Here is a 110,534-nt window from a genome sequence, read left to right on the forward strand (position 1 = left end):
AGGTTGGATTTGACGCGGTTGCCGCCCACGCCCAGGCCGATGCTGCCGGAGAAGCCGTTTTCTTCCGGTATGGGGTCCGCCATTGCGAGTTGAGCCGCCAGCAAAGCGGACAAGCCCACGCATATAGTGCGCATATTCATCATCCTCAAATAAAAAGAGCTACTTTTGGTTTTCGCCGACGCAGCAGTGCATGGCGTCGATTTATGCAAAATGGATTATTTGTCCATGTTAAGCCGACGGCTGGCCGATTTGTCGCTTGCAGCGAAAATTTAGCCTGAGATCGCTTTGTTTTAGCCGCGGCTTGTTGCGGAATTACCATCGCGAGGCGATCGCTCCCGCAGAGGGAGAGACTGTTGCCGTGCGGACTAGCTGGGCCGTCACGAGTCTTGAAACTAGCCGGCCGGTGGCGGGATGAAATGGGCAAGGCGGCCGTGGCCGCCTTTGTGCATATCTTAAGTTTAAGACGGTGTTTGACGCAAGATCTGCTGTAGCGACAGTTCGTAGGTGTTGAGCCGGTCAATGTATTCGAACACGTCCAGCGGTGCGATGCTTTGCGTCAGCACTTGTTCAACCAGGTGAAAGAAGCCGGCCCAACATGCGCTGGCCGCGCTTGGGTCGCTGAAGTTCACATCTTGGGCGATGCGCGCCAGCAGAAAACGGTCCGCGCAGCCGGGGTTGTCTTGCAGGAAGGCAAGGTAGTGGCCCGCGTATTCCCGTCCCAGTAGATAAGCCTGGCGACGATCGGCCAGTGGCGGCACTTGCCAGTAGCGGGCGCTGGCTTGGCCGGGCAGCGGGGCGACGAAGGGCAAGGCGTGGTAAGGCTGGGGCTGAGGGTCGGGGTGATAACGGCGGCGAAGGGGGAGATGGCATTTCATCACAATGCTCCTTTGCGAGGTTCTCGCTCGCTCTCCCGCTCTCATTCGGGATGGCGAGCGCGTGACAGGGTTGAGAGACCGGCGCAAAGGACCCGGCAGACCATAAAGGTCTCCCCGCCACGGCTCGCCGAAAATTGGGCGTAGCAATGGCGCCGGTTGCTGTGAACAACCGGGAATCTTTGCAGAACGGGCTCTCAATCCCGGTGCCTGTAATCTCAAGCACGGCCGCATTATTGCCGGCCGGAGCGCCGCAGGCAAGGCTTGGGTTTCTTTCGCATTGCGTTTTCTTGCAATGCAATATTTGATGGTAGTATCGATCGCTCAGCAAATATGCTCAGAGAAAGGCCGGCATGGCGGGTTGTCGCGGTTTTATCTGGTCGGTCTTGTTGCCTTTGGCCTTGTCCGCCTGTTCTATGCAACGCTCCGCGGACGGCACGCTCAGCCGTAGGCTGGATGTGCAGGAGGCTTTGTCTTTTGTGCATCAGGATGTGCCGCTGGCCGGCAATCACTTGGTGTTGCGCTCGTCGGCCTTGTCCGGGCGTTATGAGTTGAAGTTCTACGACCGGCAGCTGGTAGTGCCCTTGGATGAGCGCTGGAGCAAGGTGCGGGTGATGGACGCTAGCGAGCAGGGCGGAAGCCTGCTGGTGCTGCTGCGCGCGGACGACGCTGAGTGCGCACCGGCCTATCGTTTGCTGTGCGTGCGGGATTATCAGGTCAAGAGTTGGACCCTGGTGGCCAGTTGCAATCAGAGCGAGGCCATGACGGTTAACTCGGACGACGGGGTATGGCGCGCGCGCCAGCAGCGCAACCGTTTGAACGCGATGGTGTGGACCTGGCGGGACGGCCAGCTGGAGGCGAGACTGGAGCGGCCGGCGTCGGCTTACGATTCTCCGCGCACGGTGACGCGCGGCGGCAATAGGGAAGGCCGCGGCCCGCACCGCGACCATGACCGCGACGAGTTGCCGGACTGGGCGCGTTGGCTGCCGCCGGCCGGTTAGGCCCGGCTGGGCTAGAGAGATCTTCTACGGGTTTTAAAAAGCGGTTTACGAACCGCCGCGCGTCGGCAATATGGTTTTTAGAGCCTGTTCATAGTCTGCTGCGCGTCGGCGATACGGCGTTGAAAACCTCTTCGAAATGCTCATGTGCCACTTGACCATTCCGCTTTCTCAGCCGCAACGCTCGCTGGATCGTAAGCACGTTCTTACTGCGGCGTCACTCTCACTTTGATGCTGCGCTCCAGTTGCACATTGCTGCGGCTGACGCCGATGAGCACGGTTTCCTGGCCGCTTTGGTCGCGGCCGATGCCTCCCACGGTCAGCCATTCGCCCACTGCGCCTTCCACTGTGGTGGCCAATTTGGCGCTGTCCAGGTTCTGGCCGTTGAAGGCTTGCTGGCTGGCGGCCAGTTCCAGCGTCACGCGTTGGCCGTGCAGCCGCGGACGGGCGTAGAAGCCGGTGACGGCGTCCTGGTAGCGCACGCCCACTACCGGCCGGCCGTCGGCGCCGAACATCAGCCAGGGCAGCGGCCGGCTGCTGCCTATCTCGATGAAACCGGTTTTGCCGTCCAGCATGCGCAAGGCCTGGCTGGCTTGCAGCCGGGTGTTGGATTGGCCGGCGCCGCCGGCGATCACTACCTGGCTGCCGGGGCGCACCGTCATCGGCTTGCCGGTGCTGATGCTGTAGCCGCCGCCCTGAACCTGGCCGCCCAGTTGCACCGCGGATTTGCTTTCTCGGCTCACGCCATCCTGGGCCACTTCCACCAGCAGGGATGAGGATTTGACGTCCAGTTGGCGGATCAGCCGGCGCAGTTCGGCGCTGCGGCCGGGCGGGGCGTCCAGGATCAGCTGGTTGCCCAGCGCGCCCAATTTTTCGCCGTCGCGCAGCTGCGGCCGCAGGGCGGCGGCCACTTCGTCGCCGTCGCGCCAGTTGAGGGTGATGACGTCGGCGGCGTTGGCGGCGGCGGCGAGGCCAAGCAGCGCGGCCGCGATCAGGGTGGTCTTGCTTGATTTCATGTCACAAATCCTTGCCGGAGCGCCAGATGGCCCATACCAGCCACACACTGTTGAACATGGCCAGCATGAAGCCGACGAAGCCGAAGAAGGGCAGTCCGAATAGTTTGGGCCCGGCGTTGACGGTCATCACGATGGAGGAACCGATGATCAGGCAGCCGGTGACGATGCCCATGGTCAGCCGGTTGGCGCTGCGGTCCAGCTGACGGCCGAAGCTGTCCAGCCGCTGCAGGTCCAGGTTGACGCGGAATTTGCCGTGGCGCATGTCCTTGCCCATGCGCATCAGGTCGCGCGGCAGGCTTGAGAGCATGGCCAGCGCTTCGCCCAGCGAGTGGCGGCCGCGTTTGAGCAGGGCCGCCGGGTGGTAGCGGGCAATGGAAAGCTCGCGGACAAAGGGGGTGATGTGGGCGATGAGCTGGAAATCCGGGTCCAGCTGGCGGCCCAGGCCTTCCAGGGTGATCAGCGCCTTGAACAGCATGGCCATGTCCGGCGGCAGCAGGATGGAGTGGTCGCGGATCAGTGCCATGATGTCGGCGATCAGCTGGCTGATGTTGATGCCCTTGAGGGGCACGTGTTCGTACTGAAACAGGAATTCGCCCACATCGTGGGCGAATTGGCGTTCGTTGACCGGGGTGTTGCCGGTCCATTCGATCAGCACGTCGATGATGCCGGCTTCGTCGCGGTTGGCCACGGCGGCGAGCAGATCGACGATTTCGTCACGGCGGCCGTGGCTGATGCGGCCCACCATGCCGAAGTCGATGAAGGCGATGCGGTGCTCGGGCAGGAAGAAAACGTTGCCGGGGTGAGGGTCCGCGTGGAAGAAGCCGTGGATCAGAATCATCTTCAATACCGCGTCCGCGCCCCGCTGGGCCAGCAGCACCGGGTCTAGGCCGCTGTCGGCCAGTTGTTCCAGCCGGGCGGCCGGCACTCCGGCGATGTAGTCCTGCACATTGACGGCGGCGTTGGTGTAGTCCCAGTAGACCTTGGGTACCCGCACTTCCGGATCGTCGGCGAAGTCGCGGGCGAAGCGCTCCGAGTTGCGGGCTTCCACCGCCAGGTCCATCTCCCGTTTGAGCGAGCGGGCGAACTGGCCGACGATTTCCACCGGCTGAAAGCGGCGCACATCGGGGAACTCCAGTTCCAGCAGGCCGGCCAGGTGGTTGAGGATGCGCAGGTCCGCTTCCACTTTCTCCACAATGCCGGGGCGGCGCAGCTTGACCGCTACGTCGGTGCCGTCGTGCAGGGTGGCGCGGTGCACTTGGGCGATGGAGGCGGAGCCTATGGGGTTGAGATCGAAGTGGGCGAACACGGTTTCAGGCTCGTCGCCCAACGCGGCCTTGACCAGGCGGCGTACCGCTTCCGGACGCACCGGCGGCACCTTGTTTTGCAGCTTTTCAAATTCGGCGATCCAGTCCGGCGGGAATACGTCCACGCGGGTGGAGAGGATCTGGCCCAGTTTGATGAAGGTGGGGCCCAGTTCTTCGAAGGCGAGACGCACCCGCTCCGGGGTGGGCGGGCGGTTTTCCGGCTCCGGCAGGTTGAGGTTCAGCCATTGGCCGGCTTTTTCCACCGCGCGCGGTAATTTTAGCCTTTGGGCGAATTCGCCCAGGCCGTGACGGATCAGGATGCCGCTGATTTCCTTCAGTCGCGGCAGGTCGCGCATGGCGATCAGGGTTTCTCTCAGCATCGGTTTTGCCTTGTGGGCATTGGTTTTCGCTCAAAAACAAAGGCTTGCCGTCCGGGCGCGCCGGCGCCGTCCCGCCGCGCGGCGTGGTCGCCGGCCATGCCAATGCGATGGATTGTACGCCATTAGTGCGGGCTGTCTCGTCCAAGGTTCAAGCGGGCCGGCCCAAAGCGCTGGAAACGGCCTGCCTGCGGCTTTACACTGCCGCCCCCGTCCGATAGAGTTCGGCCTATGAAATTGCAACTCCGCTTAATGACTCTGGTGCTGGCGGGCTTTATGGTATTCGCTGAAGCGGCTCCGGAAAAGGCCCCTCCGGAGGGGCGCCCCGCGGCGGAAGCTAGCGCGCAGTCCGGCCAAGATGATCCCATATCCAAATTCTCCTCCCCCGCGGAAGACGCGGTGGGGGATCTGCTGTTGCAAGCCATGAGCCTTTTGGGCGTGGCCTATCGTTTTGGCGGCAATTCGCCGGAAAACGGCCTGGATTGCAGCGGTTTTATCCGTTATGTGTTTCAAAAATCCCTGAAAGTGAACCTGCCGCGCACTTCGGCTGAAATGGCCCGCGTGGGGAAATCCATCAATCGCAGCGAACTCGTGCCCGGCGATCTGGTCTTTTTCAACACCCGCGGCTTCAGTTATTCCCATGTGGGCATGTACATGGGCAACGGCAAATTCATTCACGCGCCGCGCACCGGCAAGAATATCGAAGTGGCCAATATCAACCAGAGTTACTGGAACGGCCGCTTCAACGGCGCGCGTCGGGTGAATCGCAGCACGGCGGCGCAGTCGGCGGACACGTCCGACGATCTGAACGTGGCGGTGTCGACGCGCAAGGCCTCGGCGGAAAGCGCCCCGGCGGTCAAGTGCCGCAAGGGCAAGAAGTGCAAGCCGGAGGCCGCCGCCAAAAAGGGCGGCAAGGCGGAAGCCAAGAAGTCGGGCAAGAGCGGCGGCAAGGCGGCGGCGAAGAAGGGTGGCAAGGCCGCCGGCGGCGCCAAGAAAAAAGCCAAGCGTTGATTGGCGGCTTAAGCTGATAAAGATGCAGGAACAACATTGCCCGCGTTGCGGGCAATGTGCTTTGGAGCGAGATGATGGCATTGAACGTGACTATTCCGGTGTGGAAAGACCCGCAAGGCAATGTGGTGGCTTGCGTGGAAAAACTGAAAGTGATGCAGGAGAACCTGGAAGAACTGGCACAGCTGGCGCAGGACGCGTTGGAAGACGCTGTGCTGATGGGCTGTGACGAAGGCCAGGTCAAGGATTTCCTGGTGCAGGTGATGCAAAGCCTGCACAACCCCTATCAAGGGCGCTGAGCGCCGTTTTCATCCACCCCCTCGGGTTGGCCGCCGCGCGCGGCGAGCCCGCGATTCGCTCCGGAAAGGGGCTTTTTTGATGCATTGGCCTTTTGAAGCCTTTATCGGCCTGCGTTACTTGCGGGCCAAACGCCGCAACGGTTTCATTTCCTTCATTTCCCTGATTTCCATCGTCGGCATTGCGCTGGGCGTGGCCGCGCTGATCATTGTGTTGTCGGTCATGAACGGCTTCCAGAAGGAAATACGCGGCCGCATCCTGAGCGTGGCCTCGCATCTGGAAGTGAGCACTTACGACGGCCGGCTGGATCATTGGCAGCAGGTGGCCCAAGTGGGCGGCGCGCAGCCGCATGTGTTGGCCGGCGCGCCCTTCGTCAACGGCCAGGGCCTGTTTACCGCTTACGGCAATGTGCGCGGCGGTCTGGTGCGCGGCATCGAACCGGCGCTGGAAGACAAGGTGGTGGATGTGGGCCGTCACATGGTGGCCGGCAAGCTGGAAAACTTGCGTCCCGGCGAGTTTGGCATGGCGCTGGGCGCGGAACTGGCGCGCCAGCTCAATGTGGGCCTGGGCGACAAGGTGATGCTCTTCGTGCCGCAGGGCATGATCACGCCGGCGGGCATGCTGCCGCGCTCCAAGCAGTTCACCGTGGTGGGCATTTTCAAGGTGGACATGTTTGAGTTCGACTCTACGCTGGCGATGGTGCACCTTCGCGACGCTCAGGTATTGTCGCGGATGGGGGACAGCGTCAGCGGCATGCGCTTCAAGCTGGACGATCCCATGCTGGCGCCGACGGTGAAGCAGGCGCTGCGCGCCAAGTTGCCGCAAAACCTGGTGACGGACTGGACCGACACCAACTCCAATTATTTCCGCGCGGTGCAGATCGAGAAAAGAATGATGACCATCATCCTGACGCTGATCGTGGCGGTGGCGGCGTTCAATCTGGTGTCCACGCTGGTGATGGTGGTAACGGACAAGCAGGCGGACATCGCCATTTTGCGCACGCTGGGGGCGTCCCCGGCCAGCATCATGAAAATCTTCATGATTCAGGGCTCGGTGGCCGGGGTGCTGGGCACCTTGTCCGGGGTGGCCTCGGGCGTGCTGATCGCCTTGAACCTGGACGTGATCGTGCCGCTGATCGAACGCATTATCGGCAGCAAGATTTTGTCCAGCGAGGTGTATATGATCGACTACCTGCCTTCGGACGTGCAGTGGAACGATGTGTCCACCATCACCCTGATTTCCCTGCTGCTGGCCTTGTTCGCCACGCTGTACCCCAGCTGGCGCGCGGCGCGTACCCAACCGGCGGAGGCTTTGCGCTATGAGTAATGTGTTGTCGTGCCAGGGTTTGGGCAAGTCCTATAACGAAGGCAAGCTGCAACTGACAGTGTTGTCCGATGTCAGCCTGATGGTGGAGAAGGGCGCCAGCCTGGCCATCGTCGGGGCGTCCGGCTCAGGCAAGAGCACGCTTCTGCATTTGCTGGGCGGGCTGGATACGCCCAGTTCCGGCCGTGTGGAGGTCTTGGGGCGCGATCTGGCGACTTTGTCGGAATCCGAGCGTGGCCAGCTGCGCAACGCGTCGTTGGGCTTCGTTTATCAGTTCCACCATTTGTTGCCGGAATTCAGCGCGCTGGAAAACGTGATGATGCCGTTGCTGATTCGCCGCATGCCGCGCAAGCAGGCGGAGCGGGAGGCGAGCGAGATGCTGGGCCGCGTGGGGCTGGGGCAGCGCTTGCAGCACAAGCCGGGCGAACTGTCCGGCGGCGAGCGTCAGCGGGCCGCGATTGCTCGCGCGCTGGTGACCCGGCCGGCCTGCCTGCTGGCGGACGAGCCCACCGGCAACCTGGACGTGCACACCGCCAAGCAGGTGTTCGATCTGATGCTGGAGCTGAATCGCACACTGGGCACCAGCCTGATCATCGTGACTCATGATTTGGGGCTGGCCGCGCGCACGCAGCGCATGCTGCGGTTGAACGAAGGCAAGCTGGCGGAGACGGAGCGCGCCGCGGGCGAGCCGGCTTAACATTCGAAATCTAGACTCCAAAAGGGAGATTATTTTGCTGTTCAAGCGTGAAGAAATCGACTTCGATGCCTTGCTGGACATCCTGCAAACCCCGTCCGGCATGATGGAGGCGGCGATAGGCGTGTTGTGCGTGTTCATCGCCTTCTATTTGGCCCGTTTCGCCTTCAAGCAGTTTTTCGATCACAACCCGGAGCGCTATGAGCGCTTTTTGCCCTATGTGGGCTTTCGTCTGGTGCTGCCGGTGGCGGCGCAGGCCTTGGTGATGCTGTCGCGTTCGGCCTGGGTGCACCTGCTGCACGAGCGCGCGATGGTGCTGCATCTGCTGAGCGCGATGCTGTTCTGGCTGACCCTGATCCGGCTGTGCTGCGCGGTGGTGCGCCAGGCGCTGCCCAAGGGCCGTTTTGAACGCCATACCGAGCATTTCCTCGCCACGGTGCTGTGGCTGGGCTTTGTCAGTTGGGCCATAGGCTTCGACATGGTGGTGATCGAATGGCTGGAGTCGATGTCGTTCTCGGTGGGCAAGAGCCGCTTGAACATGCTGACCATACTCAACGGCCTGCTGTGGGTGTCCATCATCGTGGTGGTGGCCTTGTGGGCCAGCCGCCTGATCGAATCGCGCTTGATGAACCTGAAGCATCTGGACCCCAGCCTGCGCATCGTGTTCGCCAAACTGACCCGCACCGGGCTGCTGATCGCCGCGGTGCTGATCGCGCTGCCGGTAGTGGGCATCGATCTGACCGTACTGTCGGTGTTCGGCGGCGCGGTGGGTATTGGTTTGGGCTTCGGCTTGCAGAAGATCGCCAGTAATTTTGTATCCGGCTTCATCATTCTGCTGGACCACTCCATCCGCATCGGCGACCGCTTGATGGTGGAGAACCGCGTGGGCTACGTGACCAAGATGACCTCGCGCTATGTGGTGCTCAAGGGGGCGGACGGCACGGAGGCCTTGATTCCCAACGACTCGCTGATGTCCAACACCGTGGTGAATCAGTCGTACTCCGACAAGAGCATGTGGACCAGCCTGCCGGTGTCGGTGGCTTACGGCACCGATCTGGACAAGGCGCTGGAGCTGCTCAAGCAGGCGGCCAATCACCCGCGGGTACAGCAGGACCCGGCGCCGCGCGGCTTCGTCACCCTGTTTGCCGACAGCAGCATCAATCTTGAGCTGGGCTTTTGGGTGGCGGACCCGGAAAACGGCTTCATGGGTTTGAAATCCGATTTGAATATGGCAATTTGGCGCTTGTTCCAGCAACATGGCATTCAAATGCCGTTCCCGCAGCGGGAAATCCGCATTCTCAACGATAAGTCGCAAGAATAAGGCAGGGGAGACGCCGCCATGGCAGGCAAACGCTTGGCAATCATAGACGACGACGCCGCGGTGCGGGAGTCGCTGGTATGGCTGCTGGACGGCCAGGGTTATCTGGCCAGCGGCTTCGACAGCGCGGAGGAGTTTCTGGCCTGCCCGGACGGCGGCGACTTCAACGGCATCATCCTGGACCTGAGGCTGTCCGGCATGAGCGGCATCATGTTGCTGGAAAAGCTGGCGGGCTGGCCTTACTGTCCGCCGGTGATCATGCTCACCGCCCACGGCGACGTGCCGCACGCGGTGGCGGCGCTCAAGTTGGGCGCGCTGGATTTCATGGAGAAGCCATTTGACGACGAGCGCTTGCTGGAGCGCGCAGAGGCCGCGGTGCTGCGCGATGAGCAGAATCGTTTGCTCCACGGCCGCCGCAGCAAGGTGTCCGCGGCCTTGTCCTTGTTGACGGACCGCGAGCGCGAGGTGATGCAGCTGATCCTCACCGGCAAGCTGAACAAACAGATTGCGGAAGAATTGACCATCAGCATGAAAACGGTGGAAGTCCACCGCGCTCGCGTGTTCGACAAAATGGGCGTCAAATCCGCGGTTGAGCTGGCCGGCCTGCTGGCCAGCCAGAGCCCGGCCAACGGGGGCAAGCGCTGATGGGCGACAAGCAACCGGTATCGGTGCTGGTGGTGATCCACACCGTAGACGGCCAGGCGCTGCTGATCGAGCGCGCCGACAAGCCCGGCTACTGGCAATCCGTGACCGGCAGCCGAGAGGGCGAGGAAGCCTTGCGCGACACCGCGCTGCGCGAACTGGCGGAGGAAACCGGCCTGGTCCTGACGCGGGACGATCCCCGGCTCAGCGACTGGGGCCTGGTCAACCGCTACGAAATCTATCCGCATTGGCGCCACCGTTATCCGGAAGGCGTCACCCACAACGACGAGCATGTGTTCGGGCTGTGCCTGGAGCGGCCGGTGGCGGTGACGCTGGCGCCGCGCGAGCATCTGGCCCAGCAATGGCTGCCGTGGGACGAGGCCGCCGACAAGGTGTTTTCTCCGTCCAACGCGGAGGCGTTGCGGATGCTGCCGCAAAAGCTGGCGCCGGTGGCGGCGCGGCCATGAAGCCCTTGATCTGGCTGGCCGAGGACGAGGCCGGCATCGCGGACACTTTGATCTACACGCTGGAAACCGACGGCTTCGCGGTTGAGTGGTTCGAGCGCGGTCTGCCCCTGCTGGAGCGGCTGGATCACGCCGCCCCGGCCTTGTGCATCCTGGACGTGGGTCTGCCGGACATCAACGGTTTCGAGTTGTGCCGCCGGCTGCGTGAGCGGGCCGATCTACCGCTGATGTTTCTGACCGCGCGCAGCGAGGAAATGGACCGCATCATCGGCCTGGAGATCGGCGCCGACGACTACGTGGCCAAGCCGTTTTCGCCGCGTGAAGTCAGCGCCCGCGCGCGCACCATCTTGCGGCGCTACGCCAAGGGGCAATCCCCGGCCGTCGCGTCGGCGCCCGCCGGCTTCGAACTGGACGAGGCGCGCGCCTGCATCCATTTTGCCGGCCGCAAGCTGAACCTGACCCGCTACGAATATCTGCTGCTGAAAACCCTGCTGGCGGAGCCGGGCCGGGTGTTTTCGCGCCAGCAATTGATGGAGCGGGTGTGGCGCGACGCCGAGGACAGTTTCGACCGCACCGTGGATACCCACGTTAAAACGCTGCGCGCCAAGCTGCGCGATATCGACCCCGACGCCCAGCCCATCCAGACCCACCGCGGCCTGGGTTATAGCCTGGGCGAGTGAGCATGCGCTTCGGCCTGCGGCTGTTCCTCGGTTATTTCCTGATCGTGGCGGTGGCCGGCTGGTTCGTGCTGGCCATCTTCACCCAGGAAGTGAAGCCGGGCGTGCGCCGAGCCACCGAGGGCACGCTGGTGGACAGCGCCAATGTGCTGGCCGGCATCGCCGCCGCGGACATGGCGGACGGCGACATCGCCAACGGACGGCTGGCCCGCGCCTTTCGCGATAAAGCGCGGCCGCCCATTGCCGCCAATATCTCAGGCATCGTCAAAAACGCCATGGAGTTCCGCGTCTACGTCACCGACGCGCGCGGCATGGTGATCTTCGACTCCAGCGGCCGCGATCTGGGGCGCGACTACTCGCGCTGGAACGATGTCTACCGCACGCTGCGCGGCGAATACGGCGCGCGCAGCACCCGCAGCGACCCCAAGGACGAAAACAGCAGCGTGATGCACGTGGCCGCCCCGGTGCGGCTGGACGGGCGCATCGTCGGCTCGCTGACCGTGTCCAAGCCCAATGTGACGATGGAGCCGGTGATCCGCCGCAGCGAGCGCAAGATCATGCTGGCCGGCGGCGCGCTGCTGGGCGCCGCCTTGCTGATAGGCGCGGTGATGGTGTGGTGGATCAACCGTTCTATCCGCCGGCTGGTGAGCTACGCCGAAGCGGTGGCGGCCGGCCAGCCGGCCAATGTGCCCAGGCTGGGCAGCCCGGAGCTGGACAGCCTGGGCCAGGCAGTGGAGGCGATGCGGCGCAAATTGGAAGGCAAGGCCTATGTGGAAGGCTATGTGCACACCCTGAGCCACGAGTTGAAAAGTCCGTTGGCCGCGATACGCGGCGCCGGCGAGCTGTTGCGGGAAGACCCGCCGCCGGAAACGCGTCGCCGTTTCGTCGACAACATCCTGGCGCAAAGCCTGCGCATGCAGCAGTTGATCGAAAGGCTGTTGTGGCAGGCGCGGGTGGAGTCCCGGCTGAGGCCGGACGCTCAGCCGCTGGATTGGCCGGCCTTGATCGAGGAAACCGCCGACGGCAAGGCGCTGGCCGCCGCCCGGCGCGCCGCGCGCATAGAGCGCAGGCTGGCCCCGGCCAGCCTGAACGGGGACCGCCTGCTGCTGACTCAGGCGCTGTCCAATCTGCTGGACAACGCGTTGGAGTTCAGCCCGCCGGGCGGTGTGATCGAACTGCACGGTGGGCTGGAAGAGGGGGGGTATCTGCTCCGCGTGCGCGATCACGGGCCAGGCGTGCCGGATTACGCGCTGGAGCGTGTGTTCGAGCGCTTCTACTCCTTGCCGCGTCCGGACAGCGGCAAAAGTACCGGCCTGGGCTTGAGCCTGGTGCGGGAGGTGGCGCAGTTGCATGGCGGCCGCGCCGAACTGCTTAATCACGCCGACGGCGGCGCAGAGGCGCGGCTGTGGCTGCCGTTAGGCTGAGGCGCGCGGACTTCACACGCTTTTCACACCAGCCCATTTCCGCTTCACTCTCCAGGCTTACGCTGTCTCCCGTGATGAAACCAGGAGGCAAGCGATGAAGAAAAACCCCTTATTGACCAAAATCCTGATCCTGCTGGCGCTGTCTTTGGCGCTGCTGGTGCCGGTGAGCGCGATCAGCAACCTGATCTCCGAGCGCAAGCATTACCAGGAAGAGGCGGTGGAAAAAGTGGTGGCCAGCACCAGCGGCGAGCAGACCGTGATCGGCCCGGTGCTGGTGATTCCCTATGTGGAAACCGTGGAGGAGAAACAGAACGGCAAGACGCAAAGCGTCAAGCACGAGCTGGAGCGCTACGTGCTGCCGCGCCAGTTGGCGGTGGATGGCAAGCTCAAGGTCAGTCCGCGCTCGTTGGGCATTTACCAGGCGCTGATTTTTGGCAGCGAAGCCGGCTTCAGCGGCCACTTCGAGATTCCGCCGCAGCCCGAGCTGCTCAAGCCGTCGATTCAGCTGAAAACGCCTTATCTGGCGGTGGGCATCAGCGATCCGCGCGGCATCGGCAAAGTGCCGCAACTGAGCGCTGGCGGCAAGGCGCATCCATTCGCGGCCGGCGCCGGGCTGCCGCGGATGAGCGAGGGCATACACGCGCCGCTGCCGCAGTTGCTGGATTTCACCAAGGCGCAGACCTTGCCGTTCGCTTTTCAACTCAACCTCCAAGGCACGCGCAGCATCAGTTATGTGCCGGTGGGCGAGAGCAGCACGCTGAGCCTGGCGTCCAACTGGCCGCATCCCAGCTTTATTGGCAATTTCCTGCCGGTGCAGCGCAATGTGGACGCCAAGGGCTTCAAGGCGCAATGGGAGAGCAGCTGGTTCGCCAATAATCTGAACGACCGTTTTCAGCAGGCCGCCTTCAGCGACGGGAAATCCGGTTTGAGCGCCTTGCCGTCCTTCAGTACCGGCTTGGTACAGCCGGTGGACCAATATCAGCAGAACGAGCGCTCGGTCAAATACGCGGTGCTGTTCATCGGCCTGACCTTCTTGTCCTTCTTCCTGCTGGAAACGCTGCGCAGCCTGCGCGTGCATCCCATCCAGTACGTGCTGGTGGGTATGGCGCTGGTGATGTTCTTCCTGGTCTTGCTGGCCTTGTCCGAGCACCTGGGCTTTGGGCCGGCCTATCTGCTGGCGGCGACGGCCTGCGTTGGGCAGATTGGCTTCTACGTCAGCCACATTCTGGGCGGCTGGAAGCGCGGCCTGGGTTTCGCCGGACTGCTCAGCCTGTTGTACGCGGTGCTGTACGGCCTGTTGCAGTCCGAAGACAACGCCTTGCTGCTGGGCAGCCTGCTGCTCTTCGCCGCGCTGACCGCTATCATGACGCTGACCCGGCGGTTGGATTGGTATCGCTTCTCCGCGCGGAACGAGGAGGCGCCGCCGGCACCGCCGCAGCCTTGACGACATCATGATTTCTCGGTTTCACAAAACCGCCATCATCAGGTAACGCGTTCTCGCTATTGTTTTCCCGCCCGGCATCGCAGCCGGGCTGGGCAAGGGCCCGGGTTCCGCTTTCCGGGCCCTTGGTTTTTCATCGCGGCGCGGCGCGCCGCCACAAGACGACTGCACTCCGATGACGCTTACGACTCTCTCGCCAAGGTCCGCCCGTTGGGCGCGCCGGCTGGCCGCCTTTCTGCTGGCGACCGCGCTTGCCGGCTGCCTGGGCGACAAGCAGGACAACGCCGGCCAACCGGGCAACGGCAATTCCAATCAAACCAAGCCGCCGGCCAAGCTCCGCTGCGCGCCCTGAACCCGTACGAGCCCGCCATGACCGACACCCCCGTTTCCACTTCCCGCCGCCAGTTCATCAAGCGCGGCAGCGCGTTGGCCGCCAGCTCCCTGACGCTGTCCTTGTTGCCGGCCTCCATCCAGCGCGCGCTGGCCATTCCTGCCAACAATCGCACCGGCACGCTTCAGGATGTCGAGCACATCGTAATCCTGACTCAGGAGAATCGCGCCTTCGACCACTACTTCGGCAGCCTGGCCGGGGTGCGGGGCTTTGGCGACCGCTTCCCGCTGCCGCTGGCCGACAGCGCCTTGCTCAAGCGCAAGACCGTCTGGTATCAGACCAACCAGGGAAACAGCGCCATCCCGCCGCGCGTGGTGGCGCCGTTCCACCTCAACACCGCGCAGACTTTCGCCTATATGCGGGTGGAGGGCACGCCGCATGTGTGGTCGGACGCGCAATACGCTTGGGGCAAGGGGGCGATGAACGCTTGGCCCACCTATAAGCAGAACCACTCCATGGGGTATTTCAAGGAGGCGGACCTGCCGTTCCAGTACGCGCTGGCCAACGCCTTCACCCTGTGCGACGCCTATCACTGCGCCTTCCAGGGCGGCACCAATCCCAATCGCGTGTTCCTGTGGTGCGGCGGCAACGACCCGCTGCAACAGGGCAAGGGTCCGGTGATCGCGAACGCCTACGACTCTGTCGATTACAACCCCAAGGGCGGCTATACCTTCACCACCTACGCCGAGCGGCTGGAAGCGGCCGGGGTGAGCTGGAAGATCTATCAGGACATGGCCGATAACTTCACCGACAACCCGGTGGCCGGCTTCCGCAGCTTCCGCGCCGCTTACTTCGGCGAGGCCGGCGCCAAGCCCGCGCTCAAGAGCAAGGGCTTGTCCACTTGGACGCTGGAGGATCTGCGTCAGGACGTGCTGGCCAACCGCCTGCCGCAAGTGTGTTACATCGTCGCCACCGCCGACGGCTCGGAACATCCGGGGCCGTCCAGTCCCGCGCAGGGCGCCGATTACACCGCCCGCGTGCTGGACGCGCTGACCGCCAATCCGGAGGTGTGGAGCAAGACGGTGTTCCTGGTCAACTTCGACGAGAACGACGGCTTCTTCGACCACGTGCCGCCGCCTGCCGCGCCCAGCTATCTAAGCTGGGATCCGGATTCGGCCAAGGCGGTGCTGGCCGGCGGCTCCACCGTGGCCACCGAAGGCGAATACCACCATCTGCGCAGCAGCGAAACCAGCAACGAGCGCGCGGACCTGATCCATGTGCCCTACGGGCCGGGGCCGCGGGTGCCGATGTATGTGATCTCGCCGTGGAGCCGCGGCGGCTGGGTTAATTCCCAGGTGTTCGACCATACCTCGGTGATCCGCTTCATCGAGCAGCGCTTCGGCGTCAAGGAACCCAATGTCAGCGCCTGGCGACGCGCGGTATGCGGCGATCTGCTGTCCTGTTTCGACTTCGTCAACCCCAACGCGGAACTGCCCAAACTGCCGGCCACCGCCGCGCTGGCGGCGCGGGCGCGAGCCTTGCCCGGCCGCACCAAGCCCAGCGCGCCGGCGCTGCCGGAGCTGCCGGTCCAGGCCAGCGGCCTGCGCCGCTCGCGCGCCTTGCCCTACGAATTGCACGCCAGCGCGCGCGTGGACGGCAACGCCGGCACGGTGGAATTGATCTTCGCCAATAGCGGCCAGGCAACGGCGGTGTTCCATGTCTACGACCGCCGTCATCTGGACGCGCCGCCGCGCCGCTACGCGGTGGAGGCCGGCAAGCAGCTGTCCGGGTTATGGAGGGTGAATTACGACGCTAATCTTTATGACCTGTGGGTGCTGGGGCCCAACGGCTTCCATCGCCATTTCACCGGCGACGCCGGCCAACTGGGCCGTGTAAGCAAGGCGCAGCCGGAAATCCAGGTCTGCTACGATCCGGCCGCGGGCGACGTTTACTTGAAGCTGCACAATAGCGGCCGCGAGAACTGCGAGTTCCGGGTGCGCGCCAACGCTTATGCCAAGACCGACGCGCAGCGCGTTGTCGTGGGGCCGCAAGGCGAAGCGGTGCTGAACTGGATCTTGAAGGATAGCTACGGCTGGTATGACGTTAGCGTCAGCGCGCCGATCTTCCCTGGCTTCAGCCGCCGTTTTGCCGGACGGGTGGAAACCGGACGCGACGGCTACAGCGACCCGGCGATGGGCGGGGCGGCAGTGGGCGATCAGTGGACGCCGCCGGCTTGAACGGATGGCGCGAATGAAAAAGGCGGGGCTGATCGGCTCCGCCTTTTTCATTGATGGAAGGACTAGAAGAAACCCAGCGGCTTGCGGTCGAAGCTCACCAGCAGGTTCTTGGTCTGCTGGTAATGGTCCAGCGCGCGTTTGTGGGTTTCTCGGCCGATGCCGGACTTCTTGTAACCGCCGAAGGCCGCGTGGGCCGGGTAGAGGTGATAGCAGTTGGTCCACACCCGGCCGGCCTTGATCGCGCGGCCAACGCGGTAGGCGCGGTTGATGTCATGGGTCCACACGCCGGCGCCCAGGCCGAACTCGGTGTCGTTGGCGATGGCGATGGCTTCGGCTTCGTCCTTGAAGGTCGTGATGCTGACCACCGGGCCGAAGATCTCTTCCTGGAATACCCGCATCTTGTTATTGCCCTTCAGCAGGGTGGGCTGGATGTAATAACCTTGCGCCAGCCCGCCTTCCAGCGGCTCCAACTTGCCGCCGCTCAGCACCTCGGCGCCTTCCTGGCGCGCGATGTCCAGGTAGGACAGGATTTTATCGAATTGCTGTTGCGAAGCCTGGGCGCCCACCATGGTATCGGTGTCCAGCGGGTCCCCGCGCTTGATCGCCGCTACCTTCTTCATCACCTCGGCCATGAAAGCCGGGTAGATGGATTCCTGCACCAGCGCGCGCGACGGGCAGGTGCAGACTTCGCCCTGGTTGAAGAAAGCCAGCACCAGGCCCTCGGCGGCTTTCTCGATGAAGGACGGCTCCGCCTGCATGATGTCTTCGAAGAAGATATTGGGCGATTTGCCGCCCAGCTCCACGGTGGACGGAATGATGTTCTCCGCCGCGCATTGCAGAATGTGGCGGCCCACCGGGGTGGAACCGGTGAAGGCGATTTTGGCGATGCGCTTGCTGGTGGCCAGCGCCTGGCCGGCCTCCTTGCCGAAGCCGTGCACCACGTTGATCACGCCCGGCGGCAGGAGGTCGCCTATCACCTCCATCAGCACGGCAATGCCCAACGGGGTTTGTTCCGCCGGCTTCAGCACCACGCAGTTGCCGGCGGCCAGCGCCGGCGCCAGTTTCCACGCGGCCATCAAAATGGGGAAGTTCCACGGGATGATCTGGCCCACCACGCCCAAGGGTTCGTGGATGTGGTAGGCCATGGTGTTGTGGTCTATCTCCGCCGCCGTGCCTTCCTGGGCGCGGATGCAGCCGGCGAAGTAGCGGAAGTGGTCGGCCGCCAGCGGGATATCCGCGTTCAGCGTTTCGCGCACCGGCTTGCCGTTGTCCCAAGTTTCTGTGACGGCCAGCACTTCCAGATTGGCCTCGATGCGGTCCGCAATTTGCAGCAATAGATAGGAACGCTGTTGCGCCGAGGTCTGGCCCCAGGCATCGGCGGCGGCGTGGGCTGCGTCCAGCGCCTTGTCGATGTCGGCGGCGTCGGAACGCGGAAACTCGGCGATGGGCTGACCGTTGACCGGCGAGGTGGTGGTGAAATGCTGACCGTTGACCGGAGGCGTGAACTCGCCGCCGATATAGTTGCCGTAGCGAGGCTTGAAGGCGATCAGCGCGCCGGGCGTGCCGGGGTGAGCGTAACGCATGGTGTTTCTCCTGTTATGAATAAGCCGGTTGCCGCGCGGCGGCGGCAGTGGCTCAGCAGAAAGCGTGCCAGTGGCGGAGGTCTGGCGTGCGTGTTGCGGTGCAAAACACGGTATGCCCAGCGTATGCGGCTATTCTGTCCATCACGCGTTGCGGCGCGGCATGGCGCGCCAAGCGCCAGGCGGGCCACCTGTCCCATTGGACGCGGCGCAAGTTGTTGCAAAACGCTACAGTGTCGCGCTCGATGCGACGCCGGTCCCGGCGCGCCGCATGTTAAGGTGACGCGCGGGTTCATCCGTCGCCGCAACCGTCTTCGTTCCGTCTCGCGGCATTTGCGAGACCTTGCGCCGGCTTTCATGTCCGGAGGGAGTTCACCATGGATCATCCCATCGCTTTGCCCGTGGAACGGGCTCGCCGCAGTTTCTTCCAGCAAGGACTGGCGCCGGCGGGGCTCAGGGGCGAAATCGCCCAGTCCTGGCAGCGTTGCCGGCAACAAGCTTTGCCGCCGCAGGCCGCGCGGCAAGAGGACGGCCTGGAGGGCGCGGCGCTGAACGCGCTGCGCGAGGCCAACGGGCTGCTGCTGCGGCTGGCTCAGCCCGAGCTGGACGGGCTGGGGGAGCAAGTCATCGACCGCCGCGGCATCGTGCTGCTCAGCGATGCCGACGGCGTGATTCTCAACGCCGCCGGCTGCCCCGGCTTTTTGCCCAAGGCGGAACAGGTGGCCTTGTTGCCCGGCATGGCCTGGGGCGAGCGGGAGCGAGGCACCAACGCCATCGGCACCGCTCTGGCCTTGGGCGCGGCGGTGCAGGTGAACGGCGGGGAACACTATCTGGCCAGCAATGGTGGGATTTCCTGCTCGGCCGCGCCCATTTTCGCGCCCAACGGCCGCCTGGCCGGCGCGCTGAACATCAGCAGCGACGCGCGCGCCCATGACGCGCACGCGCTGGGCCTGGTGAGGCTGGCCGCGCGCCAGATTGAACACCGCTGGCTGGCCCGATCGGCCTCCGAGCATTGGCTGGTGCGCTTCCATTTGAACCACGCTTTGCTGGGGTCGCCGCGCGAAGGCGTGCTGGTTTTCGCCGATGAGGTGCTGGTGGAAGCCAACAGCTGCGCGCTGGCCTGGCTGGGCCTGGTTTGGGCGGACCTGGGCCGGGTGCGCTTCGGCCAGCTGTTCGACGGCGAGCTGGAACCGGCCGACGGCTTGCGGACGCGGCTTAGCCGGCGCGGCCAGCATTTTCATCTGCGTATCACGCCTCCGGCGCGCAAGGCCTTGGCCGAATGTCAAACGCCCAAGACCGAGGCGGCGGCGCGGCCCTCTGCCGAGTTGCAGCGCGCCGTCAAAGTGCTGAACGCCGACATCCCGGTATTGCTGCTGGGCGAAACCGGTGTGGGCAAGGAGGTGTTCGCTCGCGCTTTGCACGCCGCCAGCCGGCGCGGCCGCGGCCCCTTCGTCGCCGTCAACTGCGCGGCGATCCCCGAGGCGCTGATCGAATCGGAGCTGTTTGGCTACGAGGAGGGCGCCTTCACCGGCGCGAGGCGCAAGGGCATGGCGGGCAAGCTGCGCGAAGCCAGCGGCGGCGTGTTGTTCCTGGATGAGGTGGGGGATATGCCGGCGGCGATGCAGGCGCGCTTGCTGCGCGCCTTGCAGCAGCGCGAAGTCACGCCCTTGGGGGGAGGTCAAACGCATGCGGTGGACTTCGCGCTGATTTGCGCCACCCATCGCGACCTGGCGGCGATGACGGCGTCCGGCGAGTTCCGCGCCGATCTGTTCTACCGCTTGCAGGACTACCCGGTACGGCTGCCGCCCTTGCGCGAGCGCGGCGACCTGCCGCGCCTGATCGACGAGATGTGGGACGAACTGGGCGCGGAACAACGCGGCGTGCGCTTGGGCGGGCCGCTGCGCGCGGCTTTGCAGGCCTGCAGCTGGCCGGGAAACGCGCGCCAGCTGCACAGCGCGCTGCGCACCATGCTGGCCCTGGCCGACGACGGCGCGGAACTGGGAATCGAGGACCTGCCGGCCGGCTGCCGCGCCGAAGCGGCCACCCTCTCTCCGACGCTGGCCGCCGGCCGCGACGATTTGATCGAGCAGACGCTGGCGCGCTGTCAGGGCAATGTCAGCCGCGCGGCGGCGGAGCTGGGGGTGGCGCGCAGCACGGTGTACCGGCGGCTGCGCGGCGGAGGGCGCTAGTCAGGTCGCCGCGTTGGGCAGCCGTTCCCGCCAAGCCTGAAACGCGTCCAGCACCGGTTGCGGGGTCTTGGCCCAGGCAAAGTGGGAGAAGGCGCGCAGGCCGTGATCGGCGGCCTGCAATTCCCGCTGCGTCACGCTGGCGCGCGCCAGCTTGTCGGCCAGAAAATCCGCGCAGCTGCGGGGAACGAAGCGGTCGCCTGACAAGGACAGCAGCAGCACCGGCAGCTCCAGCCGCCGCAGCGCGGCTTCGTAGTCGGCGTCGCTGTTTTCAAGCCGGTAACGGCCGTGCAAGGCTTCCTGCGTCCAGTCACGGATCAGCCGCCCCGGCTGTCGTCCGCCAAAGCCCAGCTTGTCGCCGGGGAAATAGCCCAGGCTGCGGTTGAGTTGTTGGATCAGCCGCAGGCCGAAGCCTCGTTTCCAGGCGGACAGTGCGCCGGGCATGGCGCGGAAGTAGTTGGAGCCGCCAGCCAGCAAGGCCACGCCGGCCACCTCCGCCGGATTCTCGCAGGCTTGCAGCAGGGCGAATTGTCCGCCCAGGCTGTGCCCCGCCAGGATCAGGGGCCGGCCAGAGGTCTGTTCGCTCAGTTGTTGACGCAGGTGGGCGACATCAGCCAACACCTCCCGGTAGCCGAAATCCTGGCACCGCACGTCCCGCACCGAGCTTTGGCGCATGCCACGGATTTCCGCCGCCGCCACGCAATAGCCTCGTGCCGCCCAGGCCGCGCCCAGCGCGCGATAGTAGGACACGTTGACGCCCAACGCCGGCAAGAACAGGATTACGCCTTGCGGAGCTTGTTCCGAAGCGCCGTGCCATTCAACAACAGTGTGTTCGCCGTCTGGTAGCTGGATTCGGCTCGAGTGCATGCCAATGCCTCCAAGGTTGTTCGCGGTGCAGAAGATAAGCTATCAGCCTGATGGGCAATGGCAAGTCGCCATGCTCTGTCCGGTTTGCCCCTCTCGCTGCGTGCTCAACCATAGCCACGTTGTTTCAACGCCAGGTAGAGCATGGCCGCGTTGATGGCGTCGTTGAGCGCGTCGTGGCGCGGCGGCGCTGGCATGTCCAGGTCTTGGCAGATGCTGGCCAGCCTAAGGTCGATGTGGGCGTCCGGGTTCTGTCTCAGCTTGTAGTCGTAATAGCGGCCGGAAATCTCAATGCGCCGCTGCGGCAGAGGCACGCCCAGCCAGGGGCGGACGTAGCGGTTGAGCACCGCCAGGTCGTATTCCAGGTAATAGCCCAGCAGCGGCCGGCCGCCGATGAAATCCAGCAGCCGTCGCACGGCGTCTTGGGCCGCCAAGCCCTGGCTGACATCGATAGGCCGCAGGCCGTGGATGCGCACATTGTCCGCCTGGGGCGCTTGTTCCGGGCGCACCAGCAGGTAGAGCGCCTCGCTGGCGAGGATGCGGTTGCCGCGCAACTTGACCGCGCCGATGGATAGCAGTTCGGCGTCCGCCGGATTCAGGCTGGTGGTTTCGCAGTCCAGGCTGACCAGTTCGTCCGGGTGCTCCCGATACATCTCTGCGTAAGCCGGATCGCGCAGCCGGCGTCGCTGCCATTGGCGCAGCAGGGTGGTGAGCATCAGAAGCTGCCCAGCCGGTAATGGTGGCGTAACTGCGCCTTGAACCGCTTGACCACGCCCAGCGTGTCCTTGAGCAGGTCCCGTTCCAGCGAGGACAGCTTTTCCGGCTCCAGTAGATTGTCGGCCGGTTTGCCGGCGGCAAGCCGCTCCAGCCCTTGATCCAGCCGCAGCTGCATCAGATAGGACAGCGCCTCGCCCACGTCCTCGGCCAAGCCCCGCTCCAGCCGGCCCTGCGCCACCAGTTCCTGCAGCCTTTGCTGCGAGTTGTTTTCGCTCACGCCATATTCCAGCGCCAGCGCGCGGATACCGTGCACCAGAGGAAAAATGCCGCCTTTTTTCAGGTCCAGCGCGGCGCGGCCGTCACGATCGCGAGTTTGCAGATGGGAGAACAGGCCCAGCGGGGTGTCGAACTGTTCGATGGCGCGGGCGAAACGGGAGAAGAAGCCGGCGTCGTCGCGCAGGGTGGCGCGTAGATAGTTTTGGGCGTCCTCTAGCAGCGCCGGGTCGCCGCAGACGGCTTCCGCGTCCACGAAGATGGCCAGCCGCATCAAGGCGTCTCCGTCCGGGCTGTGCACCCAGCGGTGGAGGCGATCGCGCAGCTCGGTGCCGCTGAAACGCCAATCGGGGTGGCTGAGCATGATGTTTCCGGGACAGGGCGGGTAGCCGAAACGGGCCAGCGCGGCGGAAAAGGCCTGACAGCTGGCTTCCAGTTGCGGCCACGGCGCGCCGTCGCGCAGCAGCAGCGCGTTGTCCTGGTCTGTTTTGAGGATCTGTTCGCCGCGTCCTTCCGAGCCCAGCACCAGCAAGCAGCTGTTGGCCACCAACTCCGGCGGCGCAATTAGCCGCCAGGCGCGGGCGAACAGCCGGGCGTTGAGGCTTTGCACCAGCCGGCCCAGCTGTAGCGCCTTGACGCCGTGGCCGGACAGGATGCGCACCAGCCGCGGAATCTGCTCCGCCACTTCCGCCAGTTCGTCCAGCGTGGCCGCGCGTTCCAGCCGCTGCGCGATCAGGTGGGAGTGGTTGGAAAAGTAGGAGAGCACGTCCACCTGGGCCAGCATGCTCACCGGCTCGCCGTGCTCGGTCACCACTAGGCGGCGCAGATTGCGGCGCGTCATCAGCAGCAGGGCGTTGAACAGGAAATCGTCGATGTCTATGGTCAGCAGTTCGTACTGGCAGTATTCCGCCGCCGGCGCGTCCGAGGACACGCCGTTCAGCACGATGTCGCGAAAGTCCGTGGTGGTTAGGATTCCCAGCCGCCCGTGGCCGCGCAGCAGCACGGACTTGGACTTGTGCGCTTTCATCGCCGCCGCCGCGTCGCGCAGGCTGGCGCCGCCATCCACGAACACCGGCTGGCGGCCGCCGACGTCGCGCACTGTGGCCGCCAGCAAGGTTTGCAGTTCGCGCTGGCCCGCCCGCTGGGCCAGCCGGCCCAGCTTTTCCGACACGCTGGCGTAAAAATAGGCGCCGAAGCGAGGGTTGCTCTCGGTCAGTGCCAGCACTTCCGCGCGCGGCAGGCTGTAGAGCAACGCCTCTTCCTGCACGATGAAGCGGCGGGAGGTCTGGCCGGCGGCGGTGGCGCGGGCGTCGAAGCCGTCCTGCGCCCGGTACAGCGCGACGATCTCGTCGCCGGCCATTTCCCTCACCACGCCCTTGATCACCACGTACAGAGCCGTCACCGGCGCGTCCGGCGCCAGCACGGTTTGCTCGTTGGCGTAGAACAGGATGTCGGCGCAAGCCTCAAGGCGTAGGCGCTCGTCCGGGTTCAGGGTGTCGAATGGGGCGTGGCTGAAGTCGAATCGCTGCATGGCGGCCTCGTAGAACAAGACATTGCCGCCAGCATAACACCGGCGGCAAAGGCTTGTCGGCGGGCGTTCAGCCGGGCAGGTGTTGCGACAGCGGGGAGCCGTCGCGGAACAGCAGCAGCTCGCCGGGGACGAGTTGCGTCCAGCTTTCGTTGTCGGTCAGCGGCTGGGTGGCGATCACCGCCACGCGGTCGTGCGGGGTGGTGACCGAGGCGAAATCCACGCTGACGTCGTCGTCAACCAAATGCGCGGTGTTGAACGGCGCCTGGCGGATGATGTAGTGCAGATGAGTTGAGCAGTGGGCGAACAACACCTCGCCGTTGCTCAGCATGAAGTTGAACACGCCGTGACTGGAGACTTCCCCCGCCAGCCGCGCCACTTCGGCGAACAATTCGTCCAGCTGCGGTTGCTGGCACCATTTGGCGCGCAGCCGCTCCATCAGGTGGCAGAACGCCCGTTCGGAGTCGGTGCCGCCTACCGGGTTGTAATGGCAGCCGGCATCGGGCTGGAAGTTTTCCAGGTTGCCGTTGTGGGCGAAGATCCAGTAGCGCCCCCACATCTCTCGCATGAAGGGATGGGTGTTGGCCAGGTTGACTTCGCCTTGGGTGGCTTTGCGGATATGGGCGATCACGTTTTCCGACTTGATCGGATAGTTGCGCACCATGTGAGCCACCGGCGATTCCACGGACGGTTTGTCGTCCAGGAAGATGCGGCAGCCCTTGTTCTCGAAAAAGGCGATGCCCCAGCCGTCGGCGTGGTGGTCGGTCTGGCCGCCGCGGCGGTGAAAGCCCTCGAAGGAGAACAGGATGTCGGTTGGAGTATTGCAATTCATGCCCAGCAACTGGCACATGGTTTTGGGTTCCACGGTTGAGAGGTTGTCATGGCCGGCCGCGCCGGCTGCGGTTTTGTTACAGAGCTTAGGCGATAAGCGGGGCCGCGGCAATCCCGCCGCGCCGGCCGTGGAGCCCGGGCGCGGCGGCGGAATGGGTGCTCAGGCCGTGGAACGGGCGAGGCCGCGCAATTTGGCCCAGCCGCCCTGGCTCAGGCTGACGCCCAGCAGGATCAGCCCGCCGCCCAGCCAGTGGTAATCGTGGATGGTTTCGCCCAGCAGCGCGCTGGCGATCAAGGCGGTGAACAAAGGCAGCAGATTCATGAAGATGGCGGTGCGCTCGCTGCCCAGGCTCTGGATGCCGCGCATCCACAGATAGGGGGCCAGCACCGAGGAGGCGATGCCGGCGAAGGCGACCAGGCCGGCGCCTTGCGGCGGCACCGCCAGGCTGTCCGCGCTCATCGCCACCGGTACCAGCATCAGCACGGCCAGCAATACCTGGATGTATAGATTGGTCCAGCTGCCGAACGGCGGCGCCCATCGGCGCAGCAGAATGCCGTACAGCGCGTAGGAGACGGAGCCGGCCAGCATCAGCGCGTCGCCGCGGTTCACGCCGCCGCTAATCAGGTCCATCGGCCGCCCCTGGCCCAGCAGATACAGCACGCCCAGCAAGGACACCGCCACGCCGAACAACGCGTGCGCGCCGGTGGGCTGACGGAAGACGGTCGCGTTCAGCGCCAGACCCAGCAGCGGGATCAAGGCGCAGATCACGCCCATATTGGTGGCGCTGGTGCTGTGCGCGGCGTAATAAGCCAGACATTGGTACATCACCATGCCGAGCGCGGCCAATATGGCGAAGCGGCCCAGCCAGGGTCTGATGGCGCGCCATTGGCGCAGCACCGGCCGCAGGCTCAGCGGGGTGAGAATCAAGGCTGCCAATAACCAGCGGTAGAAGGAAATGGCGGCGGGATCCAGCGCATGGGCCGCGGCTTTGGACACCACGGTGTTGGCGGACCAGATCATCACCGCCAGCATGGGAAACAATGAGTACATGGGATGGCTCCGGATGCGGCTCTCGTTCCGACGCGCGGTCGAGAGTACAGAAAAGCATTAACAGTAGGCAGTGTACCGCTGTCTGATTCAATGCATATAATGCAAAACAGACAAGACGATAGCGGGAAACCGACAAATTGGACTACTCAGAACTGGACCAAGGCTTGCCGGAACCGACGCCAATCCATCTGCGCTACGACCAGCTGACGCCGCAAACGGAGTTTTCGCCGCACAGCCATCCCTGGGGTCAGTTGAACTGCATTAGTCTGGGCGTGATAGAGTTGAGCTTGATCGAGCCTGGTCAGGCCGAGCGCGCGTTGGCTGCTCCAGCGGAGTTCCTGATCTGGGTGCCGGCCGGGGTTCGCCATTCCGCTTCGGTGCGTCAGGCCATGCGCTACACCTCAGTCTATGTCGGGACCGAACAGGCCGCCCGCTTGCCCGCCCATCCCTGCCTGATTCCGCAAACGCCCTTGCTGCGAGCGCTGCTGGATGACTTCTGCCAGCGCGGCGTCACTGTCGTTCGGGATCCGTGGGACCAGCGCCAAGCCGAACTGCTGCTGGCGCGGCTGTCCCAGGCCGGCCACCAGGACAGCTATCTGCCGGACAGCCGCCATCGTCAATTGGCGCCCATCCTGGCCGCCATCCGAGACAATCCGGCCGATGCCGCCACCTTGGCGCAGTGGGCGCAGCGGGTGCACGGCACCGAGCGCACGCTGGCGCGCCATTTTCAACGCGAACTGGGCATGAGCTTTGTCCAGTGGCGCAACCGGGTGCGCTTGCTCAGGGCCCTGGCCTGGCTGCGCGAAGGGCGTCCGGTTCAGGACATCGCCGCCGACCTGGGCTACGGCACCGCGTCGGCCTTCATTGCGATGTTCAACAAGCAACTAGGCTATTCCCCGGAGCGCTACCGACGCTTGCTGACCGATGGCGCGCATTGAGGGAGGCTTGTTGCCCTATTGGCATTGCGGCACACTGGAATGATTGTCAATCATAGAACCAGTCTTCTACGCCCCAAGCCATGAGCAAGAAAATCAAACAACTGGCCCGCCAACTGGGCGATGGCTGGAAGCTGCGCCGCCGTTTGCGGCAGGCCAGCGCGCTGAATTTCGCCTTTTCCGAGCGCATAGACTTCCTGAACGGGCAGCACTGGGATCAACTGGCGGCCCGGCACGGGTTGCTGATGTCCCGCGATTACTGGCGCGCGCTCGAGCAGTCCGGGCTCGCCAACTTCGACGTGCGCTACGCGCTGGCCTATCGCGACGGCGAGCCAGTGGCGGCGGTGGCGATGCAACTATTGGAGGTGAGCTTGGAAACCATGCACGCTCACCCCGGACCGCGGCCGGAAGGTTCGCTGCGCGCCGCGCTGGCGCAAAATCTCAAGCCCAAGCTGCGGCAACGGCTGCTGGTCTGCGGCAATATGCTCAGCTACGGCCTGGACGGCGCGGCTTTCGCCGAGGACCTGGACCCGCAGACCCGTTGGCAGGCGGTGGCGGAGATGCTCTACCGCATCCGCCGCGCGGAGAAGCTCAACGGCCAGATCGACTTCGTGCTGGTCAAGGACATGGACGAAACAGCGCGGGAAGACAGTCGGGCGCTGGGCAAGCTCAGCTACAGTACCTTGGAAACAGAGCCCAATATGGTGCTGCCGCTGGCCGAGGACTGGCGTGTTTACGACGACTACCTGGCCGGCATGACCTCCAAATACCGCAGCGGCATCCGCCAGCAGATTTTCAAGCCGATAGAAGCCGCCGGTTGCGAAATCGGCGTGATGACGCCGCAGCAGGTGGACGCGCAGGCGGAGCGGATGCAGCTGCTCTACCTGGCGGTGCAAGACAACGCCACATTGCGGCCGGTCACGGTGAGCGCGGAATACTGGCGGCGGATGGCCGCGCTGGGGCCGGAGCGGGCGGAGCTGCGCGGCCTGTGGCGCGACGGCGCGCTGCTGGGCTTTTTGCTGATCCTGAAAAACGGCGAAGAGATCACCGCCGCGCAGATCGGCTTTGATCGCGCCGCGGCCAAGGAGCTGCCGCTCTATTTGCGCCTGCTGCATTCGGCGATTGAGTCGGCGCTGGCCGCCGGCGGACGGCGGGTTATTTTTGGGCGCACCGCGTTGGAGCCCAAGGCGAGAATGGGCTGCCGGCCGGTGCCGACTTCGCTGTGGATACGCCATCGCCAGCCCATGCTCAATTCGCTGATCCGCAGCAGCTTCGGCATTGTCCAGCACGAGGACGCGCCGACGATCAACCCCTTCAAAAAATAAACGCGCAGCCCTTCGCGCCGCGCGGCGGGGAGGGCGATTGCGATCTTGGTCGCTGAAAGGACCCGATATGACTCAAACCGCGAGCGCCGAAGCGGCGCACACGCGAAAACTGAACCGCAACGACTGCAAGACGCTGGGCCTAGCCTCGCTGGGCGGGGCGCTTGAGTTTTACGATTTCATCATTTACGTGTTTTTCGCCCTGGTATTGGGCAAGCTGTTCTTTCCGCAGGACATTCCGGGCTGGCTGCGTCAATTGCAGGTGTTCGGCATCTTCGCCGCCGGCTATCTGGCGCGTCCGCTGGGCGGCATCGTCATGGCGCACTTCGGCGACCTGTTCGGCCGCAAACGCATGTTCACGCTCAGCATCGTGTTGATGGCGCTGCCTACGCTGGCGATGGGCCTGCTGCCCACCTATCAGAGCATAGGGGTGTGGGCGCCGATCTTGCTGCTCCTGTTGCGCGTGTTGCAGGGCGCGGCCATTGGCGGGGAGGTGCCGGGCGCCTGGGTTTTCGTCGCCGAGCACGCGCCGTCGCGCCGCACCGGCCTGGCTTGCGGCATCATCACCTCGGGGCTGACGATAGGTATACTGTTTGGCTCGCTGATCGCGATGGCGATGAATCTGGCTTTCACGCCGCAGCAGCTGGAGGACGGCGCCTGGCGGATTCCCTTCCTGATAGGCGGGGTGTTCGGCCTGGTGGCGATGTATCTGCGCCGCTGGCTGCACGAGACTCCGGTGTTCAGCGAAATGCAGGCGCGCAAGGCGCTGTCCGCCGAACTGCCCCTGAAGGCGGCGCTGCGGGGCCATCGCCTTGGCATGGCTCTGTCCATGGCGGCCACCGCGATGCTGTCGGTCACCATTGTGGTGGTGATCCTGATGACGCCCACTTTTCTGCAAAAGCAGTTCGGCGTGCCGCCGGTGGAGGCGCTGTTCGCCAACAGCCTGGCCATTGTCGCGCTGAGCGTGGGGTGCATTGTGGCCGGCCTGGCGGCGGACCGTTTTGGCGGCGGGCCGGTGTTTACCGTGGGCAGCCTGCTGTTGGGCGTTAGCAGCTGGTGTTTCTATCAGACCATGGGGCAGGACGCGAGCTGGCTGCGCCCGCTGTACACGCTGACCGGCTTTGCCGCCGGCATCGTCGGCGCGGTGCCTTATCTGATGGTGCGCGCCTTCCCCGCGCCCATCCGCTTTAGCGGCCTGTCTTTTTCCTACAATGTGGCCTACGCGGTGGTGGGCGGCTTCACGCCGGTGCTGCTGTCGGTGTGGATGGAGGCGAGTTCGCTGGCGCTGGCCGGCTATCTGATGATTTTCTGCCTGCTTGGCCTGGCGATGGGCCTGTTTTTGCTGGCCTGGGGCGATAAGCCGGGCTTGTCCCATCCGGTGCATTGAAGCGCGCATGGGAAAACGGCTGCGTCCTTATCGACGCCGCCGTTTTGTCGTGCGAGTTCGGGTTCTGGGGCTCAGAGTCTGTTCAAAGTCTCGCAAGCAAGGACGAGACAAGGCGAAAACGGCTGAGAAAGCGGAATGTACATAGGGTACATGAGCATTTCGAAGTCGCTTTCAACGCCGTATCGCCGAAGCGCAGCAGACCTTGAACAAGTTCTTAGCGCGGCAGCTCGCTCCACAGCTTCAACAGCCGTTTGGCGGATACCGGGTACGGCGTTTTCAACTCCTGGGCGAACAGGCTGACGCGTAGTTCTTCGATCTGCCAGCGGAAATCGAGCAGGGCCTGGGACGCGCCTTCCGCCTCGTTGTCCTCTGCCACCCGGGTTTCCCATTTCTGCCATAGATCGCGGATTTCCGCGCCGCGCTGGCCGTCGCGCTGCGGGTTGGCCGGCTGCTTGTCCATGCGCAGGCCCATCGCGCGCATATAGCGCGGCAAATGGGGCAGCTGGCTCCACGGCGTGGCGGCCAGGAAACCCTTGTAAACCAGCTTGGCCAATTGCTGCTGCAACTCGTAACCCAGCTTGTGTTTCTGCATCTTGACGCTGAGCGGGCCGTATTCCGCGGCCACTTGACCCAGGTACTGGGTCACCGCCTGAATGACAGCCGGCAAGCGCGTGCGGGCGCGGGTTTTCTGGTCGTTGAAGGCTTTCTCGTTGCGCGGCAGCGCGTCGTCGCCAATGAAAGCGCGGTCGCAGATGCAGGCGATGGCGTCGGCCAATAATTCGTCGATATTGGCCACTGCGCGCAGCTGCAGGCCCAGTTGGGTCATGCCGGGCAGGCCCTTGGACAGCTGCTTCATTTGTTCCTTCAACTGCAGCTGCAGCAGGCGGATCACGCCCTGGCGGTGATGGCGCTCGGCTACCAGCTGAGTGTCGAACAGGCGAATCGCCACCTTATCTTGTTCCAGCGTCAAGGCCGGATAGCCGGTCAACTGCTGGCGGCCGCGGGCAAACTGTATGCTTTCCGGCAGTTCGCCGAAGTCCCAGCTGCTGACCTCGTCGCGCTCGAATTCCGCGCTCGTATCGCGGAAAGTCAGTTGGGCGGCCTGGCCGAACTGCTTTTGCAGCGCCAGCAGATCGCGTCCCAGTCCAATTTCCTGCTTGCCGTCGTCGATGACGCGGAAGTTGAACAGCAGGTGAGCCGGCAGCTCCTGGGCGCGGAAATCGTCGATGTCCACCTTGACGCCGCCGGTCTCGCGCAGGATGAAGCGCGCCAGCTGCGGCGCGATAGGCTGTTGCGGGTCCGGGTTGCCGCTAAGGAAACGGGTGACGAAGTCCGGCACCGGCACGCAGCAACGGCGGATTTGCTTGGGCAGGCCCTTGATCAGCTGTTGCAGCTTTTCGCGCACCATGCCGGGCACCAGCCATTCGAAAGCCGCCGGTTGCAAGCGGTTGAGGATGGCCAGAGGCACGTCCAGGGTGACGCCGTCCAGCGGGTGATTGGGTTCGAAGCGGTAACGCAGCTTGAGGCGGCCGTCTTCCAGCTCCAGCCATTCCGGAAACTGGTTTTCGGTGACATGCTGCGCGGCGTGGCGCATCAGTTCTTCGCGCGTCAGATGCAAGAGCTTGGCGTCGGTCTTTTCCGCTTCCTTGCGCCAGGCCTCGAAGCTGGCGGCGTCCACCACTTCGGCCGGAATCCGTTCGCTGTAAAAGGCGAACAGCGCTTCCTCGTCCACCAGCACGTCCTGGCGGCGGGCCTTGTGTTCCAGCTGCTCCACTTCGCGGATCAATTGCTGATTGCGCTGGAAGAAGGGCGCGTTGCTGACGTAGTCCATATTCACCAGCGCGCCGCGGATGAACAGCTCGCGCGCTTCTACCGGCGCGATGCGGCCATAGCTCACTGGCCGGCGCGGCACCAGGGTCAGGCCATAGAGAGTGACGCGCTCGCTGGCCACTACTTCGCCGCGGCTCTTTTCCCAGTGCGGGTCGAAATAGTGGTATTTGACCAGGTGCGGCGCCAGCTTTTCCACCCACTCAGGCTCGATTTTGGCCACGCAGCGGGCGTAAAGGCGGGTGGTTTCCACCAGTTCCGCCGCCACCAGCCATTTAGGCTTGGCTTTTTTCAGGCCGGAACCGGGAAACACGTGGAAGTTAACGCCGCGAGTGCCTTGGTAGTCGTCGCTTTCCTGGTTTTTCATGCCCAGATTGCCGATCAAGCCGGTTACCAGCGCTTTGTGCAGGTTTTCATAGGCGACGGCGTCTAGCTGCTGGCGCTTTTTCTGCGTCATCTGCGCGTCCGGCTGTTCGGCGTCGGCGTGGGCCTGTTCGCGCTTGATCAGGCCCAGCTCGCTGGCGATGTCGGCCAGCTGCGCGTGCAGTTCGCGCCACTCGCGCAGGCGAAGGTGGGACAGGAAGTGCTCGTGGCAGGTGTTGATCAGCAGACGGTTGGATTTCTTGTGCTTGAGCGCGTCGGAGAAGAAATCCCAAAGGTGCAAGAAGGACAGGAAGTCTGACTTCTCGTCGTTGAAACGCGCCTGGGCGCGTTCGGCCGCCTCGCGCGCTTCGAACGGCCGCTCGCGCGGGTCCTGCACGCTCAAGGCGGCGGCAATGATCAGTACTTCGCGCACGCAGCCGAAGTCGCGGCCGGCCAGCAGCAGGCGGCCCACCTTAGGGTCCACCGGAATCCGCGCCAGCTCTTTGCCCACGCTGGTCAATTCCCCCTTGTCGTCCACCGCGCCCAGCTCGGTCAGCACTTGGTAGCCGTCGGCGATCAGACGGCTGCTGGGCGCTTCCAGGAAGGGGAAGGCGTCCACCTTGCCCAGCCGCAGCGCGGCCATGCGCAGAATGACCGCGGCCAGGTTGGAGCGGACGATTTCAGGATCGGTGAACGCCGGGCGTTGATTGAAGTCATCTTCGCTGTATAGGCGCACGCAGATGCCGGCCTCGACACGGCCGCAACGGCCAGCGCGCTGACGCGCCGCCGCCTGGGAAATTTTCTCCACTTGCAGCTGTTCCACCTTGGCGCGCGGGCTGTAGCGGTTGATGCGCGCCTGTCCGGTGTCGATCACGTATTTGATGCCGGGCACCGTTAGCGAGGTCTCGGCCACATTGGTGGCCAGCACGATGCGGCGTCCGCCGGACGGCTTGAATATCTTCTGCTGGTCCTCGTTGGACAGCCGCGCGAACAAGGGCAGGATCTCGTAGCCGCGAATGCCGGCCTTGCGCAGCTTTTCCGCGGTTTCGCGGATCTCGCGCTCGCCAGGCAGGAAGACCAGCATATCGCCCGGGCCCTGGCGCGACAGTTCGTCGACGGCGTCGACGATGGCGCCTTCCATTTCCACTTCGCGCTCGTCTTCGTCGCGCTGCGCCAGCGGGCGGTAACGCACTTCCACCGGATAGGTGCGGCCGGAGACTTCAATCACGGGCGCGCCGTCGAAATGGCGGGAGAAGCGGTCGGCGTCGATGGTGGCCGAGGTGACGATCACCTTCAGGTCCGGCCGGCGCGGCAGCAGCTGTTTCAGATAGCCCAGCAGGAAATCGATGTTGAGGCTGCGTTCGTGCGCCTCGTCGATGATGATGGTGTCGTAGGCTTCCAGGTAGCGGTCGGTCTGGGTTTCCGCCAGCATGATGCCGTCGGTCATCAGCTTGATTACGGACTTTTCCGAGAGCTTGTCGGTGAAGCGGACCTTGAAGCCGACGTGTTCGCCCAGCGTGGATTTCAGCTCTTGAGCGATGCGGCTGGCTACTGAACGCGCGGCCAGACGACGCGGCTGGGTGTGGCCGATCAGTCCGTGCACGCCGCGGCCCAGCTCCAGGCAGATTTTGGGCAGTTGGGTGGTTTTCCCGGAGCCGGTTTCGCCGCAGATGATCACCACCTGGTGGCGCTCGATCGCGGTTTTGATGTCGGCCAGTTTCTGGTTGACCGGCAAGGCGTCGTCGAAGTCGGGCTTGGGCAGGTGGGCGCGGCGCGCGGCCACCTTGGCGGCGGAGCGTTCGATCTGAGCCTGAATGTCGGCCAGTTGCTTGTCCGCAGGCTGGTTTTTCTTCAGTCGCTCGGCGGCGTCGCTCAGTTTGCGGCGCAAAACGTGGCGATCGCGGATCAGGCAGGAGGGCAGGTCGGCCTTGAGTTGGGCCAGCAGCTGGGCAGCAGTCATCGGGAAAAGAACACTGGATTACAGGAAAGCGGCGATTATAACAGCTGCGTGGCGCTGCGGCAGGCCGGGATTCCCGGCCTGCCCGCTATTTCCGCTGGCGATAGCGGCTTAGCTCGGCCTTGAGCCAGGCGGCGCTGGCCACCGGCTGCGCCGCGCCGCAACGCACTTGGTAGGCCTTGCCGCTGATGCTGCTCTGGGTGGCCGCGCGCTCGATGAAGCTTTCCGTGCTGCTGACCCAGTCTTTTTTCAGCAGATACTGGTATTTGTCGTTCAGATGGTCGCGGGCCTCCTTGGAGCCGTACCAACTGCCATTTCGATTGAACTCGCAGCCGGATTTGGCCAGATAGTCCAGCAGGTGATTGATCTCGGTTTGGGCTGCCGGCGCCGGCGCGGCGAAGGCGGTGCCGGCGCTCAGGACAAAAGCCAGCCAGACTGGCGGTTTCAGGGTCATGCCTTGCTCCATCGCAATCAGAATGCGCAGACTATGCGCGATGCGGCCGGGCTTGTCCAACCCTGGCGCCGCCTTTATCCTGTGCCTGTCTTCAGGGCGGGGTGAAACTCCCCACCGGCGGTAAGCCGCGGCGCATGCCGGCGGCGAGCCCGCGAGCGCCGCGCCATCGTTTCCACGATGCGCGGGTCAGCAGATTCGGTGCGAAGCCGAAGCCGACGGTGAAAGTCCGGATGAGAGAAGACGCGCGCCAAGCCGGGAACGGCTGGGCTCGCTTTTGCGCGTCGGCATAGCCGCGCGTCGCCCTGGAGCGCTTCCCTTAAGTCTTTACGGAGCCTCCAAATGCAGCAAAACATTTATGACCATCCGGTCTTTTTCGCCCAATACCAAGCTTTGCGCGACAACGATAGCGGCCTGAACGGCGCCTTGGAACAGCCCGCCTTGCGCGATGCGCTGCCGCCGCTGTCCGGCGCCGATGTGCTGGACCTGGGCTGCGGCTTTGGCGATTTCGCCCGTTGGGTGCGCGCCCAAGGCGCGGCCAGCGTCACCGCGGTGGATTTGTCCGAACGCATGCTGGAGCAGGCGAGAGCGCGCACTCGGGATTCCGACATTCAATACCTGTGCGCCGGCATCGAGGACTTTCAGCCGCCTGCGGGCGCTTATGATCTGGCGGTGTCGTCGCTGGCCTTGCATTACGTGGCGGATTACGCCGCAGTGGCGGCGCGCGTGTTCGCCGCTTTACGGCCCGGCGGTGTGTTCGCGCTGACGGTGGAGCATCCGGTTTGCACCGCAAGCCCGCAAGGTTGGGCGCTGGACGAGGCCGGGCGGCAGAAGCATTGGACGCTGGACGCGTATTTTCAGCAGGGCGCGCGCGAAACCCGCTGGTTTGTCGACGGCGTGATCAAGCATCACCGCACGGTGGAAAGTTATGTGGCCGGCTTGTCAGGCGCCGGTTTCCAATTGCTTCATCTGGGCGAGCCCGCGCCGGACGAGGGGGCGATGGCGCGTCAGGACGGTTTGCGCCCGCACGCGCGCCGCCCGGCCCTGTTGCTGCTCACTGCGCGGAAGCCTGTGCTCTAGCGCCGCTATTCCGAGCCGGTGCGCAGAACCAAGCGGCGCCGGCCCGGTCCAGCAAAGATCGAGCATGCGGTTCGTGTTTACGGGGAGGGGAGCGGTGAGAGTCAAGCTGGCAGTAGGGGTTCTGGTCCTGGCGCTGTCGATGGCGCCCTCCATCGGCAAATCGCCGCCTGCGCGGGCCATCATCGAACCCGCTCACATTGTAGAGGCCATCCAGTTGCAACAGGCGGCGGACGCCGCCAAGGACCAGCCGCCGCAAAACGGCGAGCCTTGGTTTGCTGTGCGGGAGGGGACGCTCCCCATCATCGTGACCGCGCCGCACGCCACCAGCCCGTTTCGCGAAGGCCAATACCGGTTCTCCGACGGCGGCGGCACCGCGGCCTTGGCGGCGATGCTGCACCAACTGGCAGGCGCCACCGCGATCTACACCACCCGCGCCTCGCCGGCCGATCCCAATTACGATGACGACAACGCCTTCAAACGCAAGCTGGCGGTGCTGATTGCCGACAAGCGCCCCATCCTGGTGCTGGACCTGCACGGCAGCCATCCATACCGGCCTTACGACGTGGACTTCGGCACCTTGAACGGGGCCTCGTTGCTAGGCAAGCCGGAGTTGCAGCAACGACTGGAGCTAAGCCTGCGGCAACAGGGCGTGCTGAATGTTTCGGATAATTACTTTGCCGCGTCCAAGCACCAGACCATCGCCAAGTTCGCTTCCCGGCGGGGCGTGCCGGCCATCCAACTGGAAATCAGCAGCACCTGGCTCACGCCTTCGGACAGCAACCTGGCTGCGCACCGCTTCGCCCAGCTCTTGCAGGCGCTGGTGCGCTATGCGCGCGAAATTGAGGAATGAGGCAGCGGCGCTTCAAGCCTAGTCGTCTTCATAGCCATAGCCTGACGAAGCACAGCAGACTTGAACAGCCTCTCAGGCGTCGTGCCAGCGAGATCGGTCCTTCGCCTCGTGTCCGGAATCTCCCTCAGGCTTGCTCGCATGCGCAGGCGAACGCACCACCAATAGAGACGCATCATCCAGCATGGCTTCATTTTGACGGTGCCGTTGCAACGCTTGCAGTACGGTATTGCCGACCCGGCCCGGCCAGCCGGCCTGAACCGCTTTGATTACGCCGTCCAGGCCAAACATTCGGCCATTGTCTGCCTGAGCCTCGGTAATTCCGTCCGAGCAAACGACCAGCGCATGCTCCGGGCGCAACACGCTGGTTTCCAGCGAGCGGTCGAACTGACGCGCCGCCAAAATCCCTAAAGGAGGGTGCTCAGAGCGGAACTGCTTGATCTTGCGACCCTGCGGATCAAACATCAGCGCGCAAGGAATGCCGCCGTTCCAGACTTGCAGACATTGGGCGGCCGCGTCGATCGAAATGATAATGCCGGCCACGAAACGGCCAAAAGGGAGCAGGCGGTGCAGCTTGTCGTTAATCGCCGCGGCGATGTCGCCCAGCGCGGCTTGTTCCTGAGCAAGGTCGTAAAAGCACTCCACTGCAGGAATAGCACTGATCGCGGCGGTTAGGCCGTGGCCGGTGCAATCGGCCAGCATCAAGTATTCTCGTCCGCCGGAACGCGCATAGCAGACCAGATCTCCGTTGAACTGCGAGGCGGGGCGTAAATGGCGCCAGACGTGCGAGGGCAGCTCCAATTGCTGCCGGTTCAGACGTTCAATCAGTTCCAGCGCGTAACTTTGTTCCCGTTCATTGTTGAGGAAGTAGCGTTCCAGGCGCACCGCATCCTGGTTGATCTGCCGCTGCATTTGGGCGATGCGCAAGAACACCTGGATCTTGGCCGTTAACAAGTCCGGACTGACTGGTTTGGTCAGGTAGTCGTCACCGCCTGCTTTGAGCCCCTCTATCAGATCTTTTTGCTGACTCAGGCCCGTCAGAAAAATGATGGGAACCCAGTGTTCGCCGAACAGTGTCCGCAACTCCATCGTGGCTTGCAGCCCGTTCATCACCGGCATGATGATGTCCATCAGGATCAGGTCGTAGTCGACCTCCTTGCATATGGAAACGGCTTCCCTACCATTGCAGGCAAGATCGCATTGATACCCTAAGTCTTCGACAAAGGTACGAACCATCAGGCTATTGGTGGCGCTATCGTCCACCAACAAAATTTTGGGCTGATGCATGCTGTTTCCATTGCGTATCAGGAAAGGGAAAGCAAGCGGAGAAACCGAGAGTAGCGCCAATTACATTGGCATTACTCTGTGGATATAGCATACGGGTGCGGGGATGGCGCGCTGTGGTAATAAAATCAGTCCGTCCTGTGGGGTAAGTGTTGCCCGTTGCGATCAATTTCCGCCTAAACGCGGGAAACACCGTGCTAGTATGCGGGTTTTGGCGGCGCAACGCGCGGCCCGTTTCATTCCAGAGAGCATTAGATCCCTTATCATGAAATTTGCAACGCACACCATTGCGCTGGCCTTGAGCCTGGCGCTGATCAGCCCGGCCAGCCTGGCCGAACCAGAAGACATGCCGCTGCCGGGCGATGTTCAGATGGCTCCAGCGAGCAAGCCCGCACGCAAGACCGCCCCCGCTAAAACCGTTCAGACCGCCGAACCCGTGCGTTCCAACCAACAAGCCAAGCCGGCGCGCCAGGCCAAAGGCAAGCCCAAAGCGAAATCCGCCAAGCAGAGCAAGCGCCAAGCCAAGGCTATCAGCGCCAAACAAGCGCGCCACGGCAAGGTGGCAGTCAAGCCAGCGGTAAAATCGACGGTCAAAAAATCAACCGTGAAAAAACCGCGTCATGCAGTCAAAGCCGCAAAGCGCTCGCCGCACAAGGCCTCGGTCAAAAAAACCAGCAAAAACAAACCGGTTAGCAAAGGCGCCAAAAAGCCGCATAAAAAAGTGCAGAAAAAGATGCACTGACAGCTTGCCAAAGCCAGTGAGGCGCGACATAATACGCCTCTCTTCGCCGGTGTAGCTCAGTTGGTAGAGCACCTGACTTGTAATCAGGGGGTCGCGAGTTCGATTCCTGCCGCCGGCACCAATTCAGATCAAGGCGCTACAATGTGTAGCGCCTTTTTCGTTATCTGCTCCAGCTCCTCAGTCAGGTTGACCTGTGACGTTTTTGTACCGTTGTGGACAGCTGAAACTATCAGCGAGTCAATGGCATCGGTATGGCCTCGCAAATTCTCAGGGGCCAAATGCGCATATCGCTGCACCATTTCCATCGAGTGCCAGCCGCCCAATTCCTTCAAAATGTGAAGTGGTACACCTGCCTGAACAAGCCAGCTTGCCCATGTGTGCCGTAAATCATGGAATCTGAAGTTGTAAATCATCGCGCGCTTCAGAGCATTGGTCCAACCTGTGGTTGCTTTGCTCTGCAACCTCTCTCCGCGGTAAGTAAACACAAATCGGGGATGCTTACCAACTTGCGCTACCAGCGCCTCCATCGCTGTTTCATTTAATGGCATCCCAATTGCCGACTCTGCTTTTGCCTGGTCGGGGTGTATCCAAGCAATGCGCTTCACAAGGTTGACTTGCGACCACTCCAGGTCGATGATGTTCGAATGCCTGAAGCCTGTTGCGAGCGCAAAGCGAACAATTGGTTGAAGGTGCGGGGCCAACTCGGATAGCAGCCGGTTGGCCTCTTCTTTTTTCAACCAGCGAATCCGAATCTTGGGCTCCTTGAATCTCTTGAACACCAATTGCCGGTCGATCCACTCCCACTCATTCGCAGCCATATTCCACAGCGTAGCGATAAAGGCCAAGTATCGGTTCATTGTGGCTGCGCTTACCGGTTCGCCTTTCGTTGGGCCAACCTCGTAAGCTAACAGCGAGACCGCTTCCAGAACTTCATCTCGACGAATATCACGCAGTGCCCGAGCAATAAAGAATGGCGTGAAGTAGGCGATCTTCGTCTTATCATCATTGATGCTTTTTTTATGCGCCTTCTCCCGCAAAAACCGGACGCAGGCTTGCTCCCATGTATACGCCGGCTTCTCCCCCAGCTTCACGACACGCCAACGCTCTGCCATCAACTTATCGTAGAGCTCCTGCGCTTTGGCGCGATCACGCGTCCCAAGAGACTGCCTAACTCTATTTCCGCTTGGCGTTGCGAAATCGCACCACCAAGTCTTTCCGCGCTGATAGATCGACATACACCTGCTCCTTTCTCGTTTTCGTCGACCTGCGCCTCTTGCCGGTTTCCATTTTGGCTTTCCCGCAGATAGCTAACAAGATCCGACTTCAAAAATACCCATGCCCGGCCAACCTTCCTGCCATGCAACTTCTTTGCCCGCGCCAGTTGATAAATGGTGTCATCACAGCAGTGCAGGAACTCTGCGGCTTGGCTTACTCCCATCGTTGATTCGTCGTTCATGGGCATCCTTATAAAAGCGAAAGGCCGCCAACTGGCGGCCATCTGTTATTACTTTGCATCAACACCACAGCTTCACCGGTAGCTCAAAATTCACTCACTGGTGGAAGCACCGGCCCGACAAACTGCCAGCCCTTCATGCCGTACTCGATACCCTTCAAATTGCCGACCTCAATCAGAGCCCACTTCATCGGCAGGCCGCAGCGTGCCCAGTAGCGGTGGCCGGGTTTCAACTGGTCAACGCCCAGGATGTTTTGCTGCCGCAGCTGCGCGATGTAGTGAGCAACGGCCGCGGCATCCTGCCCCTCAGGCCAGCGGACGCCTCCGAGTGCCATCTGCAGCAGGGTCTGGATATCGCGATCAAGCTGCGCCGCTCGCGCGTTAGCGGCCAGCAACTCGTCGCGGATCTCGTTGACCAGTTGCAAATGGAAGGGCGTGGTAGGGAGCGACTCGGCAATGGTGGAGCGGATCGTCGGGAGGAGGGCAAGGCGGGTGCCCTGGAAGCCGGCACCGGACATCGAGAGCCCGTGCTCGCCGGCCAGCTGGATAACACGTTGATCGGGGATCATCGTCACCTCAAAATTAAGGCCGCTCGGTGGCGGCCTGTATGGTCATTGCGGCGTCGATAGCCGCGTTGAACTCGGCTTCAGTTGGCTCCGTCACCCCGCGCTCAGCGTGGACTTGCCGGACCAGGTTCTTGATTGCCATCTCAATAGGCCCGCGGTTGCCTTTCGGGTCCACGTTGATCAGCGCATGGCGCAGGGCGGCGTACCGCGGCGCGTCCTGCTCCAGTTCGGTGATGCGTGTGGCCTGAGCGTCGATGCTGGCAATGATGGCTTGCGACATAACGAAACCGTTTGCCGCTGCGCCACGTATTGCGTCCAGCTCGTCAGGAGTCAGCATGTTCGCTCTCCTGGCACGGGTAGCTATCGCTCCACCAGGTACGGCCGCTCGCCAGCCGCAGCTGGAACTGAACGGTGTCGTCGTCGGTGCCCTCGGTGTAAATGTCGGCCAGCGGCCGGCCCTTGCGGACAACTTCGATAACGCCCTGGCGCCGGCCGATGAGCGCCGCACCTCGCTCAACTGCAGACTTCATTGGCTTCCTTTCAGGCGGAACTTCCAACTGCATGCGCATTGGTTTTTGGATAAAAACACCCGAGGTGTCCATCATCATCGGATATCCCAGTTCTCGCATTTGTTCGATGTTCTCATCTGGTTTTATTTAGGAATGGCTGGGCCTTGATTTTGCCTGTCAAAAAGTAGTGCTTTTAAAGCGAAACTTTTAATTGCCACTAATCTTAATGTGGCGTTTTGCCTTAACTTTTTGTAGGGGATGTCCATGTCTAAGATTAATGGTACATATAAGAACAATAACATCAATGCCCAATTGGTGATTACAGATGCTAATGATAGCAATGGCACTTTTAGTGGCCGCTATACCCAAGACGGTCAGGAATATGAAATCATGAGCGGCGCAGGGCACTATCACTTTACTGCTGGAGGTAAAACGGGAACTGCAATCTCGTTTGTTGTTAATAATGATGTTCTGGGCTTTCAGTCATGGTCCTTGTATTCTCCTGATATGTCGTTTTCCTCTCTTCGTGGGAATGGAGCAAAGGCATTTCGTGATGGAACGTATTACGGTTTTGGTGGCGAGTTTGTGAGGGTGTAAATACCCGTACCTATCACCTTCCCATTCTGATGGAACAAATGGGAAGGTGATTTAGGTTGCTAGCTTCTTTGTGGCTGGTGCGATGCATTCAACCAATGGATTCTAAAACTGGGGTATTCATTTGAATATTTCTTTGATGAATAGAATTTAGCTTGATCTCGTCAATAAGGAGGCGGGTGCATTAGCGCAATCGGGGAGGGCATCAAGTTGCTTTTCCGGATCAGCCATATTTAGGCTCCTTGCCGGCCAGCACAGCGTCAATCCGGTCCCATAGCTGCTTGTCGTACTCGCTGCACGACTCGCGGCCCGCGCCGAGCCAGGTTTGCCAGATGCTCAGCAGCTCGTAGGCGTCGGACATCACGGGCGGAGCGGCGTAGAGTGGTTCGGCCCACTCGTCGCAATCCGCCAGTTGCACCTCGCTTTCGAGGTCATGCAGGCTGTGTGTCAGGTTGTGCCGCCACGCCACCGGCTCGCCGGCCGCCGCCTTCTCCGCATTGGCCGCAGCCTCCAGCGCCTGGATGTGCTCATCGGTCAGTTCGCCGGCGCGGTTGGCCGCTATAACTGCGCGCGCCGCGTCGATCAGGTTCTGTTGCATCATGCGCACTCCCAATAAGTAAGGGCCCCTATGGGGCAAGTGAGTTAAAATATGTCTTTTGAGTTGGTGGCATTCGCATATGGAACTATGTTTCGCTTCTTACATGACAAGTTCAGAGATGGCAGCTTGGGCCCAAGCTGCTGGAGTAATTCTTGTGATTGGGTTTTCATTCTGGCATGCAAATTACGAGAGAAAGGAAATTAAAGTAGAAGAAATTAAATCAACGCTTTCGATTTTAAGTTCCACAAAAGAATACATCGATGAAATAGGGGTGGTTGTAAAAACTAAAAACGAAGACAGTACGCCAAATATTGAGCTCTATGCAATTTATCAAATTGACATCCTGAGGTCATACGGTTCGGCGGTGAAAGAGATTCCTCTCATGAGCTTACGCTCAAATGTTGCAGTAAAAAATGTAATTCTCCTATCCAAGCATTTGGAACTTCTTGGTGTTAATTTGGAATTGTATTTGGATCAAAATAAAGATCTGATGCCATTTTCCAAGAATAGGGCTTCAGTATCAAAACAAGACGGAGCAGATCGGGATAGAGTTACCCGCTTTGAAGTTTCATGTGGCAGGGTAATTCAGCAGATTGATCTCGCATCAACGGCGATTAAAATGGTCTCAGATGAACTAACAACGCACTGATTTGTGCTATTCCGTTTTGATTAACTTTGCATTTACAAGTAGGCTTCGTTGACTGGGGCTAGGGCGGAGCCGGCGTCTGGTGCATCGTGCAGGTGTTGCGGGTTCATACGTATCTCCAAAAGTGAATGCCTCTCCTATCATTGGTCTTCAACCACAGGAGATTGATATGGCCGATGAAGAGAGGAAGGCGAGCAAGGCAAGGTGCAATCAAGACCTTAACTACATAAGGTCTGAACTTGAAAAGATGAGCGAGAAAGCTGACTTCGCGGACGTGGTAGATCGGATCGGCAACGTTAGCCAGTCCATCATGATGGAGGTTGGCGGAGAGGCGATCCCTGTGCCGGAAATAGAGCCAGGTAGATTTCCTTACCCGAGCTTCGGGAAATTTACGAAGGAATACACAGAGCGCTACCTGAAGGAAGTCCAGACTCACTTAGACCTGCTTTAGCCCAACTCTCTCAGCCAGTTGATCGGAGCGCCTGGCGGGTGACGGCGCTCATGCTGTTGCCTGTACAGAGAGTGCCACCGCCACCGGGCGAACCCAGATCGGCGTAGCTGACAGTAAGAAGGTTTCTCCGCTCCAGGCCAGCAACAAGGTTGTCCCCATCACCTCCGCGATTGCGCGCGCAGCCGCCGGCGGAACAGCATTGCCGATTCTTTCGCGCCAAGCGGTATCACTTAGGCCGTCCAGCTCCAGGTATTCCTCGGGTTCGATCAAGCTCTGCAGCGCGGCCAGCTCAAGTGTGGTGAATGGGCGGTGCCAAGTGCCATCCAGCGCGCGGATCACGCATTGCAGTTTCTCGTTTGGCTCGGGCATACGTGGATCGGCGACGCTCCAGCGGCCGTTGTAGTGGCCAGCGGCTGCGGATACTGCCCCGCTCGACTGTTCCCATCCCAGCACGCCGTAATGTCCGCCGGTCAGGTAGTGATCGCCTTTCTGGCGGCTGTTCAACGCGGTACGCGGGTCAGCGATCGACAGCCAGCCGCCTTGTACGCCCTTGCCGCCAGCGATTACCGTAGGCGAGTGGTTTCCCCAGCCCACCACGGAAAGGTTGTTGCTGTGACGGTTCCAGTTCGGGCGAGGGTCTGCAACGGCTTGGCCGCCGGAGCTCGGGCCGTGGCCACCGGTTACGACGCCGGAAGCCTGGTCGAAGCTGACGACGCGGAACACGTTGTTATGGCGTATGTCGGCAAAACGCGGGTCTGCCACAGAGAACGAGCCCTGTCCGGGTGAACGCTGGCTGGTGACGACGCCGGCAGTCTCCTGCCAAGGGATGACGCCGAACTGGCTGTATTCTTGGCCCTGATAGCGTGGATCAGCCACTGAGAAGGCATCATTGGTCGGTCCGCTGCTGCCAGCGATCACGCCCATGGCGTCATCCCACCGGTTCACGCCCATATAACCAGCGTGGTAATCCGGCACCAGCAGATAGTCACGCAAGTAGCCATCCTCCACTACCAACTTGTTTAGGCTGCGCCAGTCGCCGCCTGCCTCAACAAATGCCAACCGCACCCAGGTTTTCCATTGCAGAGAAGGCACACGGTGCATAGGTCCGCCGGCTAGGTCACCAGGCAGCGGCATGCGGCCGAGCACTGTGCCGACGGCTTCCAGGCGCTTCTTGGGAGGCTCGTAGAGGAAGGGCGGCACCTTCTCGATGTGGCGGGCCACCAGTAGGAAGCGCTTACGGCTCTGCGCCATGCCGCCAATCTCCCCACAGTCGTGCGTCGTCTCGGCCACGGCGTAGCCGTAGGCGCGCAGCAGATCGCCGATCTGGTCCAGTAGGTGGCGCCCGCGGCTGGCAATGCGCGGCACGTTCTCGAAAACGAACAGTTCGACAGGGTCGTCGGCGTAGGCTTCCAGCGCCAGCCAGATGCTGCGGAGAGTCAGGCGGTTGAGGGCTTGGTATTTCGCTGTCCCGCTCTTGGCCTCGCTCATTAGCCCGGAAAGACCCTTGCACGGCGCCGAGATGAAGAAAATGTGCGGGCGCTCTCCACCCATAGAACGCACGATGTCGGCCGGCATGGCCTCTCGCCACTCTGGGGGTGGCTGGTGGCCATGGAAATCGATGTACTGTTGGCGGTCGAACAGATCCAACACGGTGCCGTGGGCTCCAGTCAGCTTGTTAAAGTCGCGGATGGCAGCCGGATCAACATCGATGCCGCCAAGGCAGCGGAACGTAGCTTCGATATTGCCGACGCGCGGCTGTGCGGCGTTGAAGCCTTTGGCGCCAGCGCCTAAGCCGCAGCAGATGTGGCCATGGCGAACTTCGATTTTGCGGATCATAAGAGGGCCTTCAAAAACGAAGCCGCCTCGGAGGGCGGCTGATGGATTTACTGACAGAACATATGGCTGAAATTTATGATCAAGGAATTCAATAAAAAACCCGCCAGTAGGCGGGTTTGATTCCTTCGCTATGAACTTAGCGACGTTGAGCGGCTATGAGTTCTTCTTCATTTAATTGCTCACGATGAAGGTAAACCCCCTCGATTGGAGGGACTGCAACCAGGCGAATCGTTTCATCCGATTTGGCGTGTGTGCCACCAATCAGACCTATCAAGTGGCCTTTGTCGTTTTGTCCTCATGCGGCAATTCTAAGTACGGATGATTTGCCATGATCGTCTTTGTAGACAAAATACCAATCGGTTGCAGGAGTAACGGTTTGATACATTGGAGGCCCCTTTTTAGGTTGAAGAAATAGGTATTTTTGGCCAAATAATGCAAATTCAATAGTTCATGCGGCTTTCTGATTCAGCGATGCGGCAATGCACTCAGCCAGTGCCGCGCGCTCCTCTGGATTGAGTTCAAGCGCCAGGCTAAGACCGCGATTCAGATTACGTGCCTGAGCCAACTGGTTTTGAAGGTCTTGGAGGAAGGCGAGTTCGTTGGCCAGCGCCGGCAACATTGACTCAAGCCATTCGAACAGTGGAATGCCTGAGGATGGTGTGAACCCCAGGGCAGAGGCAGAGTATTCCAGTTGCGCCAGCCGGTCGATCTGCTCCTGACAAAGCTGCAACGCTTCTGAGGCGATACCGGCTTGCTCGTCACGATCCTTCTCGGCGAAGGCCAGCTGTTGATTCAGTTCGTCGACCTGGCGTGCTAGCAGCTGCTCCCGATCAAGGGGAGCAGCTTTGGACTTGTCGGCAGTCTCATCCGTGGTTGCGGGCTCCACTTCCGCATAGTGATGGTCGGTAGGGCGATAGCGAGTTACCTTGCCGACGGTAAACAGGCTGACGCTGCCGGCCTCGACCAACTCTTTCAATTGACGACGCGCTTCCGCGCGTTCAATCCCCATGGCGTCAGCCAGTGCCTGTATTGAGAGCGGCGCAGGGTGCGCTTTCAACACATTTATGACCGATAGCGGGTTCATGTGGGTTGCTCCGTTGACTTGACTGCCGCCATGCGAGCTTGCACGGTCTTGCGCAGGCTCTTGTACTGTTCGGGATGCTTCTCCTTGAGCATGGCAATCATCTCTATGTCGCAGCGCGTCACTACTGAAAGGTCGATTTGCTCGATGTAAACCAGGCGGACCAGCTCACGTACTGGCTTGGGCATGTTGCGACCGCTTTCGTAGCGGCTGCCGCCTGACTGGGTAACGCCCACGCGGCCCCAGAATTCTTGCTGGTTCAGTCCGAGCCTAAGGCGGATTGCGCGAGGCTGGGAGATGACGGCGAATGAGGACATGACGGCTCCTTATTTCTGCTGATTGGGGGAGGGCTGATTGATGGGGGTACCGGGGTTCATTCGACGCCAGGCGTGAAGGTCGGCTTCATCCATTACAGGCAGCTCCAATGACAAGGCCCGCTCTTGGCGGGCCTGTTTCAGTAAGGCGGCGCGGATCCACATTCGGCGCCGATGGGCTTGGACTGCCATCACGTTGCGCCTCGCAGTAGATCGATCACATTGAGGCGACTGGAGGAGGGCAATTTGGCGATGGCAAGCGCATGGTGCAATTCATCACGCTCCCTGTCGCTTGCTTCAAGTTGTCTATCGCGCAGCTCGACATCCTGCCGCAGCGTGGAGTTTTTGCTTAGCAGGGCATCGAGTTCCGCGGCAATGCGCTCGTTAACTTTCCGCTCAGCTTCAAAATCAAGCGCTACTGCCGCAGCTTGGGCCTGAGCATGAGCCAAGGCTTTCTGAGACTCCACAAGCGCTGAGAAGTGGCTGGCGGCATTAAGGCCGGCGGCAAGAACACTGCGCTCCAAGGCTTGCTTCTCGGCTCTTAAGGTACGGATTACGGCGCGCATCCGCTCAATATGGCCGTTGTCGCTGCCGTGGTCCTGCGGTGTCATGTTGAGAATGATGAAGGTCATAGGGCTCACTTTCCCAGCGCTTCCGCGGTGAATTGAAGTATGAGGATCAATGAAACGACGGAGATGACGCCTGCCGTGGCGCCCAGTCCAAAGAAAAACCCGTCCAGGATTCTTGCCAGAGCGGGGTGTTGGGAAGGAGGGACGTTACTGCCCATGTGGCTCCTTTGTCTTGTCGGCGGCAATGCGCAGCAGCTGATGGCGCTGCAGTATGTTCAGCAACATGTTCTGTCCGTAGCGCTGGTAACGCTTGGCCATGTCCTCGATGAACGGCTCCTCCCAGTACTTGCCCGCTGCGTTAGCCTTGGCCGCGCGCAGCAGCTGGCGGAACTGGTCCGTGGTGTAGTGCTGGTGTACTGGGGTGCTTAGGGGTGGGCGGATCATGTTCATGCGGCCTTTCTGTCTTTACGGCTAGGCATGACTTCGCCGTTTTGAAGCCATATCGCCTGAACGATCTCATCGCTGGGTGGGGCGGCTTTTAGCGTGCCGAAGACCAGGGCGGTGTCGATCCGATCATCAAGGACTTCCAGCATGTCCAGTACCTGGTCGCGGCCGGTCAGCGACAACACGTCAAATCGGTCCAGCAGCACCAGTCGCAGACCGCTCAGGATCGCTAGCGCGAGTGCAATCACACAGTCGGCGCGCCATTGCTCGGATTCGGACAACAAACCATACGCGCGGCCGTCGGTGGTGATCTCCATGGCGTGGCCGATTTGGACACGCGGCCAGCCGGCCATGAGAGATAACTGGAACAAGAGGTCATTCACCGGTTGCAAGGCGTCCGCCAGGATCTCGCCGGGTATGCCGTCTGGCGCCATTGCCTTGGCTATTTGGGCCCAGGCTTGGACGTCGGCGTGGTGCAGGGCGGCGGCGGCGGTTTTTGATTCGGCGTCGGCCGCGGCGCGTTGCTGGCTCTTTAGCGCCTCAAGTTGTTGCGCCATGCTTTGCCGTTCCGACCTCAGTAAATTGGCGCGTTCTTCCAGTGCGCGCAATTCGGCATCGTCCGCGGACTCTCCCGCGATGACTTGCAGGCTCTCCAACTGAGCGGCCGCGGTTTTGGCGTCTTCAATTGCGCGTTGAGTGTTCTCCGTGGTTCTCTGCATCAGCGCCAACGACTCAAGTGCTTGAGGCAAAGCGGCCAGATCATCATCGGTGCCCCGGGCCAAGGGGCCGGCCTCTGTCAGCACGTCATTGAGGTTGACCAGCATGACGCCGCAACAAGGGCAAGGCAGGGCCGCCTGGCTCAGCTGAGATGCTTCCAGCAATGCGACCCTGGCGGCCCAGTCATCGCGTTCGGCCTCATCTCGCGCCAAGGTAGATTGCAAGCGTTCAAGCCTGCCGGCGCGCTCTTCCAGCCCGGCGGCTTGATCCGCAGCTAACTGCAGCGCTTGCCGGCGTCCTTGAGTTTCACCTAGCTTAAGCTGGACGTTGGCAAGCTCCATTTCGATGGCGTCGAGCTCTTGCTCACTTTGCAGCAAGAGGCTTTCATCCACCGGTTCGCCGGCTTCCGCTCTCCAGTCCTCTGACTTTTTGTCCCCATAGTTTTCGCCGGCAATGGCTTTCCAAGCGCCTCGCGCCTCCGTGGCGCGGCGCAAGGCGTCAGCCTCGGCGGAGGGGAAGCCCACGCCAATCAGCGGCAATATGGCTTCGATGTAGCGCGGGCTTGCGCCTCGCTCGTCCAGCAGCTGTGCGACGCGTTCTTCGTCAATGCCACTGCCTGTCAGGGCGAACAGGGCCGCTCGCCGTTCATCCGCCGTTGCCATGGCGAACGCCGCCGGGTTCAGCACATACGGCAGCGCGGCGCGCATGGCGTCGATATCGTCGGGCGCCGCCCCGCCGCTGAAAATCACTTTGCCACTGGGCAATTTCAAGGCGGCGGCTTGGCCATCGCTGAATTCAACTTGGACTTCACCGCTCTTCTGTCCTTCCCTCAGCAACTGGGTAAAGTCCTTTTTCTTATTCACGCGCGAGGCTTGGCCGCTCAGCGCCATGGCTATGGCCTCGCGCAAGCTGCTCTTGCCGGCGCCGTTGTCGCCGGCGATCAGCGCGATGCGGGATGAAAAAGTTAGGGCTGCATGACGCAGCCCCTGGAAGTTTTTGACGATGATGGAGGAGATTTTCATAATTTATTCCAGGTTTCGCCGTCGGCGTGGACTGGCCTCCACCGGATCCTTGCTGGTGTTGGCGTTGGCAATGGCGGCGGCAACGATGTCGTGGTCCTTTTGTGCAAAGCTGCGGGCCAGGTCCGCGGCTTCGTCGTAGTCGCCGCGTTTGACCGCGGCCAAAGCGTCTTCCAATCCAAACATGGAGCTCATGCTGGCATTGGGCAGCGGCTGGCCGGCAAAGATTTCGCCGTCGGATGCATCGGGGGCATCGGGCGCGGCCAAGGCGGATGGCCGGTTTTCGGTTTGGGGTTGTTCGTCATCGAAATCGGCACGAACAAAATCGCCGTCCAGGATGATGCCCTTGCCGTTTTCGTAGGCATGTTCGGCATTTAGCGCGTTGGTCAACTCAATGGATTTGGGCATGTACTTGACCACCTGCAGCAAAGGCACTTTGCGAGCGTACATTTCAGGGTTTTCGTAGCTGTAGTGGGCCTTGCCAACCTTGTTGTACTTGTCTCGATGCTTCCAAACACGTTGGATCGGCCATACCTCGATGACTGGCCAGTCGCTGCCATTCACGCGACCAACCGAGTAGACATGGGACATGGTGTCCGGCTCGTCTTCGCCGCATGGGCGATGCTTGATGTATGGCGAATCTCCCAGTGCGAAGTCGAATTCGTCGCCGGCAAAGACGGCGCCGGTCCAAACCGTGGCGCGCCCGCTGCGGGATACCAGGTCGATCAGGCCTTGCCAGCCGGGAATAAACTGAGCCTTGCCCTTATAAGGCACCAGATAGCCTTGACCGGAGACGCCGATTTCCAGCCCCATCTGCGAAGCAATCACCACGCTGGCGAAGATTGAGCGCGGGTCGGCAGTCTGCAACTGCCGGTTTTGGCTGAAGGCGGTCAGCGCCAGCCGCATCATTCGATCAGGGTTCAGGTGCTTAGGCAGCGCCAGCGCCAATTGACCTTTGTTCTTCTCGAAAAAGGCCATGAGGCTTGCTTGCGGTGATTTTTGCGACGCGGCACCTTTTTGTTTCAGGTCTTGAAGTGACGTCATTGGGCATCCTTGAATTTGCATATTGGCCAGCGTGCACAATATTTCTCGCTGCACAGCTGGCTGCTGGGGTTGGGAGGGAATAGGCCGCTCTTGAACATCTCGGCGGCGTAGTCCATCAGGCCGGGCTGCTCGGCCGTGCCGATCAATTGCTCGCGTGCGCCGACGATCTGGCCGGTGGCCACTTCCGGAGCGCCGGAAGTCTTGAGTCCGATGATGTCGGCCGGCAGCGTCACCGCCTGGCCGGTGGTGCGCTCGTACAGCAGTTCATAAGTGCCGATCTGCGGAGCGTGCCCTTTGGTTTTCGCGCGGCCTTGCGTGACCGCACTCACGCCGCTTTTTATGTCGCAGATGCCAACGCCGCCGGCGCCATCGGCGCGCGCGCGACTGCGGTCCAGGGTGCCGCGGATTTCAATCGCGATTTGACCTCCGCAATCGATCCTCCAGGGTGTCACTTCGAGTTCGACGGCAATAAAGTGGTAGTGGGGGGCTATTTCCAGGCAGTAGCGTGTCAGTAATTGGCGGCCGACGAGTTCGGCCTCGCGCCGACTTAAATCGTCAGCGCTCCAAGCGACTTCCTGTTTAGGCGAGGTCAGTTCATCGACCAGTACCGGAACTATGTCGAGGACACGCACCTTCTCGCCCCTCATGACCGCTGAATCGTAGGCGGCAGTCGCCGCGTGTATTGCTGTGCCGAGGAGGGCGCGCGGGCTGCTGGGAAGCCACATGCCCAGGATGTTGGAGCCCTCCCAGCGGTGAGCACAGTCGAACAGACTGGCCCAACTGGAGGCACGCACTTGGAAGGCGTCATTCACTCGGGGCCTCCGTGCTGTTGAATGGATCTTCTCCGGCAAGCTCTCGCTCCAGGCGGCGTTGCCATGAGTCATCGCGTCGCCGGCGCAACTCAGGAGAGACGGGCTCGGGCTGAAAGCGCGGCAACAACTCGCCGGCCCGTGCCTGTTTTGCAATTTCGAGGTAATCGCGCAGGATGGTGTGGTGGCTGATCATGAGTTCGGCCTCAAAAAATTAACAGGTGAAGTTTTTGGCTGAGCTACTTACATGCTGGGCTTTTGTATCGCCTCCAAATGAGCGCGGTACACCGCGTCAATCAGCCCCATGTCCGTCAATTTCCAGCGGTTGAACTCAAGGCGAGCACTGGCATGCATCGTCAGCGTTGGCTCCAGCGGCGCGGCTATCCAGCCATTGGGGACATATATCCAATGGCCATGACGGGAACTGGCGACGATGGCCGCTTTTATACGGCGAGCGGCGCTGGCTTCTTCGTCTTTGCACATCGGCAGATCCAAAGCGCGCACCGCAACTTCAGCTAGTTGGAGTAGTGCATTGTTCATGACGGCAACACCATATTGATTAGGATGAAGGCCGCAAAAATCACGGCCATTCTGAGCAGATAGAGAGCAACGGTACGGATCATTTCCTGATTCGCTTCCAGCCAAAAATGAGGAAGCCTGGCCGGGCCTGAGCTGCGCGCTCCAGGGCGAGATGAAGCGTTTTGGCCAGCACCCCGAGGGCCAGGCGGCGACGTGTCCGCGGCTGTTGCATGTCGATGTGGAAGGCCTTCATTCTTAGGCTTTCGCGGGTAGGGCCGCGTACATCGCCTGGAAAACGGCACGTACATCTTCGCCGTTCAATTCCAGCCACTCGGTGAAATCATCAAGCGGGCTAAGCGCCATCTTGGCCGCGCGCATCATGGCTTCAGTAGGCTCGGGCACCATAGGTTTTACCAACACGGCTCGAGCTTTGTAGTTGGCCGCGTTGATGTTCTCTTGTGAGGCCGCCTTAATGATTGCCGCGTTTTCATCTGAAGCCCGAACGGCTTCAACTCGTAGCCAGGGTTGTCCGCGTTTACCGCGCGGCTCGAAATCTACATTCCATTCGTGCATGTTGACTCCAGAAAATAGAGCCCGGCGGAGTGCCGGGCCAAGACGGGGTAATGTTGGCGGCTAGCGCTGGGGGGCGGGCGCCCCATGAACCTTGCCAGGGGTGCGCTTGCTACTCACCAACACAAAAGCGGGCCGGGCTTGATACCGGCTGTGGACTAAGAGCGCTGCGCCACACGGAGCCGTGCTTGACGGGACGCCATGGTTTCCACCTCATGGCCGGCATTCAGTCGTCTGAGCGTTTCCTTCAACGCCGCCGCTTTTGTGTTGATGCCGGTCTTTCCCGGCTGCCAGTGCAACATTGGCTTTGAGTCGAACTTTCTTGCACATTCCCGACTGAAATTTGGGTGGATGCTTAACAGATGAAGCGTTCGAATTCATGGTTTTGAGCGCTTAGCGGTGCTTTGAACTGGCCGTAGAAGCGATAGCCGCGGTCAGAGAGCTTGAACACCTTGAACAGTTTGGTTTTCCGCCTATTGAGAAAGACGATTCTGATTTCTTCGAAGCGATAGATCGGAAGCATGGGGAACTCCTTGATGGGAGAGGGGGAAGGGGAGCGACGGCTTCCCCGTCAGCATCGCGTGATACCTACGCGAACGTGGCCTAGTAAACGTCCGGCACCCGACAGCATATTGAAGCGGGCTGGCGGCTTGCCAGCTGGTGCAGATGAGGCATTGTTAGCCTGTTGGTGATCCTGTTCCGTCGCCCCGGGTCTCACCCGCCTATGCCTGCACTCAGCCTTGGCGCTCGATCGAACGGACCTCATCGTAGCGAGTAACCAACTCGCGACCGCTTCAATGTGCCGCCTCGTTAGAAGCGGTTGCCGGTTACAGCGTCCGGCGCCGGTTAGGCAATGATCGTCCGGCTGATTGTGATTCGATGTCGTCGTAGAACTTGGCTGATTGAATGCGTTCTGCCGTTCGCCACTTGGCTAGTGTTCTGGTGCGCCGCAGCGCCATCCGTGGCCCAGTACTCGCCTGCCACCTCCACCATTCGCTTCCGTTGCTGGGTCGCCTGGCCGTAGTCGCCAGTGCTGCAAGCGCTTCTGTTACTCGCCACCGGAAGCTGGGCGTTTTCTAGCTTCATTCGCAGCCACCAAGGCCTTGTCCGCTAGTCACAGATGATTGCTTCACCTGCATTTGCTCTTCTTTCTTGTCTGAGACAGACAACCGGGGAGGCGTGAGGCTGCGCCCGGGGCTCTTGGCCGTATCGCTGCTGGTTGTTAGAGATCAGTGCGCGGGGTGTTGCGCTGTTTGGATTGATTACACCATATGGTGATGATGTGTGCAACACTAAACAGTGATAATTTTTTGGGTTTGTGTCATTTTTACACCGATTGGTGATTGGCAAGGCAACTAGAGAAGCCCCTTTTTAGAATTGTGGTGTTATTCAAATTACCCTAACTAGAATCGTCCTTTTTGAAAGGAATGGTTTGGTATGGGAAATATTGGGGTGAACACTTCGGTGCTTGAACTTATGAATGAACTGTCAGCTATCAATTTAGGTCAGCTGGCATTGCTTCAAAGAGAGCTATTGAAAATATCAGACGAAAATGGAGTGAAAGATTTTCTGCAGTTGTTGCAAGGATTTTTACCTGGCAATCCTCCTTTGCTATTGGCAAGGATTGACGCGGTAACAGATTCAAAAGATTCGGTATTGCCAATAAATTTAGGCTGGAAATCTGAATGGATTGAGCTTTATTGGGAGAGGAATTACTACAGAGTAGACCCTATACTCAAAGGGAAGGTGAATGTGCCCATATTATGGTCGCGTGACATATTGGGGGTTGTAAAGCCAACGGCAGAGTTAAAGTGTTTTCAAAAGGCATGTCATGAAAATGGCATGCTGCATGGTGTTTCATACATTACGGAAGTTAAAGGAGGACACAAAATATTGATATCGCTATTTGGAAAGGAGGTTGAAGAGAAGTTGCAGATTAGAATGTTGCTAGAGCATTTGCTGCCCGTAATGGCTGAGGCAGCGGCAAGGGCGCTGGCGCCGAGTGGCTGGATGGCTAAGTTAACGGCTCGTGAACGAGAAATGTTCAATTTGATCGTTGCAAAAGGATATACCTACAGGGAGGCTGCATTTGAATTGGGTGTAAGTTATGGAACAGTTAAAAGCTATATGCAGAACCTTGTAAAGCGTAATGGATTCAATAGCTTATTGCACTTGGCATGGTGTTGGGGGAGTTGAGTTTTAATTAAAAGTTTTACAATGCCGTTGTTATTTTTTGTAAATATGGAAAATTGGCTTGATGGCTAATTTTTTCTTAAGAATAAAGTCGGTATAGTCTGCTTTGCCAATTTCAGTTGGGTGGCAGGGAAGTCGTGGTTATGACTACGTGGAATTGTTTTCATCCGAATTATGTAAAGGGCGCCCATCTGAATATTTGTTTAACATACAAGAAAAATACTAGGATGCTAGAGGTGCTTGCTATGTCAGAACATATATCTAAGCTAGACAGAAAGTTATCTGTTGAGATCTGTCATAAAGACTTTGTGGTAAATTCAGACTCGACCTTTGTGTACATTTCGGATGAGGGAGGCGTTCTGAAAGTGGTTTATAAAGGGGATGTGCAAAAGCTCTTGAGTATGGTGGTTGAGCGCATTCCACCAATTAACATTTTTAAATAAAAAAAGCGGCAATATGCCGCTTTGACTTTGTGTGTTATATGCTATTTTTTTAAGCTGCTATTTTCAGCGAGTAATCTAATCAGCTTTAGAACGTGTTCTTGACCACTTGCTTGCACTTGTCGCGCAATTTCTTCTAAATCAAGGCTCTGTTCTGCTTCGTTTTGTGGCAAATCAGCCATTTTATCTAGCTGAGGAGAGCGCTGCGCTTCTGTATCTGTTTTAGATGCACCATCACTACGTTCCATTGAGTCTAGCCAGAACGGAGGTAAGTCGAGACGATGTTCCAAGTCTCTAGCAACTTTCTCACCAAATGACTTTACCCCACGAACCATGTCCGAAATCTGAGACTGCCTTCTGCCAGTTTTTGCTGCAAAGTCAGTCTGGTTGTTGTCAAACCGCTCTTCGATAAGCCTGGTGAGGTTTTGGCGGCGGATGTCTGAAATTTTCATGAAGCTATTCAAGCAGAATTTCACCAATTGGTGAAATCCCCTTTAGGTGTTGATTGACATCACCGTATGGTGATAGTATCGGCGTATGGACCTGAAAACTTACCTCTTCAGCATGCCCCAGGACGACAGAGAGCAGTTTGCCGCCAAGTGCGGAACGACTTTTGGGCACTTGAAAAACATCGCCTACGGTGGCCGAAGATGCAATCTGCAGCTTGCCATCGAGGTGGAGCGGCACTCAATGCGGATGGTGCGCTGCGAAAGCCTGCGACCTGACGCCAGCGCGTCGGTCGGCTATCTGAGAGGCACTGAGCCAAGCTTTGCGAAAACTAGCATGGCACCAGGGGAATGACTATGTTGATGTCCCATCACTTTCAATCGCCTACTGACATCTTGATCTACTGGGCCAAAGCTCAGTTGGCTGGCCGCGGACAGCCCTTGTCCAGGTTTGCTGAGGCGTTGGCGGATAATTACTTGTCCATGACACCGCCTCAGCGCCGTTCTTGTCCGCTGGATGAAATCCCTATCGACGGTTGCATGGACGACTTCTATGCCATCAAGGCTAAGAACGCCTTGGTTGTCGAGCGTTGGATGAAACGCGCGATCAAGTTGCCCTTGGAGATCCTTGATGCCTGGCTGGCCACGCTGGAGGGAAAGTACCGCGATGCTTGCTTGGCAAATTTATTGCAGGTCCACGGCATGTTGGCAGTCCCGAATGATATTGCTGCTGATGCGGCCTCCCTGGGCGCCACGATGCATTCCACCGCGGATATGTTTGTCCACCTCGCCGCGATCATCGCAGACGGAAGGGTGGACGAACATGATCGGGAGCGGATTAAACACGCGCGCCAGGCCATGCGGCAGTTAGCCGGGCAGTTGGCGGGGTGGGAGTTGGAGTTTGCGAAAGTTGATGATGCCCAGCAGGCGAGGGGGTAGGCATGCAGTTAGGCAATCGCCCTCATGAATTGCTGCCATCGAGTCAATGGGGTCAACGCATCCATTCGGCCACACTCCTGCAATGCATCGTTGAATGCAACATAACGCAAAGACTCCAGTACTTCCCCGGGCAGCGCTTGAAGGGACCGAAGGTCGCGGTCCAACTCCTCCAATGTCAATTGGTCCATTCGGCCTCTGAGGCGGGCATATTGACCGGCAGCATCTGTAAACGCCCACGACTTTTCACCGGGGGAAAGAACGAAGTCCAAGGCAGAAACTGCAGCCAATGCTATCCCACAAGCTGCAGTCAAATTGGGGCTACCACTTACGGCACCAGCAAAGGCGCCACTTCCTCCAAACAGACTCAGGAAGTTGAAGAGCATGCGCAACCGACGGTTGAGCCGTTCATGCCGTATGGCAAGTCGCTGCCCTACCACAACATCGATACAGGCTTCGTAATGAGTTCTCGTGTCGGTGCGAATGCTCATAAATCACCTCTTATTATTTGCTTGGCGGCGGTGGTGGTGGGGCAGGTGATCTCATCGGTGGAGTCCAACCGCCTTTCCGTACTTGATCTGTTGTACTCATGTGCTCTCCTCGAAAGGTTAATTAAAAGGTGGGTTCCTTATTCTACCGGGGAAGGCGGGTATTCCGATAGCATTGCGGAGGGAGTGTGAAGCGACCATCCTTCCAGTTCTACCCGGCCGATTGGCTCGGAAATTCCAACCTCCGCCGCTGCACGCATGCAGAGAAGGGGGTGTGGATGGACGTCATGTGCCTGATGCACGACTCCGAGGAGTACGGCACCCTGCGATGGTCCCTGAAAGAGATCGCCCAGGCTGTAGGCTGCAAGGCTGCGGAACTGAAGGCACTAGTGAATAAGGGCGTGCTAAAGGGCAGCGATACCGAGCTCACCGAAGCCCTCACCTATATCCCTGTTTCCGGACGTCGCAAGGGTCCGACAGTGACGTTGATCGACATCACCAAAGGCCCTCTTTGGTACTCGTCGCGCATGGTCATTGATGAGTACAAACGGTGCGCAAGATCCGGCATCGAAGGCTCACCTAACCGTTCACCTAACCCCCCCTTTGGTGAAGACAATGGTGATGACATTGGTGCAGCACCAAACCCTTCACCCTCTCGTGCGGGCCCGCGCGCGGGCGGACGTCCATCTACATCTACATCTACATCTACTACTCAAGAACCTAAAGGTTCTTTCGTGAGTGACGCGCGTGCGCCCGAAAGCAGTCACTCCGGCATCCCGGTTCCTGACGACTTCCTTGCGGCGCGGGTAGACGTGGCGAAAGCACAGTCGCAAGGCCTGGATCTGGCGACCGAAGTCGCACGCTTCGTTGCTCACTACCAGGCCCGCCGTGAGACCCGCGCTGATCTGCAAGCCTGGGAGGCTCAATTCCGCAAGTGGATGCTGGACCAGCAGCAGTTCAACGCAGACCGGCAGCGTGTCACTGACGCCAAAGTGCTGGCTGTCCAGAACTCCACCACCAGCGCCAACGCTAAGCAGGCCGCCTTAGGCGCCGTGCTTAACCCTCCGCCACGGGGCCAATTCTCTGGCGAGCGGGAGATCAAGGGGGAGGTAATCCCAGATGAATTCTGACTTGACCCAGAGCGCAGCCGGCAGCATCCCCATGCGCTGGGTGGATGAAATTTTCCGGCGCTTGACGGGGAGATTTGGGGCGCCATTCACCGAGCGATTCCGCAGCGGGCAAATCGAGTTGGTCAATGGCGTCAACCAGGATGCCGGAGTCGAGGCCGCCAAGCAGGTTTGGGCAGAGGAAATTGATTTTGCACATGTCACGCCAGACCAAATCAAACGGGGGCTGCAGGCGCGCTACCAGTATCCACCTAGCTGCGACGAGTTCATCCGCGAATGCCTTGGAGGCAATGGGGCCGACCGAGATCCCGAAGCGATGTTCTACCGGGCCCAGGCCGAGATGGCCAAGCGTCGTGCCCGCCGGCCGCAGAACTGGCCTAGCTCGGCGCTGTTTTGGGCGGCGGCATCCCTCGGCAACGACCTGTTGCACAGCGACTACCGCAGCATGCGCGGGCGCTGGATGGCGGCGCTGGATTCGAACCGACACCACCTCGGCGACATTCCCGATGTCAGCGACGAGGAGGCGTTGCCGGCGCCGAAACTGAGCCAGCAGGATGTGCAGGTCCGAATTGCTGATGTGCAGCTTGCGGCCAAGCGTATGAAATTCCCCTGCGAGGACCGGGCGCGTTTGGAGTGGGCGTTCAAGATCGCCGACGAGACCGCTCGTGGTGTCTACCGCGGCGGGATGAGCTGCAAGCGCTTGGCCGCTGAGGCGATTCGTCAGTCGCGTCAGGCTGTGCCTGAGTCCTTGCAACCGTTTCTGGCGAGAACGAAGCCCATGGAGGATGAGATGTGACCGAATGGGCAAAAACCGACGACGATACGGAGAATTTCATGATCGAACCCGCCGCAGCATTGGCACAGTGGGGCAAGTGGGCGGTTGATCATGGCAGCCTGCGCAGCACCTGTTTTTCGATTGAGGGGCGGTATGCGCGGGACCCAGCACGCTATCGTCACGAGGAAGACGCAGAGACCGCCAGGCGCCATGCGGAAGTGCGGTATAGCCCATTGGTCGCGGAATTAGTGGAGCGCCTGGTAAACCGAATGCCGGCAAATGAGAAGCTGGCATTGCGCGCGCGGCACGTCCAGTACCGGCACCTTGCCGATGAGGATATTGCTCGCCGAGTGGCAATGAGCGCCCATGCGTTCGATGGCTTACTGCTACAGGCCACTGTGCGTTTTGGCCGGGCATGGCGCGAGCAGAGCAGGAAGGCGGCGTAGCATGAGACGGCCGCGCGGGCAGGGGCTGGCTTCGAAGATCTGTGACGTGCTGGCGGACGCGCCACGGCCAATGTTTCTGGGGGAGATCGAGGCGGCGTTGGAGTTTCAGTATTCGGCGGCGGAGATCATGTCGGTGTTGGTGAAACTGAAACGTGCCAAGAAAGTCGCTTCGGAAAGGTGGGAGAGGGTCGGCCCAGGCCGAAGAATGGCGAATGCCTACTGCCTTGAGCGAATGCCGATGGAGAGCGGTTGACCCTTGGTGGTGTGGGGAGGGTCCGTTGGAGGTAGTGCAGGGAGTTGGACGAATATTTCTTCAATTTCAAATATTGGAAGCTGATGCGAATTTTGTTTTCCGGGAGTGGCTAGGGTATTTAAAGTGCGCTAGGCAATTTTTAGTCGCTTGTTGTTATTGGTTGGCCTTATATATATGCAATAGATGCTCTTTTTCCTGGTTGCTCCAGTATTTGCTTTTTCGCAGTCCTTTTCGTATTGTATTACGTTTTGAAATGCCGTCATGGGTTGCCCAAAATTGCTGTATCCAATAGCTTGCCCACTGCAGTCTATCGTTTGGAGGCTCTTTGATGGCAATGCAACCCATATCATTAATTCCCTTGATAATGGCTGTTGCATTTTCTTCCTGTAGTGCCCATGCTAAGTATTGATTATTGATCAGGTACATCTCCGACTGTAAGCCCGGTAGGCAGCCACAGTATTTCCAAATATTAACTGATATATTGTAAAGATATTCTGTTGTTAAGGCGCACTCTTGTGGTAATTGCTGCCTAAGCTTGAACAGGTCAAAATATAGCTTCGTCAATCCTTCTAATTCTCCAATATAGGTGTAATGTAACATGCTCTCCAAAAAGAAGCCTTCCGCTTCCTTAGCATCGGATGTCAATAAGAGGGCTCGAGCAAGGTTGCCGTATACAACTCCTTTGTCCCTTGAGAAACCAGGTTCTTGCTGAAAATTTATAGTGGCTATTTTTAGGCAGTTTTTTGCCATTATGTGGTTGCCTTTCTCGAGAAAAATACGGCCGAGATTGCCTAATGCTTGTGCCTCACAATTCCTGTTTTTTTGTGTCTCAAAATTCGAAAATGCTTTGGTTGTCCAGTATTCTTGTTCTGCTAGGTATTTTGTGTTTTTTTCTTGCCCCATGTTGAAGTAACAATCTGCAATCAGCATTTGTGCATAACCTTGCAGCAAGGACGGCTCTGTATCACAAAGTTTTTCAAGCTCTACCCGAGCTTCATCGTAATTTTTTTGCGAGTGGAAATTATATCCGTGTATATAGCACTTTATTGGCTCGCTAAGTGCATTTAACAGTTGTTCGTAGGTTGCAACTATTTTTTTCTTTGAAAGCGCATCGTAAGCTTCATAGACACTATTTCGAAGTAGCAATAGCGGCAGCTGATGCTGTTCGTTCATGGTGGAAATCACTGGTGTGCCGCATGACTCCAAATTAAAGAAATTATGTATTCTTTTAGCAATCCAAAGATAATTCCTTGGAGTGTCCGAGTAAATTTGAAGCATGTCCTCAGAAATTTTGGCGAGTATGGTGGCCGCTTTTACATAGTTATGGCTGGAGAAAAAGTGGAATTCGGCCTCAAGGAAGTAGTGCAAACTTTGCAAATCGTTTTGCTGGGGTGCATCCTCGGCAATTTTCTCAAAACGCTTGGCAATATCTAAGTGAATTGTCGCTGAGTCCCCATTTGACATGTCTGGCCAATTGGTGCTTGAGACATGAAATCGATCGCCTTGCTGTATTAAATATCCTTTGGATTCAAGGCTATTTATCAATAATTGTACTCGATCATTTTTTTTATTCGCTAAGGCGGAAATGGTTAGACATGTTTCACCAAATCGCAGCATGGCAATTCGTTCCAGTAATTGACGCTCATCTTCATTCAAGTTGTCACTTACGCTGGTATTTATTTCGAGCGCTTTGCTTTTTATTACTTGCATTCCAATGTGGTGAGCTTGAATTGTAATGCCTCTATTAAGGAGGACGGTTACTTCTTTGTCATGGCGTTGACATGTGCCAAGAGGAAAGTAAGCAATGCCATTAGATGACTTTGCTTTTGCATAAATTTCCGTCAGCACTTTTCTCAGGAATTTTTCTGAAGGGGTGGAACGTTCCATAAAAACGACATTGCCCTTTTGTGCTATATTTTGAATGGCGTAAATTCTGGAAATTTCATCACAAAAATAAGGATCAGCTTCACTAATGTTTGCGAAAACCAGAATGGCAGATTTGCAAAAAATTTCTTGTACAAGAGGTAAGTAGTACTTGCCTGCTGTGGTGATTCCACATCCAGCAGCAAAACGCAAAATAGCGATGTTAAGATCTTTAAATGCTGGTTGGTTTCTAGAAAAACGATAATCGAAGTAGAAAATCGGCCGGTGTTTATGGCGTGACGATTTGATAATGGAACTGAAAGCAACTGGCCATTGACCAACTAACCAAATTGCTTCTGTGGTCGCAAGAGCTCTTTTAAGGTTGTTGGATTCGGATCGTGACGTCAGGGTTGTACTTCCCTTCGGTTTTTCCCTATTGAGTGCTGGAATGTGGTGGGGGGCATTGACAAACATCGGAGGCAGTCCAATCGACAGCGGCATATTTTGGTCTAACCTAAGCCCAAAGTGCGGTTGACATGCGTCGACAGAAAGATTTTCACAAAGAGTGTCAAAAAACTCACTTGCTTTACAATTGATGTAGTGACATGTTTTGCCGGAATCGCTAGCTTCTGCAAACAATTTGGCTATAGGATCATTTTGGCATTCGTAGTTTACCCACCACAGCCCGCCGTTCAGGCAGTCTGATGTTTGTATGGCCATTTTAAAAGTCTCCATTATGGTATTATCCCAACCTCCATAGCCTATGACAATTAGGCCCTTATTTGTCCACTGACTCAGCAGTTTCTTTTGCATGTCAATGTGCATTTTTTCTGTTAACTCTTTCGGGACATTGGCAATAGACGGAAGCATGAAGTCGCCGTGAAGCTTTAGAAGTGTTGGATGTTTTCCCCTTAACTCTTCCCCGCCAAACTCCACATCATTCAGAAAAAGCGACGGTTGCTTGGTGCAGCATGACATCATGGCAATTTCAATCAAACGATCAAAATTGGTTGTGTAGATGGTGTCAATTTTGCCTTTATCAGCTAACTCGGCAATCTGGTAATGGTGTTTTGACGGTGTCTTTCCCGCGCAAAGTTCCTCGAAAAAACTGCGTCGATCACTTGGGTTGTTAAAAGCGCTTTCCATTACATCATGGAAAGTACTCCCTATTTGGCTGCCATATTTGTCTTTGAGTAGATTGATTATTTCATTGCTGACTGGAACTGTTGGATATGAACAACCAGCCCCAAGAAACAACGCATACCGACCATTTTGCTTGATCAAATCAGCAAGTTTAAAAATGGATTCCATGTTGAAGGCGTTGCCAATTTTTTACAGGGGTTGTCATATAAGCCAAGCTCTTGGAAAGAAAATGCCGGCTGTGAATCACCATCCTTGGTTCATAGCACAGTACGCAACAATTTTTCTATGCTGAAATATCACTTTGAGCAGCACCCTAAACGGATTTTAGGTTAGCCCAGCCTGCAACATCAGGAAGCTTGGCCTCTACCGCGCCAGAATTACCTGGGCTTCACGTTGAGCGACCTGGCCATTTTTGTTCTCGACTGGCTGCAAAGTAGAGCTGCGCCGCCGCCACGTGCAAGCCGGATTGAACCAGCGGTCACTACTTAGTGACGGCGGCTATAACGATGGGGAACACGATCTATCTGAAATGGCCACGTAAGTGCTGCACTCCGCCAGCAGCGGGGCTTGACAACAAGTTGCAGCAATATTTGTCGTCGTTGGGCTGGGAGCCGCCTGGCCGGTGATTATGTTTGGTGGTAGAGCCGGAAATTTGAGGATGGATAGTTACGCTGTTACGCGTCAATGGGAAGGCTTTGCATATGAGTTTTATGAGTTATGTGGCTATCCCATGTTGAGTGAAGATACTTATGGATTATTGAGCCTCTTTCTGCTTTATAATCAAAACTCGCCTAGTGGCGCATTACCAACGCTTCATCCGACGTTGGCTGCTCGCAAGAGTAGCGAAATCGGATGACCTAATTGCAATAAAAAGCCCCCGAAAGGGGGCTTTTTGCTATCAATAGCAGGAGGAGGGCAGCTTCTCAGTCGGATGGGCCGCCGACAACACGCCCGTGGTCGGCGCTTTTTTTTGATCCGCCGTAAGTGCATGGCCGCTTTGAGTTGGTAAAATATGCCAATCAAATCATCAAGGGGGTGGCTGTGGAGTACATCGACTACGTCAACCAAGCATCCAAGCTGATCTCGCCCCTCACCGCGATCTTCCTGGGCGCGCTGCCGATTGCGGCCATTTTGTACGTGGTGCTGCGCACCCAGTCCTACCATGTCCCCTTGACGCTGCTATGGCGTATCGTGGGCGGTAAGAAGGAAATCAACGACAAACTGCTGGCGGACTTTCTGGATGAAAGAAACGCCATCATGAAGTTCCGCACCCTGACCGGGCTTAAGATACGCACCAAGCAAGAGATGCTGGCGCTGATCCAATGGGCGGCCAAGCATGATGAGGATATAGACGACGTCAAACGCTGCGGGCATTACTTCAAGCTTAGCGAACCCGGCAATATCACCTCGCCCAACAGACTCGGCACCATCGCCCAGCTGCTGGCGGTTTTCGCGCTGGGCATCGTCACTGCCGGCATGGTTGCCAGCACTGGCATAGACGATGGGCTTTACACCACCACGAAAAGCAAGACCTGGTTCTTTGCCAGCAGCCAAAAAACCATTACCAGCTTATGGGGCAAGAACAAAATCAGTGAAAGCGACTGCGCCAAGCCAATACTCTCTGCCACGGGTTTCGCCCCTGGCGATGCCCAGATTTTTTGCAAATTCTTCAAGCAGGCCAACTACCCCAAAGTCATCAGCGGCGCCGTATCAGAGCAACGCATGCTCTTGTTATTCCTAAGTGCCTACATCGGCTGCTTTCTGCTCCTAGCTGTGTGGCGCTTACACCGCCGCATCAGCGCAAAGGAGATGATTGATCGTCAAAAATCACGCCAAGCGAAGCAGGAAGAAAGAGATCAGCTCACAATTGAACCTCTCCCTGCTGCAGCGGAGATGACGGCCCCGTCCCCGGCAAGCTATAAGCAAGCAGACCCTATTGCCAGCGAATGAACGGCCTGACAGCAAATACAAAAACGCCGCTCCCCCAAGGTGAACGGCGTTTTTCCTAAAACCGGCTCGGCTCAAGCCAAACGCCGCGCCAACTCCTCGCCTATCCGCCGCATCGGCTCCGGGTCGCTCATGCCGAAGTGGTCGCAGTCCAGCTCCACGCACTCCAGCTTGCCGCCGAGGAAGGGCTGCCAATCTTCCGGCTTGGGCGCGTCTTCCGGGTGGACGCCGGCGCGGAACAGCAGCAAGTCGCCGTCGTAACGCGGGGTTTGGCTGTCGCGGAACAATTGCATGCCGTGCAGCGAGGCCTCGCCCAGCCGCTCCAGCGCGGCGCGGCCCAGCGGCGCCAGCGGGCTGCCGGGGCGCAGCAGGCGCTGGTAGATCGCCTCATTGTCCAGCGGCTGGCCGTTTTCGTCGGCGTCCACTTCGCCGTTGACGCTGAGCACCGTCACCAGCGCGTCGTGCAGCGTCGGCTGCGGCCGGCCCTGCCAGCTGGCGGTCGGATAGCTGTCCATCATCGCCGCCAGTTCCACGGTTTCGCCGGCGGCGCGCAGCTGCGCCGCCATCGCCTGCGCCAGCCCGCCGCCCAGCGACCAGCCCAGCAGCCGGTACGGCCCTTGCGGCTGGACCTCGCGCACGCGGGCCACGTAGTCCGCCACCATCGCGTCGAAGCTGGCCGGCTTGTCGCCGGTGATGCCGGTGGCCTGCAGGCCGTAGATGGCCACGCCGGGCAGGTGCTTGGCCAGGCCCAGATAGCACCAGGACAGGCCTTCCGCCGGGTGCAGGCAGAACAGCGCCGGCAGCGCGCCGGGCTGGATGGTCAGCAGCGGCGCGAACTCCTGGCCTTCGCTGGCCGACGGCGGCCGGTGCGCGGCGGGAGCGCTCAGCGCCTGCGCCAGCGCCGCCACCGTGCTGTGGCTGAACAGCGCGGACACCGCCACTTCGCGGTTCAGACGCTGCGCCAGCCGGTTGGCCACCTGGATGGCCTGCAGCGATTTGCCGCCCAGTTCAAAGAAGTTGGCGTGGCGGCTGGGCGGGGTCACGCCTAGCACCTGCTGCCACACCTCCATCACCTGGCGTTCCAGCGGGCTGGCGTCCTCCGCGGCGGCCGGCGCTTGCGCTTCGATGCCGGCGGCCAGCTGCTTGCGGTCTATCTTGCCGTTGACGTTGCGCGGCAGGCTGTCCAGCCAGCGCCAGTGATCCGGGATCGCCGCCGCCGGCAGCACCTCGGCCAGGCGCGAGCGCAGCGTCGCCGGCTCGGTCTCGCCGCCGCTGAGGAAGGCGGCCAGGGTATAGCCGCCGCCGGCCAGCGGCAGGCCCACCACCGCCGCTTCGCGCACCTCCGGGCAAGCCAGCAGCGCGTTTTCGATTTCGGCCGGGTCGATGCGCAGGCCGCTGATCTTCATTTCATGGTCCAGCCGACCCAGGAAGCGCAGCTGACCGTCGCTCAGACGCGCGCGGTCGCCGGTGCGGTAGGCGCGCGGCGCGCCGGGCAAGGCGTCCAGCGTGACGAAGCGGCGTGCGGTCAGTTCTTCACGGCCCAGGTAGCCGATGGCCAGCGCCTCGCCCAGCAGGCACAGCTCGCCGTCCTCGCCCTGCGCCACCGGCTGCAGGCGCTCGTCCACAATGGCGGCGCGCACGCCGGGGCGCGGCAGGCCGATGGGCACGCTGTCGCCGCCGTCCCACACCGCGCCGGGGCCGGACAGGATGGCGCTGGTGGCGATGATGGAGGCCTCGGTGGGCCCATAGCTGTTGAGCAGCACGCTATTGGGCAACAGGGCCTGCCAGCGGCCGGCGCGTTCCGGCAGCGCGGCTTCGCCGCCGATGATGGTCAGCCGCACGCTGGCCAGCTGCGCGGCCAGTTCCGGCTGCAAGGCGAAGGCTAACTCGTGCCAGAAGGCGGTGGGCAGGTCCAGCACGCTGATGCGCTGGCGCGCCACCGCGGCGGCGAAGGCCGGCATCGATTCCAGCATCGCGTCGGTGCGCAGCACCAGGGTGCCGCCGTGGCACAGCGCCAGGAAGATTTCCTCGATGCTGGCGTCAAAATGCAACGGCGCGAATTGCAGGATGCGTTCGTCCGCGCCGATGCGGTAAAGCTGGCCGGCGCTGCTGACAAACTGGGCCAGCGCGCCGTGGCTGACCAGCACGCCGTTGGGCTTGCCGGTAGAGCCGGAGGTGTACAGCACATAGGCGGCCTGGCCGGCTTCCGGCGCCGGGTCCGCGGCGGCCAGCGCGTCCTGTTGCGGCGGCAGGTCCAGGCATAGCGCCGGCACCTCGCCCACTAGCGGACGCCAGGCGCTCAAAGTGACGGCCAGCCGCGGCCGCGCGTCGTCCAGCACCATGGCCAGCCGCGTCGGTGGGCCGTGCGGGTCCAGCGGCACATAGCAACCGCCGGCCCATAGCGTGGCCAGGATGGCGACGATGGCATCCGGGCTGCGCGGCAGCACAATGGCCACCCGCTCCTCCGCCTGCAGGCCGGCGGCTTGGAGACGGCCGGCCAGTTGCAGCACGCGCTGCAACAGCTCGCGGTAGGACAGGCGCTCGCCGTCCTGCTCCAGCGCCGTCGCGTCCGGCCGCGCGGCGGCGGCGGCGCGGATCAGGCTCAGCACCTCCCGCGGCGCGCGCTCCAGCGCCGGGCCGTCCAGCACGCTCAGCGGCGGCAGCTCCGGCAACAGCTCGCTCAGCGCGGCTTCCGGCGCGCGGCTGGCCCAGGCGTCCAGCCAGGCCAGCAAATCATCGCGCAAACCGTCCAGCTCCGCCTGCGGGTAAGCGTTGGGGTTGGCCTCCAGGCACAGCCGCCACTCGGTGTTCAACAGACTGAAATTGATCGACACATCCTCCACCGGGCCGGAGCCCAGCGGCAACACCCGGCTGTCCAGGCCGGCGAACGGCGCGCGGCGGTCGAAAGGCATCAGGTTCACCACCGCGCCAAACAAGCGCTGCTGGCCGCCGACGCGCGCCAAATCGCCGCGCAGCTGCTCGTAGCGGTAGCGTTGATGCGGCCGGATCGCGCGCAGGCTGTCCGCCAGCTGGCGGCTCAGTTCCGCCGCGCCCAGCTGTTCGTCCAGCCGCAGGCTCAGCGGCGCGATATTCATCGCCATGCACGGCACCGCCAGCGCCGGCGTGCCCAGACGGTTCATCACCGGCAGGCCCAGGGTCAGCGCGCGGCGGCCGCTGCGCTTGGCCAGCCAGGCGCCCACCGCCGCCAGCAGCCAAGCGCCCCAATCCACGCCGTGCTGTTTGGCCGAAGCCTGCCAGGCGGCGATCTGCGCCGGGCTCAGCCATTGCTCGGCCTTGTTCACCCCATCCGCCAGCAAGGCGGCGGGCGCCAGCGTGCTGGCCGCCGGCTGCCGGCCCTGGCGTTGCAGCCAGAAGTCGCGGTCCTGCGCGCAGGCCTCGCTGGCCTGGTAGTCGTGATCGGCGGCGACGATCTTGTCCAGCGACCAATCCGCCAACGGCGGCAAGGCCTGCTGTTTGACGCGGGCGCTGTAGCGCGCCGCCAGCGCCTGGCTCAGCAGGCCGTAGGCGAAACCGTCCAGCGCGATATGGTGGGTTTGCAGATACCACCAGTGCCGCTCCGGCCCCAGCTTCAGCACCGCGCCCAGATAGAGCGCGTCCCGCGCCGGATCGCATGGCCGCGTCAGCGTCTGGGCCACCCAGGCCCGCGCCGCCGTTTCCGGATCCGCCTCCGCGCTGAAGTCCAGGCAGGGAATTTCCGCCTGCGCGGCCACCGGCTGCTGCCACAGCTGGTTGCCGTCAAACTCGAAGCGCATGTTCAGCGCCGCGCAATTGGCCAACACCTCGGCGGCGCTGTCGCGCAAGGCGTCCAGATCCAGCGCGCCGCGCAGCTCGGTGGCTTCGGCGGTGTGGTAACTCGGGTTGTCCGGGGAGAGTTGCTGCCCCATCCAGATGCCGTGCTGCGCGGCGCTGACGGGGAGGCGAGAAGCGGTCAAAGTCATAAGAAGGCGTGCCGTTGCGGTTCCATGCCAGCGCGTATGATGCGTGGGCAGATCAAGTAAGAGCCGCAATCTTACACCACAAATAGTAATGATTATCAATACTGGTTAGTATTTTCGTCATTTTTCTTCACGCCTGACGGCCCAGCGACTGCCGCGAGGAAGAGACCATGTAGCCGCTATGGCGGTAAAGCCGGCCAGGTTTTCAAATTGTTGTAGTTCGGCATATATGAAATTGGGCAGGCCATATTTCAATAAACACAAGGCTTTAGTATATTGACGACGTGGTGCCGAAGTTGCGCGCTACAAAATCAATAACAAGAAGAGCAGGCAAGGTTGTGGCAATCGAACTTCGATGCAAAAACTGTTCGCGCAAGCTTGCAGAAGGCATCTACACGTATTTGTCGATAAAATGCCCACGCTGCAAGAAAATCAACACCTGGAGGGCCTAGAGCCCCTATCCAGAGCGTCCATGAGCGCCGGTCATCAAGGTGCTCATGGATGTCTCAGCAACACCAACTGTCGGAAGCTTGTTTGCCGGAATCGGCGGATTTGATCTCGGATTCGAACGCGCAGGATTCAGAACGGCCTGGCAAGTCGAAATCGACCCCATCTGCAGGGCAGTGCTTGCCGAAAGATTCCCCCACGCTAAACAGTATGAAGATGTCCGCTCTGTCGGCGCCGGCCTTGAGCGGGTTGACGTCATCGTCGGAGGCTTCCCATGCCAGGACCTCTCGACGATGGGCAAGCGACGCGGGCTGGAAGGCGAGCGTTCAGGATTGTTCTACGAAGTCATCCGCATCGTTTCCGCGCTTCAGCCTCGCTGGCTGGTCCTTGAAAACGTCACGGGGCTGTTGTCATGCGGACATGGCCGAGACTTCCAGGCGGTTATTTCAGCGCTTGCCGAATGCGGGTATGTGGGATTTTGGAGGGTGCTTAATGCTCAATATTTCGGAATCCCCACGAGTCGCCGCAGGGTATTCATTGTCGCCGGTTTTCACGAGCATCCCCCCATGGAGCTGTTGGCTGACGCCGCGCCAATGGGAGCTATTTCTGGCGCGGAGGGCGCGCCATGTGGGGAGGCCCCTTTTCCTACCTTACTTGCCGGCTCTTCCGCCAGCCAGATCGATATCCAGGGTTCCAGTCTCATCGCTCAGTCCAACGGATGGCGTGAGATGGCTGAGCGGGCCAGAGCGTCTGACGATCATGGGCTTTGCCTCGGATTGGATGCGACCAACTTTACAGAGGCTCATGCTGCCGGCAACGCCGTTGCCCCGCAAGTCGCGGCGTGGATCGCGGGGCACTTGATTAAGACTATGGAGTAGGGCTGAAGCTTGGGTGGCACAGCAAGAAGTTGAGCTACAAGCCAAAGATTTAGCAAGCACTATGCATAGGCCCGCGGAAGCGGGCCTTTATTTTGATGGGGTGTCCATGGCTGTTTGTGGTGCAAAAACCCGGACAGGCGGGGCATGTCAGCGCAGACCCTTGAGGGGTAAAAAGCGGTGTGCTTTGCACGGCGGCAAAAGCACCGGTCCTAGGGACAGCACGGGTAATCGCAATGCCGCGAAGCCCGGCAGCCTGTACAGCAAATTTTTATCGGAAGAAGAAACGCAACTGGCGCAGAGCCTTGAGCTGGGCCAGGTTGACGAGGAGCTGAGGCTGACGCGGATCCGGTTGCTGCGCGCTTTGGCGCGCGAGCAAGATCTCGGCGATACGCTGGAGCTCTACGAGACCATCGAGCGCACCGGCGGCGGCGAAAACGCGCCGGGCGACGAGAGAAAGTGTCGGGTTCAGGATTACGCTCTGCTGATAGATCGGCTCACTTCGCGAATTGAGTCCCTGGAGTCGCGCCGGCAATCCTTGCTGCTGGGCGAGGTGGATCTGGCGCTGAAGCGTTTTGAACTGGAGCGGCGGCGCAAGGAGCACGAAAAACTGGGTGGCAGCATGACGCACAATATTGTGCCGGTGCCGACCGCGGACAGCGTTGAGGGCTGGGAGGCTGTCGCCGAGCGACATCAGAACAAGGTGTTAGGGCGATGAGGGCGCACGCGGAATACAAGGCGGTCTGGCGGCCCTTGCCGGGCTCGCAGTCCTTGGCCTTGTCCTGCCCATGCAATGAGATTCTGTTCGAAGGCACGCGTGGCCCGGGCAAGACGGCCGCGCAACTGATGAAGTTCCGCCAGCGGGTGGGGCTGGGTTACGGCAGCTTCTGGCGAGGGGTGATCTTTGATGTCGAGTACAAGAATCTGGCCGACATCATCATCCAGTCGAACCGGATGTATAAGCTCTTCAACGATGGCGCCCGCTTTCTGCGCTCGCCTTCCGAGTTGCGCTGGGTTTGGCCGACGGGCGAGGAACTGTTGTTCAGGTTTGGCAACGATGCGGATGATTATTGGGCCTTCCATGGCCAGGAATTGCCCTTCATCGGATTTAACGAGCTGACCAAGCAAAAGAGCATGGATTTCTACGATGCGATGATGTCTTGCCGGCGCAGCTCTTTCAAACCGGAGAACTACCCGCTGGCCGATGGGTCTTTGCTGCCGTCCATCCCCTTGGAAACGATCAGCACGACCAATCCTTTCGGCGTGGGCCATGCCTGGGTGAAGCGGCGCTTCATCGAACCAATGCCGCGCGGCCGGGTGTTGAGGACCAGCCAGGTCGTTTACAACCCTCAGACCCGTGTGGAAGAGGAAATCACGCTGACGCGGGTGGCCATTCACGGCAGCTTCAAGGAGAACCCCTATCTGGATCCGGTGTACATCGCCACGCTGATGAACATCAAGGATCCGAACAAGCGCAAGGCGTGGGTTGAGGGTTCCTGGGACGTCACCAGCGGCGGGCGCTTCGATCACCTGTGGCGTGAGGAGGTGCATGTGGTGCGGCCATTCGACATTCCGTCCGGCTGGAAGGTGGACCGCAGCCACGACTGGGGCGAGAGCAAGCCGTTTTCGAATCTTTGGTGGGCGGAGTCGAATGGCGAGGAGTTTGAGTGGGCTGGACGAACCTTACGCTATCCGAAAGGCAGCTTGTTCCTGGTTGGCGAGTGGTATGGCTGCGATCCGGACCAGCTCAATGTCGGTTTGAACATGAGTTCCACGGATGTGGCCAAGGGGGTGAAATGGGTGGACCAACATCTCGCCGGCGTAAAGGGCGAACGGCCTGCGAGCATCGAAAAAGGGCAGTTGAACGTGCGGCCCGGCATCTGCGCGCGGGTGGCCCCCGGGCCCGCGGACTCCATGATCAAGAACAGCGGCGACCACGAGCTGAGTATCGCCGACAAGATGGCGCGGCAGGGAGTGCGCTGGACGGATTCGGACAAGCGGCCTGGCTCCCGAGTCAATGGCGCCGCCGTTTTCTGCGACATGCTGGAGGCGGCCTTGTATGCCGACGACAAAGAGTCCGGCTTGCCGGAAGAGCCGGCGTTCTATGTGTTTGATTACTGCCGCGGCTGGATCAGCCGGATCCCGATCTTGCCTCGCGACAAGGACAACCCGGACGATGTGGACTCGGATGCGGAGGACCACGATTGGGATGGAACCCGATATCGGGTGCTAAGCAAGAGAGTGACGGTCAAGCGCCAGCCACTCAAATACTGACCCGCCACGGCGGGTTTTTTCATAGCAGGAGCAAGCGCAAGCCATGTCTGACCCGAGCACCAAAAGCCAGGCCGTCAAATCCATGGCCGAGCATGATGTGATGATTAACGCCTTGATCGGCGGCACTAGCGGCATGCGCGGCGCCGGCAAGACGTTGTTGCCGGCGTTTCCTCTGGAAGAGGACGACGACTATCAGCGCCGCCTGCTGGCATCGACTCTGCTGCCGGCTTACACCGAAACGGTGGATCAAATGGTCGGGCGCGTATTCGCCAAACCGTTGCGGGTGGAAAGCGATCTGCCGCCGGCGCTGCTGGCCGACGTCGATCGTGAAAAACGGAACCTGCACACTTTCGCCCATGACGCCTTCCATCAGGCCTTCCATCGTGGCGTGGCCTATGTCCTAGTTGACCAGCAGCGGGTCGCGGACGGCGCAACACTGGCGGAAGCTCGGAGCGGGGGCGTCAGGCCCTATTGCGTGCTGATTCCGCGCACCGCCGTGCTGGGCTGGCGCGAACAGGATAAACAACTGACTCAGTTCCGCTTCTTGGAAAAGGTGAGCGTCAACGATGGGGAGTTCGGCGTGCGCGAGGAAAAGCAGATCAAGGTACTGGAGCCGGGCAAGTGTTCCATCTACCGCAATCAGGGCGGCAAATCAGGATGGATCTTGGCTGAGTCCTTCTCCATGGGCGTAGACACGATTCCGGTGGTGCCGATCTACAGCGAGCGCACTGGGTTCATGTGCGGCGCGCCGGCCTTGTTGGAACTGGCGCACCTGAATGTGAAGCACTGGCGCGAGCAGAGCGATCAGGATAGGTCGGTGCAGTTCGCACGAGTGAGGATGGCTTACATTGCCGGGGTGGAGGATGAGTCGCTGAGCATCAAGGCCAGCGCCGACGGCCTGATTCCTTTGCCCAGGGGCGACAGTATCGGCGTGGTGCAGGGTAGCGCGGAGTCGGTGACCGTCGGCCAGAATGCCTTGACCGCGCTGGAGGAGCAGATGAATACCGCCGGCGCCAAGTTGACCACCAAGTCGGTGTTGTCGATGTCGGATCGCCAGGCCGGCGAAGAGCAGGCCAAGATGATTTCCCGCTTGGCGGCCATGGGCGAGGCGCTGGAAGACGCCTTGGATCAGGTGCTGCAGTTGATTGCGGATTGGGCCGAGGTGAAGGAAGGCGGCAGCGTGCAACTCGGCGTTGAGCTGAAGGACTTGATGTCGGCCAGCAAGGTGGCGGTGAAGGACGTGATGGATATGCAGACGCAAGGCTTGCTCAGCAAGCAGTCCGCCTTCGAAATCTGCCAAACCCTGATTCCCGCGCTGGACGAGAAAACGTGGGAGGGTGAGCAGGCCCGCATCGAAACCGATGCGCCGACGCTATGATCACGCTGTTCGATACCGCGACAGAGCATCAGCTGGAGCTATTGCGCTATGACGCCGATGTGCGCGAACAGGTGGCCAAGCTGCTGCGGCAAGCCGGCATCGAGGTCGAGACCCTGATCAACGGCGTTCGCTTCGATCGCTTGACTGATTTCCAGTCGAGGCGAGCGCGCCAATTGCTGGCCCAGATCAAGGCGACGCTTGGACGTGGTTATGGCGAGATCGCCGAGTTGATGGATGAGCAACTCGCCGCGTTGGTGACGGTTCAGGCGCAGTGGGGCGTCGAGGCGTTGGCGCCGGCGCTGGGCATCTCTTTCGCCGGCCTGCCTGGTCCCGATGTGCTGGAAGCCCTGGCGCGCGGAAAGCTGATACAGGGCACGCTGATCGAGGACTGGTGGTTGCGTCACGAGGGCAGCATGCAGTTCCGCGGCGCCGGCATCATCCGCAGCGGAATCGTGAATGGCGCGACCAACGATCAGATTGCTCGTTCAATCCGGGACCTGTTCGATATTGCCCAGCGCGATGCAATGGCCCTGGTGCGCACCGCGGTCCAGTCGGTGGCGAACGAGGCCATGACCGGGCTGTATCAGGCCAATAGCGATATCGTGCAAGGCTATGTGGCGCTGGCCACGCTGGACAGCCGGACCACAATTGAATGCGCCGCGCGCAACCTGTTGCGATGGGACTTGGATGGCCGGCCGGACGGGCATTCGCTGCCGTTCCGCAAGCCGCCTTTGCATTGGAATTGCCGAACGGTGTTGCTGCCTTGGCTCAAGAGCGATGGAGCGCGCCTGGGCGGCGGACGTTCCAGCGACGAAGGCTATGTGGATGCAGATCTATCGTTCGACGCTTTCTTGAAGCGGAAAGACCGAAGCTATCTGGACCAGATGCTGGGCAGAGGGCGGGCCCAGCTCTACCTGGACAAGAAGCTGACTTTGATCGATCTGTTGGACCAGCGCGGCAACCGCCTGCCCCTGGACGAATTGAAGCGCAAGGCGGCAAGGATCAGGCGATGAATCTCAATAAGATGACGGAAGCCGAGTGGCAAGAATCGGAAGAACGGCTTGGCAGCCAATGGCGCGACGGCGAGCTGGCGCACCTGCAACTTGAGCTTGAGCATCCCTTGCTGTTCCATGATGTGCATGCCTTTGCCGAAAGATTGCACGTCAGCAAGTTGGAGTATTCGCGGCTGGCTTACTACTGCCTGGACCGCGGAGTGCCGGCGACGGAAATTGTGCCCTTGTTCTGGGGGGCTGCGGAGCAGGCCGGCGCCCAGTATCGTTTTGCCATCATGGAGATGGCGGATCGCTGGGGAGAGGGCGCCATCGTAAGCCACCTACTGCAGTCAAAGCCGTACGAGTCGTAAAGAAGAGCCCGCGCAAGCGGGCTTTGATGTATTCAGCCCTGGTGCTTGCCGGGGCTATTTTTTTGGGCGTAGCCCATCAACCCCGAAGGGAACACGGCGTGAAATTTCGAAATCAAGCAATCAAATATTACCTGCACGCGCCGGCCGGCGGCGAGGGCGGCGGCGCTGGGGCCGGCGGAACGGACGGCGGTGGCGGCGCAGGAACTGGCGGCGGAGAGGAGGGCAAGCCGGCTGCCGAATTGGCCGCATTGGAAAAAGAGCTGGCCGGCTTGCGCGCGGAGAACGCCGATCTGCAGGGTTCGCTCAAAACCCAGGCCGAGCAACTGGCGCGCTTCGACGGCATCGATCCGGATGCGGTGCGCAACATCCTGCAGAAGTTCGCCAACGACAAGGAAGCCGCGCTGATCGCCAAAGGCGATCTGGACACGGTGCTGGAGATGCGCACCGCGCGCATGCAGGAGTCGCACGACAAGGAACTGGAGGAGTTGAAGAAGGAGATCACGCGGCGAGACGATCAATTGGCGCGCGCAGAGCGCAAGGAGTTCCGCGGCGAAGTGGCTACCACCGCCAAGCGCTACGGTGCGATCGACGAAGCGTCGGAAGACATCATGCGGCGGGCAATGGATGTGTTCAAGTTGGATGAGCGCGGCGACCTCGTCGCAAAGGACGGCTCGCTGGACAGCAAGGGCAAGCCGCTGACCGTGGACTCCTGGTTCGCTGAGCTGAAAGACAAGGCGCCGTGGTTTTTCCCTGCGAAGGGTGGGTCGGGCACTGCCGGCGGTGCTCACGGCGCGGGCATGAAACGCTCGGAAATGAGCGCGGCCCAGATGCGGGAGTACATCTCCAAGCACGGCCAGCAGGCCTACCTCAAGTTGCCGCTGTGACCCAGGCGGTTCGTACCCCTTAAGCGCCCAAATCGGGCGCTTTTTATTTTGGAGACTCAGGAATGACTACGACCAACAAAGACATGGTGATTTACGACGATCTGGCGCAAACCGCCTATCTGGAGCGGATGCAGGATGTGCTGGAGGTGTTCAACGGCGCGTCCAACGGCGCTTTCGATCTGTCGAATGAAAACATCGTCGGCGACTTCCGCAAACAGGCCTTCTACAAGATCGGCGGCAGCATCGAGCATCGCGACGTCAATTCCGAAGGGCGTGTCGGTCCGAAGAAAATCGGCGCCAGCGAGATGGTCGGTGTGAAGGTGCCCTTCAAGTACGGGCCGTACTCTACCGCGGAAGAGGCGTTCAAGCGTCGTGGCCGCGATCCGGAGGAGTTCTCCGTGTTGCTGGGCCAGGATTACGCCGACGCGGTGCTGACCGGCTACATCCAGTATTCCACCGCGGCCTTGCAGGCCGCTATCGGCGGCAACAAGGAGATGGTGGCCAAGGCCAACATCGCCGTGGACGGCAAGAAAACCCTGACCAAGGGTTTGCGCAAATTCGGCGACCGCTTCAACCGCATTGCGCTGTGGGTGATGGACTCCAGCATCTACTTCGACATCGTGGACCAGGCGATCGCGGACAAAATCTACGAAGAGGCCGGCCTGGTGATCTACGGCGGCGCGCCGGGCACCTTGGGCAAGCCGGTGCTGGTGACCGACCAGTCGCCGCAGGATGTGTTGTTCGGCTTGCAGCGAGGCGCCATCAGCATCAACGAGTCCCAGCTCCCTGGCTTCCGCTCTTATCCAATCAACGATGGCGAGAACCTAGAAATCGGTTTCCGGGCGGAGGGCGTGTTCAATATGGACGTGATGGGTTACAGCTGGAAGGAAACCGCCGGCGCCAACCCGAACCTCGCCACGGTGGGGTCAAGCGCCAGCTGGCAGAAGCACGCTACCAGCAATAAGTCCACGGCTGGCGTTGTGATCAATTTGAATAAAGTGCCGTAATGGCGCAGGCGGCGAAAGCCGCCCGTAAGGCTTCAGGAGTTCAAGATGAAACTGATCTACACAAGCAGGACTGAGGGGTTTGAATCTGACGGTTTGTATCGAAACCCTAGTTATTTTCAGGGACCGGAAAAGGGCGTTTCCAGCGTGTTGGTGGAGGGGGAATGGCCTGAGATTGTTGATGCCTACGAGGCTTTGGACATCCCGGTTGAGGAGTTGTGGGAGGAGGCGCCTCAGCCGTACACCGACCAGGATGACCGGGGCGACGGTCTGATGCGGCCCGGCTCTCAGGCAGCGCCGATCCAGGCACCGCCCACCGCGAAGCCGCAGCGGGGAAGGCGTCCATCCACGGCCGGCGCGGGAACGGCTGAGGAATGAGGGCATGGCCTTAATCGTTGAGGATGGCTCCGGTCTGGCCAACGCCGAGAGCCTGGTTTCGCTGGATGAGGCGGACGACTATCACCTGGAGCATGGCAACGGCGCGTGGGGCGGCATGAGCATCGCGATGAAGGAGCGGCACCTGCGCTATGCGGCGCTCTACCTCTCCAGCATGTGGCAGTTCGCCGGCAAGCCGATCAAGGTACAGCAGGGGCTTGCCTTCCCGCGGACGCCCGCGGGACTGCCGGCGCGGGTCAAGACGGCTCAAATGGAACTGGCCCTGGTGGATGACCTTGCCGAATCCTTGGCCAGGGTCGAGCGCGGCATGGTGACTCGCAAACAAACGGAGTCGCTGGTGACCGACTATGCGCAGCCCATCATCAATCGAACGGCGGCCGCGCGCTTCCCGCTGGTCAACGCAATGCTGAAGCCTTACTTGGCCGCGGCCGGCCACATTAAGCTGATTCGGGGGTGAGATGGCCGACTATACGCAAGAGCGCGACGACGCGACCAGGCAGATTCGGGAGGATGGCGGCCCGGTCGTGCTGCGAGTCAGCCTTGGCCAGAACTATGTGCCAGGCAAGGGCATGGTCAGCCGCTGGCAGGACTTCGACTCCTTCGCGGTGTTTTCCGATTTTGGGTTTGTGGCTTCCGGGCAAACATTTGCTCCGGGCTCCACGATTCAGGTCGGGGACAAGAAGGCCTTGTTCGCGGTATGCGACGCGACGCCGGCGCCAGGGCATCTGCTGGTGGTGAAACCCAAGCCCGGTGATGAGGAGGATGTCTGGAGAGTGGTCAACATCAAATCCATACAGCCGGAACCGGGCGGCGTGTTCGTCATGCACACGCTGCAGCTCAGGAGGTAGCCATGTCCTTTGCCGTTGAGCTTGAACGTTTCGCCGATGGCGCCAAGAAGTCTCTAGACGCCAAATGCCGTGAAATCACCCTGCACCTGTTCCGCGGAGTGATCCTGAAATCCCCGGTCGATACCGGCCGGCTGCGCGGATCCTGGGGCGTTGGCGTGACGCCGACGCCTGGCCCGCAAGACAGCATGGACAAAACCGGCAGCCAGTCGCTGGGGCGGGTGGTGGCCGCGCTGAAGCCCGGCGTGTTTATCGGCGGCGGCATGATGACCTTGATGACGAACTTGCCCTACGCCCACCGCATCGAGTTTGACGGTTGGTCGCATACCAAGGCGCCGGCCGGCATGGCGCGGCTGGCCTTGGCCGAGACCGTCGCGAAATATGGGAGGTGACGATGGCGATTCGCCGCGCGCTGGAATCGCGCTTGCTGGCCTGGGCCGATGCGAGGGAGCTTCCGGTCGCCTGGGAAGCCGTGGCGTTTACGCCGCCGGCGGGCGCCTATCTGAAGGTGTTTTTGATGCCTGCCGAGCCGGTGAACATGGATCTCGACAGCGGCATCCGTGAGTACGGCCTGTTCCAGGTGTCGATTTGCACACCCAGCGGAGTCGGGCCGCAGCAGGCGGAAAGCCTGGCCGATGAATTGCGCGATGTGTTCGCCGTCGATGAAGTCATCGGCCCGGTCAGGATCAGTAAGACGCCGTATCGGTCGCCAGGCCTGCCTTCAGACACCCATTTCATTGTGCCGGTCACGATTCGCTATTCGACGATCTGACGCCGGCCTTGATAGACACAGACCCGCCAATTGGCGGGTTTGCTTTTTTGAGGACCAAGAGATGACTTCCAATGCCATTTCCGCCCAGAAATCCAAGTTTTACATCGAGTCCACGGGCACCGCTCCTGAGTTTGTCCAAATCAAGGAGGTCCAGTCCTATAGCGGCTTTGACGGCAAAGCCTCCGAAATCGACGTGACCACGCTGGATAGCGATGCGAAGGAGAAAAGGAAAGGTCTCGCCGACAATGGCGGCTTCCAGATCGAGGTGAACCGGGTTTACACCGATCCAGGCCAGACCCTGCTGGATGAGTCGCAATCGGATGAGGAGCCGAGGCGTTTCAAGCTGGAATTGCCTAACGGCTGGGTTGGGCTGTTCTCCGCCCTGGTGATGTCCTTCGACCTGAAGGGCGGCGTTGACGCGGTGATCAAAAGCACGGCCTCGCTGAGCATCACCGGCAAAGTGGAATGGCAAAAGCCGGGAGGGAAGAAAGGGGGATAAGCGATGGACATCAATGACGATTTACTGGTGGTGGGCGAGAGGACCCACGAATTTACGCTCAAGCACTATGTGACCGGCCAGGACACCAAGGTCAAGATTCAGGTGTTTTCCATCGAGTCGGAACAGGCCCAGCAGTTGCAACGCAAGCTGCACGACGACGACGTGGCCAGGCTGTCCGCGGCTAATGCCGCTGGCAGGGAGCGGGCGGATCCGCTGTCGTATCTGGAGCGCGAGCAACTGATTGTCAGCGTGGCCGTCGCGCGCACCGCCGGCTGGTCCGGCTTGACGGAAGACGGCTCTCCTTTCGCGTTCACTCCACAGAACGCTCAGCGGCTGTACAGCAAGGCCGCCTGGATCCGCGATGCGGTGATTAGCGAGAGCGCCAATCTGGGAAAATTCCTGCCGCCGCCTGCGGTGCCGTCAGAGCCTACGCAGAACAGGAATTCCGACTCGACAAGCGGCTGAAGGAAGGGAGTTCGCTGCGCAAGCAAGGCCACGTCAACAAGCTAAAGCTGCCCCATGAGGCGGTCTACTTGTGGGCGTGGTTCTGCGAGCTATCGGTAGGGCGGCAATACTCGGACAGCGGCCCGCAGGCTCTGGCATGTATGGAAATGGAGGCGTGGGCGCGTATCACGCAGCGCCGGCCGCGGGCATGGGAGTACGCCTTGCTGCGGCGGCTGGATGTTGAGTTCCTGTCCATCCAGGGGATGGACGAGGGCGAGTTCATGCTAGACGTGCTTGAAGACGATGAGGCGCGGTCGCGGGCGTTGATGGCGATGCTGGGTACTAGGTAGTTCAACGAGGTAGGTGTTTCTTCATATTGATTCTAACTAGGAATATTCAAAAATTCAAAAGCACCTCTGGCATAGCTAAATGCGGATTTCTGCATTTAAGCCAGTCATGCTAATTATCTATTTCTAGCAATCATGTGAAGGATATTGTAATGGCCGATATTGTTATGAGTAACGCCGTGGAGAGTGCCTTGAATGAAGGTGCATTAAGTTTTCAAGGTCAAAACGTGGCGGATTATAAGGCGGTTTCCGACAAGTTGCTTGCTGAATTGACTTTGACTAAACAGCCTGCGGCCCGTGCAGTGGGTTCTTGTTCGTGTTCAAATCCTGTTACTCAACAAAGAAGGACTGATGCATATAAGGCAGCTGCCCAGGTAAGAGATGCGGTAATCCAAAATGCTGGCCCGTTTAATTTCGTTGCAATCGCGGGCGCATGGGCCGCGTATGGAGCTGCTTGTGCAGTGATTGACCAAAGTGTTTGCGATTGAATAGAGAGGGTGGTTATTCTCCGTTTTACTGTTTATCGCTGCGTAAAATCACCCTGCTTTGGCGGGGTGATTCTCTTTTGTAGGTACTAGATGTCAACAAGCAATGCAAAGATTGTGCTATGATTTGTACAATCATTGTCGACTTAAGGGAGGCATACCTTGAAAGCGCTTACCTACAGCCACACCCGCCAGCACCTGGCCGAAGTCATGCGCCAGGTGAACGAGGACCGGGCGCCGGTGATCGTCACCACCCAGCGCGGTGAACCGGTGGTGATCATGTCGCTGGCCGATTACAACGCGCTGGAAGAAACCGCCTATCTGACACGCTCGCCAGAAAACGCCAAGCGTCTGACTGATGCAGCGGCAAGATTTCATAGCGGAGAGGCCAAGGAAAGGACTCTTCTCGAAGACGAGGGCGAGTGATGCAGATCAAGTTTGATGACCACGCATGGGAGGACTACCTCTACTGGCAGCAGAACAGCAAGCCCACCCTCAAGCGCATCAACGCCCTGATCAAGGACATCCAGCGCAACCCGTTTGAAGGGATAGGCAAGCCGGAGCCATTGAAGCACCAGTTCGCCGGCTTCTGGTCGCGCCGCATCGATGATGAGCATCGACTCGTCTACGCGGTCCAGAACGATGTGCTGACCATCTTGCAGTGTCGCTATCACTATTAAGAGTCGCTAACAAGAAATTGGCATCGCAGGTTGGCGTAAGTCTTGTAAGGTGCGCTGAAATTACATAATTTCGTATATCTTCGCGATTTGCTGATTGATGTAGTTAGTGAGTTTGTCTGTCGACATTATGGCAACCACGAGGGATACAAGAGAAATAATCGTTGCGCCAATCGCCACAAGTTCCATACGCGTTTGGGTTCGAATATTCTCTCTTGTGCTCAAGATTGTGGATACTTGTTCGAGGTGTTCGCGAGTTTCTTTCTCAAGACTTTGTGCCCGTGTGGCAAGGAATCGGGTTCGAGAACTGAGGGCTTCGGAGATTTCAACAGATTTTTCTTTTTCGTTCCAAGGTATGCTCTGAAATGCTGCACAGTAGTGGTTGTACGAAAAATCATTTTTAGATCTAGCAGTAAGTTCGGATGTTAGTGCTGGGATGCCAACCGATCTATCAAAAAACATCTGAATCTGTTCTAGACGCATTATGGTGCTTTTACGCGATTTCGTATCTACTGAGATCGAGGCAGGAGTGAGGCGAAGAAGGCGAACGGTCTCCAGAAGTGCAGCAATTGCAGCAAAGTTCACCATGATACCTTCAATGTGGTCGCTGACAAATGAAGCATGTGCTGCAATGCCGAAATACCCGTGAATTTTCAGATGATCTGCGGTGAGAAGACTAGTCTGAAGGTTAACTATGGCGTGATAGCGGAGGTCCCCGTCAGACTCGGGCCAGCACAGGGACAGTCCAGCACAATCCTTCAATGTCCAGACCTCTCTAGAAGCAAAGGGAGTGAGTAGTTCGGCCCACTTTTGTTCAGGATGCCTGACGAGCAGAGGTTCAAGATTAGTTGAAATGAGCTCGGAGGTAGGCAAATGGTTGCCATTGGGGGAGCTGGAGAAAAATCCGGGAAGGTGTGCTGCGAACCAATCGACAATCAAAGCTCTCGATCTGGTGCGAGCTAAGTCAACTGCCTGACGCTTGATGTGTTCTACGTTGTAGGAACGATACCCATCCTTAAGTGGTATATTTAATGTTCTTCGATCAAGGCTGAGCTCATCATGATACATATGGCCTGCAGGCTCTTTTAGAACAAAACAGATGATGATAGCAGTAATGGACGGTGAAAGCTGGTATATATAACCATGAGCATAATCTACCGATTCAGGAAGTGGAGCCACATGTTCCTTAAAATGAAATCGATTTTCCCCTGAACGTACAATCAGTCCGAGGTTAAAGCTACCTTCGGAACCATATGTACGCTGCTCGTTTATCCACCTAAAAACTCGGTCATCATTCCACCCTAGACGCTCAAGTGCTAAGTAGAGAGCGTCTACTTCAGCTGGACCAAAGATTTCAACCCCCCATAGGGCAATTTGCCGAAGTTGCTCGCCTGTAGGAACTTGCGTCTCAAGGTTGGTTTCTGTGTCTCGGTTAAAGAGGTGCGCTAGGCTCTTTCGGTATGGGGTGGGAACGAACTTAGGGAATCGGTAATGTAAGTGGCGCCAAATACGCCGGAAACTACGATTGATGGTGCTTCTGAGTTTGCGCCCATGCGAGGACAACCCCTTCTTGGGCTGGGACGGTGTTGTTGACTTGTCCATTGGAGTGGACTCTGCATTGGTCGGGGAAGTTTTGGGCATGAAGTGTTCTATGTTTGAATCGCTAACAAAACGCCTAATCCTATCATGCTCGCGCTCTCAGACGGCGCGCTGTGCTGGATGGATGCAGCAAAAGCGCTTGGAGTTCCGCTCGGAAAGTTCACCAGATACTTGGTCCGGATTGGCTGGGCTTACCGGCGCCAGAGCAATAACCGGCCGGTGGGGTATACGGTCAGAGAGCAGCAAGGGTTGGTTGTCCATCGCCCGGTGACCATCTACCACAAGAGCGGGGACGTTGAATCCTCCTCCCAACTGCTGATCACCCCTAAGGGACTGGCCAGGTTGGCGGAACTGATCGCAGCAGGAGATGTGGCATGACTTCTCCATCTCATGCAGGAAAAACCAAATAGTTCTAGCCTAATTAGTTGCAATTAATAGATTAAAACCCCGCGAGAGCGGGGTTTTTTGTGTCCAGCCAGTACAAATGGTCTGTTGCACAAATAAAACATAGTCTTGCGTAAGAGAACACGTTGGCTGTGATAGATGGGGCGGAAGTGATAGAGCTTCGGGCGTTACTACTTAACGTGGAAGAGTGTCATGAGCAATGTTGAGAAAACTTCAGTGGTGGCGGTGGTTGTCTCTATTTTTTTGCTGATTCTGATGATTGCATGGATGACCGCTACCTCATCGACAAGAGTTGCTAAAACAATATTGAAGAGCACCCTGTTTGATATTGATTCAGCAAAGTTTGAGAACGTATATTGGAATGATGGGCGTGACCATATATGTGGCTCTGTTAATGCCAAAAACAAAATGGGCGCTTATGTGGGGGTTCAAAGATTTGTTCTTCCATATTGGTCAGTAGCTGAGCGTGATTTTGATTTGTATGCCAGATTGACCAAGTTTGAGAATGATGATCAGGTTGAGTTTATTTCTGAGTGGAATAAATGGTGTGATAAATAGGTTCCTAAGTTTATCACGGCAAGTTAAGTGTTGAATATATTGGCTCCACATATGCGGGGTTTTTGTTTGGAGAAACAGGATGGACGTTGCCACCCTAATCATTAGATCAGATGCTAGTGATATCGAAAACAGCACTCGAGCCTTAAGCGATCTGTCTAGGATAGGCTCTGCTACAGAAAATAGCCTTGCCAGGATGGCGAGCAATATCGATGCTTCTCTTTCGAGGACAACGAGTATCGTCAAGTCGTTTGTTGTGGCGTACTCCGGGATGAAGTTGCTTGAACTCTCCAAGGAAGTGACCTTGGTGGCGGCTCATTACAATACCTTGGGTGTTGTAATGAATACCGTGGGCAAGAATGCTGGGTATTCAACCGTCCAATTGCAGCAGACGGAGTCTGCGTTGCGCCAGACAGGCATTTCCGCCTTGGAGTCCAGGCAGAACATCGCTCGAATGATTCAAGCCAACGTTGATTTGTCGCAGTCCACTCAGCTCGCGAGAATCGCCCAGGATGCGGCGGTGATCGGCAACCTGAATTCGTCCGAGTCGTATACCCGTCTTGTCTACGGCATTCAATCTGCTCAAACAGAAATTCTCAGAACCATCGGAATCAACGTGAACTTTGAGGCGGGCTACAGGAAGCTTGCCGCACAGTTGGGTAAAACGGCTGACGCTTTGTCTGAAACGGAGAAGATCCAGGCACGGGTCAATGAAGTGATGGAGAAGGGCAAGATGATCTCCGGCGCCTATGAGGCGTCGATGGGCGAGGCCGGTAAGCAACTGAACTCCATGAAGCGCTACGTGGATGACTTGAAAACCTCCATGGGTCAGGAGTTCATGGATCCATTTACCCGAGGGGTGACGAAGGCTACCGATGCTCTAAAGTTTTTGTCGGAAAACAGCGAGACCGTAGGGAAGACCCTGACGTGGGCGCTGGGAGGCGCGACGCTGCTTGCCATCAGCAAGACTTCCGGGGCTCTGGGTCAACTGGTCGTAGACACAAGCAAACAAGGGGTTGCTGCGCGCATTACTGCTACGGCAGCTTTGGAGGGAGCCAGGGCCGAGGCGGCGAATGCGGCGGCGGCTCTACGCAGCGCGCAGGCGAGTGCAGCTCTGGGGGGATCGCAAACTGCGTTGTCCGCGGCAAAAGCACGTAACACCGTGGCCACAAATGCCTTGACGGCGGCAACAAACAACTATGCCCGAGCGGCGACAATGGCGGGAATAGCGGCTCGGGGCGCCAGTGCTGCTCTGGCTGCTGTTGGCGGTCCTTTCGGCTTGTTTATCGCAGCGGCGGCGGTTGTTGCATACAACTGGGACAAAATCGCCGAAGCGGCGGGTGATGCAGCTGCGATTAGCGAGAACTCTGCTCGTCGAATATCCGCTGCGATGAGTGCCGCTGCAAAAGCGCCACTTGCGGCACTGCAAACAGAAATCGCCTTGGCGAAAAAGGGGATGGCAGAGGCGGATGAGGAGCTGAAAAAGGGCACGAAGCGAGTCTTTGATGGAACAGCTTACTACGAGATCCCATTGAGTCGTGATGAGCTAAATGCAATTAAAGCCAGAAACAATGCTTACCGAGAAAATTTATTGGAAGCCGAAAAGGCATATGGCATTGCCATGCCCAGGTCGATGGCTGAGGGTTTGAAGGGGGCGACATTTGACATCCGAATAGAAGATCAAAAGAGGTTTATTCGGGACAATCTCCGGCTACTGAGTGACTCGGCTGCGATGTCCAAAATGAAGGCTGGTACAAGGGAAGATCTTCTTTCCGGCGTTGAGGCTGCAAAAGCCAAAATCAAGGAGCTTGAGGATGAGCAGAAAAGAGCCGCAACCGGTGAGACATCGCTTACTAGGATTGCACAACTAAAAGGCAGTTACACCCCAGCCGCTGAGAAGATACGAGCGGATATTCGTGAGATTGAGAAGGCCGCGGCTGAAGGAGTGATCTCCCAAGAGGAAGCTGCCAAGTTGCTGGCCCAGGCCAACGAAAAGCTCAATAGTTCACTTCGCGGGGGCAAGGGTGGGCAAGGGCAAGGCGGGGGCAGTGAGCGACTGGCCAACATCCGCGCCGACATCACCAGCTTGCGCGAGTATCACGACAGCCTCACACAGCTTGGCGATGCGGCACAAAAGCTGACCGAAGGAGAAAAGCAACTCAACCGACTTCGCGCGCAACGGCAGGAGCTAGTGGAACCGTCCGCCGGAAACACCAAGAGCCAGGGAAACCGCGCCGCGGCGATTGTGATGCTTGACCGGGAGATTGCGCTGATCAAGGAGAAGGTCCATCTCGAAAAGTCCACTAGGGGGCTGGAAGTGTTGTATACGGACCTGGCGGACAGCACGGCGGGCGTCCGCGCGGCTGAGACCTATATCCAGCGGCTGGACACCTTGGGCCTTCGTGTTCAACGGCTGACCGACGCGGAGAAGAAGCTGCTTGAAGTCAAAGCCGAACGCGATGCCTTGATCAAGCAACCTGCGCCGGCCGATCCGGATGAGCTTAGGAGTCGAAACGAACGGCTCTGGCAGTTCGATCAACGGATTGAGGCGCGGCAGGGGCTGGTTGATATTGAGAACATGGCCACAGCGCGCAAGGCACTAGCGGAGGCCCGGGAGGAACTGGAGCGCTACAACGCCACGATGCTGATGTCGCAGGAGGGCAAGGAGCGGTACATCTACTTCCTGGAGAAAGAAAAGGAGGGTATTGCGACCCTGCCGGGAGAGTACGCGAGGTTGATTGCCGCCTACGACGAAAGCAGAGCCAAGGCGCGAGAGTTTACGACCGGCTGGAATCAGGCCTTGGCACAATATGCCGAGAACGTGGGAAACAAGGCCGCGCAGGGACAGAGGGCGTTTGAAACGGCCACGAATAGCATGACGGACATGCTGACCAAGTTTTTCATGACCGGCAAACTGGGTTGGCAGGATTTTGCCAATTCGGTGATCGAGCAGATCATCCATATCCAGATGCAGCAGGCAACCTTGAGCATGATTGGAGGCGGGCTCAGTCTGGACTGGCTGCCGAGCGGCCTGTTTGGCCCGTCGGTGATCGGCAGCGCCAAGGGCAATCTCTTCTATAGCGGCCAGGTGGTCCAGGCCTTCGCCAGCGGCGGCGCATTCAGCAACTCGGTAGTGTCGAGCCCGACGATGGCGCCCATGGCGCTGTTTGGCGAGGCGGGGCCGGAAGCCATCATGCCGCTGGCGCGAGATGGCGCCGGCCGGCTAGGGGTCAAAGCCCAGGGCGCGGGCGCCGAGGTCAATCTGGCCTTGAACGTCATCAACCAGTCCAGCCAACCGGTGAGCGCCTCGACTAGTCAGCCGCGGTTCGATGGCAGGCAGATGGTGGTGGATATCGTGCTGACGGATCTACGGCGTGGGGGGCCGGTGTCGCAGGGGATCAAGGCGATCGTCGGGAAGTAGGGGAAGACGGTTTAGCAATCTGGTGAGCCCGCCGAAATGGTGGGCTTTTTCATGGCTAGGAGGCTTGGGCTGCATGACGTATGGGCAACGCTTAAGCTGCAAAAGCTGTATTTTTCACTGGATCTGACATCAGTCAGTGGTCAGACGGTGTTTGGGAACCCTATAATCGGACCATGGCTACCTATGCACTTCGCCTAAAAGGCTTTACTCCTGAAACGCTCCCTTTGGAAAGGTTGAGCAAGTACCTGACAGCCCTGGCTGATCTAGTGGGGAAAGACGCGCCTATACACTTCGACAAAGTGTCGAAGGGAAGCGCAATGCTTAAGTTGGTCATATCCGATGACCAAGCTCACGCGCTTGAGTCTAGAGTACGGCTTGCTGCATTTGCCGAAGCTGGAAGTGAGCTTAAGAAGGCTTATGACCAGATCAATATGTTGGCGCGAGGCGACCAAACGACTGCTGAGTTTAAGCCGGTAAAAGGGGCTGTCATTCTCCAGTTTCCTGGGATCAACAAACCTGAGCCCCGTACTTACTCCGTAAAAGAGGATGGAGAAATCAACGGGAGGGTGATTCGACTGGGAGGCAAGGATAGTACCGTGCCAGTAGGTTTGCAAATGCCGGATGGAGTGGTGGTTTCTTGCACGGCCAGTCTTGATCAGGCAAAAGGTTTGAAAGTGTATTTGTTGGAGCCCATCGATATAGTTTTGAAGGGCAGCGGCAAGTGGGTCAGAGACGTTGATGGTGCTTGGGTGCTTGAAGAATTCAAAATAAGTGAATTTTTCCCATTGGTGGACCAAGGCTTTGATGAGCAATTGGCAAAAATCAGAAGTAAAGGTTCAGGATGGGGCGAGGTTGAAGATATAGATAAAGAGTTGCACTCCCTTCGCTATGGAGAATAAATGCCAACAGTCATTGATGCAAATGTGTTAGTTGCTCTCTTTTCTTCAAGTCGTGACGATTCGAAAACAAAAAGAGTCAATCATCTACTTGAGGAGATGCGCAGGCGGAGGGGGCGGCTTTATATTCCCACTCCTGCGCTATCTGAGTTCGCAGCAAAAGCAAGCGATGACGAAATGGATTTTATCCAAAATCAGGCAGCCTTCTATTCTGTGCCTTTCGATAAAAAGGCTGCGATAGAGTGCGGAGATTTGATTCGTGAGTGGGCCAAAGGCGAAGATAAAGAAGGTCGACATGAAGCAAAGTTCGACATACAAATCATCGCAATTCTTAAGGCGATTAATGCGGATACACTGATTACAAGTGACAAGCAATTAAAAAAAAGAGCGAGCGGACTAGGGTTTAAAGTGATGGATATTATGGATATACATATTCCTGAAGATGTGCAGGCAGATTTGTTTAGAGAATGAGTTGAAAAGAAAATTGCTGAAAGCCCACTGCTATAGTGGGCTTTTTTTTGCTTAAATGAGGAAGTGACATGTCGCTGCCAAAATTGCCTGCTCGCGTGCGTCTACTGTTGGCGGGGTATGGAGAAACCCTGGACTACGGTGTGCTGCGCTCGGACATGGAAGGGCCCATCGCCAAGCAACGACCGCGGTGGAGCTCTCCTGTGATCCAACTAGATGTGACGCTGTTGATCGAGGGGCTCCAGGCCAAACTGGATTTTGATGTCTGGTTCGACGATGCACTGGCCGGTGGATCGGGCTGGTTCCTCTATACGGATCCCATCAGTCGAGCACAAAGAAAAACGCGGTTCATCGGAGGGAAAGTCCGCCTAAACCCTGACTCAAAAGGACTATGGCGCGCGACGACACAGATTGAAGCTATAAATATTAGTCTGTGAACTGTGAATGTGCAGAAAATTTAAGCTGACATTAAGTACAGCCACGATGACGAACAAATCAAAGATATGTTTTGCTAAGAATATTCTAACAAGAACAACATAGGGCCTTGGCCATGAAGCTCCATCCTTTTTGGGTCATCAGCAGTGTGGCGGTGTTCATCGTTGGCTGTGAGAGCCTTTCTTTTAACCCTACTGTTCAGTGGCCATGGGCTAAGACTCAACCCTGTACGCCGACCAAACTTGTAAAGAACGCTTCTGGCGAAATCGGTGAAGCCTACCGCTGTAATTTGAATGACGCTATGCAAGCATTTCTTACTGCCAGCAAGTTTTGCCGTGATGTCCAAAACTACTATGAGAGCGGAGGAAAGCACAGCAGTGAGTATAAGTTTTGGGTTGGCACGGTTGGAACACTAGCCGGTGCAGTTGTTTCTCCGATCGCGCAAGGCACCGCCAAAAGTGCATGGTCGGGCCTCGCAGGTGCAACGAATGGCATTCAGACCTCGATGGAGCAGTCATTTTCCTCCGCCTTGAACGCCAATCGAATGATTGCGGTCAACAAGAGCTACGCCTCTGGTGCGAGTGAAATTGTGGATAGCTCAGGAACGGTGCTCCATAACGCAAGCGATAGCTCATATGAGCAATCCGTGTTTCGGTCAATCAAGATGGCCGCCGACTGCGCGATGAGCCCAGGGCTAGCGGACGCCAAAGTGCTGAATAACATCGCCTCCGGCACAACTGGCAAATAGTTCTTACCTAAATTTGTAGTTCTACAAACCCGCCATCGAGCGGGTTTTTTGCTTTTTGAAAGGGGGAGTCCATGGCGCGAGCCGTTTCACAAGCCGCGCGCGAGAACATCAATGCCACCAGCGCCGATGAGCCGCTGCTGATGCTCCTGGAAATCAGCCATCAGGATTTGGCTGAGCCGGCCCGAGTGGTCAACGACTCGATTCCGATCACCGTGGAAGGGCATGTCTTCGTGGCGTGCTCTTTTTCTTTCCAGTTGCCAGAAGAATCAGAGGGCCAGGTGCCGCAGGCGCAACTGGCGATCGACAACGTGGGCCGGGAGCTAACGCAGTGGATAGACGCATCGCAGGGCGGCGCCGGCTCGCAATGCAGGGTCATTCAGGTGCTGCGCAGTCAGCCCAAGATTCTGGAGTACGACATCACTTTGGACCTTTCCAACGTGGCGATGACGCCATTGCAGATCACGGCAACGCTTGGCTATGTGGATTTCCTGAACCAGCCGGCGGTGGCTTTGCACTACCGGCCGGAGACTGCACCGGGAGTGTTCTGATGCATTGGTCCGATCCTTACGTGGGCATGGAGTACGCGGCCGATGGCTTGAATTGCGCTGCCCTGGCTGAGCGGGTTGCCGGCGAAGTGCTGGGCCTGGCTGTCATCCTGCCAGATAAGCACCAGCGAACGCCGTTTGGCCGCAATGCACAAATTGCGGCCTGCAAGGAGAAGTTCGCGCAGCAGGTGACGGCGCCGGTGGATGGCCACCCGGTACTGCTGCTGGCGCGCGGCCGGCTGCAACACATCGGCGTGATGTGCTGGATTACCGGGGAGTGGTGGGTGTTGCACGCGGATGAAGGTTTTGGCGAGGTGGTGCTTCAGCGGCTGCGCTCGCTGTCAGGGTACGAGGTGGAAGGGTTTTACCAATGGAAATGACGATTCCGAACGCCGTCAGGCTGGCGTATTTGCCGCATCCGCTGTTGCTGGATGGCCGGCAACTGGTGCAAGCGGCGTATCGCCGTAATGAAACCCTGGGTGGCTATTGCCGGCGAGCTGGCATCGAGGTGGATGTCAAAGGGCACGCGGTATTCGTGAATGGCCAGGCACTGGCGCCGGAGTTCTGGCGCAAGTATCGGTTGAAGCAAAACGATATCGTGCTGATTCGGGCGGTGGTGCGTGGAGGCGGCGGCAAGGTTTTTCGCTCTGTCGCATTGCTAGCCTTGGCCTTCACCGCGCCATATCTGGCGGGCTTCGCCATGACGGGCACCTGGACCGCGATGAGCGGCGCCTTGGCCATAGGCATCATGATTGGCGGCTCCTTGCTGATCAACACGTTGTTGCCGCCGCCTAAGCCCCAGCTGGGAGCGTTTGGCCGCGGCGCTGAGCAGTCGCCGACATATTCCTTGACCGGCGCCCGCAATCGCCTGCGGCCGTTCGAGCCCATGCCCTTGGTCATGGGCAAGCATCGGATTGTGCCGGATCTGGCTGGCAAGCCCTATACGGTGTTTGAAGGGACGGAGCAGTTTCTGTATCAGTCCTTCCATTTCGGCCTGCAGCCCGAGTTGAGGCTTGAGGAGTTCAAGCTGGGCGAAACCCTGTTGAGCAGCTACCAGGATGTGACGGTATTCGAGGCTGGACCGGATGGCGTACTGCCGGCTGAATTTGGCAATGTCGATACCGAGCAGGGGCGTGAAATCAAGGCGGCGGATGGATGGGTAGAGAGGACGACAAGCCCTGACACGATCGCGATTGGAGTCGATGTCCAAGGCCTGGCCTATTTTGCCAAGGATGATGGAGGGATTGAAAGTAGATCCATCGAGTTTCAGGTCGAGTACCGTGTTTTTCCGGACGGGGCTTGGCGTAACTTCGGTAAGCGGACATTCACCTTGCACGGCCGAGGCGTCAATATCGCACGGCTGTCAATTTCCGAAGCGGTTCCCCGCGGTCAATACGCCGTCCGCGTCAGGAAACTAAGTGCGGATATGGATTCGAGCCGGGTCAAGAACCAGTTTGCGGTGGCTCAGATTCGCAGCCATCAATACGATGGCGCCGACTATGCCGGGCAGCGGCGGGTGGGGATCCGCATCAAGGCCAGCAACCAGCTCAATGGCACGATTGAAGAGTTGTCTGCAGTGGCCAGCTCTGAGATTCCAGTGTGGGAGAACGGACGTTGGGCGTCACGCACGACTTTGAACCCTGCCTGGTGGCTGTTGTGGTGGTTGCGAGGGCGGAGAGCGGCCAATAGGCGCCGGCTGTTTGGCGGTGGTTTGCCGGACAAACGCATCGACATCGAAAGCATCAAGAGCTTTGCAGCGTGGTGCGAGGCCAAGCGCTTAAGCTTTAGCAACGTGTTGGATAGAGCGCAGCCGATCAAGGAAGTGGCCGAGATGATTGCGCGCTGCGGCCGCGGACAGATGACCTGGCAAACGGGGCGCTACGGGGTGGTTTGGGATGCCGACGAACTTCCTGTGGTTGCGGTGTTCGGCCCAGCCAACATCAAAGCCAAAAGTTTCCGGATCAATTACCTGTCCGGCAAATTGGCTGACGAAATCATCGTCAATTTCGTGAACCAGTCCAAGGACTGGAAGCCCGATAGTGTCAGGGTGGTGGTTCAAGGCGTGGAGGATCCGGCGAATCCCGCCACGCTGGACTTCATCGGTTGCACCGACGCGGACATGGCGGGGCGCGAAGCTAGGCTGCTGGCCGCATCGCAGGCCTTGCACCGACGACGCATCAGCTGGGAAACCGATATAGAGGGCATGGTCGCCGGCAAGGGCGACGTGGTGTTGCTCTCGCACGATATGGCCAGTTGGTCATTTTCAGGCCGGCTGCTTGGCGGAAGCCGCCAGGAATTGCGATTGGACAAAAAGGTGCCCTTGGGCGCCACGGCTTATGTCGGCATCCGCTTTCCCGATGGCCGCTACTCGACATACCGGGTCAAGGGAGGCGGCGGTGAATCTGCGTTGCTGCGCCTGCGTGATCTGATCCCGGCCAATGACGAGGAGGGGCCGCTGCCGGTGCCGGACGAGTCGCCCGATGCGGTCGCACTGGATTGGCTGTGGTTCTATGATCCGGCGACCCAGCCTGGCCGCAAGGTCAAGATCATAGACGCCAAGCCACTCGACAACGGCGATATCCAGTTCACCGCCTGCGACTATTTGCCGGAGTACTACGCAGCGGAAAAGGGCGACTTCGTCTATGTGCCGCCGCGCCCCAATCGCCCGCCTCTGATCGGCTATCTGTCCCTGACCGAATCGAGCCGCATCAATGCCAGGCAGCAGCGAGTGCCTACGATGCAAGCCACCTGGCCGCCGGTGCGCGGGGCGACGCAGTACCGCTTCCGCTGGCGCCGAGAGGAAGGCGTCTGGAACGAGGCGCTGACGGGTGATACCCAGTATGTGGCGGATGTCGACCCGGGCTATCACGAGGCCTCCATTGCCCCCTTGTTTGCCGATGGCGGCATCTCCAGGCCCGCATTCGCCCATTTGGCGGTGAAAGCCATGGGCGAGCCGCCGGCGCCGCCGCAGTCCTTCTATGCGGTGGGCGACCTGATGCTGATCGAACTGGCCTGGCAGTATCCGCCGGTAGTGGATATCGCGGGCGTCGAGTTGTTCGGTCAAATTGGCGATGGGCCTAAGGTGCGTTTGACTTCCTTGCCGTTTCCTTCTGACCGCTGGACGCATATCGGCCTGTCTGTCGGTGTGACGGTGGATTATGAGCTGGTGTTGCTGGATGGCTGGGGCAACCGCTCTGCGCCGGTCAAGGCCAGAGCCAGCACCGAGAAGGACCCGGCCAAGTTGCTGGAGCTGCTGAAGGGCAGTATCGGCGGCGGCCAGTTGACGGAGGAGTTGCAAAAGCCGCTTGGCAAGTTGCCGCAGATTGCCAATGCCGCCAATTCGGCATTGCAGGCCATCGCCGAGCAAATGCTGACGCTGGATGATCGCGATGCCACGCATGGCCGTAACTATGCGATTGCGCGGCGCGAGATCAAAACGCTGAACACTGATCTGTCCAGCGAGGCGTCGGAGCGTCTGCGCTTGGCCGCCGCGCTCGATGACAGCCGCGCGGACTTTCTGGAGGAGAAGAAGGCAACGGCCACAGAGCGCGAGGCGCTGGCTGCGGACATCAAGTTGTTGCGCGCCAGTCATGACGATGGTGTGGCCGCGTTGAAGCGCGAGGAACAGACCAGGGCGAATGCCGATGAAGCGCTGGCCAGGGCGGATGAGTTGCTGGGCGCCCGACTTGGGGATAACGAAGCGGCTCTGCAACGCGAGGTTGAGGCCAGGGTGAATGGCGAGAGCGCCACGGCCAAAAGCCTGGAGGCATTAGGCGCCAAGGTGGGTGCGAACGAGTCGGCGATCCAAACGGAAAGGGAGGTCAGAGCCAACGAGGTCGGCGCGGTGGCGCGCTCGGTCGAATCGCTGCAAGTCACGGTCAACGGCAACACTGCGGCGATTCAGGAAACCAGCCAAGTCGTTGATGGCATGCTTGCGGAAAAAATCCTCAAGGTCACCGCCGGCGACAAGATCGCCGGCATGGGACTGCGGGCGGATAAAGATGGGTCAAGAGTCGATTTTCTGGCCGACAAGTTCGCGGTGTCGCTGCCGGATGGTAGCGCCAGCCGGCAAATTTTCACTGCCGGCAGCGTCAACGGTCAGCCGGTGGTGGGTATCGATGGCGATCTTATCTTGCGCGGCACCATGTCCGGGGACCGTTTGATTGCGAACTCGGTGGAGGCCGACAAAATCGACAGCCGCCGGCTAACGATCAAGGACCCCACCGGCAACGTCGTGGTGGATTTCAACGGCATGGGCGCGCACAAGATCAATGGCCAGCTTAACGCCGGGCAGATCGACACTCGCGGTCTCACGGTGCGGGATGCAGCCGGCAACATCATTCTGGATGCAGGGGGGATGCATGGCACCTACATCAAGGATCTGACGATAGGTACGTTAAAAATAGCTGAAGGCAGCTTAAGTTGGATGCATCGTTGGAACAGGGTGCAGTGGTCTTCATTTTATACGCCATACTCGGCAGCGCTTATCATCATGTTTAAATTTAGTTGGTTTGGAGGTAAGGAAAATCCAATCCAACTTTTGGTGGATGGTGCTGAGGTTATAACTGGAGTTCACGGCGACGTTTTTTCATTAATTTACCCTGTTTCCGCAGGAACACACTCAATAAGCACGTCGCCATCTGGTAGCATTATTTGGCTTGAGTATCTTAATGTCATTGGAGTGATGAGGTGATGAATTTCAATATTCCATATGCAGAAACGGATGAGCAAGGCAGAATCATTTCATGGGGTGACTTATCGCCTCACACATTTTTGCACCAAATCAACCCAAACTACGTTTTTGCTCCAGGGTTAATTTCACCAGATCTGCAATATATAGACAACGGGGTTATTAAGGAACGGCCGTCAATGGATATTCGCCGGGATGGCTGGCAGTTTTTTGGTCTGCCGCAGCCCTGTGAAGTTTGGATCAACAACCAGCACTATGAAGTTGAAGACGGAGCGCTTGAGATTAATCTGCCGCAGCCGGGTTTGTATCAGGTTCGGCTTAGCGCTTGGCCTTACCGTGATGTTGAACTGAAACTGGAGGTAACCGGGTGAAGACGATTACCCACGTGGATCCCTATGCCGAACGCCGCCGTGGGGCTTACCCAGAAGTCGGCGAGCAATTGGACGCGATCTGGAAAGCGCTGGCGGAGTTGCCGAGTTTGCCGCCGGACGCGCTGGAGATGTTGGAGCGCATCCGACAAATCAAAACCACCTACCCGAAGCCCCGCGACAGCGGGGCTTCTGCATTGGAGGCCGTCCATGACTGAGGCACCCGAGATCTGGACCCGGATTGCCGGCGACCTGGCGCGCATGCAGCAAGTGTGGCTGATGACGGTCGGCGGCATGCGCGACGTGCTGCTCAGCGACGAGGCGATGGCGACGCTGATCGACGAACTGGGCGAGGCCAGGGCGGTGATCACCTGGACCGGCATTCAGAACACGATGAAAGACGGCTTGGCCGCGATTGAAAAAGCCGCGGCGATATTGGGCGATTCCGCGTTGCTGGAAGCCAGCGCCAAAGCAGCGGCCGCCAGTGCCGAGCAAGCCACGCAGGTGTCCGCGGCGGCAGTGGCGAAGCTGGCCGAGGCCGAGGCCTTGATTGCACGCGCCAACGCCGCGATTGAGGAGGTGCGGCGCGAAGCCGCTGCCGCGCTTCTTATCGCCGGCCAGGCCCAGGGTGATGCCAGCGCCGCGCTTGAGCAGTTGAGTGCGCTGGTCGAGCAATGCACGGACCTGGACGCCGCCGGCAAAGCGCTGAGCGCCGCGCTGGCGGTGGAGCGCGGACGTATCGACGCCCTGGAGAGCGTGGTCGCCGACTTGCTGCGCCGCGAGCTGCGCGCCAGTTTTGTCGGGGAGCTGGAGGACGCGGTGTCGCCGGTGCCATGGGAGCCGCGCAAGGGTGGGCGCCTGCTGGGCTTGCGCGCCTGGATGGGGGCGGCGTCGAGCGCAATGGTGGCGGTGACCTTGCTGGACCGCGGCGAGCCGGTGGCGGCGCTGAATCTGCCGGCTGGCCAGCGCTATGCCGAGTTGCCGCTGGATGCCGCCATCGGCGCCGGTAGCAGCTTCAAGGTGGCCGTGTCCGCGCGTGACGGCAGCGATTTGATGTTGATCCTGGAGTATGTGTAATGCCTGAATTCAAACGCATCCGCAATGGTGCGGAACTATGCCTGCTGGAGCATCGCGGCATGCTCTACATTGACGGCGAAGCCTATCGCGTCAGCGATTTGGCGCTGGTGCCGGGGGCGCCGACGCCGCAACGCGCTTGCGCGATGGGCGCCCCGGTCTCGGTGTATGCGGCGAGCCTGGTCACCAAGCGGGTCTATCATCACGGTTTCATGCAAGCCGGCGTGGATTTTTACACCTCGGACTGGGACGCCATCAACGCCGGGCACTCTTCATTTGCCGCGCGCTACCTGGACGCCGGCAGCGATCTGCTGTTGGAAGGCTATTACGGAGCGGCGGCCAATGCGCAGCAGTTGTTTCGCTACGATCCGGTGACGCTGGCGATCAAGGGCAGCGTTGGCCAGACCTACGTCAATGGCGGCGGCGTGCTGTTCATGGGCGCGCTGAAAGAAGGGCGCTATCTGTTCCGCTACCTGAACAATAGCGAAACCATGTCCGGCATGTATTTCGACCTCGTCAACGCCGGCAGCCGTAATCTCGCCGGTCTGTTTCCGGGCACCAGCAACTCCAACCCGGTGACGACGGTCGGCGTGCTCGGCAGCAGCGACAACAATTTCTTCTATCACCAGATCAGCCGCAGCAACTACCAGGACACGATCTCCATCTACCGCGTTGACCTCGCGACCTCGGCGGCGGGTCTGCTGGTTACCCTGAAAATGCCGGGCGCCGGCGGCGGCGCGGCTGGCCAGGGTTGTGCGCTGACTTGGCCGTCATTGGCCTGGCGCAGCGGCGCCGACGAGCTGGCCAGCTACTGCCTGGTCAAGTCGGCGGACAGCACTTCCATCGCCAGCATCACGCTGACCGAGATCGAAACCGCAACGCCCAAAGCCGTAGCCGGCGCGCCGGCCATCGACTGGTCCGCCAGCGGCGGGGAGCCTGCCTGGTATCGCGGCGCGATGCGCGCCGGCATGGCGACTCGCTGCATGCGGGTCACGCACAACGATGGCAAGACCTACCTGCTGTGCGCGGTGTATGAGCGCAAGGCGGCGACAGTGGGCGAGCCCGGCGCCTATGTGGTGTATTCCTTCGAGATTCTGGCCAAGGACGCACTGCGTTACATCGGCAAACAAAGCCTAAGCGCCAAGCCACGCGGCATCCTGAGCGCCGACGACACCGGGCAGCGCTTCGCCGTCGTCTACGATCATGGCGTTGAATTGTGGGCGTTGCTGGCCGGCGGGCAATTGCTGCAGGGGCCGCTGCACGCTATAGACCGCGCTTCGCCTGGCGGCGACCTGGCGTTTGATGGCGCTGGCAGGCTTTGGTATCTGGAGTGCGCCGGGAATCCGCTGATGCCGGCCCAGGGGCAGCCGGTGCTGTCCTATATCCCACCCTTGGGCGACGCCCATCAGGTAGTGATCCGCTTCGCACAAGCAAGCTACGCCTTTAACGGCGCGCCGATCAAGACAACGCTCAGCATCGAGGTGTTCGACGCCAGCGGCCGCCGCGTGGCAGTGCCGGTGGCGTTGAAAGCGAGCGGGCCGGCCTTACAGTTCAAGGATGGCAGCCAGCAGGCCAGTGTAGAGAGCAGCGCGGATGAGGCGGTCACGGTGGCGTGCAAGATCGTGGCGCCTGGGCAACTGACCGTGATGGGGTCCGCATGATGGCGGCCATCGTCAGAGTCACGGTCCAGGTCTCGCCTCCAAGCATTGCCGCGGCGGTGAGGGTGAATGCTGCGGCGTCGGTGAGTGTTGGCGGGGCTGTTTGCGCGCCGCTGGTCCATGCCATCGGACCGGGACGGCCGGCGGTGAAGGGTTTTTGCCTTGGGTTCGCGCTCGACGACCGCGCAGGGCGGCAAGCTGGGGAGTCCAGCGGCAGCGCATTGGTGGAGGTTGTGCAGCAAGGTTGGGGCGGGCAGGGGCGAACACTGCATTTTTATTGGGGGTGAGCGGGGCCGGGAAACCGGCCTTTCGTTTTATTGAGGAGGGCATATGTCTGAACCTGTATCCAGCGCGGCGGGAGTGAAGTCGACGGCGGTCGTGCTCGGGTTCGCCGGCCTGCTGCCGCATTTGGAAAGCGGCGTGTTCTACGCCAGCTTCGCCGGCGCGGTGATCTTTGTGTTGGGCGAGCGTGATGTTGGCCTGGGAACCCGGCTGGCCTATCTATTGCCGGCGACGGGGCTAGGCATAGCCGCGGCCAGCGCCAGCAGCGAGTTCATGACCTGGATCCTGCAGCGCTTTGCCGGACTGTCGTTGGCGGTGCCGGCAACGGTGGGCGCCTACGTCGCCGGGGCCGTCGGGGTCAAATTGGTGCAGTTCGCCATTTTGTTGTCCGGTAATCCGCTGATGAATTGGAAGAAGTTTAAAGGGGAGGAGAAACGCGATGGCGGTGCTAGCTGAAGCCCTGACGCTGATCAATGGCGTGATGTGTGGCGCGATTTGCGCGCGCTTGCTGAGTTACCGCCGCCAGGGCGCGAAATACAAACGCTGGGCCTCGCTGTTGGCCTACTTGATGATCGTGGCGACCGGCGGCATCGCAATTCGCATTGCTCTGGGCGAATACCGCACCGTCGATTTTTCTGAGTGTCTGCTCAACGTCGTGTTGTGCATTGCGGTATTTACCGCGCGCGGCAATGTGTGCGACATCCTACGCGCACCGCCTAGAGCCGGCGAACCGCATCATCCACAGTGAACGGTTTCACGCCGTCAACCCCATCACCCTCGCGCTACAACGCGGGGGTTGGTTTTTTATGGAGGTGAATATGAAAGTTCTCGTTTCCGCTGGACACAGCAATGCCGATCCCGGCGCGGTGGCGAACGGCCAAACCGAAGCCACGATTGTGACCGACTTCCGCAATATGGTTGCGCACTACCTGAAGGCCGCCGGGCACCAGGTCGTGACCGACGGCGTCGGCCAGGACAATCAAGCGCTGTCGACAGCGGTGAAGCTCGCTGGCAGCGGGGTGGATCTCGCCGTGGAGTTTCACTGCAATGCGGCAACGACTGCCGCTGCCAGGGGCGTGGAATCCATATCCTTGCCGGCTTTGCGTGAGCAAAGCCAACGCATCAGCGCCGCGGTGGCCGGCGTGCTCGGCAGTCCGCTGCGTGGCAACCGGGGCTGGATAGACCAAAGCCTGAGCGCCAGGGGCAAACTGGCTTTTGTCAACGCCGGCGGCATCATTGTGGAGCTGTTTTTCATCACCAACCCGCAAGAGCTGGCCGCGTATCAGTCGCAAAAGTGGCTGGTGGCAAAGGCGGTGGCGGCGGCGATGCAGGAGGGGAGGTGATGCGGACGCAGGCCTTGAAATGGCTTGGGCTACTGATCGCTTTGGCTGCCGCCTGGTGGTTGGGATGGGAGAGCCGAGGCGACAAACTGGAGTGGCAGCAGACCCAGAACGAACTAAGCGCGGCCAGGCGCGCGCTGGACGACTTCATCACCGAGAGCCAGCGGCTGCAGGGCTTGGGCGCGCTGGTGGAAGAACGGATTGTGAAGCTGAAGGGCAATACCGAAACCCGAATCGTGGAGTATCGAACTCATGAAAAACTTGTGCCTCTTCCCGCTGATTGCCGGATTGATCCTGAGCGGCTGCGCCAGCTCCAGGCCGGTGTCAACGATGCCAACGCGGCCATCGCTGCCGCCGAATCTGCAATCCAAGCCCAAAGTAATGCAGGGGCCAGTCAGCAGTAGTTGGGATGATCTGTCAGTAATTTACTTGAAGACGGTGAAGCAGTTAGCGCAATGTGAAATTGAACGGATTGCGGAAAGAAAGGCGAGGCGGTAGATGTGGAGCGCGCCCCTCGAAGAGGTGGCGCGCAAGTGCTAAAAGGTTAGCTACCCCAATCCTGCTCACTATGTATGGCAGCGCCAGTTTCGGGGTCTTTAAGGAATAGGGTGCCAAGCGTGGTTTTATTTGTGTCTATACGATGCCCACCTGAAGTTTTCCCAACGTCAGGCTTGGACAGAATTTGTTTGATCGCTTCCTCTGAATATCCATCTTCAACAAGATTGTCAATTTTTAAACATTTCTGTTCCTTGAGTTTTTCATAAATTTCATTATGCATTGTATTTTCCTTGAATAGTGTTTTAATAACGGTAAATAGAATATAAGTTGGGCTTCATTGTTCCCCACTGATTTGTAAAAAATATTAACATATGTCATTGGTATTGTATTGCAAAAACTGTTTTAAAGGCCAGTTGTGAGTATGACATTTGTTACCTACGGTTTCACGCTCATTAAAGTACAGCTTGGGTGAGGCCTGATGGAACGTGTAATCCGACTTGGGGACCCTACCGATCACGGCGGTTTTGTTACTAGCGCCGCTTCTACAACGAATTTATTTGGAAAAATGTCGCGCTACTTGGTGATTCAGTCAGTTGTCCGCAGAACGGCCATGTGAACTGCACCATCGTCGAAGGGGATCCACACTGGCTGGTGGGCGGCAAGCCCGTTGTCCTGAAAGGACAAATGGTCAGTTGCGGTGCAACCTTGATTTCAACGATGCCGAAGTGGGACGCTCGCATGAAGGGGGCGATGCTACATTGCAGGTGGCCGCGGCCAGTTGGTATTTGTGACGATTGCTGTGGCAAAGCATCCTAAAGGACTTGGCACTGATAACCTAGGGAGACTTGCTGATTAACAATCTGCAAGCTCCTCTTGAGCAGTGTACTTAAGTCAGCTCATCGGCTTAAGTGGACCTTGAGCCTCTGAACAGACTGGGGCGAGAATGTTTCTGTCATCTGCCGTTAAGCCGCTGATGGCTGTCAACTGCACCGGTACGGTTCAATTGTTGGGATCAAGTCCGGAGTAAACCAAGCGAGTTGTGCTTGGCTGGGTTCGACGTCCTTGCCCGACACCTAGCGCTTCCCCAAGTCCAACTTGATTATGTTGATCCGGTCGAATAGGGATGGCTGGCCATCCGCGCACCACTGGTAGAGACTTTGGTTTGGAGGGAACCTGTCAAGCCGATGCTTTGCTACGAGCACGAGGCGCTCAGCAAGTTGCTGCATATCGATACCAAGAAGTTCGAGCGCTTAGTGTGCCCCAGCACCGGGTGGTGCGATTCTGTCAAAAGCGCGGGTTTGAGGGCGCACGTGGTCACTGACTATCATTCGTGCGCCGGCTACATCCAAATGCACTTTTACGAGCGCAAGACCCAGGCCGTGGGGCTCCTCAAAGCCAGTGTCGCGCATTATGCGGTGCTGGTAACTGATCACCGACAACGGCAGCGCGTACCGCTCCAAGCTCCTCACCAAGCGCTGTGCCAAGCACTGGCTCATCAAGCCATACCTCCTGCAGACCAATGGCAAGGCCGAACGGTTCATCCAGATTTGGTTGCGCTAGTGGGCCTATGGTCGGGACTGAGTCAACAGAGCTGCGTATACCGCGTGGCTTTGCGCCTTCCTGGCATATGCTTTCCTGGTGTGCATTACAACGCCCGTCGGCCACCCTCAGCGCTCAGTTGCTGCCCACCAGTCTCCCGCCTACTCGGGAGCAACGTGTTGAAACTTAACAACTAGCCGGCGACGCTTCCAAGTAGGAACTCGCCTTCGTCTGGTTGAGGTTTCTCCCGCTTAGGCTTGCTAGTGGCCGCAGGGAGCCCAGCAAACTCACCATCAGACGGGATTTGAACGGTAGGGGGCCCGCTGGATGAGATCTGGACGGACGAGGTCTGGGAGTGTGAGGTCTCAACGGTCGGAAAAGGCGGTAAAGTCTGGACGCGCTTGATCTGGAGCTGCGGCAAGTCTTGGGGCAACTCGGCTTCGAACCCCAACGTGAGATCCGAGGCCAGCCTCGACTTAACAAGCTGCGGGATGATTTGCCGCCGGCGTGGCGCCCGTGGCATGCCGGCCCACCGAAGTACGTCGGGTTCTCCGGGAAAACGTCCGTAGAAGCTGGTGATCGCGCCTGCCCATCCTTTGCTTGCGCCGAGCGCCTGGACCTTGTGGAAGTCCAGAGGATCAGTCTCGAGAAGCGCGCCGCCCAGCAGCGATGCCGCTTCTTGAAGCAGGTTGACGCCCTCGGTGAAGATTGGCCAGCCGTGAGCCATACTCTCGCGCAGAAGCTTGAGCGGATTAAATTCCTCCGTGTGCGTGCTCCGGCCATCGCGCAATAGCCGGGCGCAGTGCACGATAGCGGTATCTGGTAGCCAGCGGAAGTTGCGCGACAGGTTCTCAAACCACTCCAGTGGAACCTTATACGCCGCATTAACACGCAACAGGAAGTAGGCAGCAGCCACTGCGCCGATGGGATCGTTGAATTTGGCGCGGAGTAGTTCCTGCGCGACATGTACAGGATCGGCGACTGCATTCATTGAGCGAATTGCGTCACGTGACAGGAACTCGAGCAGCGTCTCCGCCCTGGAGCGGAAGCCGGTCACGACAACTTTAAGTTCGTCTGCTCGCGGGTCGCTCGAGTCCTTGGGTGTGATCAGCACGCGCGCACGCCCGTTCCCTGGCAGGGCGACAAAGCGCCAAGTTACCTTGGAGCCTCCGATCTGCATCAGCCAGTTCGAAGCGTCCAACTGCAGGTCCATCTGCCAGGCCGAACGGCTGCGGTGTACCTCTAGAGGTTCCACGGAAACCCGGTGCCACTCGCCGTTCTGGTACTTCCAGAGACGTAGCCATACCTTCGAGAACTCGTCCATGCCAAGGTCCAGGTCCGCTTGTGTGCTGGCGAGGCGACTGCCCGGGTTGAGCTTGGGAATGGCCCAGGCAGACCATTCATTGGCCGAAGCATACTCCAGCTGAAAGTGCACGCAATAGGTGTCCGTCGGAGAGGGAATACTCATGTCAACGCGTTGCGTCACATGGCGCCCAGATGGCCAGGTCAGACGCACGAAGGCAAATTGAATTTCCTGGGGTATGCTCAACTGGGTCGGTTCGCGGGTACTCGTTGAGCCGATGGCCAGCACGGCACCGTCCGTATCCAGAACCTTCACCGGGAGAGCCACACCCTGATCCTGAGGTTGATTGAGCTGATGGGCGAGGCTTGGGTAATCTAGTGATATGGCGATGTGCTTCATGGCTGTGAACTCATCGTGAACAGGTACGTCGGGGGGGCTAACTCCTCGTCAGCATGGACGAGCTGGGGCAGGGTGCCGGCGGGGTCCAATGCGCCGACCTCGTAGATGCCGCGCGGTAGCTCCACTTTGAAGACCTGATCCAGTAGAGTCTGCGCTACCCGGTTGTTGCCATTGGATGATTCCAAGTACATCTCGTACAGTACCCGGCGCTGGCTCGGCGCGAGGTCCAGGCGAACTTTCACCTTGGGTACAAACGCCCGCCGCATGAGCGGCACTACCGGGCCAGTCACGAGCTGTTCCGAGACCTGCTTGTTTTTGCCAGCATCGGCCTGGTCCGGCTCGTTCTGCGCGAGCAAGGTACGCACTGCTGCCGACAGGTTGTCGCCATCGACCGTCCAGGTCTGGTGACCTGGGTCTTTGGTGCCGCAGTAGCCTGACAACGCGCAGATGAGCGCGGAGGTGAATCTGGAAACTGTAGGCCCCAGAGGTGCGAAAGCAAGCTGGCCTTCGCCGGTAGCATGAATCACGGTGACATGCTTGCGCGACACATCCGTCCCAAGGTCCGCTGGCAGCAGCGGCGGCGGCTGGGCCCCCAGGGTCATGGCTAGGGCGTGCGGGATGTTCCGGCAGGCGTCGATGAAGAAAAAGACTGACCCGCAAATCTCTCGCTCGACGGCGCGGATCGTCAACGACACGTTGAAGGCTTTTGTCCACGGTTGCGAGCAATGGCCGAACTCCTGTGCGAGCAGGTAATGGTCGGAAACCATCACGCCATGGCCACAAAAGTAGAAGATACCTATGTTCTCGTGATGACTCTTGAGGCGATCTAGCCAGTCCTCGAAGGCTTGCTGGATGGCGTCTTGTGTCGCATCGGCGAGCGCGACCGGGCCACCGGGCGTGGTGATGACCACGGGCTGCTCGGCCGACGCGAGTCCCTCGACAGAGGCCAGTGGCGCGTCAGGGTTCACGAAACCCCCTGTGCCGGTGCCCGGCGACAGAAACCAATCAATTAGCGCCTTGACCGAGACTGGGGGAGACTCCAGCTGCTCGAGGCCCATTGGGTCACTAGCGAGCTTACCCGTTCCGTTCAGCAGATGGGGGTACTTCCCGACCCCGATTGCCAGTACGTGCGTACCGGCCTGGCCGGCCACCGCGTTGTTCAGTAGGGCCGTCATTGGGCGCAGGCTCCGGTAGAGGCATCGGCCTCCTTCAGGCGCGCAGCCATTCGCTTGTAGAAGCTGGGGCGCTCGAAGTAGCCGCCATGGGCGCCCAACGTGCTGAAGCCCGTGTCGTAGCTGAAGTCGGACACTGCTTCGACGACGGGCTTGAGCTGGTAGCTGAGGACGTCATTCATATCGAATACGTTTAGCCAGCGTTTGATCCCTTTGGGGCGAGCGATGTGATCCTTCTTCGGATCGACTGGGATCGTGGGGTCGCTGGCCTTGTAGAGCTTCATTTCCTCGAACAAACCGACCTGAGAGCCAACTGTGATCAGGCAGTCGATACTCAGGGCCGTGTCAAAGTAGGTCAGGATGTCGTAAACGATCTCGCCGCCAAAACTGTGTGCCACGACGATGAGCTTGTCGTCCTCGGTGAGCTTGGACTGGGCTTCTTTTAGCGCCTTCAAAACTGTTGTGACGATCGGACCGGGCGCATCGACCGTGCCTCGGCTATTCAGATAGACGAATGCGTCGCCTGTGAAGCGGGTGACGACGGTATTGAGCTTCTTGCGAAGGAGCAAGCCAGCAACCCCTGTCGTGACGTCCGGCACCGCGTTGACCAGGCGAGATGCCCCTTCCTTGATCGAGTCGAGGATTTTGCTCAGGGGACCGAAACTCTGGACCTCGGTGGCCTTGGACTGGCTCAAGAGCAGATCGGCAAAGTTCTTCGGGCCCGCGCTTGCAACCCAGCCCGGATGAGGGTTGGCTGTCGCGTAATTGCTGGCGAGCTCGTATGACCTCGCCAAGTAACGCGCCTCGTCTTCTGACTTGGCTCCTGCCATCGTCGAGGCATAGAGCAGGTCCACTGCGGCCAACAAATCTGTCTTGGCCAGCTCGACGAGATTCCTACTCTGATGCGAACTGGCGAGCAGGCCAGCCACCCGGGCACGTGCCTTGGATTCCTCATCTGAACCGAAGGATGCGAGCTTGGCCACCCCGTTCGGGAGCACCGCCATGTCCCAGGCGAACTTGGCTCCGAACTCGCCCCAGTATGGGCTGATGACCGTAAGCTTGTCGGCACTCAGACCGAGTGCCGGCGCCACGTACTCTCGCAGGAATCCATTCCGCGCCTTCTCATTTTCCCGGTAAGCGTCGCCGTCTCGATTGTTGACGCCGTGGACGAACACAATAGGCATGTCGATCTTCCTAGTCTTGATGTCGCAACCTGAAGCGCATCCTGATCGCAAAGTTGATATTTTATAACGACAATGGCATTATTTGGCTCGTCCTGCAAGTGGTGTAGTGCTTCACATACGAGGATAGGTCCCTGCTGTCAGTCATAAAGTTCGATTCTTGCCAAGTAGCCCAGTACATGTCAGACGTACCCGAAATGGTTCTCTCACAGCCAGAACCTAGGTGACATTGGCACGCCAGGATCGTCACTGCATGCTAGAAAGGTTGCACTCCCTTAAGAATCCTCAACGACACACCTTGCCGTGATCTCACGAACTATCGAGTCTTCGTCGGTCACGGGACGCATTTGAAACGCTGTCGCGTCTTCCTGGTTGAACTGGTAGGTCGCCCCCATGTAATAGTGCTTGTACGACCCGGACATGTTTGTGACCCAATCCCCCGCATTTCCTACGGTATCCCAAAGCCCGAACGGGCTTCGTTCAGTCTTGTAAGCATCGACGGGCTTCAGCGCGGGAGGCGGCCCCCCTTTTTCGGGAGGACCAGGGACATTCGCCTTCGACGCGTCGAAGCGATTGCCCCATGGGTAGGTGCGTCCGTCTACTCCTCGCACGGCTAGCTCCCATTCAAGATCGGTTGGCAGTCTCATGTGCCGCGCCTCGCAGTAAAGGCTTGCCTCCAGGTGAGTCATGGGCGCGGGGCACTCCTTGCAGGGCAGCGTACCGGCACCCACGACGATGTCAGCCGGCGCTTCCACATAGGGGGAGTTCGTCGCGGCAATCACCTCGAAGATGTTACCGAGCGACATACTGAGGTTCCGCACCTGCCCGAGACCCGTCGCGTCGAGGGCAGTGCTGCGCTCGTGTGAGGATAGGATGAAAGAGTTTTCGATTTTAAGCGTGCCAGTGGCCAGCATCCTGCGTGCGACGGTCTCATAGGCACTGACGGTCGGGGGGGTGAGGTCGATCCAGAAGGCATGGTTGCTGCGTTGTGCCTCACGCTTGCTGCCATGGAACCACGAGACCGCTGGGATAAACGCCATGCCGGGATGCATCTGGACATCCGCGGCCGGGGGCAAGCTGAGCGAGACCAGTTTCCCGCGGGCGTCGAATGAGCGAAGCAGGTTCAGGTGGAAGCTGAGGGCACGCTCGACTCCATCGGCGTAGTTGGCATGGACTCGCAAGATAACGTTGTCCGCGGGTACCCAAACTCGAACACTGTTGCCGCCATTGGCCGACTGTTCCGCGATCTTGGAGCTCGAATTACTGTTTGGCTCCTCGGCGCTGGCTACCACCACTACGTTGTGCGCGATGTCTGGCAAGCCCGCCAGATCAATCTCTACGATGACATGGCTCCAGTAATACCAGCCGGAAGCAACAAGCAAGAAGGCGACCACTGCGCCCGCAGCGACGAGGCGATTCCGCAGTCGGGAGACAGCGCGTTCGCGGTGGACGACTTGGTTCAAGGAACTTCGCGACAAGCGCACCGCTGGGCCTGCCATCCGGTAGCTGACTGTTTGCCCGCGAATTACGCCATCTTTGTCCAGTCTCTCTGCGATGTTGGCCACCGCTCGTGCGAGGTCTACTTTCTCGGCCCGGGAAAGCTCCTCCGCAAAGGCAAGGCTCAAGCGTGAAGCACCGTCGGTAGGGAGCGCAATGGCGCTCTCAGTCTCCGCGCTGGCAAAGACGACGAACAGAGGGACATGCTGCTCTACAGTGCCAACGTTAAAGGCCGCGGCATGGCAGCAGTCGAGAATCAAAATAGTCCGCTCGGAGGCGGTCGATGTAATCCATCTCTTCAGGGCATCCGCCCCCCGACTGGCAACCGACCGTCCTTCAGCCATCCAGGCAGTCTCGACCTCGGTTCCCACCAACCATGCGTGCCCATACACGTAGACGAGATGCAGGCCAGAGTCGGGCGCCGCGATATCGCCGATGCCGTCCCAGACAGCCTCCTCCGGCGGCCCACCGAAGAAGCCCTCAAATGCACCACGCACGACCGACAGGACTTTCGCGGCTTCGGGCAGTCTGTCGACGCTTTCGCTTGGCGGCGTGTCGCCATCAAGCGAAACGAAGGTCAGTCGGGTCAGGTCAGGCACGACGACCTACCAGCCGAAGAAGTCGCGCATCGTCGCACCGCCGGCACCCTGGTGGGCCATTATTGCCGGTCCAGAAACAATCAGCTTCTGCACGATGACGGGCGTTGCCGCTCCCAGGTGGAAGCAAAGTAAGGCAGATGCCGTCCCCTGGATGTAGAGAACAGGCATCAGCCCCCCAAGAGCCACCATGCTGACGGTCGTAACCCAATAGACGGGATACACAGAGAAGCGCTTCACGCCTCCGGGCTTACGTGCCAGGCTGTACCAATGCAGGAGTTCCGCTGCGAGTCCCCCACAGAGCGCTATCAGTACCTGAGTAAGCAACGTGTCCAGTACCATGGCGAGCCCCTCCCTATGACAATGACTTTATGCGATAAAGATGGACGGTTCAAGCCAATACTGCATGTCCGGCGGAACAAACGGCGAGTGCGGGAGCAACCGCGGCAGATTCCAAAAATTGGGCGAGGTCGATGCTGGATTGAATGCGCGCAGGCGGCAAACTGATAAATTTTTAACGTTGTGCAGGCTGAATTCCTATAACGGCTTTTGGTCGAGCTGGAGGCAGCGTCTTGGTCAAAAATGGCGAAGTCTGCGGCTATCAAAATCGAACAGCAGGTAATTCAAATCGGAGTGCCTTGAAACTCTTTAAATTCTACCGTGAAATTTATGAGATTTATTTAATGAGCAGTCTTGGTCCGTATCTGGCTCGGGTCGCCGATAGTTATCTTTTGGTACGCGGGCGTTGATCTGCCTTGTCGTAGAGCTTACCGGCCTGGCCTGCCAGCTCAGAGAAGAGCAGGGCGGCGCTGGCACCACCCTGCAGTGTACGATTATGCAGATGGTTGGCTATGAAGGATGAGCCGGCGCCACTCTTTCTCCTTTTGGCGCCGCATTCCGTTGTACCCGTCAGTCATTGCTTGGCTGGTATGGCCCAGCAAGGTGTTGGTGTTGATGCCATAGGGCCGGTAGATGCGTTCGCTAAGTGAGCGGATTTCGTGAAACGTTGCCGGCTCCAGTCCCTCCCATTCCGCGGCGGGGATCACTTCGTCGCGCAGGCTGGCGAAGTTGACGGTCAGCGCTGACACCTCGTAATGCATGCCATTTGATTTCCTGATCAGGTATTGCCCTCCTGCACGATAGTGCTGGGTCTCTTCAATGATTTCACCCAACTGGCGGTTCAACGGCGGGCAATATAGCTGCAGCGGGATGGCGACCTTGGTGCCGTTCTTTTGCTGTTCGATATGCAAGTGCTCATCCCATATCGCCGCTAAAGAGAGACGGGCGATGTCGGCACGTCGCTGGGCGGTCGCCAGCGCCAGGCGCAGCGCGTGCTGAAACCACTGCTTTCCTTTTTCGCCGGCCCTTTGATGTATCGACTCCCATTGTGCTAGTGAGAGACGAGCTCGTTTGACTTCGGTGGGGAGGGCGCGCAGGTAGAGCGCGGGGTTACGATCCATCAACTCCGCATAGATCGCCTCATTGAACAGATCCTTGGCTTCGATCAGCACCCGCCTGGCCGTGAATTGACGGCCAGACTCCCAAATCGGCTTTATGGTGTTGACGATGTGGGCCGGCCGGATCTCATGCAACGTAATGTCGCCAAGCGATGCGCACAGCCAGCGCAGATTGTTGGCGCGGCCGCAGAGGGTCTTGGGCTTGAGCTTACGCCTGGCTAGGATGCTGATGAACTCATCGCGCCAGCCAAATAAGGTTTGCGCACGAAGGGTTGAATGGGTCATGCCTGCCTCGATCGGTAGATCGGCCATATGGCCGCTGCCTGTCCGGCAGTGAACGATGCGAGCGTACTGATGAGTGTAAGCCAAATCTTCTAAGCGGCCCATCCGGCAGTGAGCTTAAGTCTACTCTGCTATATCACATTGGTCTCATTTTCATGCGCAACGGTTCAGCCTCAGCGCATAGCAGCCATGGGCGGGGAAGCGCAGCATCGCGAAAGCGATCTCTGGTCGAGCTTCCCAGCGCGCCATTGTCTCTTCCACCTCTTGCGTTGGCAGCAAGACAGCTTCCAACATGGTCTGTTCATCGTCGTAAGCACGCAGCGCCATGCTGGCGCCCAGGTAGGCGTTCTCGCCAACGCGGCGCAGCAGCGATGACAGCTCGGGAAGCGTCTCCGGCTGAGATTCTGCTGCCAGGAAAACCGGGCCATATTCACGGTAAGGGCCGGCTTGGCGAAATGGGCTGTAACTCGCCAGGATCAGTTCTTCTCCCTGGCTGGCGCGTCGCAGCGCGTCACGGAATGGTTCGCCGCCGCTGGCCGTCATCCGCCGCACAGGCTGGCCGAGCGCATCGATCCCTTCGCGCCGCGCCCGTTCCACGAAAACCGGGTCCAAGGTTTCCAGTTGCCATGCCATGTCGCTCTCCTTCGATTCATTTGAATGTGCGAAGTCTATGGCGACGGCTCCAAGGAGGCGACCCGATTCCTGCTGTACTTGCCTTCCATGTTATCTGTGTGCAATGGCAAGCCACCGTCCAAACTCAGCGGGCTAGGGGTGTGGAGGGGGGCTATTTCCGGGCCATTGACGCTATCACCAGATAGTGGCGCCGCATCACTCTGTACGCGGACTGCATCAGCCGGACTTTGCCTTCCGGCGATTCCAAGTCCAGCGTGACCGGCTTAATGGCCCGTCCGCGCGGCTTAAGCGGGATGCCATAGTCGGCAGCGGTTTTCATTCCTTTTTGCTCTCCGGGCCACGCCATGTAAGCCTCTGTTGGACATGTTCAAGCAGCCGTTTATGAGTAAGGCAGGAGGCCGGATCCAGGGTTTGCAATCTTCGGATCGCCTCTTGCTCGATTGCTTCGTCGATAGACGGCCGGGAGGTGTTAATGGGGACACGCTCCACCGCGGAAGGGGAGGTTTTTATCGGATTAATCCTTGGGCATCCGCCTTCCGGCTTTAGAGCCGTCGGGTCCATCCGGCTCCCAATCCTGGGCAGACGACAAGCATCTCCAACGCCGTGCCGTCTTTTGAGTCAATCCGGGCAAAAGAACTGGTGCGATCCTCCAGGACATAGCACCGAGTCCCGGTTTTTACGGCGAATGCCGGGTCTTTCATCTCTTGGGTTTTAAAAACCGTTGTTTCCGGTGAGACAAACTGAACTTCCGTTAACTTGATCGGGTTGCGCCAGAACGCAGGAGTTCCAATCTCCCGCATCCCTACAAACATGACTGCGGCACCGAGAACGACCCCGACCACAAAAGTAATAATTTTCATTGATCTTTCTTCTGGTAGTAATTTTTCTTCACAAAGCGATTCGACTTGCTTAGTACCGCCAAGAGCTCAGCCGGCGTGACGGGGAATGAGAGCCAGCGAGGATCGTGGGCCAGAATACCCACAAGCTCCAATGCGTCTGCGACGTTCGACGAGCATGAGTTATCGAAGATGCTATACGTGCTGTGTCCTTCACCCTCTTTTCGGATGTGCGCCCTGTCAGACTGCACTCTCCGCTTCAACTCGTCCTCCACTACCTTCTTTTCACGCGGTGACACCCACAGCACAATGCCGGCGTTGTCTCGGAATCCCTGGCCGCCCATTCGTGCAGGCCCGAGCGCGCGGTTGTATGTGCCGCCATTCAGGTAAACCCCTTTGGGCATCGTGACATACTCTTCGTGGCCGCGACTATACACCGTCCCGTCGATCACTACCGCGGCATGCCCCCATTGAGATCCTGCGCTAATGGCCCGCGAGTCACTGATGATGACCTCAATGAAGACGCGGGGAACCGTGATTGTTTTGACCTTGGTATCTGAGGTCGGC

Annotated in this window: 117 protein-coding genes, 1 tRNA gene and 1 riboswitch (2 of these 119 running past the window's edge); of the genes, 72 read left to right on the forward strand and 46 right to left on the reverse strand. The window is 59.5% G+C overall.

The window, feature by feature from the left end; all coding sequences use genetic code 11:
- Both GYH29_RS10470 and GYH29_RS10475 read right to left on the reverse strand, forming a co-directional pair.
- Positions 1-134, reverse strand: the 5' portion of a protein-coding gene (locus GYH29_RS10470) for a DUF2860 family protein (RefSeq protein ID WP_161523663.1). Its footprint begins 859 nt before the window's first position; the window shows 134 of its 993 coding nt (coding positions 1-134); its start codon is at positions 132-134; its stop codon lies beyond the left edge, outside the window.
- 324 nt (positions 135-458) lie between these two features.
- Positions 459-875 carry a hypothetical protein gene (locus GYH29_RS10475; RefSeq protein WP_043593108.1) on the reverse strand — a complete coding sequence of 139 codons (417 nt, stop codon included), beginning with the start codon at positions 873-875 and terminating at the stop codon, positions 459-461.
- Between the two features lie 350 nt (positions 876-1,225).
- Here GYH29_RS10475 and GYH29_RS10480 point away from each other — a divergent pair, with 350 nt between their 5' ends.
- Entirely contained in the window at positions 1,226-1,873 is a 648-nt protein-coding gene (locus tag GYH29_RS10480) for a hypothetical protein (RefSeq protein WP_019100749.1), read from the forward strand.
- A 203-nt stretch (positions 1,874-2,076) separates the two neighbouring features.
- Here the strand turns inward: GYH29_RS10480 and GYH29_RS10485 are convergent, their stop codons facing one another.
- Positions 2,077-2,886 carry a hypothetical protein gene (locus tag GYH29_RS10485; protein ID WP_232060570.1) on the reverse strand — a complete coding sequence of 270 codons (810 nt, stop codon included), beginning with the start codon at positions 2,884-2,886 and terminating at the stop codon, positions 2,077-2,079.
- Between the two features lies 1 nt (position 2,887).
- Positions 2,888-4,570, reverse strand: a complete 1,683-nt coding sequence (locus GYH29_RS10490) for an ABC1 kinase family protein (protein WP_161523664.1) — start codon at positions 4,568-4,570, stop codon at positions 2,888-2,890.
- A 228-nt stretch (positions 4,571-4,798) separates the two neighbouring features.
- On the opposite strand from GYH29_RS10490, the gene GYH29_RS10495 reads away from it, so the two are divergent.
- From GYH29_RS10495 to GYH29_RS10550, 12 genes are all read left to right on the forward strand, one after another.
- Positions 4,799-5,578: a C40 family peptidase gene (locus GYH29_RS10495; RefSeq protein ID WP_043593114.1), complete on the forward strand. Its 780-nt coding sequence runs from the start codon at positions 4,799-4,801 to the stop codon at positions 5,576-5,578.
- 71 nt (positions 5,579-5,649) lie between these two features.
- Positions 5,650-5,874 carry a hypothetical protein gene (locus GYH29_RS10500; RefSeq protein ID WP_019100753.1) on the forward strand — a complete coding sequence of 75 codons (225 nt, stop codon included), beginning with the start codon at positions 5,650-5,652 and terminating at the stop codon, positions 5,872-5,874.
- A gap of 79 nt (positions 5,875-5,953) precedes the next feature.
- Positions 5,954-7,198, forward strand: coding sequence for a lipoprotein-releasing ABC transporter permease subunit (locus GYH29_RS10505; RefSeq protein WP_161523665.1), 1,245 nt, complete (start codon positions 5,954-5,956; stop codon positions 7,196-7,198).
- Positions 7,191-7,892: a lipoprotein-releasing ABC transporter ATP-binding protein LolD gene (gene lolD / locus GYH29_RS10510; protein WP_161523666.1), complete on the forward strand. Its 702-nt coding sequence runs from the start codon at positions 7,191-7,193 to the stop codon at positions 7,890-7,892. The genes GYH29_RS10505 and lolD overlap by 8 nt, the downstream gene beginning before the upstream one ends.
- A 34-nt stretch (positions 7,893-7,926) precedes the next feature.
- Positions 7,927-9,210 carry a mechanosensitive ion channel family protein gene (locus GYH29_RS10515; RefSeq protein WP_232060571.1) on the forward strand — a complete coding sequence of 428 codons (1,284 nt, stop codon included), beginning with the start codon at positions 7,927-7,929 and terminating at the stop codon, positions 9,208-9,210.
- A gap of 18 nt (positions 9,211-9,228) precedes the next feature.
- A complete protein-coding gene (locus tag GYH29_RS10520) occupies positions 9,229-9,852 on the forward strand; it encodes a response regulator transcription factor (protein ID WP_019100757.1) in 624 nt (207 codons plus the stop codon).
- Positions 9,852-10,316, forward strand: a complete 465-nt coding sequence (nudB, locus tag GYH29_RS10525) for a dihydroneopterin triphosphate diphosphatase (protein ID WP_019100758.1) — start codon at positions 9,852-9,854, stop codon at positions 10,314-10,316. The genes GYH29_RS10520 and nudB overlap by 1 nt, the downstream gene beginning before the upstream one ends.
- The gene (gene creB / locus GYH29_RS10530; RefSeq protein ID WP_019100759.1) at positions 10,313-10,993 is read left to right on the forward strand and encodes a two-component system response regulator CreB; all 681 of its coding nucleotides are present in this window, start codon (positions 10,313-10,315) and stop codon (positions 10,991-10,993) included. Before nudB ends, creB begins: the two co-directional genes overlap by 4 nt.
- Before the next feature lie 2 nt (positions 10,994-10,995).
- Positions 10,996-12,414 (forward strand): two-component system sensor histidine kinase CreC, encoded by a 1,419-nt coding sequence (gene creC, locus GYH29_RS10535; protein ID WP_019100760.1) that lies wholly within the window; start codon positions 10,996-10,998, stop codon positions 12,412-12,414.
- Between the two features lie 94 nt (positions 12,415-12,508).
- The gene (gene creD, locus GYH29_RS10540; RefSeq protein ID WP_019100761.1) at positions 12,509-13,858 is read left to right on the forward strand and encodes a cell envelope integrity protein CreD; all 1,350 of its coding nucleotides are present in this window, start codon (positions 12,509-12,511) and stop codon (positions 13,856-13,858) included.
- Positions 13,859-14,030: 172 nt separating this feature from the next.
- Positions 14,031-14,207 (forward strand): hypothetical protein, encoded by a 177-nt coding sequence (locus tag GYH29_RS10545; RefSeq protein ID WP_161523667.1) that lies wholly within the window; start codon positions 14,031-14,033, stop codon positions 14,205-14,207.
- A gap of 17 nt (positions 14,208-14,224) precedes the next feature.
- Complete coding sequence (locus GYH29_RS10550; protein ID WP_161523668.1) at positions 14,225-16,423, forward strand: phosphocholine-specific phospholipase C; 2,199 nt, start codon at positions 14,225-14,227, stop codon at positions 16,421-16,423.
- A 62-nt stretch (positions 16,424-16,485) separates the two neighbouring features.
- Here GYH29_RS10550 and exaC read toward each other — a convergent pair whose 3' ends face one another.
- Positions 16,486-18,006 (reverse strand): acetaldehyde dehydrogenase ExaC, encoded by a 1,521-nt coding sequence (gene exaC, locus GYH29_RS10555; RefSeq protein WP_019100764.1) that lies wholly within the window; start codon positions 18,004-18,006, stop codon positions 16,486-16,488.
- 374 nt (positions 18,007-18,380) lie between these two features.
- On the opposite strand from exaC, the gene GYH29_RS10560 reads away from it, so the two are divergent.
- On the forward strand, positions 18,381-20,192 hold the full coding sequence (locus GYH29_RS10560) for a sigma-54-dependent Fis family transcriptional regulator (RefSeq protein ID WP_161523669.1): 1,812 nt from the start codon (positions 18,381-18,383) through the stop codon (positions 20,190-20,192).
- Here GYH29_RS10560 and GYH29_RS10565 read toward each other — a convergent pair whose 3' ends face one another.
- From GYH29_RS10565 to GYH29_RS10585, 5 genes are all read right to left on the reverse strand, one after another.
- Positions 20,193-21,056 carry an alpha/beta fold hydrolase gene (locus GYH29_RS10565; protein ID WP_161523670.1) on the reverse strand — a complete coding sequence of 288 codons (864 nt, stop codon included), beginning with the start codon at positions 21,054-21,056 and terminating at the stop codon, positions 20,193-20,195.
- 104 nt (positions 21,057-21,160) lie between these two features.
- Positions 21,161-21,769 carry a 3'-5' exonuclease gene (locus GYH29_RS10570; protein ID WP_019100776.1) on the reverse strand — a complete coding sequence of 203 codons (609 nt, stop codon included), beginning with the start codon at positions 21,767-21,769 and terminating at the stop codon, positions 21,161-21,163.
- Positions 21,769-23,574: a putative nucleotidyltransferase substrate binding domain-containing protein gene (locus GYH29_RS10575; RefSeq protein ID WP_161523671.1), complete on the reverse strand. Its 1,806-nt coding sequence runs from the start codon at positions 23,572-23,574 to the stop codon at positions 21,769-21,771. The genes GYH29_RS10570 and GYH29_RS10575 overlap by 1 nt, the downstream gene beginning before the upstream one ends.
- 67 nt (positions 23,575-23,641) lie before the next feature.
- Positions 23,642-24,421 carry a class II glutamine amidotransferase gene (locus tag GYH29_RS10580; protein ID WP_161524579.1) on the reverse strand — a complete coding sequence of 260 codons (780 nt, stop codon included), beginning with the start codon at positions 24,419-24,421 and terminating at the stop codon, positions 23,642-23,644.
- Positions 24,422-24,562: 141 nt separating this feature from the next.
- Positions 24,563-25,453, reverse strand: coding sequence for a DMT family transporter (locus GYH29_RS10585; RefSeq protein WP_081576343.1), 891 nt, complete (start codon positions 25,451-25,453; stop codon positions 24,563-24,565).
- Positions 25,454-25,590: 137 nt separating this feature from the next.
- Between GYH29_RS10585 and GYH29_RS10590 the strand changes: the two genes are divergently transcribed.
- The 3 genes from GYH29_RS10590 (at position 25,591) to GYH29_RS10600 (ending at position 29,097) form a co-directional block, all read left to right on the forward strand.
- The gene (locus GYH29_RS10590) at positions 25,591-26,391 is read left to right on the forward strand and encodes an AraC family transcriptional regulator (protein ID WP_043593151.1); all 801 of its coding nucleotides are present in this window, start codon (positions 25,591-25,593) and stop codon (positions 26,389-26,391) included.
- Positions 26,392-26,471: 80 nt separating this feature from the next.
- Entirely contained in the window at positions 26,472-27,713 is a 1,242-nt protein-coding gene (locus GYH29_RS10595; RefSeq protein WP_052052191.1) for a GNAT family N-acetyltransferase, read from the forward strand.
- Between the two features lie 67 nt (positions 27,714-27,780).
- Positions 27,781-29,097, forward strand: a complete 1,317-nt coding sequence (locus GYH29_RS10600; RefSeq protein ID WP_019100782.1) for an MFS transporter — start codon at positions 27,781-27,783, stop codon at positions 29,095-29,097.
- A gap of 214 nt (positions 29,098-29,311) precedes the next feature.
- Here the strand turns inward: GYH29_RS10600 and hrpA are convergent, their stop codons facing one another.
- Both hrpA and GYH29_RS10610 read right to left on the reverse strand, forming a co-directional pair.
- A complete protein-coding gene (gene hrpA / locus GYH29_RS10605) occupies positions 29,312-33,247 on the reverse strand; it encodes an ATP-dependent RNA helicase HrpA (RefSeq protein WP_161523672.1) in 3,936 nt (1,311 codons plus the stop codon).
- An 85-nt stretch (positions 33,248-33,332) separates the two neighbouring features.
- Complete coding sequence (locus GYH29_RS10610; RefSeq protein ID WP_107733063.1) at positions 33,333-33,698, reverse strand: YfeK family protein; 366 nt, start codon at positions 33,696-33,698, stop codon at positions 33,333-33,335.
- An 83-nt stretch (positions 33,699-33,781) separates the two neighbouring features.
- A riboswitch (FMN riboswitch) is annotated at positions 33,782-33,944 on the forward strand.
- 93 nt (positions 33,945-34,037) lie between these two features.
- Here GYH29_RS10610 and GYH29_RS10615 point away from each other — a divergent pair.
- Positions 34,038-34,775, forward strand: a complete 738-nt coding sequence (locus GYH29_RS10615) for a class I SAM-dependent methyltransferase (protein ID WP_161523673.1) — start codon at positions 34,038-34,040, stop codon at positions 34,773-34,775.
- A gap of 64 nt (positions 34,776-34,839) precedes the next feature.
- Positions 34,840-35,625, forward strand: coding sequence for an N-formylglutamate amidohydrolase (locus GYH29_RS10620; protein WP_161523674.1), 786 nt, complete (start codon positions 34,840-34,842; stop codon positions 35,623-35,625).
- Positions 35,626-35,697: 72 nt separating this feature from the next.
- On the opposite strand, the gene GYH29_RS10625 is transcribed toward GYH29_RS10620, so the two are convergent.
- Positions 35,698-36,909 (reverse strand): PP2C family protein-serine/threonine phosphatase, encoded by a 1,212-nt coding sequence (locus GYH29_RS10625; protein WP_019102319.1) that lies wholly within the window; start codon positions 36,907-36,909, stop codon positions 35,698-35,700.
- A gap of 199 nt (positions 36,910-37,108) precedes the next feature.
- Between GYH29_RS10625 and GYH29_RS10630 the strand changes: the two genes are divergently transcribed.
- Entirely contained in the window at positions 37,109-37,648 is a 540-nt protein-coding gene (locus GYH29_RS10630) for a hypothetical protein (protein WP_141113335.1), read from the forward strand.
- A 45-nt stretch (positions 37,649-37,693) separates the two neighbouring features.
- Positions 37,694-37,769 (forward strand) — tRNA-Thr (locus GYH29_RS10635).
- Positions 37,770-37,776: 7 nt separating this feature from the next.
- Here GYH29_RS10635 and GYH29_RS10640 read toward each other — a convergent pair.
- From GYH29_RS10640 to GYH29_RS10660, 5 genes are all read right to left on the reverse strand, one after another.
- Complete coding sequence (locus tag GYH29_RS10640; protein WP_198001662.1) at positions 37,777-38,760, reverse strand: tyrosine-type recombinase/integrase; 984 nt, start codon at positions 38,758-38,760, stop codon at positions 37,777-37,779.
- Positions 38,760-39,104 (reverse strand): helix-turn-helix domain-containing protein, encoded by a 345-nt coding sequence (locus GYH29_RS24665; protein ID WP_161523676.1) that lies wholly within the window; start codon positions 39,102-39,104, stop codon positions 38,760-38,762. The genes GYH29_RS10640 and GYH29_RS24665 overlap by 1 nt, the downstream gene beginning before the upstream one ends.
- 83 nt (positions 39,105-39,187) lie before the next feature.
- Positions 39,188-39,670 (reverse strand): hypothetical protein, encoded by a 483-nt coding sequence (locus GYH29_RS10650; protein ID WP_161523677.1) that lies wholly within the window; start codon positions 39,668-39,670, stop codon positions 39,188-39,190.
- A gap of 13 nt (positions 39,671-39,683) precedes the next feature.
- Positions 39,684-40,004: a hypothetical protein gene (locus tag GYH29_RS10655; protein WP_161523678.1), complete on the reverse strand. Its 321-nt coding sequence runs from the start codon at positions 40,002-40,004 to the stop codon at positions 39,684-39,686.
- The gene (locus GYH29_RS10660) at positions 39,991-40,197 is read right to left on the reverse strand and encodes a hypothetical protein (protein WP_161523679.1); all 207 of its coding nucleotides are present in this window, start codon (positions 40,195-40,197) and stop codon (positions 39,991-39,993) included. The genes GYH29_RS10655 and GYH29_RS10660 overlap by 14 nt, the downstream gene beginning before the upstream one ends.
- Positions 40,198-40,440: 243 nt before the next feature.
- Between GYH29_RS10660 and GYH29_RS10665 the strand changes: the two genes are divergently transcribed.
- Positions 40,441-40,773, forward strand: a complete 333-nt coding sequence (locus tag GYH29_RS10665; protein WP_161523680.1) for a hypothetical protein — start codon at positions 40,441-40,443, stop codon at positions 40,771-40,773.
- Positions 40,774-40,993: 220 nt separating this feature from the next.
- Here GYH29_RS10665 and GYH29_RS10670 read toward each other — a convergent pair whose 3' ends face one another.
- A complete protein-coding gene (locus tag GYH29_RS10670; protein WP_161523681.1) occupies positions 40,994-41,371 on the reverse strand; it encodes a hypothetical protein in 378 nt (125 codons plus the stop codon).
- 115 nt (positions 41,372-41,486) lie between these two features.
- Here GYH29_RS10670 and GYH29_RS10675 point away from each other — a divergent pair, with 115 nt between their 5' ends.
- Entirely contained in the window at positions 41,487-42,017 is a 531-nt protein-coding gene (locus GYH29_RS10675; protein WP_161523682.1) for a hypothetical protein, read from the forward strand.
- A gap of 166 nt (positions 42,018-42,183) precedes the next feature.
- Positions 42,184-42,465, forward strand: coding sequence for a hypothetical protein (locus GYH29_RS10680; RefSeq protein WP_161523683.1), 282 nt, complete (start codon positions 42,184-42,186; stop codon positions 42,463-42,465).
- 48 nt (positions 42,466-42,513) lie between these two features.
- Here GYH29_RS10680 and GYH29_RS10685 read toward each other — a convergent pair whose 3' ends face one another.
- From GYH29_RS10685 to GYH29_RS10735, 12 genes are all read right to left on the reverse strand, one after another.
- Positions 42,514-44,301, reverse strand: a complete 1,788-nt coding sequence (locus GYH29_RS10685) for a DNA cytosine methyltransferase (RefSeq protein WP_161523684.1) — start codon at positions 44,299-44,301, stop codon at positions 42,514-42,516.
- A gap of 448 nt (positions 44,302-44,749) precedes the next feature.
- On the reverse strand, positions 44,750-45,385 hold the full coding sequence (locus tag GYH29_RS10690) for a helix-turn-helix domain-containing protein (protein ID WP_161523685.1): 636 nt from the start codon (positions 45,383-45,385) through the stop codon (positions 44,750-44,752).
- A complete protein-coding gene (locus tag GYH29_RS10695; protein WP_161523686.1) occupies positions 45,382-45,699 on the reverse strand; it encodes a helix-turn-helix domain-containing protein in 318 nt (105 codons plus the stop codon). Before GYH29_RS10695 ends, GYH29_RS10690 begins: the two co-directional genes overlap by 4 nt.
- Before the next feature lie 188 nt (positions 45,700-45,887).
- The gene (locus tag GYH29_RS10700) at positions 45,888-46,328 is read right to left on the reverse strand and encodes a hypothetical protein (protein WP_161523687.1); all 441 of its coding nucleotides are present in this window, start codon (positions 46,326-46,328) and stop codon (positions 45,888-45,890) included.
- A 144-nt stretch (positions 46,329-46,472) separates the two neighbouring features.
- Positions 46,473-46,709, reverse strand: coding sequence for a hypothetical protein (locus GYH29_RS10705; protein ID WP_161523688.1), 237 nt, complete (start codon positions 46,707-46,709; stop codon positions 46,473-46,475).
- Positions 46,710-46,711: 2 nt separating this feature from the next.
- Positions 46,712-48,448: an AAA family ATPase gene (locus GYH29_RS10710; RefSeq protein WP_161523689.1), complete on the reverse strand. Its 1,737-nt coding sequence runs from the start codon at positions 48,446-48,448 to the stop codon at positions 46,712-46,714.
- 3 nt (positions 48,449-48,451) lie between these two features.
- Positions 48,452-49,528: a recombinase RecT gene (locus GYH29_RS10715; protein ID WP_198001663.1), complete on the reverse strand. Its 1,077-nt coding sequence runs from the start codon at positions 49,526-49,528 to the stop codon at positions 48,452-48,454.
- Positions 49,486-50,301: a RecB family exonuclease gene (locus GYH29_RS10720; RefSeq protein WP_198001664.1), complete on the reverse strand. Its 816-nt coding sequence runs from the start codon at positions 50,299-50,301 to the stop codon at positions 49,486-49,488. Before GYH29_RS10720 ends, GYH29_RS10715 begins: the two co-directional genes overlap by 43 nt.
- Positions 50,294-50,494 carry a hypothetical protein gene (locus GYH29_RS24550; RefSeq protein WP_162533438.1) on the reverse strand — a complete coding sequence of 67 codons (201 nt, stop codon included), beginning with the start codon at positions 50,492-50,494 and terminating at the stop codon, positions 50,294-50,296. Before GYH29_RS24550 ends, GYH29_RS10720 begins: the two co-directional genes overlap by 8 nt.
- 47 nt (positions 50,495-50,541) lie before the next feature.
- Positions 50,542-50,838 (reverse strand): hypothetical protein, encoded by a 297-nt coding sequence (locus GYH29_RS10725; protein ID WP_161523691.1) that lies wholly within the window; start codon positions 50,836-50,838, stop codon positions 50,542-50,544.
- Positions 50,839-51,072: 234 nt separating this feature from the next.
- Positions 51,073-51,390, reverse strand: a complete 318-nt coding sequence (locus GYH29_RS10730) for a hypothetical protein (protein ID WP_161523692.1) — start codon at positions 51,388-51,390, stop codon at positions 51,073-51,075.
- Between the two features lie 352 nt (positions 51,391-51,742).
- Positions 51,743-51,910, reverse strand: a complete 168-nt coding sequence (locus GYH29_RS10735; protein ID WP_161523693.1) for a hypothetical protein — start codon at positions 51,908-51,910, stop codon at positions 51,743-51,745.
- Between the two features lie 914 nt (positions 51,911-52,824).
- On the opposite strand from GYH29_RS10735, the gene GYH29_RS10740 reads away from it, so the two are divergent.
- Positions 52,825-53,583, forward strand: coding sequence for a helix-turn-helix transcriptional regulator (locus GYH29_RS10740; RefSeq protein ID WP_161523694.1), 759 nt, complete (start codon positions 52,825-52,827; stop codon positions 53,581-53,583).
- 481 nt (positions 53,584-54,064) lie between these two features.
- On the opposite strand, the gene GYH29_RS10745 is transcribed toward GYH29_RS10740, so the two are convergent.
- The gene (locus tag GYH29_RS10745; protein WP_161523695.1) at positions 54,065-54,472 is read right to left on the reverse strand and encodes a hypothetical protein; all 408 of its coding nucleotides are present in this window, start codon (positions 54,470-54,472) and stop codon (positions 54,065-54,067) included.
- An 85-nt stretch (positions 54,473-54,557) separates the two neighbouring features.
- On the opposite strand from GYH29_RS10745, the gene GYH29_RS10750 reads away from it, so the two are divergent.
- Complete coding sequence (locus tag GYH29_RS10750; protein ID WP_161523696.1) at positions 54,558-54,821, forward strand: helix-turn-helix domain-containing protein; 264 nt, start codon at positions 54,558-54,560, stop codon at positions 54,819-54,821.
- An 8-nt stretch (positions 54,822-54,829) separates the two neighbouring features.
- Positions 54,830-55,405, forward strand: a complete 576-nt coding sequence (locus GYH29_RS10755) for a hypothetical protein (RefSeq protein ID WP_161523697.1) — start codon at positions 54,830-54,832, stop codon at positions 55,403-55,405.
- A gap of 8 nt (positions 55,406-55,413) precedes the next feature.
- Here the strand turns inward: GYH29_RS10755 and GYH29_RS10760 are convergent, their stop codons facing one another.
- Entirely contained in the window at positions 55,414-55,893 is a 480-nt protein-coding gene (locus GYH29_RS10760; RefSeq protein ID WP_161523698.1) for a hypothetical protein, read from the reverse strand.
- 275 nt (positions 55,894-56,168) lie between these two features.
- On the opposite strand from GYH29_RS10760, the gene GYH29_RS10765 reads away from it, so the two are divergent.
- From GYH29_RS10765 to GYH29_RS10780, 4 genes are read left to right on the forward strand one after another with little or no spacing between them, the layout of a single operon-like run.
- Positions 56,169-57,020, forward strand: a complete 852-nt coding sequence (locus GYH29_RS10765) for a hypothetical protein (RefSeq protein WP_161523699.1) — start codon at positions 56,169-56,171, stop codon at positions 57,018-57,020.
- The gene (locus GYH29_RS10770; RefSeq protein WP_161523700.1) at positions 57,010-57,813 is read left to right on the forward strand and encodes a hypothetical protein; all 804 of its coding nucleotides are present in this window, start codon (positions 57,010-57,012) and stop codon (positions 57,811-57,813) included. Before GYH29_RS10765 ends, GYH29_RS10770 begins: the two co-directional genes overlap by 11 nt.
- Complete coding sequence (locus GYH29_RS10775) at positions 57,810-58,238, forward strand: NAD-glutamate dehydrogenase (protein WP_161523701.1); 429 nt, start codon at positions 57,810-57,812, stop codon at positions 58,236-58,238. The genes GYH29_RS10770 and GYH29_RS10775 overlap by 4 nt, the downstream gene beginning before the upstream one ends.
- Position 58,239: 1 nt before the next feature.
- On the forward strand, positions 58,240-58,491 hold the full coding sequence (locus GYH29_RS10780; protein WP_161523702.1) for a hypothetical protein: 252 nt from the start codon (positions 58,240-58,242) through the stop codon (positions 58,489-58,491).
- 153 nt (positions 58,492-58,644) lie between these two features.
- Here GYH29_RS10780 and GYH29_RS10785 read toward each other — a convergent pair whose 3' ends face one another.
- Entirely contained in the window at positions 58,645-61,665 is a 3,021-nt protein-coding gene (locus GYH29_RS10785; RefSeq protein WP_161523703.1) for an SIR2 family protein, read from the reverse strand.
- A gap of 490 nt (positions 61,666-62,155) precedes the next feature.
- On the opposite strand from GYH29_RS10785, the gene GYH29_RS10790 reads away from it, so the two are divergent.
- Together GYH29_RS10790 and GYH29_RS10795 are read left to right on the forward strand one after the other, a co-directional pair.
- Positions 62,156-62,353: a hypothetical protein gene (locus tag GYH29_RS10790; protein ID WP_161523704.1), complete on the forward strand. Its 198-nt coding sequence runs from the start codon at positions 62,156-62,158 to the stop codon at positions 62,351-62,353.
- 185 nt (positions 62,354-62,538) lie between these two features.
- Complete coding sequence (locus GYH29_RS10795) at positions 62,539-63,447, forward strand: DUF6216 family protein (RefSeq protein WP_161523705.1); 909 nt, start codon at positions 62,539-62,541, stop codon at positions 63,445-63,447.
- 71 nt (positions 63,448-63,518) lie between these two features.
- On the opposite strand, the gene GYH29_RS10800 is transcribed toward GYH29_RS10795, so the two are convergent.
- On the reverse strand, positions 63,519-67,403 hold the full coding sequence (locus tag GYH29_RS10800) for a non-ribosomal peptide synthetase (RefSeq protein WP_161523706.1): 3,885 nt from the start codon (positions 67,401-67,403) through the stop codon (positions 63,519-63,521).
- 335 nt (positions 67,404-67,738) lie between these two features.
- Between GYH29_RS10800 and GYH29_RS10805 the strand changes: the two genes are divergently transcribed.
- From GYH29_RS10805 to GYH29_RS10895, 20 genes are all read left to right on the forward strand, one after another.
- A complete protein-coding gene (locus tag GYH29_RS10805; RefSeq protein ID WP_198001697.1) occupies positions 67,739-67,852 on the forward strand; it encodes a Com family DNA-binding transcriptional regulator in 114 nt (37 codons plus the stop codon).
- A 45-nt stretch (positions 67,853-67,897) separates the two neighbouring features.
- On the forward strand, positions 67,898-68,725 hold the full coding sequence (locus tag GYH29_RS10810; RefSeq protein WP_161523707.1) for a DNA cytosine methyltransferase: 828 nt from the start codon (positions 67,898-67,900) through the stop codon (positions 68,723-68,725).
- A 106-nt stretch (positions 68,726-68,831) separates the two neighbouring features.
- The gene (locus GYH29_RS24555) at positions 68,832-69,440 is read left to right on the forward strand and encodes an HGGxSTG domain-containing protein (protein WP_269473810.1); all 609 of its coding nucleotides are present in this window, start codon (positions 68,832-68,834) and stop codon (positions 69,438-69,440) included.
- Positions 69,437-70,996, forward strand: a complete 1,560-nt coding sequence (locus tag GYH29_RS10815; protein ID WP_161523708.1) for a terminase — start codon at positions 69,437-69,439, stop codon at positions 70,994-70,996. Before GYH29_RS24555 ends, GYH29_RS10815 begins: the two co-directional genes overlap by 4 nt.
- Before the next feature lie 43 nt (positions 70,997-71,039).
- Positions 71,040-72,374 (forward strand): DUF4055 domain-containing protein, encoded by a 1,335-nt coding sequence (locus GYH29_RS10820; protein WP_161523709.1) that lies wholly within the window; start codon positions 71,040-71,042, stop codon positions 72,372-72,374.
- Complete coding sequence (locus tag GYH29_RS10825; protein ID WP_161523710.1) at positions 72,371-73,387, forward strand: minor capsid protein; 1,017 nt, start codon at positions 72,371-72,373, stop codon at positions 73,385-73,387. The genes GYH29_RS10820 and GYH29_RS10825 overlap by 4 nt, the downstream gene beginning before the upstream one ends.
- Positions 73,384-73,737, forward strand: a complete 354-nt coding sequence (locus GYH29_RS10830; RefSeq protein WP_161523711.1) for a hypothetical protein — start codon at positions 73,384-73,386, stop codon at positions 73,735-73,737. The genes GYH29_RS10825 and GYH29_RS10830 overlap by 4 nt, the downstream gene beginning before the upstream one ends.
- Positions 73,738-73,835: 98 nt before the next feature.
- Positions 73,836-74,621 (forward strand): hypothetical protein, encoded by a 786-nt coding sequence (locus tag GYH29_RS10835; protein WP_161523712.1) that lies wholly within the window; start codon positions 73,836-73,838, stop codon positions 74,619-74,621.
- Between the two features lie 62 nt (positions 74,622-74,683).
- Positions 74,684-75,628 (forward strand): major capsid protein, encoded by a 945-nt coding sequence (locus GYH29_RS10840; protein WP_161523713.1) that lies wholly within the window; start codon positions 74,684-74,686, stop codon positions 75,626-75,628.
- 45 nt (positions 75,629-75,673) lie between these two features.
- Positions 75,674-76,003: a hypothetical protein gene (locus tag GYH29_RS10845; RefSeq protein WP_161523714.1), complete on the forward strand. Its 330-nt coding sequence runs from the start codon at positions 75,674-75,676 to the stop codon at positions 76,001-76,003.
- Positions 76,004-76,007: 4 nt separating this feature from the next.
- Positions 76,008-76,478: a DnaT-like ssDNA-binding protein gene (locus tag GYH29_RS10850; RefSeq protein WP_161523715.1), complete on the forward strand. Its 471-nt coding sequence runs from the start codon at positions 76,008-76,010 to the stop codon at positions 76,476-76,478.
- 1 nt (position 76,479) lies between these two features.
- Positions 76,480-76,869 carry a hypothetical protein gene (locus GYH29_RS10855; protein ID WP_161523716.1) on the forward strand — a complete coding sequence of 130 codons (390 nt, stop codon included), beginning with the start codon at positions 76,480-76,482 and terminating at the stop codon, positions 76,867-76,869.
- 2 nt (positions 76,870-76,871) lie between these two features.
- Entirely contained in the window at positions 76,872-77,258 is a 387-nt protein-coding gene (locus tag GYH29_RS10860; RefSeq protein WP_161523717.1) for an HK97 gp10 family phage protein, read from the forward strand.
- Positions 77,259-77,260: 2 nt separating this feature from the next.
- On the forward strand, positions 77,261-77,638 hold the full coding sequence (locus GYH29_RS10865) for a phage tail terminator-like protein (protein ID WP_161523718.1): 378 nt from the start codon (positions 77,261-77,263) through the stop codon (positions 77,636-77,638).
- A gap of 61 nt (positions 77,639-77,699) precedes the next feature.
- The gene (locus GYH29_RS10870) at positions 77,700-78,137 is read left to right on the forward strand and encodes a phage tail tube protein (protein WP_161523719.1); all 438 of its coding nucleotides are present in this window, start codon (positions 77,700-77,702) and stop codon (positions 78,135-78,137) included.
- A gap of 3 nt (positions 78,138-78,140) precedes the next feature.
- Positions 78,141-78,602: a hypothetical protein gene (locus GYH29_RS10875; RefSeq protein WP_161523720.1), complete on the forward strand. Its 462-nt coding sequence runs from the start codon at positions 78,141-78,143 to the stop codon at positions 78,600-78,602.
- A gap of 47 nt (positions 78,603-78,649) precedes the next feature.
- Positions 78,650-78,931 carry a phage tail assembly chaperone gene (locus GYH29_RS10880; protein WP_456298365.1) on the forward strand — a complete coding sequence of 94 codons (282 nt, stop codon included), beginning with the start codon at positions 78,650-78,652 and terminating at the stop codon, positions 78,929-78,931.
- Between the two features lie 149 nt (positions 78,932-79,080).
- On the forward strand, positions 79,081-79,416 hold the full coding sequence (locus tag GYH29_RS10885) for a hypothetical protein (RefSeq protein ID WP_161523722.1): 336 nt from the start codon (positions 79,081-79,083) through the stop codon (positions 79,414-79,416).
- 159 nt (positions 79,417-79,575) lie between these two features.
- The gene (locus tag GYH29_RS10890) at positions 79,576-79,839 is read left to right on the forward strand and encodes a type II toxin-antitoxin system Phd/YefM family antitoxin (protein ID WP_161523723.1); all 264 of its coding nucleotides are present in this window, start codon (positions 79,576-79,578) and stop codon (positions 79,837-79,839) included.
- Complete coding sequence (locus GYH29_RS10895) at positions 79,839-80,093, forward strand: Txe/YoeB family addiction module toxin (protein WP_161523724.1); 255 nt, start codon at positions 79,839-79,841, stop codon at positions 80,091-80,093. Before GYH29_RS10890 ends, GYH29_RS10895 begins: the two co-directional genes overlap by 1 nt.
- 60 nt (positions 80,094-80,153) lie before the next feature.
- Here the strand turns inward: GYH29_RS10895 and GYH29_RS10900 are convergent, their stop codons facing one another.
- On the reverse strand, positions 80,154-81,731 hold the full coding sequence (locus GYH29_RS10900) for a hypothetical protein (RefSeq protein ID WP_161523725.1): 1,578 nt from the start codon (positions 81,729-81,731) through the stop codon (positions 80,154-80,156).
- A gap of 45 nt (positions 81,732-81,776) precedes the next feature.
- Between GYH29_RS10900 and GYH29_RS10905 the strand changes: the two genes are divergently transcribed.
- The 18 genes from GYH29_RS10905 (at position 81,777) to GYH29_RS10990 (ending at position 98,978) form a co-directional block, all read left to right on the forward strand.
- Positions 81,777-82,067, forward strand: coding sequence for a phage antirepressor KilAC domain-containing protein (locus tag GYH29_RS10905; protein ID WP_161523726.1), 291 nt, complete (start codon positions 81,777-81,779; stop codon positions 82,065-82,067).
- A gap of 219 nt (positions 82,068-82,286) precedes the next feature.
- On the forward strand, positions 82,287-82,652 hold the full coding sequence (locus tag GYH29_RS10910; RefSeq protein ID WP_161523727.1) for a hypothetical protein: 366 nt from the start codon (positions 82,287-82,289) through the stop codon (positions 82,650-82,652).
- Between the two features lie 79 nt (positions 82,653-82,731).
- A complete protein-coding gene (locus GYH29_RS10915; RefSeq protein ID WP_161523728.1) occupies positions 82,732-86,070 on the forward strand; it encodes a phage tail tape measure C-terminal domain-containing protein in 3,339 nt (1,112 codons plus the stop codon).
- A gap of 173 nt (positions 86,071-86,243) precedes the next feature.
- Positions 86,244-86,969 (forward strand): hypothetical protein, encoded by a 726-nt coding sequence (locus GYH29_RS10920; protein WP_161523729.1) that lies wholly within the window; start codon positions 86,244-86,246, stop codon positions 86,967-86,969.
- Entirely contained in the window at positions 86,970-87,437 is a 468-nt protein-coding gene (locus tag GYH29_RS10925) for a type II toxin-antitoxin system VapC family toxin (protein WP_161523730.1), read from the forward strand.
- A gap of 68 nt (positions 87,438-87,505) precedes the next feature.
- Positions 87,506-87,871, forward strand: a complete 366-nt coding sequence (locus tag GYH29_RS10930) for a hypothetical protein (RefSeq protein ID WP_161523731.1) — start codon at positions 87,506-87,508, stop codon at positions 87,869-87,871.
- Positions 87,872-87,984: 113 nt separating this feature from the next.
- The gene (locus GYH29_RS10935) at positions 87,985-88,617 is read left to right on the forward strand and encodes a hypothetical protein (protein WP_161523732.1); all 633 of its coding nucleotides are present in this window, start codon (positions 87,985-87,987) and stop codon (positions 88,615-88,617) included.
- Between the two features lie 71 nt (positions 88,618-88,688).
- Complete coding sequence (locus GYH29_RS10940; protein ID WP_161523733.1) at positions 88,689-89,165, forward strand: DUF1833 family protein; 477 nt, start codon at positions 88,689-88,691, stop codon at positions 89,163-89,165.
- Entirely contained in the window at positions 89,165-89,542 is a 378-nt protein-coding gene (locus GYH29_RS10945; RefSeq protein ID WP_161523734.1) for a hypothetical protein, read from the forward strand. The genes GYH29_RS10940 and GYH29_RS10945 overlap by 1 nt, the downstream gene beginning before the upstream one ends.
- On the forward strand, positions 89,533-93,855 hold the full coding sequence (locus GYH29_RS10950) for a host specificity protein J (RefSeq protein ID WP_161523735.1): 4,323 nt from the start codon (positions 89,533-89,535) through the stop codon (positions 93,853-93,855). The genes GYH29_RS10945 and GYH29_RS10950 overlap by 10 nt, the downstream gene beginning before the upstream one ends.
- The gene (locus tag GYH29_RS10955; protein WP_161523736.1) at positions 93,855-94,223 is read left to right on the forward strand and encodes a hypothetical protein; all 369 of its coding nucleotides are present in this window, start codon (positions 93,855-93,857) and stop codon (positions 94,221-94,223) included. The genes GYH29_RS10950 and GYH29_RS10955 overlap by 1 nt, the downstream gene beginning before the upstream one ends.
- Positions 94,220-94,438, forward strand: a complete 219-nt coding sequence (locus GYH29_RS10960) for a hypothetical protein (RefSeq protein ID WP_161523737.1) — start codon at positions 94,220-94,222, stop codon at positions 94,436-94,438. Before GYH29_RS10955 ends, GYH29_RS10960 begins: the two co-directional genes overlap by 4 nt.
- Positions 94,431-95,297: a hypothetical protein gene (locus tag GYH29_RS10965; protein ID WP_161523738.1), complete on the forward strand. Its 867-nt coding sequence runs from the start codon at positions 94,431-94,433 to the stop codon at positions 95,295-95,297. The genes GYH29_RS10960 and GYH29_RS10965 overlap by 8 nt, the downstream gene beginning before the upstream one ends.
- The gene (locus GYH29_RS10970) at positions 95,297-96,955 is read left to right on the forward strand and encodes a hypothetical protein (RefSeq protein WP_161523739.1); all 1,659 of its coding nucleotides are present in this window, start codon (positions 95,297-95,299) and stop codon (positions 96,953-96,955) included. Before GYH29_RS10965 ends, GYH29_RS10970 begins: the two co-directional genes overlap by 1 nt.
- Before the next feature lie 327 nt (positions 96,956-97,282).
- Positions 97,283-97,690: a putative holin gene (locus GYH29_RS10975; RefSeq protein WP_161523740.1), complete on the forward strand. Its 408-nt coding sequence runs from the start codon at positions 97,283-97,285 to the stop codon at positions 97,688-97,690.
- Positions 97,674-97,982: a phage holin family protein gene (locus GYH29_RS10980; RefSeq protein WP_161523741.1), complete on the forward strand. Its 309-nt coding sequence runs from the start codon at positions 97,674-97,676 to the stop codon at positions 97,980-97,982. The genes GYH29_RS10975 and GYH29_RS10980 overlap by 17 nt, the downstream gene beginning before the upstream one ends.
- Before the next feature lie 70 nt (positions 97,983-98,052).
- Positions 98,053-98,577: an N-acetylmuramoyl-L-alanine amidase gene (locus GYH29_RS10985; RefSeq protein WP_161523742.1), complete on the forward strand. Its 525-nt coding sequence runs from the start codon at positions 98,053-98,055 to the stop codon at positions 98,575-98,577.
- Complete coding sequence (locus GYH29_RS10990) at positions 98,577-98,978, forward strand: hypothetical protein (RefSeq protein WP_161523743.1); 402 nt, start codon at positions 98,577-98,579, stop codon at positions 98,976-98,978. Before GYH29_RS10985 ends, GYH29_RS10990 begins: the two co-directional genes overlap by 1 nt.
- A 140-nt stretch (positions 98,979-99,118) precedes the next feature.
- Here the strand turns inward: GYH29_RS10990 and GYH29_RS10995 are convergent, their stop codons facing one another.
- Positions 99,119-99,352, reverse strand: coding sequence for a hypothetical protein (locus GYH29_RS10995; RefSeq protein WP_161523744.1), 234 nt, complete (start codon positions 99,350-99,352; stop codon positions 99,119-99,121).
- A 332-nt stretch (positions 99,353-99,684) separates the two neighbouring features.
- Between GYH29_RS10995 and GYH29_RS24825 the strand changes: the two genes are divergently transcribed.
- Entirely contained in the window at positions 99,685-99,888 is a 204-nt protein-coding gene (locus tag GYH29_RS24825) for a PAAR domain-containing protein (protein ID WP_232060572.1), read from the forward strand.
- A 916-nt stretch (positions 99,889-100,804) separates the two neighbouring features.
- On the opposite strand, the gene GYH29_RS11005 is transcribed toward GYH29_RS24825, so the two are convergent.
- The 9 genes from GYH29_RS11005 to GYH29_RS11045 all read right to left on the reverse strand — a co-directional run.
- Positions 100,805-102,313: a hypothetical protein gene (locus tag GYH29_RS11005; protein ID WP_161523745.1), complete on the reverse strand. Its 1,509-nt coding sequence runs from the start codon at positions 102,311-102,313 to the stop codon at positions 100,805-100,807.
- Positions 102,310-103,488: a caspase family protein gene (locus GYH29_RS11010; protein ID WP_161523746.1), complete on the reverse strand. Its 1,179-nt coding sequence runs from the start codon at positions 103,486-103,488 to the stop codon at positions 102,310-102,312. The genes GYH29_RS11005 and GYH29_RS11010 overlap by 4 nt, the downstream gene beginning before the upstream one ends.
- Positions 103,485-104,669: a hypothetical protein gene (locus GYH29_RS11015; RefSeq protein WP_161523747.1), complete on the reverse strand. Its 1,185-nt coding sequence runs from the start codon at positions 104,667-104,669 to the stop codon at positions 103,485-103,487. The genes GYH29_RS11010 and GYH29_RS11015 overlap by 4 nt, the downstream gene beginning before the upstream one ends.
- Positions 104,670-104,941: 272 nt before the next feature.
- A complete protein-coding gene (locus GYH29_RS11020; protein WP_161523748.1) occupies positions 104,942-106,762 on the reverse strand; it encodes a formylglycine-generating enzyme family protein in 1,821 nt (606 codons plus the stop codon).
- A gap of 6 nt (positions 106,763-106,768) precedes the next feature.
- The gene (locus GYH29_RS11025; RefSeq protein WP_161523749.1) at positions 106,769-107,101 is read right to left on the reverse strand and encodes a hypothetical protein; all 333 of its coding nucleotides are present in this window, start codon (positions 107,099-107,101) and stop codon (positions 106,769-106,771) included.
- Between the two features lie 491 nt (positions 107,102-107,592).
- Positions 107,593-108,501 (reverse strand): tyrosine-type recombinase/integrase, encoded by a 909-nt coding sequence (locus tag GYH29_RS11030; protein ID WP_161523750.1) that lies wholly within the window; start codon positions 108,499-108,501, stop codon positions 107,593-107,595.
- Between the two features lie 150 nt (positions 108,502-108,651).
- Complete coding sequence (locus GYH29_RS11035; RefSeq protein WP_161523751.1) at positions 108,652-109,131, reverse strand: DUF1203 domain-containing protein; 480 nt, start codon at positions 109,129-109,131, stop codon at positions 108,652-108,654.
- A gap of 542 nt (positions 109,132-109,673) precedes the next feature.
- Positions 109,674-109,991 (reverse strand): hypothetical protein, encoded by a 318-nt coding sequence (locus GYH29_RS11040; RefSeq protein ID WP_161523752.1) that lies wholly within the window; start codon positions 109,989-109,991, stop codon positions 109,674-109,676.
- Positions 109,988-110,534, reverse strand: the 3' portion of a protein-coding gene (locus GYH29_RS11045) for a hypothetical protein (protein ID WP_161523753.1). Its footprint extends 68 nt past the window's final position; the window shows 547 of its 615 coding nt (coding positions 69-615); its start codon lies off the right edge, out of view; it ends in the stop codon at positions 109,988-109,990. Before GYH29_RS11045 ends, GYH29_RS11040 begins: the two co-directional genes overlap by 4 nt.

It is taken from the genome of Chromobacterium haemolyticum (assembly GCF_009936155.1).
GTDB classification, from domain to species: domain Bacteria; phylum Pseudomonadota; class Gammaproteobacteria; order Burkholderiales; family Chromobacteriaceae; genus Chromobacterium; species Chromobacterium haemolyticum.

What these genes read in the sequence shown, in the direction of transcription:
- lolD (WP_161523666.1), top strand. Translation starts at nt 7,191, where the DNA reads ATGAGTAATGTGTTGTCGTGCCAGGGTTTGGGCAAGTCCTATAACGAA.
- GYH29_RS24665 (WP_161523676.1), bottom strand. Translation starts at nt 39,104, where the DNA reads ATGAACGACGAATCAACGATGGGAGTAAGCCAAGCCGCAGAGTTCCTG.
- GYH29_RS10600 (WP_019100782.1), top strand. Translation starts at nt 27,781, where the DNA reads ATGACTCAAACCGCGAGCGCCGAAGCGGCGCACACGCGAAAACTGAAC.
- GYH29_RS10710 (WP_161523689.1), bottom strand. Translation starts at nt 48,448, where the DNA reads ATGAAAATCTCCTCCATCATCGTCAAAAACTTCCAGGGGCTGCGTCAT.
- GYH29_RS10885 (WP_161523722.1), top strand. Translation starts at nt 79,081, where the DNA reads ATGGCCGATATTGTTATGAGTAACGCCGTGGAGAGTGCCTTGAATGAA.
- GYH29_RS10810 (WP_161523707.1), top strand. Translation starts at nt 67,898, where the DNA reads ATGGATGTCTCAGCAACACCAACTGTCGGAAGCTTGTTTGCCGGAATC.
- GYH29_RS10900 (WP_161523725.1), bottom strand. Translation starts at nt 81,731, where the DNA reads ATGCCCAAAACTTCCCCGACCAATGCAGAGTCCACTCCAATGGACAAG.
- GYH29_RS10690 (WP_161523685.1), bottom strand. Translation starts at nt 45,385, where the DNA reads ATGAACCCGCTATCGGTCATAAATGTGTTGAAAGCGCACCCTGCGCCG.
- GYH29_RS10580 (WP_161524579.1), bottom strand. Translation starts at nt 24,421, where the DNA reads ATGTGCCAGTTGCTGGGCATGAATTGCAATACTCCAACCGACATCCTG.
- GYH29_RS10485 (WP_232060570.1), bottom strand. Translation starts at nt 2,886, where the DNA reads ATGAAATCAAGCAAGACCACCCTGATCGCGGCCGCGCTGCTTGGCCTC.
- GYH29_RS10830 (WP_161523711.1), top strand. Translation starts at nt 73,384, where the DNA reads ATGAATCTCAATAAGATGACGGAAGCCGAGTGGCAAGAATCGGAAGAA.
- GYH29_RS10855 (WP_161523716.1), top strand. Translation starts at nt 76,480, where the DNA reads ATGGCCGACTATACGCAAGAGCGCGACGACGCGACCAGGCAGATTCGG.
- GYH29_RS10735 (WP_161523693.1), bottom strand. Translation starts at nt 51,910, where the DNA reads ATGCTTCCGATCTATCGCTTCGAAGAAATCAGAATCGTCTTTCTCAAT.
- GYH29_RS10845 (WP_161523714.1), top strand. Translation starts at nt 75,674, where the DNA reads ATGAAACTGATCTACACAAGCAGGACTGAGGGGTTTGAATCTGACGGT.
- GYH29_RS24550 (WP_162533438.1), bottom strand. Translation starts at nt 50,494, where the DNA reads ATGATCAGCCACCACACCATCCTGCGCGATTACCTCGAAATTGCAAAA.
- GYH29_RS24555 (WP_269473810.1), top strand. Translation starts at nt 68,832, where the DNA reads ATGGCTGTTTGTGGTGCAAAAACCCGGACAGGCGGGGCATGTCAGCGC.
- hrpA (WP_161523672.1), bottom strand. Translation starts at nt 33,247, where the DNA reads ATGACTGCTGCCCAGCTGCTGGCCCAACTCAAGGCCGACCTGCCCTCC.
- GYH29_RS10945 (WP_161523734.1), top strand. Translation starts at nt 89,165, where the DNA reads ATGCATTGGTCCGATCCTTACGTGGGCATGGAGTACGCGGCCGATGGC.
- GYH29_RS10520 (WP_019100757.1), top strand. Translation starts at nt 9,229, where the DNA reads ATGGCAGGCAAACGCTTGGCAATCATAGACGACGACGCCGCGGTGCGG.
- GYH29_RS10610 (WP_107733063.1), bottom strand. Translation starts at nt 33,698, where the DNA reads ATGACCCTGAAACCGCCAGTCTGGCTGGCTTTTGTCCTGAGCGCCGGC.
- GYH29_RS10765 (WP_161523699.1), top strand. Translation starts at nt 56,169, where the DNA reads ATGGACGTCATGTGCCTGATGCACGACTCCGAGGAGTACGGCACCCTG.
- nudB (WP_019100758.1), top strand. Translation starts at nt 9,852, where the DNA reads ATGGGCGACAAGCAACCGGTATCGGTGCTGGTGGTGATCCACACCGTA.
- GYH29_RS10910 (WP_161523727.1), top strand. Translation starts at nt 82,287, where the DNA reads ATGAGCAATGTTGAGAAAACTTCAGTGGTGGCGGTGGTTGTCTCTATT.
- GYH29_RS10660 (WP_161523679.1), bottom strand. Translation starts at nt 40,197, where the DNA reads ATGAAGTCTGCAGTTGAGCGAGGTGCGGCGCTCATCGGCCGGCGCCAG.
- GYH29_RS10875 (WP_161523720.1), top strand. Translation starts at nt 78,141, where the DNA reads ATGGACATCAATGACGATTTACTGGTGGTGGGCGAGAGGACCCACGAA.
- GYH29_RS11035 (WP_161523751.1), bottom strand. Translation starts at nt 109,131, where the DNA reads ATGGCATGGCAACTGGAAACCTTGGACCCGGTTTTCGTGGAACGGGCG.
- GYH29_RS10640 (WP_198001662.1), bottom strand. Translation starts at nt 38,760, where the DNA reads ATGGCAGAGCGTTGGCGTGTCGTGAAGCTGGGGGAGAAGCCGGCGTAT.
- GYH29_RS10895 (WP_161523724.1), top strand. Translation starts at nt 79,839, where the DNA reads ATGCAGATCAAGTTTGATGACCACGCATGGGAGGACTACCTCTACTGG.
- GYH29_RS10760 (WP_161523698.1), bottom strand. Translation starts at nt 55,893, where the DNA reads ATGAGCATTCGCACCGACACGAGAACTCATTACGAAGCCTGTATCGAT.
- GYH29_RS10865 (WP_161523718.1), top strand. Translation starts at nt 77,261, where the DNA reads ATGGCGATTCGCCGCGCGCTGGAATCGCGCTTGCTGGCCTGGGCCGAT.
- GYH29_RS11030 (WP_161523750.1), bottom strand. Translation starts at nt 108,501, where the DNA reads ATGACCCATTCAACCCTTCGTGCGCAAACCTTATTTGGCTGGCGCGAT.
- GYH29_RS10595 (WP_052052191.1), top strand. Translation starts at nt 26,472, where the DNA reads ATGAGCAAGAAAATCAAACAACTGGCCCGCCAACTGGGCGATGGCTGG.
- GYH29_RS10730 (WP_161523692.1), bottom strand. Translation starts at nt 51,390, where the DNA reads ATGCACGAATGGAATGTAGATTTCGAGCCGCGCGGTAAACGCGGACAA.
- GYH29_RS10745 (WP_161523695.1), bottom strand. Translation starts at nt 54,472, where the DNA reads ATGAAAATTTCAGACATCCGCCGCCAAAACCTCACCAGGCTTATCGAA.
- GYH29_RS10800 (WP_161523706.1), bottom strand. Translation starts at nt 67,403, where the DNA reads ATGACTTTGACCGCTTCTCGCCTCCCCGTCAGCGCCGCGCAGCACGGC.
- GYH29_RS10930 (WP_161523731.1), top strand. Translation starts at nt 87,506, where the DNA reads ATGTCGCTGCCAAAATTGCCTGCTCGCGTGCGTCTACTGTTGGCGGGG.
- GYH29_RS10585 (WP_081576343.1), bottom strand. Translation starts at nt 25,453, where the DNA reads ATGTACTCATTGTTTCCCATGCTGGCGGTGATGATCTGGTCCGCCAAC.
- GYH29_RS10905 (WP_161523726.1), top strand. Translation starts at nt 81,777, where the DNA reads ATGCTCGCGCTCTCAGACGGCGCGCTGTGCTGGATGGATGCAGCAAAA.
- GYH29_RS10490 (WP_161523664.1), bottom strand. Translation starts at nt 4,570, where the DNA reads ATGCTGAGAGAAACCCTGATCGCCATGCGCGACCTGCCGCGACTGAAG.
- GYH29_RS10780 (WP_161523702.1), top strand. Translation starts at nt 58,240, where the DNA reads ATGAGACGGCCGCGCGGGCAGGGGCTGGCTTCGAAGATCTGTGACGTG.
- GYH29_RS10950 (WP_161523735.1), top strand. Translation starts at nt 89,533, where the DNA reads ATGGAAATGACGATTCCGAACGCCGTCAGGCTGGCGTATTTGCCGCAT.
- GYH29_RS10940 (WP_161523733.1), top strand. Translation starts at nt 88,689, where the DNA reads ATGGCGCGAGCCGTTTCACAAGCCGCGCGCGAGAACATCAATGCCACC.
- GYH29_RS10825 (WP_161523710.1), top strand. Translation starts at nt 72,371, where the DNA reads ATGATCACGCTGTTCGATACCGCGACAGAGCATCAGCTGGAGCTATTG.
- GYH29_RS10475 (WP_043593108.1), bottom strand. Translation starts at nt 875, where the DNA reads ATGAAATGCCATCTCCCCCTTCGCCGCCGTTATCACCCCGACCCTCAG.
- GYH29_RS10740 (WP_161523694.1), top strand. Translation starts at nt 52,825, where the DNA reads ATGGGAAATATTGGGGTGAACACTTCGGTGCTTGAACTTATGAATGAA.
- GYH29_RS11010 (WP_161523746.1), bottom strand. Translation starts at nt 103,488, where the DNA reads ATGACGGCCCTACTGAACAACGCGGTGGCCGGCCAGGCCGGTACGCAC.
- GYH29_RS10700 (WP_161523687.1), bottom strand. Translation starts at nt 46,328, where the DNA reads ATGACCTTCATCATTCTCAACATGACACCGCAGGACCACGGCAGCGAC.
- GYH29_RS10670 (WP_161523681.1), bottom strand. Translation starts at nt 41,371, where the DNA reads ATGATGCAACAGAACCTGATCGACGCGGCGCGCGCAGTTATAGCGGCC.
- GYH29_RS10975 (WP_161523740.1), top strand. Translation starts at nt 97,283, where the DNA reads ATGTCTGAACCTGTATCCAGCGCGGCGGGAGTGAAGTCGACGGCGGTC.
- GYH29_RS10650 (WP_161523677.1), bottom strand. Translation starts at nt 39,670, where the DNA reads ATGATCCCCGATCAACGTGTTATCCAGCTGGCCGGCGAGCACGGGCTC.
- GYH29_RS10480 (WP_019100749.1), top strand. Translation starts at nt 1,226, where the DNA reads ATGGCGGGTTGTCGCGGTTTTATCTGGTCGGTCTTGTTGCCTTTGGCC.
- GYH29_RS10985 (WP_161523742.1), top strand. Translation starts at nt 98,053, where the DNA reads ATGAAAGTTCTCGTTTCCGCTGGACACAGCAATGCCGATCCCGGCGCG.
- GYH29_RS10990 (WP_161523743.1), top strand. Translation starts at nt 98,577, where the DNA reads ATGCGGACGCAGGCCTTGAAATGGCTTGGGCTACTGATCGCTTTGGCT.
- GYH29_RS10870 (WP_161523719.1), top strand. Translation starts at nt 77,700, where the DNA reads ATGACTTCCAATGCCATTTCCGCCCAGAAATCCAAGTTTTACATCGAG.
- GYH29_RS10925 (WP_161523730.1), top strand. Translation starts at nt 86,970, where the DNA reads ATGCCAACAGTCATTGATGCAAATGTGTTAGTTGCTCTCTTTTCTTCA.
- GYH29_RS10995 (WP_161523744.1), bottom strand. Translation starts at nt 99,352, where the DNA reads ATGCATAATGAAATTTATGAAAAACTCAAGGAACAGAAATGTTTAAAA.
- GYH29_RS10565 (WP_161523670.1), bottom strand. Translation starts at nt 21,056, where the DNA reads ATGCACTCGAGCCGAATCCAGCTACCAGACGGCGAACACACTGTTGTT.
- GYH29_RS10840 (WP_161523713.1), top strand. Translation starts at nt 74,684, where the DNA reads ATGACTACGACCAACAAAGACATGGTGATTTACGACGATCTGGCGCAA.
- creB (WP_019100759.1), top strand. Translation starts at nt 10,313, where the DNA reads ATGAAGCCCTTGATCTGGCTGGCCGAGGACGAGGCCGGCATCGCGGAC.
- GYH29_RS11015 (WP_161523747.1), bottom strand. Translation starts at nt 104,669, where the DNA reads ATGCCTATTGTGTTCGTCCACGGCGTCAACAATCGAGACGGCGACGCT.
- GYH29_RS10550 (WP_161523668.1), top strand. Translation starts at nt 14,225, where the DNA reads ATGACCGACACCCCCGTTTCCACTTCCCGCCGCCAGTTCATCAAGCGC.
- GYH29_RS10755 (WP_161523697.1), top strand. Translation starts at nt 54,830, where the DNA reads ATGTCCCATCACTTTCAATCGCCTACTGACATCTTGATCTACTGGGCC.
- GYH29_RS10630 (WP_141113335.1), top strand. Translation starts at nt 37,109, where the DNA reads ATGCGGGTTTTGGCGGCGCAACGCGCGGCCCGTTTCATTCCAGAGAGC.
- GYH29_RS10725 (WP_161523691.1), bottom strand. Translation starts at nt 50,838, where the DNA reads ATGAACAATGCACTACTCCAACTAGCTGAAGTTGCGGTGCGCGCTTTG.
- GYH29_RS10920 (WP_161523729.1), top strand. Translation starts at nt 86,244, where the DNA reads ATGGCTACCTATGCACTTCGCCTAAAAGGCTTTACTCCTGAAACGCTC.
- GYH29_RS10915 (WP_161523728.1), top strand. Translation starts at nt 82,732, where the DNA reads ATGGACGTTGCCACCCTAATCATTAGATCAGATGCTAGTGATATCGAA.
- GYH29_RS10785 (WP_161523703.1), bottom strand. Translation starts at nt 61,665, where the DNA reads ATGGAATCCATTTTTAAACTTGCTGATTTGATCAAGCAAAATGGTCGG.
- GYH29_RS10570 (WP_019100776.1), bottom strand. Translation starts at nt 21,769, where the DNA reads ATGCTCACCACCCTGCTGCGCCAATGGCAGCGACGCCGGCTGCGCGAT.
- creD (WP_019100761.1), top strand. Translation starts at nt 12,509, where the DNA reads ATGAAGAAAAACCCCTTATTGACCAAAATCCTGATCCTGCTGGCGCTG.
- GYH29_RS10860 (WP_161523717.1), top strand. Translation starts at nt 76,872, where the DNA reads ATGTCCTTTGCCGTTGAGCTTGAACGTTTCGCCGATGGCGCCAAGAAG.
- GYH29_RS10685 (WP_161523684.1), bottom strand. Translation starts at nt 44,301, where the DNA reads ATGATCCGCAAAATCGAAGTTCGCCATGGCCACATCTGCTGCGGCTTA.
- GYH29_RS10955 (WP_161523736.1), top strand. Translation starts at nt 93,855, where the DNA reads ATGAATTTCAATATTCCATATGCAGAAACGGATGAGCAAGGCAGAATC.
- exaC (WP_019100764.1), bottom strand. Translation starts at nt 18,006, where the DNA reads ATGCGTTACGCTCACCCCGGCACGCCCGGCGCGCTGATCGCCTTCAAG.
- GYH29_RS10705 (WP_161523688.1), bottom strand. Translation starts at nt 46,709, where the DNA reads ATGATCCGCCCACCCCTAAGCACCCCAGTACACCAGCACTACACCACG.
- GYH29_RS10695 (WP_161523686.1), bottom strand. Translation starts at nt 45,699, where the DNA reads ATGTCCTCATTCGCCGTCATCTCCCAGCCTCGCGCAATCCGCCTTAGG.
- GYH29_RS10770 (WP_161523700.1), top strand. Translation starts at nt 57,010, where the DNA reads ATGAATTCTGACTTGACCCAGAGCGCAGCCGGCAGCATCCCCATGCGC.
- GYH29_RS11040 (WP_161523752.1), bottom strand. Translation starts at nt 109,991, where the DNA reads ATGAAAATTATTACTTTTGTGGTCGGGGTCGTTCTCGGTGCCGCAGTC.
- GYH29_RS10575 (WP_161523671.1), bottom strand. Translation starts at nt 23,574, where the DNA reads ATGCAGCGATTCGACTTCAGCCACGCCCCATTCGACACCCTGAACCCG.
- GYH29_RS10750 (WP_161523696.1), top strand. Translation starts at nt 54,558, where the DNA reads ATGGACCTGAAAACTTACCTCTTCAGCATGCCCCAGGACGACAGAGAG.
- GYH29_RS10560 (WP_161523669.1), top strand. Translation starts at nt 18,381, where the DNA reads ATGGATCATCCCATCGCTTTGCCCGTGGAACGGGCTCGCCGCAGTTTC.
- GYH29_RS10615 (WP_161523673.1), top strand. Translation starts at nt 34,038, where the DNA reads ATGCAGCAAAACATTTATGACCATCCGGTCTTTTTCGCCCAATACCAA.
- GYH29_RS10980 (WP_161523741.1), top strand. Translation starts at nt 97,674, where the DNA reads ATGGCGGTGCTAGCTGAAGCCCTGACGCTGATCAATGGCGTGATGTGT.
- GYH29_RS10790 (WP_161523704.1), top strand. Translation starts at nt 62,156, where the DNA reads ATGGATAGTTACGCTGTTACGCGTCAATGGGAAGGCTTTGCATATGAG.
- GYH29_RS10935 (WP_161523732.1), top strand. Translation starts at nt 87,985, where the DNA reads ATGAAGCTCCATCCTTTTTGGGTCATCAGCAGTGTGGCGGTGTTCATC.
- GYH29_RS10545 (WP_161523667.1), top strand. Translation starts at nt 14,031, where the DNA reads ATGACGCTTACGACTCTCTCGCCAAGGTCCGCCCGTTGGGCGCGCCGG.
- GYH29_RS11005 (WP_161523745.1), bottom strand. Translation starts at nt 102,313, where the DNA reads ATGAAGCACATCGCCATATCACTAGATTACCCAAGCCTCGCCCATCAG.
- GYH29_RS10680 (WP_161523683.1), top strand. Translation starts at nt 42,184, where the DNA reads ATGGCCGATGAAGAGAGGAAGGCGAGCAAGGCAAGGTGCAATCAAGAC.
- creC (WP_019100760.1), top strand. Translation starts at nt 10,996, where the DNA reads ATGCGCTTCGGCCTGCGGCTGTTCCTCGGTTATTTCCTGATCGTGGCG.
- GYH29_RS10850 (WP_161523715.1), top strand. Translation starts at nt 76,008, where the DNA reads ATGGCCTTAATCGTTGAGGATGGCTCCGGTCTGGCCAACGCCGAGAGC.
- GYH29_RS10500 (WP_019100753.1), top strand. Translation starts at nt 5,650, where the DNA reads ATGATGGCATTGAACGTGACTATTCCGGTGTGGAAAGACCCGCAAGGC.
- GYH29_RS10820 (WP_161523709.1), top strand. Translation starts at nt 71,040, where the DNA reads ATGTCTGACCCGAGCACCAAAAGCCAGGCCGTCAAATCCATGGCCGAG.
- GYH29_RS11025 (WP_161523749.1), bottom strand. Translation starts at nt 107,101, where the DNA reads ATGGTACTGGACACGTTGCTTACTCAGGTACTGATAGCGCTCTGTGGG.
- GYH29_RS10620 (WP_161523674.1), top strand. Translation starts at nt 34,840, where the DNA reads ATGCGGTTCGTGTTTACGGGGAGGGGAGCGGTGAGAGTCAAGCTGGCA.
- GYH29_RS10965 (WP_161523738.1), top strand. Translation starts at nt 94,431, where the DNA reads ATGACTGAGGCACCCGAGATCTGGACCCGGATTGCCGGCGACCTGGCG.
- GYH29_RS10655 (WP_161523678.1), bottom strand. Translation starts at nt 40,004, where the DNA reads ATGCTGACTCCTGACGAGCTGGACGCAATACGTGGCGCAGCGGCAAAC.
- GYH29_RS10625 (WP_019102319.1), bottom strand. Translation starts at nt 36,909, where the DNA reads ATGCATCAGCCCAAAATTTTGTTGGTGGACGATAGCGCCACCAATAGC.
- GYH29_RS10665 (WP_161523680.1), top strand. Translation starts at nt 40,441, where the DNA reads ATGTCTAAGATTAATGGTACATATAAGAACAATAACATCAATGCCCAA.
- GYH29_RS10970 (WP_161523739.1), top strand. Translation starts at nt 95,297, where the DNA reads ATGCCTGAATTCAAACGCATCCGCAATGGTGCGGAACTATGCCTGCTG.
- GYH29_RS10495 (WP_043593114.1), top strand. Translation starts at nt 4,799, where the DNA reads ATGAAATTGCAACTCCGCTTAATGACTCTGGTGCTGGCGGGCTTTATG.
- GYH29_RS10815 (WP_161523708.1), top strand. Translation starts at nt 69,437, where the DNA reads ATGAGGGCGCACGCGGAATACAAGGCGGTCTGGCGGCCCTTGCCGGGC.
- GYH29_RS10675 (WP_161523682.1), top strand. Translation starts at nt 41,487, where the DNA reads ATGGCAGCTTGGGCCCAAGCTGCTGGAGTAATTCTTGTGATTGGGTTT.
- GYH29_RS10505 (WP_161523665.1), top strand. Translation starts at nt 5,954, where the DNA reads ATGCATTGGCCTTTTGAAGCCTTTATCGGCCTGCGTTACTTGCGGGCC.